This window comes from Euzebyella saccharophila, from assembly GCF_014855495.1.
In the GTDB taxonomy this organism is placed as follows: Bacteria; Bacteroidota; Bacteroidia; order Flavobacteriales; family Flavobacteriaceae; genus Euzebyella; species Euzebyella saccharophila.
In genome coordinates, this window is the sequence record NZ_JACYFJ010000001.1 from 980,412 (window position 1) to 1,095,754 (window position 115,343).

Sequence of the window (115,343 nt, forward strand, 5' to 3'; positions counted from 1 at the left end):
ACCAACAACCAACAACCAACAACCAACAACCAACAACCAACAACCAACAACCAACAACCAACAACCAACAACCAACAACCAACAACGATTATCCAAATAAACCAACAGTAGATTAAAGTGCCCTTTCAAAATCAAACAAAGAGAGTATGTTTAAATTATTTGTAAAATTGGCGGTAAGATTTTTGTTTAAAAACAAGCTATATTCCTTTATCAATATTTTTGGATTGGCAGTGGGCATAGCTTCTTTTGTGCTGATTATGGTTTACGTAGGCTATGAACGCAGTTATGACAAATTTCCTGGGTCGGAAAATGTTTATAGGGTATTTATGGACTACTTGGAAGGCGAAGGTTTTGAGCCCGGTGATGCCATGACCTACAACCTTACGGGCCCTACTTTGGTACAGGAATTTCCGGAGGTTGAGGATTATGTGCGTTTTTTATATTTTGAAAAAATGACCTTCGTGGTGGGGGACAAGATTATTGATCAGCCTATGGGGTCATTAGCTGATGCCTCTTACTTCAATATTTTCAATTATCCTCTAATGAAGGGTGATAAGGAAACGGCTTTAAAAGAGCCCAATACCATTGTTCTGTCGCAGACCTTAGCTGAAAAATTATTCGGTGAAGAGAATCCGATGAAGAAAACATTAATGGTTGTTTGGGAAAATGAACGGGTGAATCTTACCGTTACCGGTGTAATGGAAGATATGCCCCGCAATGCTCATTATAGAAACAATTACCTTATTTCCTTTGCGACCGAGAAAACCTGGGGTGTGTTCCACGAAAGTCGTTTAGAGCCTAATTGGAATCAGAACAATTATTACACCTACATTAAGGTTGTTCCAAATACAGATTGGAAGGCTTTACAGTCGAAAATCATGACCAGCGATATTGAGAAAGACGAGGAGGAACGCCATAATATTGAACCTATTGAGTCTATACACTTGTATTCAGCCAAGCCTTATGAAGTGGAGGTAAATGGTAGTGGTACCCGAATTAAATTTTTGATGGCGATTGCCTTTGTTATCCTAGTGCTTTCATGGATGAATTACGTCAACCTTTCAACCTCCAAATCTTTGGAACGGGCCAAGGAGACGGGTATACGAAAAGTGTCCGGGGCGCAACGACCACAATTGATTGTTCAATCCCTGGCAGAATCCGTGCTGTTGAACGTGATTGCTATGGGCATTGGCCTAGGTTTGGTTTTACTGGTTTTGCCTTTCTTTGAGAAGATTTTAGATTTGCCCTTGCAATTAAATGCTCATGAGATATCCACTTGGCTGCCAATCATTGGTATTTTATTGGGCGGTATGTTATTGGCCGGGCTATATCCCGCTATTTTGTTGAGTGGGTATTCGCCTATTAAAGCCTTGAAGGGAAAAATTCAGACCACATCTGGCGAGCTGAACGTTCGCAAAGGCTTGATTCTGGCTCAGTTTACTATAACTATAGTTTTGCTAGTATGCACTTTGGTAGTGTCCAAGCAAATAATTTTTCTAAAAGATCAACCTATTGGGGTGGAGCTCAACCAGATCTTGGCCCTTAAGGGCGAAGTGGTTTCTGCCGATAACGATTCCATTCTGTTCACAAAATACAAAGTGCTAGTGTCGGAACTGGAAAAAATACCCATGGTAAAAAGCGTTTCCATGGCAAAAACCTATCCGGGCGACAGTTTTGACAACCTGTCGTCAAGTAGGGGTATGGTATTGCCCAGTGGCAATGATGACGATAAAAATATTACCTATCACTATTATGCCCAACCCAATTATTTTAATCTTTTGGGGATTGAATTTGTGGCCGGTTCTACTTTCATTCCTAGTGCCGGCAATGATACTGAACAGGTGGTAGTCAATGAAACATTTTTGAAAACAATGGGGCTTGGCGCTCCACAGCAAATTGTAGACAAAACTCTAAAATTTTGGGGCTATGAATGGCAGATTAAGGGAGTGATAAAAGATTACCACCACTTTGGTCTTAAAAGTGCATTGTTGCCCTTGGTGATTCGCTACCAGAATGATGCTGATAATGTTTTGGTGAAACTGGACGAAAAAGCCGTTACAAGCAACGGTATGTCTGCGGCAATCACCCAACTGAAGAATAAATGGGAAGAGGTTTTTCCAAAAGGAACCTTCGGCTATACCTTTTTGGACAAGAAGTTTGAAGCGCAATATGCCCAGGAACAGACTTTTGGCCAAGCTTTTAAAGTCTTTGCTGGAATCGCTATTTTAATTGCCATGTTGGGGCTTTTTGGCCTTACTTCATATACAGTCGTACAACGCAAAAAGGAAATAGGAATCAGAAAGGTTAACGGTGCTACCGTTTTCGAGGTTTTAAAAATGTTGAATATCAGTTTTGTAAAATGGGTTTTCATAGCTTTTTTAGTTGCCGCGCCAATAGCATGGTATGCCATGAATAAATGGTTGGAGGGTTTTGCATACAAGACCGAACTTAATTGGTGGATATTTGCCATTTCTGGGGGCGGGGCAATGCTAATCGGCCTCATAACAGTAAGCTGGCAAAGTTTTAGAGCCGCAATTGCAAATCCTGTTGACAGTATACGAACGGAGTGAGCTTTTTTAAGTTAAAAGTTATAAGTGGATAGGTTTGAGTAGTGAGGTATGAGTATTGAGAATGTTTTATAAATAAGAAGGTTGAATATTGACATAGGACATAGGACGTAAGACGTAGGGATTATTAGTTGAAAGTTAAAAGTTAGGAGTTAATAGTTATGAGAAATAAGCAATAAGCTTTTCTTTATTACATAGGACTTAAGAAGAAAGAGCGGTTGATTAAAAGTTATAAGAATTGAGATGTGAGTATTTTGATTTTTTCCTTACCAACAACCAACAACCAACAACCAACAACCAACAACCAACAACGAACAACGAACAACGAACAACGAACAACGAACAAATTATGCTACTAGAATTAAAGAACATTTTTAAATGGGTACAACAGGGAGGTCAACGGGTCTTTTTGTTAAAGGATGTCAATCTACAAGTGGAGGAGGGCGAATTTATTTCCATCATGGGGCCATCAGGTTCAGGAAAGTCGACGTTACTTAACGTTATTGGAATGTTAGATGATTTTGATGAAGGAGAATACCAGTTTTTGGGGGAATCCGTTCATCAGCTCAAGGAGAAGCATCGAGCTAATTTATACAAACAATACATCGGTTTTGTTTTTCAAGCGTATCATTTGATTGACGAACTTACCGTCTACGAGAATTTGGAAATGCCTCTCTTGTATAAAAAACATTCCTCGTCAGAGCGAAAGGCTATGGTGGCCGACATGCTCGACCGGTTTAACATTGTGGGGAAAAAAGATCTGTTTCCCGCTCAGTTAAGTGGTGGACAACAGCAGTTGGTGGGGGTTGCTAGGGCTTTGATAAGTAAGCCCAAATTGATTTTAGCCGATGAACCTACTGGAAATCTAAATTCCGCACAAGGAGAGGAAATCATGCAACTCTTTAAACAATTGAATGATGAAGGAGTCACGATTATACAAGTGACCCATTCCGAGAAAAACGCCGCGTATGGCAAAAGAATCATCAACTTACTGGATGGGAGGATGATTTAATGCTGTAGTCTGAGTTAAGAGTTAGTAGTTAATAGTTGTGAGTATTTAGTTGTAAGTATTGAGATTTGAGTATTGAGATGTGAGTATTTAGTTTTTTTTTGCTTCTTAGCAACGAGCAACGAGCAACGAGCAACGAGCAACGAGCAACGAGCAACGAGCAACGAGCAACGAGCAACGAGCAACGAGCAACGAGCAACGAGCAACGAGCAACGAGCAACCATCACCATCCCCTATTACCCCATTTCTCATTTAAATTCAAATGCTTTAGTATCTAGCCCTTATAGCTTATCTTTGTTGTTTAGAATGATTTTGTATAATGAAGATAGATAAAAAGCAAGTTTTAAAGGCGTTAGAAAATATTACGGTACCCGGAGAAGGCCAAAATATGGTAGAAAGTGGTGCGGTAAAGAATGTACAGATTTTTGGAGATGAAGTAGAAGTGGATATTTCTATTTCCAACCCAAGTTTGCAGGCACGTAAAAAAACGGAGGTTGAAATTCTCAAAGTCATTCACAGAGAGGTGTATGAAAAGGCTAAAATAAAAATAAACATCAAGGTAGACGCACCTGCGGCAAAACCAAAAACAAATGAAATTAAGGGCAAGCCCATTCCTGGTATACAGAATATAATTGCTGTAGCTTCGGGCAAAGGGGGCGTAGGTAAATCAACGGTTACGGCCAACTTGGCGGTTACTTTGGCCAAAATGGGCTTCAAAGTAGGTTTGTTGGATGCTGATATATACGGCCCGTCCATGCCTATTATGTTCGATGTAGCCAATGAAAAACCCTTGGCGGTCAATGTTGATGGTAAATCTAAAATGAAACCGGTCGAGAATTACGGTGTAAAACTATTGAGTATCGGCTTTTTTACCCAACCCAATCAGGCGGTTATTTGGCGTGGTCCTATGGCCTCAAAAGCTTTGAACCAAATGATATTTGACGCGGCTTGGGAAGAGCTGGATTTTCTTTTGGTTGACTTACCCCCGGGAACCGGAGATATACATTTAAGTATTATGCAGGCGATGCCAATAACAGGCGCCGTTGTGGTAAGTACGCCACAAGAAGTGGCATTAGCAGATGCTAAGAAGGGAGTGGCCATGTTTCAACAGGAAACCATAAATGTACCTGTATTGGGTATAATTGAGAATATGGCGTATTTTACACCGGAAGAATTGCCCAATAACAAATATTATATCTTTGGCAAAGAGGGAGCCAAATATTTGGCTGAGGATTTAGAGGTTCCTTTCCTTGGTGAAATTCCTTTGGTGCAGAGTGTTCGTGAAGCAGGCGACGTAGGGCGTCCGGCAGCATTGCAGACCGCTACCCTTATAGAAGAGGCTTTTGAGGAGCTTACAAAAAATGTAGTGCAAGAAGTGGTGAGTAGGAATAAAAGCCTTCCACCAACGGAAGCCATTAAAATAACAACTATGGCGGGTTGTTCCGCCGTTAAGAAGAAGTAGGTATGACAACAATGACTGCTGAAGAATTACGAACAAACGTAGAAAAGGCACTGGAAGAAATCCGTCCTTTTTTACAAAGTGATGGAGGTGATATTTCATTGGTTTCCATTGATAACGAAAACTCCGTAAAGGTAAAGTTAGAGGGTGCCTGCGTAGGTTGTTCGGTGAACCAAATGACCTTAAAAAGTGGGGTGGAGATGACCATTAAAAAATACGCTCCACAAATTGAAGAAGTTGTGAACATTGCTGAATAAGGCATAGTTCGTTAAAAAAAACGACCGCTGAATGATTCAAACAGATATTCTGATTATTGGAGCAGGCCCTACAGGGCTTTTTGCCGTTTTTGAGGCGGGCTTGCTACAATTAAAATGCCATTTAATCGATGCCCTGCCACAACCAGGCGGACAATGTGCCGAAATCTATCCCAAAAAACCTATTTACGATATTCCTGGTTTTCCGGAAGTTTTGGCAGGAGATTTGGTGGAGAACCTCATGAAACAGATTGAACCCTTTCAACCTGGTTTTACCTTGGGCGAACGGGCAGATACCATTGAAAAATTAGAGGACGGAAGTTTTATCGTAACTACTAATAAAGGAACCCAGCACAAAGCTCCTATTGTTGCCATTGCTGGTGGACTTGGTAGTTTTGAACCTCGTAAACCCTTGCTCGAAAATATTGGCAAGTTTGAAGACAACGGGGTGGCCTATATGATCAAAGACCCTGAAGTGTATCGTGATAAGAAAGTGGTTATTGCTGGTGGAGGCGACTCAGCACTCGACTGGAGTATTTTCTTGGCCGATGTTGCCTCAGAAGTGACCTTGGTACACCGTAGGAATGAATTTAGAGGGGCATTGGATTCCGTTGAAAAAGTACAGCAGCTTAAAAATAAAGGGAAAATCAACCTGATTACGCCTGGTGAGATTGTGGCATTGCACGGGGAAGCGCATTTGGAATCAGTGCTTGTTAGAAAGAAAACGACTGCCGTGGAGGACATTAAGCTCGAGGTAGACCATTTTATTCCTCTTTTTGGCCTTTCTCCCAAATTAGGTCCTATTAGTGATTGGGGGCTGGAGATTGAAAAAAATGCCATTAAGGTAAATACTTTTGATTATCAGACCAATGTACCTGGTGTTTATGCCATTGGAGATATAAATACCTATCCCGGTAAGTTGAAGCTTATACTTTGTGGTTTCCATGAAGCCACTCTCATGTGTCAAAGTGCTTATCAGCGTATCTTTCCAGATAAAAAATATGTTATGAAATACACCACGGTTGGGGGTGTTTCAGGTTTTGACGGTTCTAAAAAAGAAGCTCCTAAAGCAGTAGTAAAGGCGATTGAATAAGTTAGGGGGTAGGAAGATAGGATTTAGGAAGATAGGAGAAAGTTATAGCAATTGATTAGATAAACAGTTTAAAAATGGCTGTTAAAAGGTTTGAAGACTTATTGGTATGGCAAAAATCCCAGAATTTCGCTGTTTCCCTTTACCAAGCATTTTCGAATTTAAAAGATTTTGCCTTTAAGGATCAAATTCTCCGCGCTTCAGTTTCAATTTCTAATAATATTGCTGAAGGATTTGAGCGTAGAACCAATACGGATTTCACAAGATTCCTTTACTTTGCAACTAGTTCCAATAGTGAAGTGCGATCAATTTTATATTTGTCCGAAAAATTGAACTTTTTAAGTAAAGTTGAGTCGGATGCATTAATTGAAACGTCAAATGAAATTTCTAAGATGCTTTACGGACTAATCAATTCAATGAAATAAGACTAGTTCACTAATACCTAAATACCAAATTCCTTTTAATGGATATTAAAATAAAAATTACGGATCGCGAAGGGGTTACCCATGAAGTAGAAGCCCCAACGGACATGAACATGAACCTTATGGAAGTGGTAAGGGCCTACGAGCTCGCCCCGGAAGGAACCATTGGTGTTTGCGGTGGAATGGCCATGTGTGCTAGCTGCCAGTGCTATGTAAAATCTAACCATGCACTTCCTGAAATGTCAGACGACGAAGATGCCATGTTGGCCGAAGCCTTTAATGTTGAAGACAATAGTCGTCTGGGGTGCCAGATACACATGACCGAAAAGTTAGATGGACTTGAGGTAGAATTGGCCCCTGAAAGTTAAATTCTAGCCTGGTAGGTAAATAAGTTGTAGTACCTGCCCTCTTTTGCAATGAGTTCATCATGGGTACCGCGTTCCGCGATACGTCCGTTCTCAATGACCAGTATCTGATCCGCTTTTCGAATGGTGCTTAAACGGTGTGCGATAACAAAGGTGGTTCTGCCTTCCGTTAACGTTGCCAAACTTTTCTGGATCAAAGCCTCGCTTTCAGTATCCAAATTGGAGGTAGCTTCGTCCAAAATCAGAATTTTCGGGTTGGCCAAGATGGCTCTTGCAATCGCAATTCGCTGCCGTTGCCCGCCAGAAAGCTTAACGCCTCTTTCACCGATCAATGTGTTGAGTCCTTCATCAAAACGGTCTGTAAATTCATTTACGTAGGCTGCTTTGACAGCCTCTTCTAATTCTTCTTCCGTAGCATCAGGTTTCGGAAAAAGAATGTTATCGCGAATACTTCCTTCGAACAAAAAATCATCCTGCAAAACGACTCCCAAAAATTGCCTGAAGCTGGTAAGGTCTACCTTGGCCAAATCTTGGTTATCTATAATAACTTGTCCCTCATCAGGGGTTAAAAAACTGGCCCCTAAACTGGCAATGGTTGATTTGCCCGACCCAGAACTTCCTACCAAAGCAACTACTTCCCCGGCCTTTACATCAAAACTGATGTTATGGAGAACGTCCTTATCCTCTTCGTAAGCGAACGAAACATCCTTAAAACTCATGTTTCCTTGAATTTCAGAAAGCACAATAGTGCGGTCTTTTTCGTCAGCCTCTGAAATTTGATTCATTAATTCCTCAGTACGATCTAACCCTGCCAAGGCTTCGGTCAACTGACTGCCTATATTGCTCATTTGAACGATGGGAGCGACCATCAGCGCCAAAAGAAAGGTAAATTCAAAATACTCTCCGGTAGATAGTTCTCCCTGCATCATCAAATACCCTCCGTAACCCATCATAATTCCGGTGGTAGCCAATCCCAATAAAAAAGTGGAAGAACTGGTCATCACTGCGGTGGCGGTCAAACTTTTCTTAACGTTTTTGTAGAGACGTTCAACCCCTTCTTCAAAAACTTTTCCTTCCTGTTCTTCGGCATTGAACCCTTTGATTACGCGAATTCCTCCCAAAGTTTCCGTTAGCCTACCCTTTACTTCGGCATTTATTTTTCCGCGGTCCCTAAAAACCGGACGGATTATTTTAAAGGCCTTTAAAGCGATAAAGGCAAAGAGAATTAAGGGAATGAAGGTCAATAAGGTCATTGTAGGGCTAATTGTCAATAAAAGGATCAATGAACCTATGGCGGTCAAAGTACCCCCAACAAGTTGGACGAGTCCTGTACCAATTAAGTTGCGAACCCCTTCCACATCGCTCATAATTCTTGAAACCAAGGCTCCTGATTTCGTATTGTCAAAAAAACGAACTGGTAAGGAGAGTACTTGTTTTTGTACTTGTGCACGAAGTTCTGATATCATGTACTGCGCCTGAATACTGAGTACTTGGGTAAGTAAAAATGACATGGCCGCTTGAATCAAAAAGGCTAAAATTACAACAGCCACCAATATTTTGAGTAGGTCATAGTTCTTGTTAGGTACAATATCATCTAAAAAATACCTTAGGGATACCGGCGCAACAAAACTTGCGGCCTTACTGATGACGATTAAAAGGAGACCGAGAAAAACCAGTTTTCTCCTTGGCCAAATGATAGTTTTAAATGCAGTTAGAATACTAACTTTTTTGTCTGACATAAGAATCTTGAAAGTTGCAAAAATAAAGCATTTGATCCAGAAGGGCCTAGATCGAAGTTGATGGCAATTTCTCTAAGGAGGATTATTCCGAGTCTTTAGTGATGATAAGAGTGGCCTTGGAGCCGGTAGAAAGTAGCCATTTGTTGGAATAAATCAATTTACCTTGGTCGTCATAAACGTCTACTTGTGCCGTATTAGGCGCGGATGAACCAACATTCAAGGCTTCAAAATCGATACGATTGAATCCGGGTTCTAGGTCAAGGTTAATGCCTTTAAAGCTTCCTATAAGAAGTATATTAGGGTCTACTACCTTGTCATTCAGATATATTTTTACCCGGTCACCATCCACATATTCATGGTCTCTGCAAACAATACCTACAAATTTGCCAGAGCTTTTTACATCACCTAGATACATATCGGAAAAATGCTGTTTAGAACCTTCTTTAGGTTCCCTTGGTCCTGCTTTGGGGTCAATTTTCATTCCGTAACCTGCCTGTACCAAATTGCGGTCGTCTACCATCTTAACGGGGTTTCGGGTGGTCATGTTTAAATTGGTTTCCGGATTGTCTACGACGGAGGGTATATTCAATGAAGTTCCTTCTTGGGTTTTTTTGGTGTCATCTATTTTATTGGCAGCCTCAATCTTCAACTCCTTTTGTACAGGAATATCGGTTTGTGCTATAGTTGAAGAACATAGCAATAGAAAGAAGCACGTTATGTAGAAAATTTTCCTATACATACCAAAGACAAGTAAAGATAACAAATACCCTGCCACAGGGACCTAACGCAATGTTAAAACGATAAATTACGATAAATCGTATGGGCAATTAACTCGTGGCCCTTTGGGTTGGGGTGAATAGGGTCTTGGTCATAGCAATTTTCTTGTTGCTCCAATAAAGGTGTGTGGATATCAATTTCTAACTGGGAAACAGGATGTTCCATCTTTAGGACAATTTCCTTAAATTCTTGTAGAACCTCCGTTTCGTACTTTGGGTAGGGGTTTTTATAACCGTAAGGAATAGAATCTGAGAGATGGTCTAGGGGAGCGGCATTAAGCGCTAATGGTGGAGGGCTTAAAAGAATGGCGCCAATGTTTTTTTGGCGTAACTTCTCAAGGAAGGAGTATACCCCAATTTTATAGCTGTTGAACAATTCTTCAGATGGAGGTCCATAAATACCGCAGTTAATTCCGTAACAAAAAAGCGCCATGTCAATAGGGTTTTTTGCAAGGATGTCATCAAGCCTTTCAAAAAGGTATGGTCTTGGTCCTGGATGGTCTTCTTCCGTTAGGCCGGAAACTGTTTCACTACTTTTACCAAAGTTGATGAGTTTTATTTGTAACTCGGGATGTTCTTCATTCAATTTTTCTTGAAGTAGCTCCACATACCCATGTCCTCCGGCATTGGTAATGCTATCGCCAAAGCAACCGATAACCATGTTTTTCCTCAATTGAAATTTTTGCGATTCTGAACAGGAAGCCAAACTGCCCGCTATTAGGGCAAAAATCGAAGAATGGATAAATTGTCTTCTATTCATATAAAATAGGTTGCTGACTTAGAGCGAATTAATTTACATTATTTCCAAGTTTTTTTCAGGAAATTGAGAAAGTTTAAGTGAAAAATCTTTTCGATGTCTTTTTTTTCATAACCGCGATCTTTCAGGAGAGTAGGTACTTTTTGTAAATCTGCAATTGTATCTAAATCCATAGGGCATTGCTCCGTTCCAAAACCTCCGTCCAAGTCAGTGCCGATACCTACATGATCGGTATTTCCAGCGATTTGACAAATATGATCGATATTATCCGCCATTTGTTGCAGCGAACAATTCATGCCTTTTGGAGTGGATTGACCGCGAACCCAATTGGGTACCATCATCCACGAATCTAAAACCACTCCAATGACAGCGCCCCTTCCAACTAATTCTTTGATTTGTTCATCTGAAAACTGTCTATTGTGGTCAACGAAGGCCCTGCAATTGTTATGGCTTGCCCAGACCGGACCTGAATAAATATCCATTGTTTCCCAGAAACTTTGATCACAAAGGTGAGTGGCGTCTAGAATAAGGTTAAGGCGTTCAATTTCTTTAAGCAAATCTTTTCCTTTTTTGCCAATTCCTCCAGAGGAATCGGTTCCAAAGGCATAGGTCCCAGGGCCGTAGTGTGCCGGACCAATGGCTCGCAAACCTGCTTCGTAAGACTTTTCAATATAATCAATGGAGACAATAGAATCCGCTCCTTCCAAAGAAAGTATGTAGCCGATGGTTTTTTCTTTGTCATTGGTAGAATTCCAATACTCGAGATGGTTATTGAGCTCTTCCCAATTGGTGATTTGTGTTAGTTCCCCTACATCTTCCATGGCCTTGTACCAAGCTAGCTGACCTTGGGTTTGTGCCCACGCCTGTTGAGGAGAGTTCCATCCGGGTAACGGGTTTTCCTTTTTTACGTACCGAGCGATTTGTGTGGCTACACAAAAACCAATATTTCCTTTTCTCATCGCATCGAAAGAAACGGTATTGTTTCCACGATCTGGCTTATCGGTCATGCCTTGTTCACTTCGTCTAATTTCATCAATAGGCCACCTGAGGTCACGGTTCCATTCCAAAGCATTCATAGAAAGGTCTAAATGGGCATCAAATATAAATTCGCTCATATATGTATCGATTGATTTCGGGCGGCCACTTTCCAACTTCCAACAATTTCATTGTTTTCTACTACTTGTAAATAATCATATTTTGCTACAGTAGGGCAGATGTGTTGGGGAATGGCATACACTATGTCACCAATTTGGTACGCCTCGCTTTTATTCGTATTAATCACAAAATGTTCCTCACTTTGTCCCACTTGTTCAAAGCTGTCTTCATTTAAGAATTGCACCCGGGGGAAGCCCATTTCAGGGGCCAACCATTTGTGCCCTAGGTCCAAACAAAGAATGTCTTCTTTGGGCTTGCTTAAAACTCGGGTGGCAAGAACAGCCGCCATTTTAAATTTCATCTCAGGAAAAGAGTTTCCGTAGCCAGCATCCCATAAAAGAGTGGTACCTGGGCTCGTCTCTACACCTTCCCGCAAACAGTGAAAGGGAAAGGTTGGAGAACCTCCAGCAACTATTGAGGGTACCGCTAACCCTTCTTTTTCAAGACTGTTTTTAAAGTCCATAACCGACTGAAAAGCTCGGTCGCAGTCCTTTTTCCGCTGTTCAAAATCCGTGTTTCTGAGGTGTCCGTCATAGACATGCAGGCCCATTACCGCAATACGAGAACTAGCGGTCATGGATTTGTACAATTTGAAGGCATGGTTGTTAGGAGAAATTCCCGTACGGTTCATTCCATTGTTGATATCGAGCCATAAAGAGACGCTCATTTTTTCCTTGTCTGCAGTGTCCGATATCTTTTTCAAGATGGATGGGTGGTCAACAAGGGTCGAAAATTCCGTTTGTGGACACGTTTTCATCAGCCTTAGGAATCGGTCTATATTGGCACCTACCGGCTGCATGGCCAATAAAACGTCTTTAGCTTTATTTTGGGCCAAAAGCTCGGCTTCAGCAATGGTTGCGCATTTAAACTTCTGGATACCACTTTCCAATTGCATGTTGATGATTTCCGCAGTTTTATGGGTTTTAATATGAGGGCGGAGATTTTTAACGCTCCCCGCCATTTCGATCATCAAATCAATATTGCGCCGGATGGCTTTGGGGGATACCAAAAGTGCGGGTGTAATGGTTTCTTCGGGATTATGAAGGCAGTACCAATCCTTTAGTATCATCGTTACTTATGTAGTTCAAACATCGCCTCTATTTCTACCGAAATTCCTCCGGGAAGTATCATACCCACGGCACTTCGCACGCCAACACCGTTTTCTGGGCCGAAAACCTCGGACATAAGTTCGCTAAATCCGTTGATGACCAAAGGTTGGTCTCCAAAATCTGGATGGGAGTTGACCATGCCCAAGGTTTTTACAATACGTTTGATGCGGTCAATATCTCCAAAATGGGTTTGAATGGTTGAAAGCATGGTAAGCCCTACTTGTCTGGCTCCCTTTTTTGCTTCTTCCAAACCAGTATCGTGCCCCGCCCGTCCTTTCATCAGGCTTCCATCCGGTAGCATAGGGCCTTGACCGGAAACGTATAGAAAATTGTCTACTACCAAAACCGGTTTGTAAAGGCCCGCAGGTGGAGGTGCGGGAGGCAAAACTAATTCTAATGTTCTGATTCTTTTTGAAGGAGATTCGCTCATATTCTTAAATAAATGTGTTCAAGATTAATACCCCGATCAATCCCATAACACCCACTGTGGTTTCCATTACGGTCCAAGTTTTAAGGGTGTCCTTTATGGATAAGTTAAAATATTCTTTATACAGCCAAAAACCGCCATCGTTCACGTGGGAAAGCATTAAACTTCCGGAGCCAATGGCCAAAACCATTAATTCGGCACTTGTTCCGGAGTTTTCAATCAACGGTAGCGCAATACCTGCAGCTGTAAGTCCGGCTACCGTAGCAGACCCCACGCATACCCTAATAACCGTTGCAATAAGCCATGCCAAGATAAGTGGCGAAATACTGGAACCTTTGAGCATTTCACCTATGTATTCACTTACCCCGCTGTCTATCAAAACTTGTTTTAGCCCTCCGGCACCGGCAATGATTAAAAGTACCATAGTAATGCCCGAAACGGCATTGGAAACGGAATCCATGATTTCTTTCATCTTTTTGCCTCTTGCCAGCCCCAAGGTATAAATGGCAACTAGTACGGAAATGAGCATGGCAATTACAGGGTCCCCTAAAATATCCGTTATTTTTCTCAGGATATTTTCCTCTGGAAGAAATAAAGCCACCAGTGACGCCAAACCAATTAAAATTACCGGTAGTAAGGCTGTAATAATACTCACCGCGGTATTGGGCATTTCTTCATCCTTTAAAACAACAGGGTTTAAAAATTCCTTAAGCGGCGTAGCCTCTACATTTTTTATAGTTCTGGAAAACAAAGGGCCGGCGACAATAATTGCGGGAATGGCCACAATAATACCGTATAATAAGGTTTTGCCAATATCTGCATTAAACATGATTGCAATACCCGTTGGTGCAGGATGTGGTGGTAAATATCCATGGGTAACGGATAGGGATGCCAACATGGGAAGTCCCACATAGATGAGAGGTAGACCGGTAGCGGCGGCAACCGTGAAAACCAAGGGGATTAAAATAACAAATCCAACTGTATAGAACATGGGTATACCCACTATAAAACCGGTAAGTACTACGGCCCACTGAATATTTTTTTTGCCAAATTTGTTCACCAATTGTGTGGTAATCCTTTGAGCTGCACCACTATCGGCCACAAGTTTGCCTAACATGGCTCCCAAGCCTAAAATTAATATGAGGTACCCCAAGGTACTGCCAATTCCCTTTTGTATGGATTCAGATACGGTAATGAAATCCATACCTTCAGCAACTCCCACTAATAAGGAAACAATGATAAAAGCAATGAAAGCGTTGAGTCTAAAACGTGCAATTAGTATAAATAGGAGAATAATCCCGGCAATTACAATGGCAAGTGGCATAGGTTGAATTTATGAGTCGGTTAAATATACAATTTTGAAAAATCTCTAAGGATTTTTGAGAATTTATATGTTCTAATTGACTTTAATTTTGGATTGTCTGCTTAAATAGCCCAATGACTGTAAAAATTTATCGGTTTCAAAAACAGTTTCTTTGTACATGTCCTTGAATTGCGGATTAAAAAAACCATGGATTTTATCTTTATAAATGTGTAATTCGCATCTTCCTCCCGTTTTCTCCATTACAGTCTGATAATAGGCGGCAGTCTCTACGGGAATGTACCGGTCTTTGGTACCTAAAAAGAAAATGGTGGGCGGCGGGTCTTTTTGTATGTTATGAAGAGGAGAGAAATCCTTATAGGCACTTCCAATACGTTCATAACCGTAACCGGCCGGGCCATTGTCAATTACGGGGTTAAACAAAATCAGGGCGTTTGGTTTGCAATCAACAGAAATATCATCATTGGGGTCGTTATATTTTTGGATAAATGCAGTGGCAGCTGCTAGATGACCTCCTGCAGACCCACCATAGGCTGTAATTCTGTTGGGATCGATTCCTAAATCATCAGCGTTTGAACGAACATACCTCATAGCGGTTTTGGCATCTTCAAGAGCTATGAAAGGAGAAGTACCGTGTTTGGATTCCGTACGGTAATCTGCCAAAATACAGACCATGTTACGTTTGCTGAAGTATTTTGCTTGCTCTAGGAAATGATGACGGTCCCCATTGCGCCATCCTCCTCCAAAAAAGAATACGATGGCCGGAAGCGGTTTTCTGATTTCCTTTTTTTCAGGTCGGTAGATTTCCAAATACAGATTAACGGTGTCAATTTGTTTATATCTAATAGTTTCCTGTCCACATAAAGTTGTGAAAACAAGAGAAAAAATAACTGGTAAAAGGTTTTTAATCATTATTGGGTAAAGATGTAAATTCTTTTCTTTTTTCATTGAACCATGTTTGCATTTTTTCCGGATTCTGCATTAGCCCCTGCATTTTATTCATTGCTTCTAAATGGTCTTTATCGCCTTTTTGAAACATTTCCATTCCGTGTTTTTTGCTTAGTTCGGCCATTTCTTCAAAAGTTTCTGCATGGAACTCTTGGTTGCAGGCACCTCTTAGTTGCTTACAGGTCATTGTTTTCATAAGTTGAGATTTTTATTTAGTTGTTGAGCCATCTTTTTGACTAATCCTTAGAAAGTTACAAAAACCCGTGAATTATGATTTAAATGACCTGAAAGCTGAGTCTTATGGCTGTATACTTGGATTGGGAAATTTGCGCATTGGAGAGTAGCGAATATACGTGTCAAAAATCTCTTTGTCCGGACCTACAACTCTTGGGTCGTTGGTTTCTTTTAGTACTGTAACCATTGCCTCTCTCATTTCGTCCTCTATCATTTGATGGCTTTCGCTACCGGCAAGGTTGTTAATGCAATCAGGGTCTTCTTTAATATTAAAAAGTTCGTACTCAGGTCTTTTGCCAACTGCAAGCTCAAAATAAGGTGCTATTTTGGGCTGATGCTGATTTTCAATAAGAAAGGTCTTAGTGGGGCAGTCATCAATATCCATAAATGCTGTATCCGGAATAAATTTTCCGTCCTCATCCAAGCCATACATAGGCATAAGTTCCGTGGAATCTTTGGGGTGGTACTTTTGAGGGGCACCAGCAGGCCAAAGATTTGGGTTCATATTCCAGATATATAAATAGTCTCCACCTTTAATAATTCTTTGTGGATACCCCTTGTTTAAATACCTGCTAGATGAATGTCTTTCTCTTCCTGCCAAGGTGTATTTTCTAGTGGGGTCAACAATTCCCGACTCCTTGGACTTTAGAATATGGGAGAAGCTTTTGCCGGAAATGGGCATCATTCCATCTGTAGAAGTTTCTGTAAGTTCAAGTAGTGTAGGAGCGAGGTCTACAAACCCCAGAGCATCCTCCACCATTCTGCCTCCTGGAAATTCCTTTGGGAATTTAATGGCCATAGGAACGTGAACGCCATGATCATAGCCATTGGCTTTAGCTCTGGGAAATGGCATTCCGTTATCTGCTGTGACAATGACAATGGTATTGTCCAATTCCCCAGTTTCTTTTAGATATTCCAACATTCGCTGTAAATGCAGATCAAACCATTCTATTTCCACAGCATAATCAAGCAGGTCTCCCCTGATTATATCATTGTCCGGTAAAAAATCGGGCACTTGGGCATCCGCCAATTTCTTGCCCCTTCGCATCCAAGAGTCCTGTTCATATTTTCTATGAGGTTCTGTACCGCCATACCAGAAAAAGAAAGGTTCGTCCTTTCTGGTTTGCTCCATGAAATGTTTAAAGTTTTCAAAATAATTGGTAGTGTTGATACCACTAGCAAAGCGTTCATCATTATCTTCGGTATATCTAATTTCACTGTGCTCCACTCCCGCGGCATTCGCCCTTCTGAAAAGGGAACCCTGTGCATCGGAGGCGTATTTGAAAGGGCCCACGCCTTTACCGGTCCTTCCTGTTTTGTAACCGTTCTTTTCCAAAAGGTCTATGAACGAAACATGTTTTTTAAGCCATGAAGAGGCATGTTGTCCAGATTGTTCATTTTGCCAGTGGTACCTGCCCGTAACAATGGAACTACGGGAAGGGGCGCATCCGGGAGATCCGGCATAAAAATTTTTAAAATAAATTCCCTCTTTGGCAATTTGATCAAAAGCGGGGGTGTTGATATAGGTGCTACCACCAAAACTGGTGTGGCCAAAAGACTGATCGTCACTTATGGCAAATAGAATATTGGGCCGTTTGGATTTTGGGTTTTGTTCACGCGGAGTTTCCTTGCAATTCCAGAGCGTTAGTGCGAATAACAGCGTAAGGAACTGCACAGATACATTTTTCTTGTGCATTTTTATCTAGAGTGTTTATTGTTAAGAGATAAAAATAAGAAATTAGAGCTAGCTATTCGATTTTATTAGGGGATAGTCCGCTTTTTAACGGAAAAAGTGAAGACAAAATTACCCCAAGCGGTAATCTGCCAATTTTTGCGGTCCTTCCAATAAAAGTCTCACTACCCTTAAAAAGCCATCCTCTGTGGTGGCAATTTGCCATTTGATGAGTGAAATTTCACCATTTACTATTTCAATACCCGTAATACTCCTTGGGTGAACGCAACTCCCATCATTAAAAAAAGGAATGTCTCCCGGTTCTGGAAACCGTGGTCTGTGCGTATGGCCTACTATGGTAAGAAGTAACTTTTTGTTTACTATCCACTTTTTAATCCTTCTTTCTATTTTAATGAGTTCTGTATAGTTTTTCGCCGGACTAGTGGGGTCTGCAATGCCCCAAACCTGTAGGGGTTTCCATAATGCTCTCACCAAAAATCTACTCCAGCGCCAAAATGTATAGTTCCACCAATCTGCTTGATGGCCATGTGCAAGGAAAATCTCTTGGCCTGTATGCGAATGCTGTAGGATAACCGCTTCATTATAGCTAATGCCCTCAAATAATTCCTTGTCTTCGCCATCTATGGGTTCAAAATAACTGCTGAGATGTTTTTTTACATAGGTGGGGTCCTTATAAACCATATCATGGTTTCCCCAAATCATATGAAGACGTTTTTCCAAGTGAAATTTCCTAAGAAGCTGATAGACGTTTTTGTGCGCCTCAAAAATGGATTCAAAGCTTATATTTTCCCAAAGTTCATCGCCATCACCCAGTTCGCAATATTGAAATCCTTCTTTGTAATAGAAGTTGAGGGCGTGGAAGTAGATATTTCTGTTGTTGGCAAAATCATCGGCAAAACTATTATCACCCCTGTGGCAATCGCTAAAGAGAATAAATTTTGATCCGTCATCAAAAGATACTCTTTTGGCATTCTCATAGGCTTTGGATAATCGTTTAAATGAAGACATTGAAACTCTCAAGTTATATGCGGTTACTAATTTAAGCAGTAAATCAAGACTTAAAAGCAAAGAGTTGATAATCCATAGAACTTTTTAATACAGCAATACACCGGATTCCGATGTGGTGTTATTAGTTAAAAAGCTTATAAGGTGGGTTGTGAGGTGTCTATTGGTGGTATTAGCTACCTAATAATTTTGTAATTTTGCAATTAGTTTTACGACTTACTATGGGTATGGCAAATCTTAATCATAAGGAGTTACCGCTAAAGCAGCTTATAAGTTTCAACAAACTGTTGCAACGGTATGAGGTCATGGCTCAAAGTGACAATGAATATTTGGCAAAAAAAGCAAGACGTATTCTGGAGGCCCAAGAACCTTATCCAGAATTAAGAGAGGGCTTTACAGATGTTAAGTTGCTGGAGAAGCATAAGGATTTGATTCATTTGCTTTTGCAGGACCTGTTTTCTGAAGTGCTAACGGAAAATGAAATAAAAACTGCTTCCCTCCCCTATGATAATACCATTTTCAACTCCTCAAAGAGGTTTCAAAAGATTATAGAGGAAGCAGGACAAGGCAGCGACTTTGTGCCTGAAATGCGTAACATGCCAGATGACCAAATGTATGTGATGGCATGTACCGTAATTCTAACTTTTTATTACGGACTACCGTTGGATTTTAAACGTCCTTTCTTTTATGATATTCCGGATGCCAATGGGGTTATGAGACATTATCGCATTCTTTACAATGCGGATTTTATTGAGCTTTTGCCTACGGAAAAAGCAAAGAAACTTTCCCAGACTGATGTTGAGGAATTGCTGGATAACTTTGACAATATAGAGCTGTGGAAGGAAAAAATTCCGCCAAACAGTTTTGTTTCCAAGGGATTTGTTATTTCCAATATGTTCGATGTTACCGTTGAACATTCCATTTCAGAATTGAAATCCAGCTTAATAGCTAGTGATAAGCGTGATAGTGAGGGGTTTGTAGATAATTTGCAGGCAACTTTTCAGTCGTTCTTTAACAAAGCCAGTATCCGTTCCGGTTTTATGACTTTTAATGCAAAGACAGATAGTTTTGAGCCAGTATATGGCGCGGGAATGGATAGCTTTGTACTTGGTAATATGGATGTGAAGAACTGTAATGAGATACTTTGCCCAGAATCCTACAAAAAACTTTTAAAGGACAATACCTTCTTTGCTATTTCTGATGTGGATAGGTATGCGGAGCAATCCGAAGCTCCGCTTTATAAAAATTTACAGCAGCAAGGTATTAAGAGTGCCGTTTTTGCACCTATTGCGGATAAGGATAATTTATTGGGGGTATTGGAATTGGTGTCTACCGATAAGAATGCGCTTAACAGTGTAAACGCCAACAAGCTTCAAGATGTAATGCCTTTTATAGTTTCGGCTGTTCTGAGGTCCAAAGGAGAAGAAGAAAACTTAATAGATGCGGTAATTCAACATGAATGCACTTCTGTTCATGAAGCCGTATATTGGCGCTTTCAAGAAGAGGCCAAAAGGTTCATTAAGGAAGATTTGGAAGGTGCCCAACCTACTTTCAGGGAAATCGTTTTCAAAGATGTACATCCGCTTTACGGTCAGATAGATATAAAAAATTCCTCGGACGCAAGAAATGTTGCTATCCAAAGAGATTTAATGATTCAACTTTCCACGGTAAACAAAGTGCTGGAGGCGGCATGGGTAAAGAATAAATTACCCATTTACGAGGAGTTGATGTTTCGTGCAAATGATCACATGGATAGCATTAAGGAAAGCTTGAATACCAATAGTGAACAGGCTATTTTTAATTTTGTGGCAGATGAGATTCATCCGGTATTTTCGCATCTAAAAAAATCGGATTCGGAAATAGCCAATTTAATTTCTTCGTATGAGTCATCCATAGATATGGGAACGGATTCTTATTATGATCATAGGAGAAACTACGATGAAAGTGTGATGCTGATCAATAAGAAATTAGCGGCACTGATCGATAAAAAGCAACAAAATGCACAAGCCATGTTCCCTCATTATTTTGAGCGGTACAAAACAGATGGTGTAGAGCATAATATTTATATAGGCGATTCTATTTCAGGTGATTTGCCGTATGACCCCATTTATCTTAATAATTTAAGATTGTGGCAATTACAGGTTATGTGCGAAATGGAAAACGCACATTACAAATTAAAACCTGAACTACCCGTTCCTTTAGATGTAGCTTCTTTAGTTTTGGTATATAACACATCCTTATCAATTAGATTTAGAATGGATGAAAAGAGGTTTGATGTGGACGGAACCTATAATGCCAGGTATGAAGTTATCAAAAAACGTATAGACAAGTCCTATATCAAGGGCACCAATGAGCGTCTAACCCAGCCTGGAAAGATGGTTATAGTATATTCCCAGAAGAAGGATGAATTGGAATACTTACGCTACGTCAAGTTTCTTAAGTCCAAAGGTTATTTTAGCGGTAAGGTAGAAATCGTTGAACTAGAAGGATTGCAAGGTGTGTCTGGATTAAAGGCAATAAGGGCCGATATTCTTTACAAAACCGCCGATAAAGCGAACAAGGATACCTATACGTACGAAGACCTTATGGAGGAATTGAAATCCTAAGGAGTCCCTTTCCGTTTTACGTGATATTTTAAAGTTCACAATCTGTATCTTAGTCATATGAATTTACAGAACGAGCTTCATAATGCTTCTTTGTTCCAAAATTTAGAACTTTTGGCGCAACAAGTAGTGGAAGGTTTTATAAGCGGTATGCACAAAAGTCCCTTTCACGGATTTTCTGCTGAATTTGCAGAGCATAAAATTTACAACGCCGGGGAAAGTACCAAGCATATAGATTGGAAGTTATATGCTAAAACGGATAAGTTGTATACCAAAAAATATGAAGAGGAGACCAATTTACGGTGTCATATGATTTTAGACAACTCCTCCTCCATGCACTATCCTCACACGGGAAATTTGTCCATTTCCAACTTAAATAAAATAGGTTTTGGAGCTTTGGCCATAGCTGCCTTAATGAATGTTCTAAAGAGACAGAGAGACGCAGTGGGCCTCAGTATATTTTCAGATGAATATGATTACTATGCTCCAGAAAAAGGCAGTGAGAGGCACCATCAAATGTTGTTGTCAAAACTAGGGGAGGTTAGTGAAGAAACAAATCCAGCTAAGAATACCAGAACCTATACTTTTTTACATCTGATTGCCGAAAAAATTAAAAGGCGAAGCCTTATCTTTTTGTTTACGGATATGTTTCAAACGGAAACAGATGACGAAAAACTATTTGAAGCCCTAAGGCATTTAAAGTATAATAAGCATGAAGTGGTGTTATTTCATCTGATGGACAAGGCCACGGAACTCAATTTTAATTTTGACAATGTGCCTAAACGTTTCGTAGATGTTGAGACGGGGGAACATATAGATTTGTATAGCGAAGGAGTTAAAGGGGATTATGAGAAACGCTTAAAAGCTTATTTTGAAGCACTTAAATTGAAGTGCGCACAATACCGAATCAAGTATGTGGAAGTTGATATTAAGGCCGATTTCTCAAGGGTCTTAAATACATATTTGGTGGAGCGAAGAAATTTTTTGTAGAAAGGAGATTTTTTTAATTAAATAGTTTGTACAATTAAGAAAGGGGTGTATATTTGCACTCGCTTTACTGAAGTAGTAACAAGGTTTGAATTTCGCTGTTGCGAAAGTCCTAATTCAATAAGGGTAAAATCATTGGTCTGGTAGTTCAGTTGGTTAGAATACCTGCCTGTCACGCAGGGGGTCGCGGGTTCGAGTCCCGTCCAGACCGCTAGTAAAATCAAGCCCTCACAGATGTGAGGGCTTTTTTGTTTCACTCCATTGCACGTAGATTGCACGCAGGTAGAGGGGTATATTTTGCATCTATCTAATTTGGCAAATTAGTAATAATCAATTGATGGAGAGACAATTGCATTTCAACTAAGCTTAAGTAGTCTATTAGTGGTTACTGAAATTCTTTAATTATGAAAAATTCACTTCAGGAGCATATTTTTATCACAAGCAGCCTTACATTTCAGCTACACTAACTTCTGCGACAATAGACACAACCATAAATTATAGCTAGTTTTGTATTAACAAAACTTCAATACAAAGTGCTGCTAGAACGGCTAAAACATATTATTGAGCAGGGCGAAGGTACTAGAACCGAATTCAAAGAATCTCGGTCAAAGCTGCCTAAAAACTTATTTGAGTCTATCTGCGCCATGCTCAATAGAGACGGCGGGGATATTCTTTTGGGCGTAAATGATAGCGGTGTTGTTACTGGAGTGGATAAAAAGAATGTGGAAGAACTCAAAAGTAATTTGATTACACTCTCCAACAATGCCAATAAATTGGATCCTCCATTTATTCTTTTCCCCCAGGAATATGAAATTGGGGATGAAACAGTAATTCATATCCAGGTGCCAGCAAGTTCCCAAATGCACAAAAGCGCAGGCCATATTTTTGATAGAAGCAGTGATGGGGATTTTAAGGTGGGCGAGCCGCAATTAATAGCGGATATCTATAATAGAAAACGCAACCATTATTCTGAGGGTACGATTTATCCATTTGTAAAGCTATCTGATTTTAATTCGAAGTTGTTCACGCGAGCAAGGAAATTGATTCGGGGAAATAGTCAAAACCATCCATGGTTATTACTCTCCGACGAACAATTGTTGCAAAAGGCAGGGCTCTGGAAAAAGGACTATGCCACTGGTAAGGAAGGGTACACTTTGGCAGCCATTTTGCTATTTGGTAAAGACGAAACCATACAGCAAATTTTACCACACTATAAAATCGATGCTTTGGTACGCAAAGATAATGTTGAGCGTTATGACGATCGGTTATACTGTACCACCAATCTAATTGATGCGTATGACGAATTGATGGGTTTCGTTGAAAAACATCTTTCGGATCCTTTCTTTTTAGAAGGTACACAACGAAGAAGTTTGCGAGGAATTATTTTCAGGGAAATTATCGTGAATATGATCGTGCATCGCGAATATACCAATGCTCAGCCGGCCACTTTCATTATTTATAGGGATAGGGTCGAAACCGAGAATGCGAACAATCAGCATGGAGAAGGGGTTATCTCACCGATTGATTTTTCGCCTTTTCCCAAAAACCCGTCCATCGCGAAGTTTTTTATGCAATTGGGCAGGTTCGACGAATTAGGGTCTGGTATTTTAAATGTTAATAAGTACATCAAAGCATATTCGGGAAAGGATAACCCTCAATTTATTGAAGGAGCTACTTTTAAAACTATAATTCCTGTTCCTATTCGTGGAGCAGGTGACCTAAAAACTAGTGGAGCTAATGAGGGTGTAATTGAAGGAACAATTGAAGGAACAATTGAAGGAGCAATTGAGGGATTAACTGGGGGAGTAAAAAACCGTTTGATTACGCTTGTTGCCAAAACCTATAGTAACCCCGGCATTAAATCGACTGAGCTACAAGAAGTACTTAATGTATCCGAAAGAACGATAACATCTGATATTAATAGACTCGGAGATTTTATTGAATACAGGGGCAGTAAAAAGACTGGAGGGTATTTTCTAAAGGATACTATTAAACAAATCTTGGACAGTACGAATACTGAATAAAGTTGCGGGATAACCTGCGGATTAAATTGCGGATTAAATTGCAGGATAAATTTTAGGTTCTCTATTTCTGATAAAAATCTCCACCTAAAGAATCAAGACAATAATTATTTGGCCATTCATAGTTTTAAAAATGAGGTGGTTAAACAAACCATTTCAGACCTTGGAATACATCAAACAATTGATAAACGAGCTTCACAACGAATTATTGAACGACTGGTCGAAATGGAAGTTCCCAAAACAAGAAATACGGTAACTTAAAAAATCAATTTTCTTTTCAAGAACCTATGCAAGTCGTCTGTCTACAAGAGGAAGCCTTTTATGCCCTGTTCACTAAGGTCATCGAACATGTAGAATCGAAAAGACAGGATACGCTTGACAGATGGATCGATGGTGAAAAGGCCATGTCCATTTTACGGATCAAGTCGACCACGACACTCCAAAAGCTGAGGGACGAGGGGAAGATTAGGTTCTCCCAGCCCCAAAAGAAAATCATACTTTACGATAGGGAATCGATTATGGAATATATCGAAAAACACGCCCGAGAAACTTTTTGACCATGGAAGAAGATATCAAAGTAGATGAAGCGTTTAAAAAATCCTTTAACTTGGGCTGCCGAGTTGCAGCCGAACTAAATCTCAAAGTTCCCTTGCTTCACAACCAAGAAAAAATAATACCCGAAAACCCTATGCATTTGGGTATGCAACAGTTTATTGAGGAAACCAAACTGTCAAAAACAAATAGACAGCAAAATTCAGTAGAAAAAAATGAAAAAGGTAGAAAGGGCAAAGGTTTAGGACTTTGAATCTATAATCCAATTTAATAGACCTTGCTTCTTTAAGAATTAGTTACTAAAAAAGAAGCCAACTTTCCCAATTTTAAATCTTCGTATGGCCAAATGATGAAATGAGCATATGATTATAGTAATATAGCTATAAAGCTATAGTAGAACATTCAAAGTTTCTATGTTATCAAGTTAGTCTTCTTATACTTCCGCCCTGCGGAAGTCGCACAAACCTTCAACTCCAATCCTTCCCGTTCGGACTCGCTTCGCCGGTCCGACCATGAAGTCTTTCCGTTCCAGTTTTGCACGATACCCTTGCGGCCGCGCAAAAGAAAAAGCGGCGGAAAAGCCGCTTTACCTTTTTTCTCCCTACCCACAAAACCGTCATCGAAGGATATTTATAAGACTTTCAATTTCCATATTGGACCATATAAAAGTTCGACCTGTATCCATTTATATTGATATGGTTCTATATGATAATATGCGTTAAATAATTGATTATAAGCTATTTAAAATCATAATTGATTGGCTATATTTATCCGTGAAACGGATAGCGAGGTACATTCTAAGTTACTTAGAATTGTCTACTTCTGGCGAAGTGTTTTGCTTAAAAAGCAATGAAAATGAAACAACGAAAAAGGGGCCGGAAACGATTGGGAAAAAAGAAGCGATACCATAATGTTATGCTCAGGTTCAACGATACAGAATATGACAAATTGAGGTTGATTTGCGAATCGTATCATCTGGATATTTCTGAAAGGGGCGTTATAAGTCCACTCCTGAGGAGATTAGTTTTGCAGCAGGAGGCCGAAGAAAAAGATAGACTACCCAACACCTCTAACCTTGCCTACCAAATCAACAAAATCGGAAACAACATCAACCAACTAGTAAAGATTGCGCACCACAAGAATCTGAGAAGTCTGAACAGTGGTTTACAGAACGAGATTCAAAAAACGAACGAATTACTTTACGCACTTTTGAAAATTACGATGGAAGAAATATCGGCATGATAGCAAAGATTATTTACGGCCAAACCTGTACCGGAACATTGAACTATGTCCTCGGAAAGGAAGGTATGCAAGTACTTGGTTACGGCAACACCTTTTCCCAAAGCATATCGCCAAAATTCTTCAGGAGCGTGCTGTATTTTCAGGGACAGCGCAACGCCACCAAAAACCGGTATGCCCATATAAGTTTGAACCTTCCCCATGGTGAACATTTGGACGATAGAACCTTCTATAAGATCTCCAAAGAGTATATGGAAAATATGGGATTTGGAAATCAACCTTATGTAGTGGTGCGCCACCACGATACCAAGCACGAGCATGTTCATATTGTAACCACCACAGTAAAGGAAGACGGAAAAGTACTCGAAATTTCCATAGCCATAAAAGGAGTAAGGCGATACGGCAACACCTCGAAAAAAAGTACGGACTTACACCTGCGCCAACTACGAAACAGCAAAGCCAGTTGCCAATATACCGATTGCCCGAAAAACAGTTTGGGATGGAAGCGGAAAATGGAACGAAGTACTATCTACAGGATGTCCTGAACAGCATCAACCAAAAATACAAGGTGCGCAGTTTCGATGAACTTGCAGGTTTGGTAAAACGGTATCATATAGAAATAAGGACCACAAAGAACAGAACGGGAAGGATAGGGGTCTCATAAGGGCTGAATAACCAAAATGGGGATAAAACCCGATTTATTAACGGCTCCGAAGTGCATAGAGGGTTGAGCGGCCCAAGACTTCAAAAGGTATTCGATATCCATTCCAAATCGAAGCTGTTGCCGATTTACCGAAAACGGCTTTTGAGGCAAATAGAGACCACTTATGACCTTTTCCAGACCATCTGTCCGCATGACCTGGAAGCCGTGCTAAAGGAATATCAGGACATCGACATCAAGCTGAACATTAAGGAAGATGTTATCGAGGGATATACCATCTTCGATAAATCACGATATGTATTCAAGGAAAGGGAGCTTAACAAAAATATACGGATGCAGAACCGTTTGGAAATCTTTGGTAAGGGCGATGTCTTTACACAAATCGACACCGAGAGCAAGCAGTTCAAATTGGAAGTCCAAAAAATAATAAAAGAGGCATTGACGACATCTTATCTGAAATTACCGAAGCAGAAAGGGTTGCTATCGGAACATATCGGGAATATGCAGTTCAAGGATATCATTCCGAACCTGCTGGCCTCGGAAAGGCATCAATTCTTGGAACGTTATATCCCATCAAACCAAAAGAAGGAATTCAGGAAAGCCATGGAAAATGAATTCCCCATGGTCAGAAAAATGATGTACGAACAGGAGACCAAAAAGGAGAAAGCCCTATTGGATGACAAGTTCAAACTGATAGGAAGCATATTGGAAAAACGGATTTTCAATGTCGGCACGGAACAGGGAAGTATCCGTCTTTTGTTTCAAGCTTTGGGCGTAAAGTATCATGACAACCAATTGTCATTTGCCAATTCAGACAGGCATACCTTACCCGTAAAATTGGGCCATCTACCTTTTCCGAAGGAAATGGAAAAATATGTATCCTCAGGTTTTCTCCGCCAGAACCATTTGATGTTGGAAATGTTGACGGAGCAGTCTTCCGTAAATAGTCCTAAGCTGACGGCAGCTGCCATGTTCTTGCCGATGATTTTTCCTCAACTGTATGATAGAATGAATCCCGATTATAAAAAGCAATACGGGAGTGTCGCGTTGGGTGCTTATTTACAGCATGCCGAACGTATGCATGTGCCTTTCGAGAAATCGGCAAAGGATTATATTGCCCTGTTCAATGCCAAAGGGTTCTATTTCGTAAGGGGATAAAAAGGGTTCGAGGTCAAATCAATTTATACGGACAACAAAACGAGTTGCACCTTGCCTAAAAGGACGAGCCAGTATCTGGGCTCGATTCCCGATTTGTCTACAGCACTAAAGCAACAATACCCAGTCATGAACAAACTTGTTGAAGAGGGCAGGAACAATCTCGAAAACCTATGGGCGGGACATCTTATAGAAAGGGGCCTTTACGACAAGGCCACCTTCATAATAACGGCGGAAAATGTACGACCGAACCTACACCGGGAAATGGTACAACATCACATGGACAACGGGCTTCGAAAGTATATGAACCAGGTAATCGAACGAAAAACAAGTATCCAACAAAACCGTTTGCTTAAAGAAGGTGTTTTCGCAATTAATTCGCTATTGGGCGGTAGCAGCAAGAAAAATAAAGAAACATACAACGGGTTTAAAGACGAACTTACAGATTGGTCAAAATACAAGGGTCAAGGTGTAAGGCTATTCATATAGATTTAAACAAAATGTTTCAAAGAGAAATATGTTTTTTAATAATTAAATATACTTGAGCTAAAAGGAAGAGTCTATGCGCAATCGGCCCTATCTTTTGATTAATAATTGACATTATGGATTCTTATCGACCTTGGCGCTTCTAAATTTCCAGAGCATTATCATAATACTTAACGCGATGACCAAACTTGCCACCGCTAAGAACAAAATATGAAAATCAAAGCCGGGAAGACCTAACCATCCTGAAATACCCTTATAGAAAATCAATACCTCCAATGTAACAAATCCTGTAAAGAAGGCAATGAAAGTACTTTTATCAATTTTCAACAATCGGAAATAATCCAAAAGAAAAAATATAGCTACGGTAATTACGCCTAAAAAAGTCCAATGTAGATACCCAATCGTAAAGTCGAGATACGTTGCCGCTAAATTTGCAAAGTAAGGAAACGCCGTCACGAGTTGAAGCAACATTTTTATTGAAAAAAGCAAAAGGACTATCCTAAGTAGTAGCCATTGAAACGGGGATAGAAATTTTTGGATGAAATGGTTCATGTTGATATCGACCAATACCAAAATGCCACCTATCTGAAGTAATGCTCCTAAACCTCCCAGTATGTAAAAGAAAGTGGGGGGCATTATCCACAAAACGGAAAGAAAATAGGTAAGTACAATTCCTGCATTGAGGCCCCAGAAAAAGAATCCGATTTTCCTTTTAGGAATTATCAGTTTATTTTGCTCTAGCACGTATACAAAAAGTCCAACCAAGGATAAAACCATCCATCCATTATACTGAAAATGCAAATAGAAATAAATGGCTAGGCGATACCATATGGATTGGACGCCAAGAGTGGTCATAATTCCGCCCAAGGCCCAAGGTCCCAAGCTTGAAAGGGCCATGTACCAAAGTGCCCACCTTAAACATTTAAAGGATAGTCCGTGTTCATTATCAATTTTGGCGTATTTTTCAAAAAGAAATAGAAATCGATAAGAGGCGAATAGAAAAAGTGTGGAAAACAATATGGAGAAAAGAGCATATCCCTGAAAAGGAAAAGTAAGTAACATCCCTATAATTGTCACTTGGGTAAACCCGAAAAGCCGTCTATACTTCTTTGTTATTTGCCTCTTTTCCAAAAACAGTTTATAAATAATTGTGGTCAAGGCAATATAAACCCATCCCAATAAGGCAATATGCGAGTGGGCATGTACAACATACCTATAATCGAATTCAAAACTTGCCAAAGAAAAGAATCGTAAAAGTACACCAAGTATCGCTGCCGCCAAAAAATAGGTCAAAGCTATCCGGATATGTTTTTGGAGATGTATCACACGTAGGGTACTGACCAGTCCATCGTATTAAAAATCCTTTCTCTTTGCTTTGTAAGTTAACCACCATAAAGGGATAGCCGTCCAAATCACCAACATTACAATAGAAATTATCAAACCCGTTTGTGTACCAAAGAATTTTTTGAACACTGCTCCCGTATATCCTAATAACGCAGAAATATCCAGTTCCAATAAAATTAAAATTCTTGAAAGGTCGATCGGGTTGAACATGGTGGCGGCCAGAGAAAATGTATCCAAGGGATATTCTTTAAAGATAATGAGGGACATTAAAAACAGCCCATCGTATATCACTGCCAAGAACAACCATAGGAGTACCGCATAGCCGAAGCCCTTGATTTTATTTTCATTGGAAAGGGCTATGTTAAAGGAAAGTGCTGTAAATATAAGGGTCAAAAATGCCCCTGTGACCAAAAGCAAGGAAAAATCGAATATGGCATCACTTTTAAAAAGGCCATACATAACAAAGGGGATACCCAAACCAAGGACAAGGCTCATGGTCTGGGAACCTGCAACCCCAAAATACTGCCCCAAAAATATGGACGACCTCCTGATGGGCTGGGCCAAAAGAAGCTCCGTAAATTCCTTGGAATTGTAATAATACATGACCCCAAAAATGGTTCCTATCAAGGGAACCAGTACAATTATGATGTTCATTAAGGTTATGACAGCTTTGGACACATCATTATTGAGAAACAATAGTACAAAACCCAATAAAAGATAGAATAGGAAATATACATAACTCCAGCGGCTCCTAATCAGGTCAAAAAAACTGTATTTTAATATTTTAAGCATGGTTCTTTGCGTTTGCTATGGCCGCAATGGCGTGTTCTAAATCGTTCTGTCGGGTCTGTTCCTTTAATTCCGGTATACTTCCCTTAAAATAGATTTTCCCCTCTAAAATATATACAATGGTATTGGCTACCTCTGCAACAAATTGCATAATATGTGAGGTAATTAAAATAGTTTTTCCTTTTTCCTTTTCCTCACGAATCAATCCCTTAAGATGAATAAGTGAGGCAGGATCTAGTCCTGTGGTGGGTTCGTCAAGTACGATTAGGGGACAATCGAACATAAAGGTCAATACAATATTCACCTTTTGTTTGGTTCCACCGGACAAGGTGGACAATCTTTTGTCCATGAAGGGTTCCAATTGAAAGAGTGTTATTAATCGTTGCTCCTCACTGGGTTTGCGGCGTAGATCTTGGATCATACGAATAAGTTCCCGTACTTTTAAATTACCGGGGAAATTCGCAATTTGTGGCAGATAATCAATTTGTTCACGGTACTTCCAGTTCTTTTTGATCGGGCCGCCGTTTACGGTTATAGTACCTTTTTGGGGTAACACCATCCCCAGGATACTTTTGATAAGGGTCGTCTTTCCAGAACCATTGGGGCCCAAAACCGCGAAGATTCCGTTGGTTTCAATGTCAAGATTTATACCCGATAGAACTTTATTTTTTCCAAAGGACTTGTGTAGTTCCTTAATGTGTATCATGTGATCTTTGTATTAGGGGGTTGGCGTCCATAAGGTTGTCTGGAGTAAAAACGGGCGATACTTTTTCCGAGAAGTCAATAATATCCATGAACAGGCTTCGTAAAAGAACGATTGTTTCTGGGGTCCTGTTCACGATATACGAAAACAGTTTGACCGGCCTATAGGGAATATCGCCTATACCGTCCTTGTCCAGGTCATACCCAGTGTAATCGCTCCAGTAGTTTTGGTCGAATTTGTTATCGTTCATTTTACTATTGTACGAAATATCAAAAGAGTTGTAAAGAAAATTATTCCTTGTAAACGTATTGGCGTAGCAAGCACCCAATACCTTTATGGCCCATCCGTTTGCAACAAAATCATTGTTGTCGTAAGTAATACGGTTGGATCCCTCTATATTGATTCCTATTGTATTTTCCTCAAAAACATTATTTACGATTTCGGCATCGTTTATTTCTTTTAGGAGCATTCCGTAAGAAGCCGTTCCCCAATTGTTCCTAAAGGTGTTCTTTATCATTTTGATGCGTTTTGAAAACATGACCGCCACTCCGGCACCATTCTCTTCAAAGGTATTACCCGTGTAAACATCGTCATTGGAGAACATAAAGTGAAGGCCATACCTAAGATTTTTCGTACTGGTGTTACCTTTAATCGTCACGTTATCGGAAAACTCCAAATAGATTCCGTCTCGTACGCCCTGTACAATGTTCCGTTCAACCTCAACATTGTGGGAATACCAAAGTTGTATACCATTGCCCGAATTGTACTCGTCCACAGCATCACCAATAATTTTGTTGTGAAAAATCTTGCCATGATTTGATTTTTCCAAATAAATGCCAAAAAACAACCTTTCCAAAACTACGTTCTGTATAAGGAAATGTTCGCTTTTAACCACGCGGATGGCTGCGTAATCCGTCGTATAGCTTGTGCCCACATTTATAATGAACAGTCCGTCTATGGTAACATGGTCTGAAACTATACGGATAATCTCCCCTTTTTCCTCTCCGTCCACAATGGGATATCCCTGTCCCAAAAGAGTCAATGGCTTATCAATAAGAATATTAAATTCTTTATAGGTTCCCTTCTTTATCAAAAGTGTATCGTGATCCATAGCTGTGGCGACCCCTTCCGATATAGTGCGAATCTCGCAGTCCGGACAGATAGGAACCGTTCTTCCAAAAGCCCGTTCCCCTAAAAGGGAGAACATGGACATGATCGTTATATAAATAAGATATGTTCTCATAATTTTACACTGTCATGGACATCTATGGCCCATAACTTTTACCGTCTATTTAAAAATTACAGAAAGGCTGTACGAGGTTAAACCCTTAAAAATGCCCAGTCAAGAAGGCCTTATTATCAAAAATTTGGAATTCTCAATTGCCTTTACCCAGTGTTTTTCTTCTTTTGGAAACCTAATGGACTCCTGCCTTTCCAAAGTATATTCCAGACCTTCTATATGTAAGATAATGGAGCCTTCCAGCACTATTAGCTGGGCGTCCGTATGTGAGGTATGCTCTGGGAAAACTGTATTCTTCTCTAGGCTGATACTCAATATTTCTATGGAATTTGAATCCTTAAAACGTTTTACCTGCAAACCATTGAAAGACTGTTCTTTAATCATATTATCTTTGGTGAGCTTTTTGGTCTCTGTATTCATATCCTACTATTTATGAGGTTCCGTTACGGCCTTTCCCGTTATTTTGGTCAATGTGATGCTATAAACTACAGGCATATCCGTTTCTTGTAATTTGCTTGAAAATAGGCTTAAAAAATGAGGACGTTCCAGATTTTTATGTTCTATGGTATTCTGTACGCCGTCAACAAAAAGTTTTAGGCCATTTTTGGCCCGTTCTCCTGCTAGCTCCTCAAAAATACCGTGTACCTGTACCGATTTCCAACTGCGAAAAGACTCGACATGATCTACTTGAAAAGAAACTCGGTTATATTGCCTTAACGCATGTATTCTATGTCCGTTGGATGCAAAACACAATAAACGTTTGTTGTTCTTATCGAAAAAATACGTTGAAGGCACCACATGTGGCTCATTCTCATATATGTATGCAAGACGACCCACATAGTTCTCCTCCAAGAGACCAGTACACTTTATATGCTCCAAATCTGATATCATTCCCATAATCACTGATTAAACCGTGTATTAATTTCCGTCCAGCTGAAAAGTTCCCCGCCGTGTTCGACTTGCACCTTCTTGGCGGCTTCCTCCGTGGCAAAGGCACTCAGATATTCCCCCATAGGACTTGGAATGTTCCTACTTATCAAAAAAGTAGCCTTGGTAGCATCTATCATGTTGCCTGGGTCGTTATAGTCGTTTACCAAAAAAAGGTCTACCGTTTCTGGATATATTTCCTTTAAATGGTTCAACATACATTCAGTAGCGTCAAAGGCGTAGGTTCTTCCCTTTTTGGTCATAAATTGAGAGGCATGTTGTTTGTCCACAATGGTCATTTTACAGTAATGACATCCCTCAGACCCATATTCCAGTGATTTTGGAGTTCTAGAACACCCCAAAATTATACCAAAAAAGAAAATGGAGGTTATAATGTTCTTTTTCATTGAGTTGCGTACTTTTTCGTTAGTGAAGTGTCGCTTTTCGGAGCCTTTTTCCAGCCAATGTAAAAGGCTGCCAGGGTAAGGCACATACCTATAAACATGGCCCAAGCACCTGCGGCTGGAAGTGAGGTAACATCAAAGTTCAACATCTTAGCATGTCCAAAAAGTGGGGGTTTGTAGCTCATGGGCGTACCGTCTGGATTGGCCAATTTCATAATGGCATTTGGGTCCAAATTTGTACCGTAATCCACCATCCAGGCATTAAAGTCGTACATTCCCATAACACCCAATATGCTCATCAGGACAAACCAGCCCAGAAACCATATGTAGCTTATTTTTCCGGCAAACCCTAAAATCCCGATCAACACACCTAAGCCTACCATAATACCTATGACTATAGGGAAGGTGCCAAATTCCCACATTTCCTCTGGTTTTGGTAGCTTTCGCATGCCTATATAATGGTTCAGGCCATCAATATTCTGTATATCGAACTCGTTCGCTCCCTTAATACCATCAATATAGATGTCCATACCCAAGGGTTCTGGATATTGGGGCGCACCCAACATAATATTCCAAAGAGGGAAAAAATAAAGCCCCAATAGGAATAATGGTCCTATAATCATTAGTATACTTGCTCTTTTCATCGTATGTCTTAATTAATTTAAATCCGTTCCCTAAAATTGGAATAAAAGATAGCGGGCGGATAGGTCTATGCACGGCCCGCTATCTTAACCAACCAACTAAATAAGGTTACTCTCCCAGAGTATAAGTCAAGGGAACATCAGAATCTGCAGGGGAAACCCTAACATATCCTTGCATTTCTTGGTGAAGGGCAGAACAGAAATCCGTACAATAGAACGGCCATACGCCTACCTTTTTGGGTTCCCAGAGCGATGTTTTGGTCTGTCCGGGCATAATAAGCAGTTCAGAGGTATTCTGCCCGATCATGGCAAATCCATGGGGCACATCGAAATCCTGCTCGTGATTGGTGATATGGAAGTATACCTTATCACCCACTTTTATACCTTCTATATTGTCTGGGGTAAAGTGACTTCTAATGGTGGACATATACACATGTACCTCTTTGCCCTCGCGAACCACTTTGGCCTGATCCGGACTGGTAACCGCAAACGGGTGCTTATTGTCATCAAGTCTATATATTTTTTTGGATTTTGGAGCCAATAGCTCTGCAGGAATACCGGCAGCGTAATGTGGTTCTCCATGCGTAGGAAAATCATAGATCAGCTCCATCTTATCGCCAGAAATATCATATAATTGCGCCGAGTGTTCCATCTCCGGACCAGTAGGTAGGTATCTGTCCTTGGTAATCTTGTTCATGGCAACAACATACTTGCCAAAAGGCTTTCTTGAGTTGCCCCCAGGAATCATTAAATGACCCACCGAATAGAAGGTAGGCTGCCTGTCCAAAACTTCCCAAGTCCCCAGTTTCCATTTTACTACTTCAGAGGAGATAAAAAAGGTAGTATATGCATTTCCTTTGTCATCAAACTCCGTATGTAAGGGCCCTAGTCCACCGCTTTTTACGGTCCCCGCCAATACATCCTCAAACTTAAGGATAGGTATTCCATAAGCTTCCCCATCAAATTTTTTGCCTTCAATGGCCGCAATCATCTTATCGAACGAATGTATGGTAAGGTCCGCGGACAATTTTCCGTTTCCAATAATGTACTGTCCGGATGGATCTACGTCACAACCATGGGGAGACTTGGGGGTGGGCAGGAAGAAGACGGCCCCGGGTACTTTTGTAGGGTCTACGGTAATTACTTCCTTCTTCATTGTGGAAGTAGCACTGTGTGTATGTTCATCGTATACGTTGTGGGCATATTCGGTGGCCATTTTGGTTCCTCCACCATTCTTAACGTATTCCGCTATCATCTTCCAATTGACCGCAGCGATGAAATCCTTATCGTTTTGGGATGAGTTTACCTCCATAAGTGAATTGGCCTCCTCTGTATTATAGGTAGTAAAAAAGAACCAACCGTGCGATTTGCCCCGTCCTGGGTGGGAAAGGTCATAGTTGAACCCTGGCATCATCATTTGAAAATCTAAATTCAGCCTACCTGTATCGGGTGCTATACTTATAAAGGAAAGTGCACCCTTGAAGTTGCCCTTGTACTCGTTAATGGGCATATCGCGCTGGGGAACGGGAACCGAAAAACGTGTTCCAGCAACCACATACTCCGTATTCTCCGTAATGAAAGAAGAACTATGGTTCCCTGCACTATTGGGCAATTCTATAATTTCCTCGGTCTCAAAGGTCGAAAGGCTTACCCTGGCTATTCTTGGTGTGTTGTTACCGTTGATGAAAATCCATCTTCCGTCCAACTCACCGTTGGTCTGGGAAATGTCAGGGTGGTGGGCATCGTCCCAAGGTACAAAGCCAAAGGAAGTGTTCAACATTGGTTTTGTTTCTTCGGAGTATCCGTACCCTGATGTTGGGAATTGTGAAAATACTGGTATTTCCTTGAAAAGCCGGCCCGATGGTAATCCATATACCGTAATGTTACCGCTATATCCACCGGACATAAACGCATAAAACTCATCTTGCTCACCGGGAGCAACATATACCTTTTCGGCATTATTGGACGCAAGGGCACTATTGGAACCGCCATTTCCGTTCTGATTGCCGCAACTGGTCAACAGCAACGCCGATACCATTAATGCGGATATAAAATAATTGTACTTTTTCATTTGACTTTCTATTTTAATTGTTTGTTCTAATTGTTTATTGGTTTGGGGGAAGAATTACTTTATCCACTACATGAACTATCCCATTTCCGGCTGGAATACTCGCAATAATCTTGGCACCTCCAACGTAGACGTCATCGCCTCTTACCTCAACTGTAGTATTTTGATCGTTTGCTTGGCCTAGTTTCTTGAATTTTTTAAGAAACCCTTTATCATAGTTTCCAGCGGTCACATGGTGTTTTAGAATATTGGCCAAAGCGTCTTTATTCTCAGGTTTCAACAATTCTTCTACGGTACCTGCCGGTAAGGCGTCAAAAGCGGCATTGGTGGGTGCAAAGACCATTAACGGCCCTGCATTGACCAATGCGTTCTCCAAGCTTGCTGCTTGAACCGCGGCAACCAAGGTTGTATGATCCGATGAACCAATGGCAATCTGTAATACATTAGGCTTTGATACATCATCTTCGATAAAGGCCTGCCCTTGTTTTTCGGTATTAGTAACTTCACTTGTTGCAGCGGGTGTATTACTTTTTTCTGGTTTGGCCTCATTTTTACAACTGCAAATCAAAAACAGCATTAAAAACGAGCCGACAACTAGTTTAAAATTGGTGGTTGTTCTCATAATTATTTGAATTTATAATGTTCTAAAATATTCAAGGATCGACCGGGTCTCCTCCACGGTCAAATTCTGGTTGGCCATAGCCGCACCGTTAAATTCTATCAACAAATCTTTGGCACAGCGATCTTGTTCGGTCATCAACTTAGGGTCCAATATCATGTTCATGATCCATTCAGGGCTTCTACGCTCTAGGATTCCTTTTGGAGAGGGCCCTATAAAACGTTTGTCCAACTTATGGCAGGCCGTACAGTTGGTCTTAAAGATTGCTTCTCCTGCTGCTGCCATTTCCATATTGATGACAGGGTCTAGTGTAATTTCTTTGATCTGCCCTACACCTTTATCTTCAAGCGTAATACGTTGTGAAGCGGGCACCTCGTTGTTAGGTTCTGGTGTTTCTGCTATCGTTTCTGTAGACTTTTTTCGATCCACATTAAAAGTCTCTTTCTTTTCCTCTTTACCTCCACAAGACAGTAATAGAAAGGAAATCACTAATCCGGTTACAAATGTTTTTGTATTCATATTTCAAAATTTAGGTTGTTGTCTTGAAAGTTCCCGTTAGGTGTCTTTAATGGCGAAAAAGAATGTATTTGTTTACCCATTTAATTTCCGTTTCAGGTACTTTATTATTGTTTTATGACTCAAAATTAGTGGTAAGGCCAGCCATTAAACATGATATTTATCATAAAGAGGATAAAAAAGTCTTTTAATCTTTATATTTGTAAAAAACGAATAAATATGCTTTCCAACTCTTCCAAATACGCTTTGACCGCAGTACTTTATCTGGCTGTAAATTCTTCTTTTGAACATAAAATCCTGGCCAAGGATATCAGTAAGGAAACCCAAATACCACAAGCGTATCTTTCAAAGTTGATGCAGGAACTTACCAGACACAATTTAATTTCCTCGGTACGGGGACCTAACGGCGGATTTTATTTGAACGAAGAAAACAGGGAGGTCTCCCTTCTGGAAATAGTGAACATTATTGATGGCGATAATAGGTTAACCTCCTGCATGCTGGGTTTACACTCCTGTAATAGCGACCATCCCTGCCCGGTTCACCATTTGGTTGGAGATACCAAGACAAAATTTGTTGAAAATCTTAAAAAAACTACCGTACAGGATTTGGTGGCGGATATAAAAATGGGGAAAAGTTTTTTAGGCATTTGATCAATATTTTTTTTGAATAGATACTGCAACGGTCCTAGAAATACAACTCTCTTATAAGGTATAAAATAGGGCGGATTCCTATCCTAAAATAGAAATCCGCCCTACCTACAAATGATTCAATGTTAATTAAAACTCTAGCTCAAAATATAGGGAACTGGCTTCGTTTTCATCGGTTACCGGTTCACCCTTTAGTACATCGCCTTGCTTATTGAATAGTTGTAGGTTTATCTTCCAGTAACCGGTCATGGTAAGTGAAAGTTTTCCATTATATTTTCCTGTGGAAGAATCAAAAGTCAGATTTTCGTTGTTTGGGGAACTATGGTTGCCCATACTTGGCATTCTGGGATCTATGCCCAAGGTATAACCTTCCACTATTGGAAAATTCATCATATTCTCCATTTGAAAGACCATGGCGGAAAACGCGTTAACCTTCACTTCAGGTTCAAAGGGTATCATGGCTACAATATATCTTTTATCATCGGCCCCAATAAAGCTCTGAACACGTTTAAAACCATCTTCAGGCATTCCTACATCTATCCGTTCTGAAATAGCATAGGTTTCCCCATCCAAGGTGTATTCCATATTCAGTTCCCAATACTCATCAGCATTACCTGGCATTTGAAACACGGCATATCCCATATATATCGTATCGTCTTCCATTTTGGAAATGGCGGATTTTGGACAGGAATGGGTCATAGAGGTCATGTGCATCAAAGGATTAACAGTAATTTGGGCATTGGAGAGATAGGTATCGGTACTTTCGTCCTTTATCCTATAATAGAACATGTTATAACCCACAGTAAAATCAGTATTCTCCGAATACAACTCGATTGTATGGTTATTGGCGGAGAGGGTCGTAAGTCGGTTCATTTCAGATAGTGGGTTTTCTTGCACGATAACGGGGTCGTCATTATCATCTGAACAGGAATTGAATAAGATGGCCACAGCCAAGGTTACAAGAAGAAATTTTATGGTTTTCATAGTATTTGATATTTAAAATGTGATTTAAAAAAAGTATACAATAATTTAATTAATGGCATATGAAAGGGTCAGATAGATATTGCGGCCCATTCTTGGAATATTGTTCCAGTCCGTATAGGTGGAATAATAGGTGTCAAATAAATTTTCTACGCCTACCTGTGCATCTAATCGGTCATCACTGATAAAAAAGGTTTTGGCCACGGAAAGGGATACCACGTTGTAGGCGGAAGTACTATCTTCGCCAAATTCTGAATTAAAATTCACTTGGTCCGCCGCACCTCGTAAACTTAGTGAAGCAGAGAACTTGGGCAAGGAATATCGAAAGCTGGTGGAGTAGGTAAGCGGACTTATAAAAGGTAGGTTCCTACTGTCTTGGTCAACACCCCGGTGGTAACTTACCAAGCCATTATATTTAAGGTTCTTGCTCATATCCCAGACTCCATTTATGCTTACGTTGAACAAGTTAGCGTACTCCAGGTTCCTATAGATTTTTACCCCGTCAGCCCCTATAGTCATGGTGCTGAGGGTGGGGTCTATTTCCCCAAGAATATAGTTTTGTGTATGAAAAAAGTTGCCCTCTGCCCCAATTTTTCCATTTTTGAAAGGAAGTGAGATTTTGGATTTCAGCTCCAAAGCGCCTTCATTTTTAAGGTTAGGGTCGCCAATATAATCGTGATTGTCAAAACTGTTGAACAGATAGAAACCAAATGCCTCCGAGACCGAAGGTGCCCTATCGCCATAGGAAACGCCATTCACAAGCTCAACATTTTTAAAAGTATACCGATATTCAGTGGACAGACTTTTTAGAAAACGGGCCTGTGTTTGTTCCATAGAGTGATAAAAAATGCGTAAGCTGTTTCGACCAAACTCATTGGCAACATTAGTACCCTGTGCGGAAATTCTCCCGGCAATAATTAATACACTATTTTCAAAGGCCATGGTGTTTTCTGCAAATAGTCCGGTGTTGAGCGTTCGAACATCGGGCCATGTAAGCATAAACATGGAGGCCTCGTTGGGATTATTGGGATACATCGTCATTTCGGCCAAGGACTTGTTGTAAAATCCGTCCCACTTAAAAAGCCATTTGTGCCCACCGCTCTGTAACCTTGCCTGCGAATAAAAACCATAGGTGTCGCTCCATCCAGGCATATCCATACGGATGGGAACATCTGGTCGTTGGCTGTCATCCATAATATGGGTAATGGAATTGGCGTATATTTTTGTTTCCCACTCATACAAATCACCTAAAAACGTATCCTGCACCCAACTTAAGGAACCAATAAAGGCCCTAGCCAAGGAGACATCCATGGGTAAGGCGGGGTATCCTACGTCCTTGGCCTCATCAAAAATAAAACTTGCGAGGAGTTTTTGGCTCTCGGAGAATTTTACCCCAGTGTTCAAGGAGACATTGTATTTGGTAAACTGGGAATAGGCCACCTCTTCCCCGTCGCCCGAAATGTAATTGTCCGCATCCCTATAAATGATATCCGAATCAACATAGAAACTATCCGAAGCATAATTAAGTTCGTATCCATAGATACGTGCATTGTTATTGCTTTCAAAACCGGTCTCAACGGCACTTTTCCAATCCGTTTGAACAAATCCACTTTTTTCCAGGCGCATATCCAGTGCCCCACCAATGGCGTTGCCCATCTTGGCACCTTGTTGGCCACTGGCAACATGTACATTTGATAGGTTTGAAACATCCACATACGAGGTAACGGGATCCATACGATCGGTACAGGCCCCAAAAATTCGCATACCGTCTATGGTGACAGACAAACGTTCCGAAGCCATATCATTGATCATGGGTTCCCAGGCATAGGCCCCTCTTTTTATCATGGAAACTTTTTGGGAAGACTCCAAATATCCATCAAGGGTAGCAAGAGGTTTTTGGTATGAACGATGTTCCATATCTTTATAAATGGGTGCGATTACAATAACCTCCGCGAGGTTGATCGGTAAGATGGAATCTTGATCTAAAGGAACGGGAACTTCCTGTCCAATACCTTTTCCATGAAAACTTAGGCAACAAAGTGCCAATAAGGCCATGTTGATGGTTTTTGGGCCTTTGAATACCCAAAATACCGGCCTTTTAAAGAAATAATACATAGTAATGTTTTTAAGATGACCCATACAGGGGGTGCTTTACGAATCCACATGACCGTGGACGCAAACACAATAATCAAATGGATACTGTATTAGAACAGTTCCGGGGGTTTCCCGAAATCGGAAAAAAGAAGTGAAGAAATTAACCCAGAAACCCCTGGGAAGTTGTTCCTTTTTTTATCAAAAACCGTTAGAGTGAAATCTATTGGGGCCAGGACTTCAAAAAAGACCAAGTGTATACTCTCCAACTTGGAGCGCTTTTCCCCAAAGGGATTATCCTCGCTATTCTTGGTCTCCTTGGCCAACTGTTTGGCTAAGTAACACTTTCCGTCGCACTGTAACTCTGGACGATCTTTGTTTTCGCACAGAACGTTTACGATATAGTCGTAATTTACAATGTACTCCACTATGGGCCATAGGGGCTTGACCAACATGGCCAGGGAGACACAAAGTATAACGACTTGTTTCATTATCTAATTCGATTTGCAAAAGTAGCTGGTATATCCCATAAAAAATGGAGATTACCGTTTAATAAGTACAAATCTATGAAGGCGTCTCCCTAAAGAATATGACAAATATCAGCAATAAAGGATAAAAATATCCTTTATTACTTCTCAACACTTGGGGAGCAATTTATGTTTAAGGTAAATACAAGCTAAGTTACATACAGCCCTTCTTAATAGAACCTCTGAAAGATTAAAATGTGGAATGAAAGCGTACATACGAATTGTTATATTTTTATGTTTCATGGCCCCATGTATTGTATTTAGCAAAACTTTTTCAATGAGATTCTATCAATAAAAATATTTTTGTACGTTTGTTAACCAATTGGTTAAACTATTTAGTTAATAAATAATCTAAAATGACAAAGCATAAGGACAATCAAACCGAGGAGAAGATATTGATCGCGGCACAACAGGTTTTTCAGGCTAAAGGAATGGATGGCGCCCGTATGCAGGAAATTGCTGATGAGGCAAGTATAAACAAGGCAATGTTACATTATTACTACAGAAGCAAACAGTTGCTTTTTGAAGCCGTATTCAATAAAGCCTTTGCCTTGTTGGCACCACAACTCAATGCCATACTCAATGACGACTCTCCTTTGGAGCAGAAAATAAGAAGCTTCACACATAATTATATCAGTTTTATGATGAAGTATCCCTATTTACCAGGTTTCATCATACAAGAACTCCACAGAAATCCAAAATTCGTCGAAAACATTAAAAGCAATGTGGCGTTTCCCAACATTTCAAAATTCAAAATCCAGGTAGAGGAGGAAATTGAAATAGGAACCATTGTTCCGGTGAATGCAGAGCAGTTGTTTATCAATATTTTGTCCTTAAACGTCTTTCCGTTTGTGGCTTCCCCGCTCATCAAAGCATTTACCAATGTAGATGACAAGGTTTACAAAGCGATGCTGGAAGACCGAAAAACGGCAGTTTCAGATTTTATAATCAATGCCATAAAAAAATAAGCAAATGAGATTTTTATTGATAGTATTTCTCTTTTCAACAATTGTTGGCCATACCCAAAACAGCATCAGTTTAGACGCCTGCTATGAGGGTTTAAAAGCCAATTATCCGCTGGCAAAACAAGGAGCAATTTTAGCGCAGCAAAATACTGCTGAACTTTCGGCAATCACCTCAAAAACATTGCCTCAGTTCAACCTCGATGCGCAAGCGACCTATCAAAGTGAGGTTACCGAAGTGCCTATCCCCAATCTGGATATCAATTCGTTGAACAACGACCAATATCGCGCAACGCTTACTGCCAATCAGTTGCTATACAATGGCGGAAGAATTAAGGCGAGCCAAGAGTTGCAAAATAGCAGTACCCAAAGAAAACAACAAGAAGTTGAAGTCAATTTGTACCAATTGAAACAACGGGTCAACCAACTCTATTTTTCCATTCTTTTAATCGACGACCAAATGCTCTTGCTAAACGCCAGAAAAGAACAATTAAACAGCACGTTGAACGAGGTGAAATCGGGTGTGAAAAATGGGGTGCTCCTACCCACTTCAGATAAGGTTATTGAAGCCGAATTATTAAAGATTTCACAGCAAAATCAAGAAGCAGCCAATAATAAATCTAAAGTAATAGCTTCCTTATCCACCCTAATCGGCATTCCGCTTTCCGTAGAAACCCAATTTCAAAAACCCTTGCTTTCTGTTGTGGGTGCAAACGATTTAAACCGACCCGAATTATCCTTGTTCAACCTACAAAAACAAGAAATTGAACAACAACAAAATCTTTTGTCCAAAGCCATAGCACCCGCAGTAAATGCCTTTGCAACAGGCGGTTTGGGCAATCCAGGACTCAACTTTTTAGAAAACGATTTTTCGGCCTATTACATTGTTGGGTTGAAGCTCAACTGGAATGTGTTTGACTGGAACGGCAATAAAAAACAACGGCAAGCACTCAACTTTTCAAAAGAACTCATCAGCAATCAGGAAGATGTTTTTAGACTGAACACCAATACCTCCTTACATGAACAACAAAAAGAAATGGAAACGCTTGAAAGTAATATGGCAATCGACCAACAACTTATATCCATTCAGCAAGAAGTTGTCCGCACTTTTGATGCACAATTAAAAAATGGTGTCATTACCACATCTCAATACATTATTGAACTTACCAAGCTTTTCCAAGCTGAAAATCAATTCAACCAACATAAAACCCAACTGGAACTGGCTAAAGCCAATTACAACACCTTAAAGGGCGATTTAAACTAGAAAAACCATGAAAAATATACCAATAATACTACTTATACCCACCGTTGTAACACTACTCATCGCGTGTAACGACAATGGAGACAAAGCAGATGGCTACGGAAACTTCGAAGCTACCGAAATAACCATTTCTGCCGAAAACACCGGAAAACTCATAGCTTTTAACATTGATGAAGGTACGGTCATTGAACAATATAAACGAATAGGGACTATAGATACCATTCCGCTTCACTTAAAAAAAGAGCAACTATTGGTACAAAAGGAGGTAATTGCCTCAAAGTCCAGAGGGGTTTTGTCTCAGATTGATGTGTTACAAGCAAAATTAAGAACAGCCAACACTAATAAGGTAAGAACTGAAAATCTCATTAAGGACAACGCCGGAACGCAAAAACAATTGGATGATGTTAATGGCGAAATCGCCGTTTTAAAAAACAGCATCCGTAGTGTTGAAATTCAAAACGCTCCGGTGGTAAACGAGCTTAAAGGTATCGATATACAACTGCTACAAATAGACGACCAAATTCAAAAAAGCAAGATCGTAAACCCTGTAAACGGAACAGTGTTGACCAAATATGCCGAGCCCAACGAAATTGTAAGTTTTGGCAAACCGCTCTATAAAATTGCCGATTTATCTACAATGGATTTGCGGGTGTATGTGAGCGAAACCCAATTGGCATCTGTTGCTATTGGCCAAACCGTAACCGTAAAAATCGATGACCAAGAGGGAATGAAATCCTATGATGGTATTGTTAGCTGGATAGCTTCGGAAGCGGAATTCACGCCAAAAATCATTCAAACCAAAGAAGAACGCGTTGCCCTTGTCTATGCCGTAAAAATACAGGTAAAAAATGACGGTAGCCTAAAAATAGGAATGCCTGCAGAAATGTGGTTAAACTCAAAAAACTAAATATAGAATCCATGAAAAAACTAGCATTAATAACATTAACAATCGCCACTTTATGGAGTTGCGGTACCGTAAAAAATAGCCATACGATGAACTTGAAGACCTTGCACACCCAAGAAAAAGACGTACAAACCCAACTTTTGTTTGAACCTACGGACGAGAAAGTAATCTCGCTTCAAATTGAAAAAAACAAAAGCCTAGAAGAGCACGTTTCTAAAGTACCGGCATTCTTGGTATGCGTGAGCGGTAAAGCCGTTTATTCTGATGAAAAAGGCACTAAAGAAACTTTACAAGCAGGCGATTATGTCTTTATTGAAGCCAATGTAAAACACCAAGTTGATGCGCTTAAAAAGAGTCATTTTTTATTGATAAAATAAATGGGAATCCTTGTAAAGAACATATCAAAATCCTATGGTAAGGTAACGGCTTTGTCCAATATTTCATTGGATGTAAAACCGGGCGAACTCTATGGCTTAATCGGTCCCGATGGCGCCGGCAAAACCACCTTGTTCAGGATTTTAACCACACTGTTGATTGCCGATAAAGGACAAGCAACTGTTACAGGTTTTGATGTGTTGAGCGATTATAAATCCATTAGAAACAGTGTAGGCTATATGCCGGGACGTTTTTCGTTGTATCAAGATTTAACCGTTGAGGAAAACCTGAATTTTTTCGCCACCATTTTTGGCACTAGCATAGCGGAAAACTACGATTTAATTAAAGACATCTATGTACAAATAGAACCTTTTAAAAACCGAAGAGCAGGCAAACTGTCGGGCGGAATGAAACAAAAGCTCGCCTTGAGCTGTGCCTTGATTCACAAACCCAAAGTCTTGTTTTTAGACGAACCAACAACCGGCGTTGACCCGGTTTCAAGAAAAGAATTTTGGGAAATGCTTAAACGCTTGCAGCAAAAAGGCATCACCATTTTGGTATCCACACCCTATATGGACGAAGCCGCTTTATGCGACCGTATCGCATTAATTCAAGGCGGTAAAATCCTTGAAATAGATATCCCAAAAGCTATTGTTGGCCACTTTCTAAAACCACTGTATAATATCAGTGCTTCTAATATGTACAGCTTAATTACGAGTTTAACCCATTATGAGCATACCTATAGTGTTTTCCCTTTCGGGGAATTTGTGCATTATACCGATAAGAGAGAAGCAATGAATGTTGAGGAAATAAAATCCTATTTAGTACAACAAGGACTTACCAATATTCATATTGAACTCACCCAACCCACCATAGAAGATACCTTTATGGAATTAGCCAAATGATGAAAGCACAAAACGTTATAGAAGTCGATAATCTATCCAAACTATTTGGTGATTTTGTAGCGGTAAACCAAATAAGTTTCCACGTAAAAGCTGGGGAGATTTTTGGATTTCTAGGTGCCAATGGTGCCGGAAAAACTACGGCAATGAAAATGCTTATTGGCATTTCGTCCCCTTCTTCAGGCAAAGCCACAGTAGCTGGATTTGATGTTTACAAACAAGCCGAATCCATCAAAAAAAACATTGGCTATATGAGTCAAAAGTTTGCTTTGTACGATGACCTTACCGTAAAAGAAAACATTACATTTTTTGGAGGAATTTATGGCTTGTCCAAAAAACAAATAGACCAAAAACGTTGCGAACTGGTTGAAGAATTAGGACTTCAAGAAGTAACCAATAGTTTGGTGGCCTCCTTGCCCTTGGGCTGGAAACAGAAGCTGGCATTTTCGGTGTCCTTATTGCACGAACCCAAAATTGTGTTTTTAGATGAACCTACCGGTGGCGTTGACCCCATTACGAGACGACAATTTTGGGAACTCATTTACAAAGCTGCCCACAATGGCACTACCATATTCGTAACTACCCATTATATGGACGAAGCGGAATATTGCGACCGGGTATCTATAATGGTAAATGGAAAAATTGACGCACTGGACACACCCAAAAAGTTAAAAGAACAGTACAAAACAGATACAATGAACGATGTATTTCTAAAATTGGCAAGAGGATGAAACGATTTGTAGGTTCTGTTAGAAAAGAATTTTATCACATTTTCCGTGATAGGCGTTCGCTGTTTATTTTGTTCGGGATGCCTATTGTCCAAATCCTTTTGTTCGGTTTTGCCATTACCAATGAAATTAACAATGTGGATATCGCCATTTTGGACCAGTCCAATGATGTTACTTCCAAAGAAATCATCAATAAAATTGCTGCTTCAAAGCATTTTAGCATTTTAGATATCATTCAACAAGAGTCGTCCATAGAATCCATATTCAAAAAAGGAAAGGTAAAAGCCGTACTTCAGTTTGAAAATAATTTTGGGCGTCACCTTATTAAAGAAAAACAAGCAACCGTACAAATATTGACCGATGCCACCGACCCCAATATGGCAAATACCATCAGTAATTACATCTCGTCCATCCTTAAAAATTACCAACAAGAATTAAACAACACGGTGTCCATAGATTACCAAATTGTACCACAAAGCCGAATGGTCTATAACGCTGAACTCAAAAGCGTATATATGTTTGTTCCCGGTGTAATGACGGTTATTTTGATGTTGGTGTCCGCAATGATGACCTCTATATCCATCACCCGCGAAAAGGAGCAAGGCACCATGGAAATTTTATTAGTGTCACCCTTAAAACCCTTTCAGGTGATTATTGGCAAAGTGTTTCCTTACATTTTTTTATCGGTTATCAATGCCATTGTCATAGTGCTGTTGAGTATATTTATTTTTAATGTTCCCGTAAAGGGCAGTTTGTTTTTGTTAGGGTTTGAAAGCATCTTGTTCATAATTACATCATTGGCGTTGGGTATTTTAATTTCAACCATTTCGTCAACCCAACAAACCGCGATGATGATTTCCCTCATGGGTTTAATGCTGCCCACCATATTGCTGTCCGGATTTATTTTCCCTATCAGCAGTATGCCCTTGCCATTACAAGGTATTAGCAACATTATTCCCGCCAAGTGGTTTATCATTATTGTTAAAGGTATTATGCTCAAAGGCGTTGGTATTGGCTTTCTATTAAAGGAAACCTTGATTTTATTTGCTATGACCTTAGTATTTATGGGCATCAGCGTTAAAAAATATAAAATTAGGCTCGAATGAAATGAAAGCCTAGAAAGGGCATTTTTAAAAAAATTTGTTGCTGATCAACATGAATAAGACCTAACCAAAAAGTCTAGCTAGTTTTTATATCGATGAAAATTATCCTGTATATCATAAGAAAGGAATTCAAGCAAATCTCTAGAAATAAAGGAATGCTGCCCATCATTTTTATTTTACCAGTCCTACAATTGGTCATTCTGTCAAATGCAGCTACCTACGAAATAAAAAACATAACTTTTGGTTATGTGGATGCCGATAACAGCAGCACCTCCCGAGGATTAATCGAACGATTTGAGGCTTCAACGTATTTTAACGTATCAGAAAAATTTTCTTCTCAAAAAGATGCCTATACCGCAATGCAAGATGGCAGTGTGGATGTGTATCTCAGCATTCCAACAAATTTTGAAAGTGATTTACAGGAAAACCAGCACAACGAAATAGGTGTATTTATTGATGCCATTGACGGTTCGGCAGCAGGAGTCATTAATGTGTATGCAACCCAAATTATACGAAACTATAATAATCATATTGCAACAGACTTGATACAGGTTTCAGATTCCGTTCAGCAACCCAGTAGTATAGACAGTACTCCGTTGTTTTGGTATAACGAAACCCTCAACTACAAAACTTTTATGGTGCCAGGTATTTTGGTGCTACTCGTTACTATGATTACGCTGTTTTTATCAGGAATGAACATTGTAAGGGAAAAAGAAATAGGCACGTTGGAACAAATTAATGTAACGCCCATAAAAAAATATCAATTTATCATTGGCAAACTCTTTCCGTTTTGGGTGTTGGGCATGGGACTCTTGACCGTTGGGTTAATGCTCGCCAAAGTTATTTTTAACGTGCCCATACTCGGGAACCTACTGCTTCTTTATGGCTATACTTCGGTGTATATACTGGTGATTTTAGGAATGGGTTTGTTTATTTCAAACTTTACCGATACCCAACAGCAAGCCATGTTTATTGCTTGGTTCTTTATTGTGATATTTATTTTGATGAGTGGTTTGTTTACACCCATAGAAAGTATGCCCAAATGGGCGCAGATACTGACAGAATTCAATCCCATTAAATATTTTGTAGAGATTATACGAATGGTAATGCTCAAAGGTTCCGGCTTTACCGATATTTTTCCATTAGCCATAAAAACATTGGCTTATGCCATTGTAATGAATGGTTTGGCCGTTTGGAGTTATAAAAAAACCACCTAAAGATGAGTCGTCCTTAAAAACATAAGAAAAAATTGGTTACCAATATATCTCAAATTAAAAGTAAACCGTACCACTTCGTTGATATTTTGTATATAGCAGGATTTTGACTTTAGCAGCAAGCTGCCCTTTTTTCATAAATCCTAAAGAACTCGTTCAGAAAGATGCTCCAGTTACTATTGGACATGTTTAACACTTTATGGTGATTTCTTCCGTTGGCATATACACGCACTGATAATAATTAGGGTCATCACAACGTCGAAGTTCGCCAAGGAAAGTTTCTTCTTTGTGTATTGTTGGATATTCACTTTTTAGAATACGATGAATAAATTCAATTTCTAATTCCGAATTCAAAACAGTTTTTGGGATTTTTTGTTGTTAGGGAAAAAGAAGTGAAAGTCCAATTATCGATAAGCCGACTAAGGAACGGACTATCCCGAGAGCTTGTCCATAATTTCGTCCTGGTATTCATCAATTTTGGATTTCCTAAGCCCTGCTAAGTATGCCTGTGTGGTACTGATGCATTTGTGCCCCAACATTTGGGAAATGGCCGTTAGCGGAATTCCCATGTCATTGGCACTCGAAGCAAATGAGTGGCGTGCGGCGTAACTTGTTATATTTTCTTCTATTCCTGCAAGTTCAGCAAGCTTTTTCAAATTATCGTTAAACCTTTTTCTTGCCCAAACTATTTGATTGTAGCTTTCAATCGGATTTTCACTTTTGACAACATCCAATAGATACTCAGTTTTTTTCTTTCCCTCAGTAAAATATGATAACAACGGATTAAGTTGGTCATGTATTTTAATATTGTAAGGTTCATCTGTTTTTTTACGGGAGTATTTGATGCGACCGTCAACAATATTAGACAACTTTAAATGAGCCATATCGACATAGGACATGCCGTTGAGCAGGAAGCTCATCATAAAAATATTCCTGTCCCTAAAAATAGCCGTGCCTTCTTCAAGATCAAGCGAAGCAATTTTGCGAATGGCATCGAAGGGCAAGGCGCGTTTTTCGGGTTTTCCGCTACGTATAACGTAATCGTCAAAGGCGTATCCTTCCTTGTCCGCAACCCCCCGCCTTTATAGCTTTCCGGTTAATGGCCCGGATGGTTCTTAAATATACACTTAGACCACCCAGTTTATTGCCCTTGGCCAAATGGTGCTTTTCAAATCGGCTTAAGAATTCGAGATTCAGTTCATCAAATGTGAAATCCTTGTTATTCCTGAAATTCTTGACGGCTTTAAGTGCATGTTTGTAAGCCCTTGCATTTCCAATGCGGTTTGCTTTGATTAGATCTGCTATCTGCTTTTGGGCAAACTGGTAAAAAGTAACTTTTTTTGTAGTATGGGTAATATGGCTCCTTACCTCGGATACACTCATATATTTCAATTTGTCCCCCTCCTCCAATTTTGTAAGGATATTTACCATACGAGCCATTTTCTTTTGCAAAAGGTTATTCAAACGGGAAGGCGACTCCGTGCCTTTGAAGGATGGCCTGATTTTTTGCCTTTTATCGTCCCATTCGGAAACTGCTAATTTGTGTCCTGTACCTATACTTGTGGATTTTCGATTATGGGTCAATCGAAAAATTAATGGGAAGATTTTGATATCTTTCCTTCGTTTATCCAATGAGAGCTTTATGTATGTAGCCATATCAAATGTTAAAGTCTGCGTGCAAATTTGCACGCAGTTTGCACGCAAAAAGTGGTTTTTTATGGTCTTAAATGTACTTAAAGATACAATTAATCTCTGAAAACCCCCGTATTTATTGATTTTTTAATTCATATGAATTTAAATAAAATCTGCCTGTCACGCAGGGGGTCGCGGGTTCGAGTCCCGTCCAGACCGCAAAAGCCTCAACGCAAGTTGGGGCTTTTTTGGTTTTTGTTAAATATCCTTTTCTCGCCTAAATATTCCATTTCATTGTAATGACCGTGTTCAACAATTAAATTCTAAACAAGAATCCTAAATTTGCAGGAATAAGTCAGTCCGTTCAAGATTGGGAAATACAACCGGAAAATAGACTAAAATTGACAGCCGAACCACATTCAAAGAAGCCAAAATTAGTTTATCTCGAAACAAAAAGTGACTTTCAACCTCCAGAAAGTTTCGAATACCCCCATTTCTATAGACCGACCCCGTTAGCGCAAGAGGCGGCACGCGACCTTCAAAAGAGATTAAAGATGGAATTGCCTGAGCTAGAGAGCCTACCGAAAGGTCGAATGCTTGGTGTTTTGGTAGTTAAAACAAAAGAGGGAGCATTAGGATATCTTTCAGCCTATTCCGGGGAGTTGCAAGCCGAATTGGAAATTATGCCTTTTGTACCTCCGGTTTATCAACTGCCAAAAGGGGAGAATTTTCCTGAAATGGTACAAATAAATTCCATAAGTACAGAGGTGCGTACCTTGGAGGAAAGTGAAGGGTACATTAGCACTAAAATTGAACTTCAACAAATTCTCAAAGAAACAGAGGTAAATATTCTCGAGGCTAAAAAAAAGGCCAAAATAGCTAAGGAAAAACGGGATGAATTAAGAAAAAAAGCTGATGGTCTCCCGGAAAACGAGCGTAAATATCAACTTGACGAGCTAAACCGGCAAGGAGCACATGATGGAATGGACCTAAGGAGGTACATCCGGTCTGAAAACCTTCGGCGAGAAAAAGCGAAAGAGGTTGTTCGTGAGATTGAAAATCGTATTGATGGGTTAAAGGTTCTTAGAAGGGAAAAATCCGGCAAGTTACAGGAAGCTATTTTTGAATCTTTTGTTTTCATGAATAATTTAGGGGAACGAAAAAATGCCCTGGAAGTATTCAATGATTTTGGAGTTGAGGTGCCGCCGGCAGGAGCGGGGGAGTGCGCTGCACCAAAATTGTTTCAATATGCATTTCAACATTTAATGACCCCTATTGCCCTAGCGGAGTTTTGGTGGGGGCCTTCACCCAATTCTGAAATTAGGGAGCATGGTAAATTCTATCCTGCCTGTAAAGGAAAATGTCAACCCATCTTGGCTCACATGCTAAAAGGCATACAGGTAAAACCAAATCCTTTGTTAGAGAATTTTGGGGAAGATAAAGATTTGGAGATATTGTTTGAAGATGAGCACTTGGTAATTGTGAATAAGCCTTCGGGAATGTTGTCAGTCTCGGGCAGATATATCAAAGACTCGGTCCAGACTCGTGTGCAACAACTTTATCCAAAAGCTACTGGGCCAATGATTGTTCACAGATTAGATCAGGACACTTCCGGGATTATGATTGTGGCGCTCAATAAAGCTTCACATAAACGGTTGCAGCAGCAATTTTTAGAGCGAAGTATTCAAAAGACCTATATGGCAATTCTCGAAAAGCCAATTCATAAATCCTCGGGAGTAATTGAGCTTCCTCTTATTTTGGATATTAACAATCGCCCCATGCAAATGGTCAGTTATAAGCACGGAAAACCGGCTTTAACCCATTATGAGGTAGTTGAAGAAGCTGCTTTGCGCACTCTTATTAAATTAAGGCCAGTTACGGGCCGTTCCCATCAATTACGGGTGCATTGTGCCCATAAGTTAGGGCTTCATGCTCCTATCGTTGGCGATAATTTGTATGGTACTCCTGAAAAGCGACTTTGTTTACATGCGCAACAGATAAAGTTCTCACATCCTGTTACGGGGGAAACTATACATATTAAAACGGATCTGCCTTTTTCCCTTTGAGAAAGAACGGACTGCAATAAAATTAATAATCAGTTATTCATTCAATAATCCTTGAATGTAGAGAATCTTAGTTTTTGGTAGGTCCAATAAAATAGTAAAGCAATATTTTTATTTTAAGTGTAAAATAAACACATTATATTTGGTTCCTTACTATAATCAGTTTATTAAGCGCTATTACTTCCTTCTGCCAAGCCAACTATGTGGAACTTTAACCAAGTCTATTCTTTGGTCATTTTTACTAGTGTTTCTTTTTAACGGTTGCAACTCTTCTTCAAATGAAGCGTATACCAACTATCTATTCACATATTTTGTGGGTAATGGAGAGGGAGAAGAAGCAGTGCATTATGCTATTAGTCCAGATGGTTATCATTATTATGCTCTAAATAATAACAGGCCTATCTTGGATAGTAAAAAAATTAGTGTGACCGGTGGTGTTAGGGATCCCCATATTTTACGAGGGGAGGATGGTACTTATTATATGGTTTTGACGAATTTGCTTTCTAAAAATGGGTGGACCAATACCGCCATGATTTTATTGACTTCAAAAGATTTGATTTCATGGACATCTACCGTAATTGATATACCTGAAGCGTACCCGGAAAAATTTGGGAATGTAAACAGGGTTTGGGCTCCCCAGACCATATATGACAAGGAGAAAGACAAGTATATGGTTTACTTTTCATTGTTGGAACCGGGGAGTTATGACAAAATATATTATGCCTATGCCAATGCAGATTTTAATGGCTTGGAAGCTGCCCCCGAGCAGCTTTTCTACAGTCCAAATGAAAAGGCCAATATTGATGGTGATATCATTTATAATAATGGAAAATATCATCTCTTTTATAAAACGGAGGTACCACGGATAAAGGTATAAAAGTGGCCATTTCAGACAGTTTGACCGGTGGGTATAAGGCGTTGGAGGGTAATGTTGATCAAACAGATCAGGCCGTTGAAGGGTCAGGGGTTTTCAAGTTAATTGATGGTAATGAGTATATTCTAATGTATGATATGTACATGAGCGGTACCTATCAATTTACCAAAAGTACCGATCTTAAGAATTTTGAGGTGGTAGATGAAGATGTATATATGAATTTTCATCCACGTCATGGAACGGTTCTTCCTATTACTCAAGAGGAAACAGAACGTTTATTGCAAAGTTTTCCGTCCACAGATTTACCGTCCATATTGTCGGTCCGGTCTCCAAAGGCCAAGCCTATCAATATGGAAATCAATAAAAAGGACAAAGAAATTTATATTCCTGTGGAAGAGGGTACCGACATTTCTAATTTTGACCCTCAATTTAAAATGTTTCCGGGTACGAAAATGCTACCTGCTGCAGCTCAAGATTTTAGTGAAGCTCCAGTTTCTTATGTGTTACATACCCTAAACGGAAAAGAAGAAAAATATAAGGTAACTGTCCAAGAAGCGAATAATCCGGTTTTAAAAGGTTACTACGCAGATCCGGAAATTATTTACTCAGAAAAAAACAAAAAATATTATATGTACCCTACAAGTGACGGTTTTACTGGTTGGTCCGGTACCTACTTCAAAACGTTTAGCTCAGAGGATTTAGTCCACTGGGAAGATGAAGGAACTATCTTGGATTTAAAAAAGGACGTTTCTTGGGCCGATAGAAATGCTTGGGCCCCTACCATGGTAGAGGCAAAAATAGACGGAAACTATACATATTTTTATTACTTTACTGCAGCCCAGAAAATAGGGGTGGCATACAGCAATGAACCTACAGGGCCCTTTAAGGATTCTGGCGCGGCCTTAATAGATTTTAAGCCTGACGGGGTTACCGGAGGTCAAGAAATTGACCCGGATGTTTTTATCGACCCCCAGACTGGTACGCCTTATCTTTATTGGGGAAATGGTTATCTGGCCGTGGCCGAATTGAATCCTGATATGCTTTCCATCAAAAAAGAAACCGTAAAGGTCTTAACTCCAGATGATACCTTTAGGGAGGGAGCAGAAATTACCTACAGAAATGGCACCTATTATTTTCTCTGGTCACAGGATGATACCAGAAGTCCTGATTATAGGGTTCGGTATGCAAAGGCAAAATCACCCTTAGGACCATTGGAAATACCCGAAGATAATTTAGTAATTAAACGGGATGATAACCTAGGTATCTATGGTACGGGACATAATTCCATAATTCAAGTTCCGGGTAATGATGAATGGTATTTGGTATATCATAGGTTTAATAGGCCCAAGGGTATTACCATGGGAGACGCTGCAGGCTATAACAGGGAAGTTTGTATAGATAAGTTGACTTTTGATTCCAATGGGAATATAAATGAAACCCAACCCACCCTTGAGGGTATAGACCCGCTTAGGTAAAAAGTCTTTAAAGACCAAATGGTGGTCTAATATGACCCGTACGGGTAAAAAGTATCCGCTTCCCAATTTTTTTGGGTGTTGTATTTTACTGGTTTTCAGTAAGGTATGAGGTGTATCTCTCTGTTTAAATTCAAGGCACGGCCCTTGCATTCCTTTCTACAGTACTTCAAGACAAAGATTTAGAAAGGTCTTATGAATATTACCCAAGAGGCATTAAAAGAGAGAATTAAGGAGCTTACCTGTTTATATGAGGTTTCCTCTTTTATAGTAAATGCTTCGCAAGAGAATTTAGATGAGGTGTTAAGAGCCATTGCTTTTAGTGTAAAACGAGGCTTTCATCACCCAAATGAAACTCAGGTCGCTATAAATGTTTCCGGAATGAAAATTGTTACCGGTAAAAGTACCGGGGACTGTAGTTTAAGATCTAATATTCAAGTTTTTAATAAGAAGGAGGGGCATATAAAGGTAACTGTTCAAAACTTTGAATTAGGTTTTCTTAATGAGGAACAGGCCTTGCTAGATAGTGTAGCCCTAAAATTGGGCAACCTTCTTGAAAAATTGCAAATACAGGAAAATGAACGTTCCCTTAGGAGGCAAATGGAACGGGCAGGTAGGTTGGCTATTTTAGGGGAAATTACTGCAGGAATAGCGCATGAATTAAATACTCCTTTGGCCAATATTTTAGGGTACGCAGAACTTTTAAAGTCAGATTTGGAAGACTGTAGTATGGGTACCCAAGACGTTGATAGAATTATCCAAAGCTCCATTTTTACACGTGAAGTAGTAAAAAAACTAATGTTCTTTGCCTGCGAAATGCCTCAGGAAATGAAAGAGATGGATATTGTTCCTCACATTAAAGGGGCAATGGACCTCTTGGACAATTCCTTTAAAAAAGAGGAAGTCAAGTATAAGTTGGTAATAGCTAAGGAGAAAATTTGTTTAAAAGTAGATATTATACAGCTTACCCAAATCATTTTTAACCTGATGATCAATGCGCTCTATTTTTCGCCAAAAGGAGGCTTGGTCCTATTGGAAGTCTTGGATGAGAACAACGGGGTAACGATAAGAGTAGCTGATGAAGGACCGGGGTTAACGGAGAAAGCATTGGACAAAGTTTTTGAACCCTTTTTTACGACAAAACCTATTGGTGAAGGTTCAGGGTTGGGGCTTAGCGTGGTTCATGGTATTGTCGCTAGCCATAAAGGAACTATTGAGGCCGGTAACGGAAAGAAAAGAGGAGCGATTTTCACGGTAAAAATACCTAGGTAATGGAATTACGAAAAGAGAATGTACTTATAGTTGATGATGATATTGGCATATTAGAATTGTTGCAAAGGCATTTGCTGTCATGGAACCTCCATTGTTACAAGGCTATTTCCGTTAAGGAAGCGGTGGCTATTCTGCGTGATGCAAAAATTGATCTACTAATTACAGATTTGAAAATGCCACATGTTGATGGTTTTGAACTGATCAAATTTGTATCTGAACATTATCCTCAAATACCAAAATTGGTCATTACGGGGTATCCCTCTGTTCAGGGTTCCCTCCAATCCATTAAATCCGGGGTGGCAGACTATCTAACCAAACCTTTTACCAAACAGGAGTTAGCGCAGGCTATAGAAAAATCAATTGGTGGTTTGGAAGCAAACGTTCAACAAAATAAAAAGGTAGCCTTACCAAAGATTAAAAATCAACCTAAACCCTATAAGGAAATTGTTGGAAAATCCGATGCGATAAAAAAGGTTTTTCAGCTTATGGATCGTGTTAAGGATAATAAGGCAACGGTTTTAATTAATGGGGAAAGTGGAACAGGAAAAGAACTGGTGGCTCAAGGAATACATTTTGGGGGAAAGTTTTCTAGGGCCCCGTTCATTCCTGTCAATTGTGGGGCCATAGCAGAAAATTTATTGGAATCAGAACTTTTTGGTTATGTCAAAGGAGCCTACACAGGAGCGGATTCTACTAGAGATGGTTATTTTCAGGCAGCCAATGGAGGTACGCTCTTTTTAGATGAAATAGGGAGTGCTTCCTTGGCAGTACAGACCAGATTGTTACGCGTTTTACAGGAAAGGGAAGTTGTTAAAGTAGGCTCTAGAAAACCAGAAAAGATTGAGGTTCGGGTCATAGCTGCCACCAATGAAAAACTCACCAAGTTAATTGAAGCAAAAAGATTTAGGGAGGACCTGTACTACAGGTTGACCGTTGTGGAAATTGAAATGCCACCTTTAAGAAAAAGGATAGGGGATATACCCCTTTTAGTGGAGCGTTTTTTATTTAAATATGGATTGGAATACCGTAACGGTTATGTGAAAATAGATGATGAAGCTCTGGGAGTGCTTAAAAGATACAGCTGGCCGGGAAACGTACGGGAACTGGAAAACGTGGTGCAAAGAGCGGTAATTATGGGCAATGGTAGCTTGGGACTCGAGCATTTGCCGGACACTATTAAGTATCAAATAGATTTTCCTGATGATGATTTAATGCCCTTAAAGGAAGTGGAAAGGCGATACATTCAAAAAGTGCTGAACCGTATGGAAAATAACAAGACCAAGGCAGCTGAAATTTTGGGTATCACTAGAAAAACCCTGAGAAAGAAGTTGGTAAATTAATTTCTAAAGAGGTAATCTTTTCTGTTTTAGTGGTTACCATTATTTAAATGAGATACAAAATACCCAACTGGGTTATTAGGTTCCACTCTCAATATTTTCTTTTTATTCATAAAGTATTTGCAAGATTCTGGTAGTTAGATGTTTACGGTTGGTTTAGGTGAGTGCTTGTATTACTGGCATAGCTATTGTCTTTTAGTAGGCACCATCATTTTCAAAGAGTTAAAAATAATCTTTTTGGAGCCATAACAATACGGAATATGAAATACGAAAGACTGATTATAGAGAAGAAAGAATATGTTTTGCTTAAACGTCTTTTGAATGTTTCTGGACATACCGGAGATGAAAGCATAAAAACTTCCATTATTAAATTAAGTGCTGAGTTAACAGATGCCAAAATTGTTGACAACCATGAGATACCTACAGATGTAGTTAGGTTTAATAGTAATGTTACTATCTCCTCTTCTGAGGGGTGGGAGCGAACCATTCAATTGGTAATGCCCTCTGAAAGAAATTTTAAAGAGGGAAAAATATCGGTTCTTACCCCTATGGGAGCGGCCCTATTTGGTTATGCTTCAGGAGATGAGGTAGAATGGCAATTTCCGTCTGGATTTAAAAAAATAAAAATTAGGCAGGTAGAGCAAGAGCCGTTTTATAAAAGCATGGATGTGCCCATATAATTTTAAAGGTATGAAAAATGAATATTTGGAAATATATCATCATGATAGCGATAGAACAGTGACCCACAAGTTAAATTCTTTAGAATTACGAGGCTGGATAACTACTTTAAAATATGTGCAAAAAGAAATAGGAAGTCTAGTGGACATCTGTTCAAATGAAATAAGAAGTAAGCTAAAGGATAGTGACCTTTTTGTAAAGTTTGACAAGAAAAAGGAGGAGAACGCAAGAATTTTGGAAATACTTACCCGTTACTCTCATTCAAGGTCATCTATAATGGAGTGCGATGAAATGGAATGTGATATGGCTTACATTAAAGAACATGAAATGTATAGAAAAAGTTATCACTACCATTTAGATAAATATAGAATGCTAAAGGAAGAGTTTTTTGCAAAAATGAGGAAGAAGCTGGTGAGCTAACCGATTGTAACTAGCGGTATGGATCAAGTCAATTATTAACTAACATAAAAAGTGAACTTATGAGTAAGAAGATTTTAGTACCCGTTCATCATTTAAAGGAATCTGTAAAGGCGTTGGAATACCTTTCAAACCTTTTTGCCAGGCAGGAGTGTACGTTCTACTTGCTTCACACCTATAGTTATAAAATGACCGGCCTGGATTCGTTACAACTATTACATGAAGATGAAGCATTCTTCGCGAAACCCAAAGAGGCCTCCGAAAAACTTATTTTAAGTATTAAAGCAAAGTTTGTAAGTGCCCACCTGAATAATAGGCACACTTTTAAGGAGGTGTCTGAATGTTCCAATTTGGTGTCTTCTATTAACAGGAACGTTTCAAAATTTCAAATAGATATTGTTGCGGTTTCTATGCAAGCTATTCAAAAAGGGCTATATAGCTTTTATAATTCCAAAACAACAAATATTCTGGAAAAAGTTCGTAGTTGCCCTGTAATGGTGTTGCCATCTACGGTAGTGCCCTCCAATAGGAGTAAGATAGTATTTGCCTCTAATTTTATAGAACCTATGGGGCAGGGGGAGTTGGCGCAACTGATCAATATTTTTGGGAATACCAATATAGATTTTAAAATTGTTCAAGTAGGAGATGAAAGTTTTCTGTCTGATGCGCAAATAGAGAATAGGGGTACTTTTCGGGTAAGTCTTTCCGGTATTTCAAAATCTCCTGTAAAGGAAGCATTTGTAAATTCTCTTGATAGCCTTAAAGGTTATGGTCATGAACATACCAAAAGTATTATATGTCTTTTAGACGGTAAGCCTTCATTTTTACGAAGATTAGGCTTTGCCAAATCTCCTATCACAACCTTGGGTCCCATCAGCAAAATTCCATTGATAGCATTGCATGTATGAGACATAATAAGAAAAAGGATTTTACATTTAAACTTACGCTTATTGTTATTGGTATTATAATTGCCGTGGTACTATGTTTATTGGTGCCAGCTCCCATTTTTGTGGATTAATAACTGCTGGAATAGGTTGTTCTTTTATTTTATCGCACCTCTAACTCGGTTTCAATTCTTGCCTTTAGTTGATTTAGTTTGGCCTTGTTTTCCCGGTGTATGGACACTTCATGAAACAGCTCTATGGCCAACGCCTTTTTTGCTGGTTGTTCAAAGCGTTCTGGTTTGCACCTCTTGATCAGTGATGTATAGGTCTTTTGAGCTTCATGAGAGTCCGGTGTATCTTCAGTTGTAACAACTAATTTCCATTTTTTGATCTCATTGTATTTTTTCTTATCCTTTCTAAAATTTCTTTGAACGCCTATTAAAACACCTGTCATAATAAGTATGACCAATACTTCTATTAAAATTGTGGCCTGCCACCAATTTATTTCTGCCAGTGCGTTTAACATGAATTATTTTATGCGATATCTTATTTATTAGGAAAGACCAAGTCCACCATTGTAAGGGATCCCCCAATCCTCTTAGTGGCAGACCGGTCTTATATTGTTCTTGCACTACGTTCTATGGCAATGCTACATTTTGTTAACCTCTAATGTTTTCGGTTTGTTGGGTAAACCTACGGAGATAAGAATTCTAAACTTTACGGATTTCCGTAAGGCGGTAAAAAATCTTTGAAGAGAAAATTATATTTTACCTAATTTCACCAGTTTGGCAATTAGGTGGTGGGTGTTCTTTGCACCAAACTTATCAAAAAGTCGGCCTACCTTTTTGTCTATGGTACTCTCGCTGCTGGGGCTTATTTTTTCTTCTTTCAATTTCTGTGAAATTTCCTTTTTGGTAAGGCCTTCAGAAAGGTTTTGAAGAATAAAAAGGTCATAGGAATCCAGTTCTAGAACTTGGTTAGAAGTATTAAGATTGATTTGAGGAGATACATAGGTTCTGTTCTGCAAGGTTTCCTGTATGGCCATGACCAGCTCATTTAAACTATTGCGCCCTTTGCAGACGTACCCGTTAATTTTATAGTCCTTGAACAGGGAGTTTATTTCCATTGGATTGTCAACCATGCTGTTTACAATAATTTTTATGTTGGAATCCAACTTTCTAATAGCTCCGATCAAATCTTTGCCAGACTTCAACCTTCTTTCTACCGGGCCTTCTTGAAAGGATAGATCTGTTACCAAAAGGTCAAATGGTTCCCCATCATTGTGGGCCACCTTTATTCTGTTAAAAGCATTATCACAATAAAGTTCTTCCTGTATATGTTCTGCTTGTAGCTTGTTTTCCAAAGTATTGGCAATGCCCTTGTTAGTATCTTGAAAATCTTCGGCAATGAGTATTTTTTTAAACATATGGAAGCTGTTATCGCGGAATTTCAATGAGAGCTTTAAAGCCCTCTCCCTTGTTGGACTCAAAAGTAATGCTTCCTCCAATGGAAAGAATACGCTTTTCCGTAATGAGGAGTCCGTTTTTTTTAAGTAGGTCTTTTTTTGAGGCACCAACGCCATCATCTATATACTCAATAAGTAGGTTTTTGTTTTTGATTTTAAATTGCAAACCCACTAATGAAGCGTTACTGTGCTTTTGCATATTGATCATCAATTCTTGAAGTACTTTATAAATGGTTCTTTTAGTTAATTCAGACAGGGAGTTCCATTCAATTTCCTTACTTCCGGTAACCAACAATTGGGCATCTTGGCAATAGGTGCCCATCATACCAAAAAGGCTCTCTTTAAAATTTGGGCCTGTATCTACGTCATTAATTTTTCTGGAGAATTTTCTACTCTGGTCATATAAACCACCAATTACGTCTAACACGTCATTGGATTGATGGTTGTTTTGCAGCATAATCATTGCGTGGTTGAGTTTGGAGCCAAAATCATCATGCATTTTCTTTGAAAGGGAAGCCTCCGTTTCATAAATTGCCCGTAATTGGGCATTTTTGCTTTCTTGCTTTAGGCGTTTGTTCCGCTGGATGATAAAATAGGATGCAAACATAGAAAACACCAAAAGTACAATTAAGGTAGCTACCGCTATGATACGTTGATTTTTAAACTTTATAGTCTGCAATTCTTGCTCAGCGTGGGCTTTTTCTAATCTTAAAATGGATCCTTGCTTCTGTTTATCGTCATAGATGTATTTGGCAAATTGTGTCTTAACCTTTAATTCCTGCGCATAGATACTGTCCTGTAATTGGATATACCTATTTTTTAAGGCGATGTTAGTGGGTTCTAAATCCAATAACATTTGAAGGGCATCAATTTCTGCTCTTGGAATCCTTAAACGTTTTGATAGGTGAATGACACTGTCTAAATAGATTTTTGTCTGTGAAGGATTTTGTTTTTTAAAAAATTCCGCTAAATGGGTATAGCTGGCAATTTGTCCTCGGTAGTCTTTTAGATTCCTTCTTATCTTTAGAGGGGTAACAAAGTTTTCCTTTTTTACTTTTTCCCCGTTCAGCCATTGTGTGTAAGCGAGGTTGTCCAATACTCGGGCATATTGTCGTTTATTTGTTCTGAGGAGACTGTCATCTACAATGCTTTCTAATAGCTGATAGGCCTTTTTGAAATTAGAAATGTCAATATAGGTCGTTGCCAAATTATTGGTAAAGACCAATTTGTCCATTTTGCTATTGGAAATTGTTACCGCCTGTAGGTAGGACTCAATGGCCTCCTCATAATTGAGTAGTTTTCTATGGTTGGTGCCTAAGCTATTATAGCATTGGGCAATCATCGTGGAATCCTTCATATACCTTAAACCCTCTACCAAGGTCTCTTTGCTGCCAAAGAAGTCATTTTGGTCTTTTTGAATAACACCAATGTTCAAAAGGGTTTGCGCCACTTGGGTACTGTCCTTTAACTTTAAGTGATAGTTTTTGGCCTTGGTATAGTGTAAAACGGCCTCAGGAAAATTATGGTTGTTTTGAGACTGATAATAGCCTAAGAGGTAGTGGTATTTTGCAAGAGCTTTGTTGTTTTCAATCTTTGGCTCTTTTGCTTCCAACAATTTTCCGTAATGTAATAAGCTATCAAATTCCCGAAGTTGAAAATGAAGAAATGACTTATAGGAAAGCACTTCGCCTAAGACAGAGTCGTTCTCATGGGTGAATTGTTTTTGGTAGGCTTTATTAATGGATTCCTTCCTCTGCTTCAGGGTATATTCTTTATTATATGCGCGTTCAATTTGGGAAGCATCGCTGTTATCATCACGTGTATTTAGATTGTTTTCAATCGTGCTTTTTTGGGAACAGGAACCCCATAGTACGATAATTAGGAATGGGAGAATTGTTCTCAGTTTGGTCTGGTTAATAGGTTGCGAATGATGCTTAGGTGAACCAAATTAAGCAAAAAAATGGACATAAAATTTTGGTGAAAGATAGTTTGTTATGTGTTTATTAATAAAACCTGAAGTTTTATGTTATTTTTAAAAAAGTTGAAAATAAATATATTAATAGTTTTTAAACGTTTACAAATGAAAGTAATTGTTTTATAACCGAGTGTAGTTTGAATCCCGTTTTATGTTTGCAGTGTCGGTGGTTAAGAATGCCGATAGTATTAACTGTTTAACGTAAAACTTATATTATGAACGCCTTAAAAAACAAAGTACAGTTGATTGGAAACTTGGGTCAAGACCCAGAAATTGTAACCCTGGAAAATGGAAGTAAACTTGCCAAATTTTCCATAGCCACTAGCGAGAGCTATAAGAATGCGCAGGGAGTAAAAGTAGAAGATGTACAATGGCATAATGTGGTAGCTTGGGGAAAAACTGCGGACATCGTTGAAAACTATTTGGAAAAGGGAAAGCAGGTTGCCGTAGAAGGTAAGCTTACCCATAGGTCCTATGAAACTAAAGAGGGAGAGAAGCGGTACATTACCGAGGTAAGATGTAATGAACTGTTGATGCTCGGAAAGTAATTGATGAATTTGACTTGTAAAGGGCGGTGAAAACCGTCCTTTTTTATTTTAGATAATTACAAGGGATTACCTTACGGAACGTTCTAACTTTTTTATCCGTTTTTGAATATTTTCCAAATCGGGAACGGTTGTAACTTCCTTTTGCCTCGCTTTTTTAAATGACTCTAAAGCTAAACGTAGGTAACCTTTTTCTTGATAGTAACGACCCACGGTGTAATGAGATTCCCAAAAATTAGGATTAAGAGCAATGAGATTTCTCAGTTGTCCATGTTCTATATCTTTTTTTTCCGCAATAGCTTGGGAGATTTCGGTCTTTAATTTCCTATAGCGTTGGTAATGTTTAAAAGCCAAGCTATTTTCAAAGGGATCAGCCGCAATGGTCTTTTCAGCATTGTTGAGGGTAGCGGGTGTGGCTGCTCGGTTTTCTTTGGAAAACACTTCATTTAAATCATAGCTTACAAATTCTCCCAATTGAAAAGGATTGCTTGATACCCACACTTTTAATTCTTCCGGTTGAAAAACAATTCCGTGATGGGCCAATAGTTGGTTCAAAGCCTTTTCATTACCGTAGCCAATAAGCTCATCATCCAATCCCTCTCGGTTCCTTAGAATATCAACTGCGCTATCAGGTGTAACCTTTGGTGTTTGGGCCAATAGCTCTTCCATACGTTCATAACGGTATTGCGAGTGACTTTCAAAAATATGTTTTTGATTCTTTTTGTCATCGGCATAGGTACCGGACTGAAAATGGTTGGAACATATGAGCTGGTTTCCATTGTCAACCTCATAAACTCCAAATTTCTGCGGAGAGACTTCTATTAATACGGCTTTATCATCTTTGGCGCTTCCTACAAAAATTGATTCGGACACAAATACTTCTCTTTTTTTGGCAATCGCAATGGCCTCCTCAATGTTAGAGGCATATTGTAAAATTTCTCTGGTAACTAGAGAAATTGGGGTTTTTGCCACCAAGGGGAATTGAGATTTGCCGGCATTGATGGTTACCGTTAATCCTTGGTCGTTCATGCCGCTAACAACGCCGATCATTCCTCCCCAAGTAACGGACATAAATTTGTGACCTTCATCCGGGGCCACAAAGGCAATAATCTTATTCTTGGCAAAATCATCGCCTGCATAAAAATCAAAGTTTCGGGCAATGATAAGATTTCCGTCTGCAGAATGGTTTCCCCAAGCGGCAAAGGAAGAGCAGCCAACCAAAGCCAAATCCTGCAGGGCATGGCCAATATCATGTGCCCCATGAAAGTACATCACCCTTTGATAGGGTTCTGCAATATGGTTGTAATCAGATGAGGCATATTTGCTAATACCATAAAGTTCAGCTTTTAGGCGTTCATCCACATGCAAATACATTTTTCTATTGAACCATGCCAAAAATTTCCTTAGCCATTTTTGTTTTCCTTTGGAAGGTACCAATTCGTCTATCTTTTTTACGAACACATGCTCCTGTTCATTAAAAAGTTCTTTGGTGAGTTTTCCATTTTTAAGGCCAAGTTCATAGGCATTACCACTTATGTAGAGCTCCCAAAGGGCGTGTTGGTTTTTAATTAGAAAATTATCGTCTAGATGAAATGTAGTATCGTTTACTTTTACCCTTTCCGGTACATCCACTTCATAGGAGCTTAATTGGGGCTGGTCCTCTAAGGATTGGGAAACTCCACAGGAAACCAAAAGGAGTACGATGAAAATGTAGGTGAAAAATTTCAAGACGAGGCAATGTTTTTTAAATAAGGTTTTGGGCCTTTAAATTTCGTTCTGTACGTTTAATGGCCCATCGATCTTTATAATCCAACCACTTTTGTCCTGCGTATTTTCGCGTAATGTTATCAATATGCCTCATGATCATTACATTATATAGCATGTTGGCAAATCTAGATGGTTTTCTAGGTAAAGCCCTTAGGGTCATTGAAAATCCGCCGTTAAGGTATCTGATAGAGTGCCAGTACCCACTTGGCATATAGAGGGCATCTCCGTGTTTCATTTCTGCCCGTATGCCTTCTGCATATTTGAGTGCAGGATATTTATCAAAATCAGGCTTATCCATATCAATATCCTCTATATTATGAATGGAAAAAGGCACTTTGTAAAGGTATTGGGTTTGTTCTGGCGAAAAGAGGGTTACTTCTTTGTTTCCGTCAAAATGAAAGTGCATGGCATCTGGTAAATCAATATCATAATGCATAAAAACCTTGGATTTTCCTCCACCGAAGAAGAGGGCCGGAAGTTTTTTAAAGAACTTGAGACCTAGGTCTGGATACTCAAAATCCTGCAAAAGTTCTGGCATCTCTTTTAGAATATTATAAAAGAAAATTCTTAGGTCCGTTGGTTCCGTTTTAAGAAGTTCTACATAATCATACAACTTCATTTTTTTTACCGGCTCATAAACACTTTGCTTGTCCTTGGCAGGTTCATTATTGTATAAAGGAACTATCTGATCGCCCGCCTTTTCTTGAACATACGATAGTTTCCATTTTTCAAAAGCAGGCCAGTCCTTGGTCAAACCGGTGATTAACACGGGTTTTTGTGGTTTATAGTGGTGTTTGATAAAATCTTCTTTGGAAATATGCTCCACTGTAGTGACCGGACTTACCTTGAATGTTTTCATTCTACGCTTATTTTAGTGTCTTTCTCAGAATTGCAATGCGTTATTTTATGGAGGAGATATTCACTGCCCAATATTTCAGAACAAGTAACCACACCGCTAATGGTTACCCCCAAAATACCGTGCATATTAAGGCTTTGTCCCGTTAAGAATAGGTTTTCAACCTTAGTGCGTGTAGAAATGAAGGAACGTAGCGGGTTTTCAACATCCTTAACGTATCCGTACATAGAGCCTCGGTTGCAACCAATATAATCTCTATAGGAAAGGGGGCTGGAGGTGTAAACGGATTGTATACAATCTCGAAGGTTGGGGAATTTTTTAGCGACCTGATCGATGAGGATTTCTGCCTTTTCCGCCTTGAACTCCTCATAAGTCTGTCCCCTGTCGTTTTTTGCCGCAACGGTGTTAAAGGTACCGGCCCACGGCTCCACTTCATCAAACCTCATATAGGTAATAGCCGTAAGTTGGTCTGCCCATTCATCTTGATTTTTTCGGGTACCCATGGAAATCATATAAGTCTCCGGCCAACTTTTTTGGGTGTATTCAGCTCCTGTCCAAACCTTACTGGGGTCTTTAAAGTGGTAATAATTATGGTTAAGGTATTTAAAGGATTCTGGCTTTAGTACTATGTGCACGCTAAAGGCGGAAATGGTACTTTCCATATTCGCAACACGCCTATTAAACGGTTTTTTAAAGTTATGTTCGCCAGCAAGTTTTATCGTGGTTTTGGGTTCAATATTAGAGATAAATATATCACCTTTAATGATATGCCCTTTTGCGGTACGGGCAGCGGTAATTTTACCATCTTGGCTGTTAAAACCTATAACCTCTTGATGTTTAAAGGCCTCTCCGCCATACTCCTTCAGTTTTCTTATGAGTATTTTGGTTATCTGACTTCCGCCATCGGCACATCTATAGGCACTTTCTATAAACGAATTAACTGAAAGGGCATGTACATAAAAGGGTGTCTTTTCAGGGTCGCCTGCGTAAAGCAGGTTGGATCCGGCCAAAACTGCTTGAAGTTTCTCGTTCTTGGTTAGGGAATCGATAAATCCCTTCGCTGGAATTTTAAAAAGGTCGGAATCTTTATGATAGGGCTTGCCCAGTTCTAGCTTGTATAACGGGAACCGATTGCATATTTCCTGTAACTTTTTACAATACGTACGAATGGCTTGCTCTTCTTCTGGAAAGAGTTTTGTAAGTTTCTCTATAAAGTTTTCATATCCTTGGGCATGAGGATATTCTTGCGCGTCATTGTCAAAGGTTACAATATCAAAACCATCTATATCCAGTTTTTTAAGGTCAAGCCCCTCTAAAAGGCCCAAGTAATCAAAATATCTGTATAGGTTTTGGCCCTCATCCAAGCCGCCAACATAATGTACGCCCGTATCAAAAATAGTGCGTTCCCTTACAAAGGTTTGTAGATTACCCCCAAACTGATTGTTTTTTTCCAGGACGCAAACAGATTTGCCCTCACGGGCCAAGATATTGGCGGTAACCAAACCTCCCATACCGCTTCCAACAATGACTACATCGTAGAATTCCTTCACTGGATATCTTTTTTGAGCATTATAAAGGTATCATTTTGAAGTAAAACTTTGAAACCTAAGGGTACTTGGTGAGTCCTTTCTTGTGAAAATTGTACGATGGTCTCAATATTAGAGAGTAATTCTTTGGGAAAATTGGACAGGGCAAAACGTTCCTTTTCAACAATTATGGTTGTCCCCCTGTTTTCTAAAGTTGATTCCAAATTGTCTTCCACCGTTATTTTACTGTACCGATGTGTCAAATAATGATGGGCTAAAATAGACCGTTCATGTTCATGCTCTATATATGCAAAAAATTTACGGTCAATGGAGTCCAATGAAAGTAATAGTGGAAGGTGAATATTTCTATCAGTAATATACATTGTTTGATCCTTCTCTTCCAGCTCGTAAATTAGCTGGTGGTATGCAGATTGTCTTTTTTTCAAATCTTCCCGCACATATTTAAAGAGTGCATCCCCTTTATATCTAAAGTTTTCCAAAATGGTTTTATGCCAGTAGACAGGAGATTCCAGTTCCTTGCGCCAAGCCCTGAATTCACTTCTAAAATAGGCGCCAACCTGTTTTGCCCTTTGTGTATATGTTTCACCAAACCGTAAATCTTTAGGCGAAATTCTATCTAAGTATTTGGCTGTTATACTGCCATCCCTAATAACAAAACTGCCTTTGGGCGACACTTCGGATGCGCCATGAATCATTACGGGAACGATATCCAAATTCAGCTTTTCCGCTAAATAAAAAGCTCCTTTGTGAAATCTCCCAATTTTATTTGAATTGGACCTAGATCCTTCTGGAAAGGCAATGATGCTGAATCCCTGCTTTAATTTTTCTCGTAAATGGGCTTCACCTCCATCAATTCCCCCGGATACGGGGTATGCCCCTGAAAGTCTGGCGGCACTACCTATTATTTTAGAATTATACACATGGTCCTTTACCAAATAAATGGTTTTTGGGTGTAACATTCCCATAACCAGAATATCAAGAAAACTACTGTGATTGGCTATCAATAATGCGGGTTGGTCAAATTTTTCCCTTTCTAGATGAATCAGCTTCTTTTTTACAAAAGGATTGGTGTACAAAACCGATTTCATAAAACTGGAGGTTAACCGGTGAAGTCCCATATTTTTATTCTTCGCCGCTTTAGGATTTAACTTTAAATAACCCCAGGAGTAAAGACTTAGAAAGAGACCGCCCAGATCAAAATAGGCGAAGGATAATAGCGAATGGATGAGCACTCTTGGTGTAATAGGTCTTTTGTTACGATTACCAATAAAAAGTTGAAACAATAAAGGTTGCACTATAAAAGCGGTAAATGCTGCACAAAAGATTCCAATAAGGGAAACCGAAGAAATAGTATAGAGAACCGGATGCTTGGCAAAAATTAGGACGCCCACACCCGCTATTGTTGTGATTACAGATAGAATAATGGAAGTTTTATGGGTGGATAAGGCACGCTCTCCTGTCCGGTATTCCGTAAGTAGTCCGTTCGTAATGAAAATACTATAATCTACCCCCAGGCCAAAAATGAAACTGCAGATAATTATATTGAATATGTTGAATTCCAAGCCTAATAACCCCATAATGCCAACGGTAAGAAACCAAGTAAGAAATATGGGAATAGCGGTAATCAACGTTAAGACCAAACGCCTATAGAAAAGAAATAAAATTAAGATTACTGCAATTAGGGAATAGCTCAAAAGTTCGTTAAAATCGTCTTTAAGACTACCTAAAAATGACTCGTTTACCTGCTGCCGGTCTATAAGAAGGGTGTTCTCCATGTTGGAGAACTTCTGGCGAACTTCAGTTAGGTACTCAGTATTTATTTTGGCTAAAGAAGTGACCGTAGTTGTTTCCCCTTCCTTTACCAAATAATCTTCAACCGGAAAGGCCTTAATGCTTTTAACTTCTTCAATACTTAAATTGCCAAAATCCTTCTTTAAAAAGGAATAAAATTGATTAAAGGTGGTTTCCTTAAAACCTAATTTGTTCCCGCTTTCTACTAGATTATCAGTGAGATTTTTAATTCTTTCCGGAGACCAAAATTGCTGCCAGGCGTTGGTTTTTTCATTTTGAATTTTGTTCGATTTGACCAACGAGCTGATCGAGCCAAAATTCAGTACTTTATTTTCAGCTTTTAATTCATCCAGCTGGTTGAATATATGGTCGTTCTGTTCTAAAACTTTCTGAAAATTGTCTCCATAAGTAGCCAAGTAAATGGACTTAGAGCCCATGTCCGTTAATTTTTCTAATCGCTCACGTGCTTCAATAAGGGCCTTGGTCTCATAATTTAACTTAGCAATGTCTTTATTGAATTGTACCCTTTGATAAGTAAAAACGCTGACCACCGTGATAATAAATAGCATTATAATAGCCCATTTGTTCCTATGTAGCGGATGTGCCGCCAATCTATCCAAAACAGTTGTCTTGGATATAATAGCCTTTTGGGGTTTATAGGCTAGGGGAATAAAAAGTAGTGCGAATACCGATGCACCTAATACGCTAACAGCTGCAAAAACACCTAAATCCTGCAAGGCTTGTGAGCTTAAAAACAATAGGCAGAGAAATGCGGATGCTGTTGTTAGACTGCTCATTAATACCGCTGGCGCTACCTCCTTATAAACCGAAGTAACCGTATTGCCTTCACGCAAATGGGTGAGTATGTGCAGTCCATAATCCAAAGTTACACCCAATAGAACGGAACCTATACCTAGGGAAATAGCGGAAATATCCTCTCGTATCAAAACAAGGATGGCAATGGCTAAAAGTCCGCCAAAAAAGGCAGGAGCAAAAAGAATAAAAGGTAAGGTCCACTTACGATAAAAGATAATGAGCAATAATATGAGCAACGTCATTGCAATGCTTACCGTAAATTGAATGTCATGCTTTATCTGTTTTGCGTTACTTACGGCGCTTAACGCCGCACCAAAGTATTCTACTTGAATCTTCTTGGAATATTTGCTGTTCAGATGTTCTTGAAGTTGGTATAGGGCTTCAGCAAAAGGAGCATTCTTATTGGTCTCGTTGGAGCCAAATGTTGGAGTGATAAAAAGTAGAATACTTTCCTCGTTAGCATCCACCAAAAAGCCGTTTTTTACCTTAAAACCTTCGCCAAAGCCTAATTTTTGTAATTTTTTAAGTCCTATAAAAGACAGGCCTAAGGGATCCTTTACAATATTTTTTTTAGCAACGATGCCAGCTGGGGATATCAACGTACGGTAGTTGGCTTCCGTAATTTTTGCAATACTGTCCGTTGCTAGTTTGGCCTCTATGGTTTGATAATCTTCGGCATCCAGAAACAATGGAAGATTTTGGTTGACGAGGTCAAAAGAAGACTGGATAATATTGTCCTCTACTTTGCCCTGGATATTTTTTATGAACTCGCCTTGGGAAGCATTTAAACTGTCTAAAAATTCACTTGCGTAGGTAGTTAAGTCTTCCGTTGATCCTTCTTTTCCTTTTCGGATGTTGACAATAATCTTATCCGTAAAGGTGATGGATTTTAACAGCTTTTGAACCCGTTGCGTTTCCTCGTTAACAGGTATGAGGGCGCTGATATCATCATCAAATTGTATCTGGCGTATGATGGTTGCCAATACCGCCAAAAGCAGAAGAAATCCCGTTAAAGCTATCCATTTTTTGGAGGCAATCCATTGGTATGTCCTTAAAAAAATATCACCCATTTCCTAGGCTCATTTTTTTGCGTTTGGCTATTTGATTAAGGCTAAAATAACCAATGATACCACCCATAACGGAAACACCAACTGCCAAAACAAGGCTGCCAATGATGTAGGCCTTTACGCCCTTAAATGCCAATAAATTGTCTTTTAAATTTTCGAGGGATAAAAACTGTTCCTCGCCCAGAATCCATCCACCTACTTGTAAGCCTCCCAATAAAATAAAAGGTATAAATGGGGGGAGACTTATATTGCTAAAAGCAAAGGCAATGGGCTTGTTAAGCTTAAACAAAAAGGCACCACCAAGTACTAATAGGGTGTGTAGGCCCCAAAACGGACTTAAGCCAACGAAAAGACCTAATGCTATGGAAAGAGCTTTCTTTTTTGGGCTGTCCGTATGGCCTAGGACATCTTCAAGTAAAAATCTTTTAACCCCTTTTTTTTTAATTCTTCTAAAAAAATCCCGAGGTTTTATATACACCAAAGCAATAATAACCAAAACGGTGTTAAGCACGCTGATACGTGCAAAATCTGGAACTGTTCTAAAGTGCGATACCCGTTCCTCTTCATTATAGGAAATTTTAACCGGGAGATTTTTTACCATTGTTCCGCTCCATGCGGCCCTTACGATGACCTCAATTTCAAATTCAAATTTAGGGGTTCGGAATGTGAGGTTTTTTAGGGTGTGAAGTGGGTAAAGCCTAAACCCGCATTGGGTATCGTTTAATTTGATGCCTGTTTCAAACCAAAACCAGAAATTGGAAAATTTGTTACCAAAGCTACTTTTCCCGGGAACGTCAAGCTGGTTCATGTTTCTGGAACCTATGTAAAGCACATTTTTTGTTTCTTCATTTTTTAGGGCATCGAGAAATACAGGTATATCTTCAGGATAATGCTGCCCGTCAGAATCTATGGTAATGGCAAAATCATATCCCCTGGCCACGGCTTCTGCAAAACCTACTTTTAAGGCGTTGCCCTTCCCTTGGTTTTTGGACAGGTGCACTTGCGAAATCTGCGGAAAATCTTGAAGAATAGTTGAAGTGGTATCTGTAGCCCCATCATTGACCACAATGATATCCTTGGTGTACAAAAGAATTTCATTCAAAACCCGTTTTAAGGTTCTGTCATTATTGTAGGTAGGAACAAGGACGCAACATTTAAGTAGCTCCATGTCTTTTTGAACAGTAGGGATATTCACTGGCAAATAGGTCACATTTAGTTATCGGGGGTACATGAATAACTGCCATTCATAAGAATTAGTATCCTTCTTTAGAGGTTACATTCGTACGTTAAAGTTGTTGCGCCCCGTATGTTGGTTCCAATTCAAAGATAAGGATTAGGAAGTCTAAAACAATTGCTTTTCCTCTTCCGAAAAACTTTCAGATTTTTTAATATATCCCTTTACAAAGTTTTTGGCGCCTTGGGATTTAAGCTCTTTATAATGCTTTAATATGTAGTCTTTGTCTTCGTCAACGTTGCTGTGGTACCCTAGTATTTTAGGTAGATTTTCCTGAATGCTCAGTCTTAGGCAACGTATTTCAACATTTCTGGAATCAGCTTCTATGGCATGTTCCAACAACTTTTTCCCATCTTTAAAGTATTCCTTTTTCGCCTTAAATCCATCGGCATATTGTGCCATCATTGTAGTGACAGCTCCTTTATAGGCTACTTTGGTAGGATCATCATTTTTAGCCACTGAGGTTAAGTCGCCGTAGAGCTCCTTTAAGGCCTTTTCACTTTGGGCAGCATCAATATAAGCTTCACGTATTTCATCAATGGAGCTGGCGCCAAAAAAGATAGCAAAGGCGAAGATGGAGACAAACAGAAATTTTAGGCCCATGTTATTACAGTGTTTTAAAAGTGGCGTTCAATTTTAATGCCAGAGTGTCCTCAAAGTATACGGTGGTCTTAACCTTGTATTGATTTTCACTTTCTGTGATTTGTAATTGAAGCTGAATAACGTCATTTTTTTCAGGATTAATGATCGCCATGAACTTTACATTTGATGCTACCGACAAGAAAAGATCTTTTTCGGTCTTTTTCTCGGTTAGCTCTTTGATCATTTGAATCATACAGACACCGGGCATTACCGGATTGCCAGGAAAATGACCTTCAAAAACCTCATGGTCTTTGTTTAATTGTACCGATGCCTCTAGTTGATTTTCATCGGGTTTAAATTCTAAAATGGTATATAAGCCTTCAATTAACATGAATTACAATTTAAATTTATAAGCAGCACCTATTTGAAAAACACCGTTTAAATTACTCCCTGGTTCTTCATATAAATCATCACTTCCAAGGAAATCTACACTGATGGTTCCTTGTTTATATCGTGCCTCAAGGGCTAAGCCAAAAGGAAATTCGTAACCTATACCACCCATGATCGCTACATCTACTGGTGATATTTCTTCATCAATATTAAAATTGGTAAAGTTGATGAAGTTATTTTTTAAGTTAATGTCCAAGCTCAAGCCTACTATAAAATGAAAACCATTTGGCGGAGTAACATAAAATTTATTAGGGATTCCTATGGTGAGATAGTTAATGTTGACATCTCCATAATCCAGAGAGTTGGATTCTCCCCCTTGGTTGGAGTATAAAATTTCTGGTTGAAGGGTGTAATAATCCGCGATAGGTATTTTTATAAATGCGCCAACATAAAGTCCTTTTTTATGCTCCAATGCCGTTTTGCTAATACTAGAGCTGTTCAACCCAAGCTTTATTCCAGGGCCCACTTGTGCGTACAGACACCCCGAAAATAATAAAAGAATAAGAAGTTTTAACTTTTGCATTAAAGCGCTTTAAAAGTGAGCTGTAAAGGTAAATTGTTGTGGGTTATTCGAATGGATTTCGCCAAATTGCCCTCCACATCGCTAAAAATGTGAGCTACTTTTTCTTTGCCATTTTTAGTCCTGCTTATGCTCTTTAATTGGTTTTGTCGAAAGTAAAAATAATGTTTTTTGTTTAGGAGCTGTGACTCATAAAGGGTTTGATGCCCTTTTTGGTAGCGCTGTGAGGTTTCTAATTTTTCGGTAACTAAGGCAGTTAGGTCTTGCTGTAGAATATTCAACAAAATTTTCCGGTCCATATCCTTTAGGATTTTATGAACCGTGAATCTTTGGTCTTTTATTGAAAAATCAAAAATAGTAGTGCCCATTTCCGTTGTAAAGACCATTCTATGACTTTTCTCTCCAATCTTTTTAACAATGAATAGACCGCCAAAGGAATTTCCAAATGCATCTATGTTCGCCTTGTAAACATAATCTTTTGAAGTGTCCGAAAAATAAGGGTTAATGATATTCTGCGTTGAGGCAGTAACCTGCGTGAACTGTTGTTTTTTAGGGTAGGAAGCACAAGCGGTGAAGAGGATAAACAGAATACTACTGGCTAAAATCCGCATCTGATAAGGGTTGATTGGTAGTTCTATTAGAAAAGACAATTTGGGTATAATCCCCGGAGGGCTCTATCATTTTCACTTCTTGCACATTACCTTTTTTGCTAAACCAAATGTGAAAGGCATGAATGAATTCTGATAATTGGGGGTCTTTGGGTAGAAAGTGGACAAGGTCATTATCATCATCCTTAAAAAATTTCATATCAAATTCATTGGCATTGAACATATCACCTCTTATGCTACTGGCAATAAGGTTGTTGAGACGTTCAAACAATTTGTTCCCGCCTACATCCAAATTACTCTTGTTGCCATCATCATTAATATAAACGGTCTGGTTCTTGAAAATTATTGAATAAGTGTAGGGTTGTGTGTATTCCCATTTTACTTGGCCTGGTTCTTTAAATGTTAACTTTCCCTTGGATTCAATATCGTTGGCTAGAAAGTCTATATGCTTATATTGGGTAAAATCACTCTTTATGGTCTGAGTTTTCCCAGCCAAGGATTTTACCTTGTTCTTTAGATTATTGGCTTCTGTAACACTCATTGGGCTTTGGGTTATTCCGTAAAAGGAAAAGCAAAGGCACAAATAGAAAAGGTAGCTTTTGATATTATTTACCGTATTGTTAGTCTTGAACATAGGCATTGATTCCTAGCAATTGATCCACAGGAACAGATTGCAGATTTTTCTGCTGTAAAAATACCAATAACCGTTCCAAAACAGCTACTGATTTATCGCTTGTATCATGGAGTAAAATTACATCGCCCTTTTTTACTTTAGAAGTGATTCTTTTTAGGACCATGTTTTCAGTACGAGGCGTAGTATCCAATGAACGTACATTCCAGCCAATGGAGACAACTTTTAGCTTTTTTACCACTTTTTCAATAGATGGGTTGGTGACCCCAAACGCTGGTCTGTACATATTCATTGTGAGACCGCTTATTTCTTTAATGGTATCCTTGGCTTTTTGCAGTTCTTGTTCTACTTCTGTAACCCCATAGAAACCAAAAGAACGGGAATGGCTATACGTATGGTTGCCAACGGTATGGCCTTCCGAAATAATTCTTCTTAATATTTCCGGGTGTTTTTCAACCTTGTGGGCAATACAGAAAAAGGTAGCCTTGGCCTCATACTTTTTTAATAGGTCTAGCATCCTTGGGGTGAAGCTAGGATCAGGGCCATCATCAAATGTAATGGACACCCAATTTTTATCTATGTTTTTATTAAAGGAGATAGAGGTAAGGTGAAAATTCCAACGAACAAAAAAGGAACCGCACAGGGTAATTAAAAACCAGGTTAAAATTATGAACACATATGTATACCAAGGTACATGGTAGAAATAATCATAAACAATTAGGGCAATTAGAACCAAAGCCGTAGTTGGATACACTACCCTTCTTGTAAGCAGACCGCCTAACATTTCTTTAGTAAAAGTAAACTGTGGTTTTCCCCTCTATATTGGTTATAGATTAAGATGGATTTTGGACTAGGAATTTCATGTTTACCCCTCAAAACAGCACTAGGTACCAAACTTCCTTTTAAAATTTTGTTGGCTAACCAAAATCCAAAGCCATTAGCGGTATCATACTCTCCACTTAAATGTTTGAAGTAGGCTTTTGGGTGACTTGCAAAAGTACCTTCATCCAGAGTTTGGTAATACGTATCAAATTCCACATCGCCATTATTCCCCAATATTAGCAAATCTATATCTTCCGGGTCTAAAGAATTATCGTTTAGAAAATGAATAATTTCCGTTTCTACCGCTTCGATTTGTAGGGTATTAAAGGTTTTTATACCCAATAATTCGGCATAACTTCCTTCATTTTTCTTATTGGATAGCACAAAAAAATGGGCGCCTTCAGAAAAAATAGCCCCTTTAGTCTGGCTTTTAAGTACATTGGAAGTTTCGGTTGGCTCTTCTTTTATATGACCAATAAGGTGATGTGTATTTACATGATGGTCTACCAATTCATCAACCGCACCCACGAGTATGGTCTGTGCCTCGTCTTCTTCTAATTGTAATTTTGCATCCAATAGCGATGATTCCAATGAAATGGAAGAGTGTACGTAGGTGAAATTGTGTCCTTTACAACCCATTCCCAATGCAATTTGCCCTGCTACGGTATTATGGGATGATTGGATGAAGCGGGTAGGGGTCAAAAACTGCTCATCGTTATCAATGATGTCCTTGACAAACTTTTCTGAGTCACCAATACAACCCAGGCCGGTACCTACAATAATCGCATCTATCTCACTTTCTTCTATACTGGCTTCGGTGAGTGCGTTTTTTGCACTTACCGTACTCATTTTAATACCTTTTGCCATGCGTCTGGCCGCCGCGGGAGGTATGTATTCTTTGTAATTGGGGTCAATTACGCGAATGGTGGTGTCATTATACGTAATAATATCCTCTAAAAAAGAGGAATTGTCAAATGTTTTCTGCGCCGAAACGGAGCCTACACTTTGTATGTACACCGATTTTTTCATGCCTCTTTAGAAAAAATTAAGGTGGAACAGTTGCCGCCAAAGCCAAAAGAATTGGAAAGTACCGTTTGTATAGGCTTTTCTTTTATTTCGGTTATGGGCGTTAGGTCAAACTCCTTCATGGGGGTTTGAAAGTTCAGGTTGGGGAAAATAAGGTTGTTTTGTAGTGCCAAAACCGAATATACAGCTTCAACGCCTCCTGCAGCTGCCAACGTATGTCCGGTAAATGACTTAGTTGAACTAAATTCCGGTACCCTATCCTTAAAAATACGCAATAAGGCCCTGCCTTCGGAAAGGTCGTTATTGGGTGTCGCCGTTCCGTGGGCGTTCACATAATCAATAGTCTTAGGTGAAAGTCCAGCCACTTTTAAGGCTTTTTCCATGGCTAAAACCGCGCCATCCCCATTTTCTGAGGAAGCGGTTTGGTGGTAGGCATCATTGGCATTGCCATACCCTTTAACATAACCCAAAACCTTTTTCCGATGTTTTTGAACCATACCATCCGACTCCAAAACCAAGTAAGCGGCAGCTTCCCCCAAATTTAATCCCTTTCTATTATCATCAAAAGGTGTACTGTAGGTGTCGGATAAAATCATCAACGTCTTAAAACCGTTGATAGTGAATTTAGAAAGGCTATCCGTTCCCCCCACAATAACACGGTCCAATTGTCCGGATTTTATCATTCTTGCGCCTAGCATGATGGCATTGGCGGCAGAAGAACAAGCCGTGCTAATGGTAGTGACAAAGCCTTTTTCAAGACCTAGATATTTCGCTATTTTATTGGTGGAGTCCCCGGCGTGCAGCCCGGTAATATGTTGTCTTATTCCAGGATTTTTCTCGTAGTCATAGAAATACTGTTCAGACTTGTCCATACCGCCCACAGTGGTGCCGGAAATGAAACCTGTACTTACTTCGTTGATATCAGTGATTCCTGCACTTTCAAGCGCTTCTTTTGCTGCTATAGAACCAATAAGGACGGTACGTGACCATTGATTGGCCTCAATTCCTAGCTGTTTTTCCAAAACAGGATTGCTATCTTCAATTTCCCCCACCATAATCTCATCCTCGTGGATGGTCTTAATTTGAGTAATTTTGGAGATGCCAATTTTATTAGAAGTAAGCGACCGCAGGTTTTCCTGCACATTGTTGCCAATGGCGGAAATAATACCCATTCCGGTTATTGCTACCCCTCTACCCATTATTTTGTACGGAACTTTTAAGCCGTGAAAGTTTTTATCTGCTCCTATTGGCTTCAATATAAGCGGCCATGGTTTGAACCGATTCAAAAATTTTCCTTCCCTCCTTTGGGTCGGCCAATTTAATCCCGTAATCCTTATCCAACATTACGATCAATTCCAGGGCATCTATAGAATCTAGCCCCAAACCTTCGCCAAAGAGCGGGTCATTATCCTGAATTTCATCTACGGCAACGTCTTCAAGGTTTAATTGCTCTATGATTTTCTCCTTCAGCTCTTGTTTTAACTCACTCATTGGTAAAATATAATCTAGTTATTTCTTCTTTTGTATGATTGAGGTTTCCGTTAGCGGAAACCACATATAAAAACGCTTCGTAAGAGTCTTCATCTACATCTACCCATCCACATAAAACGGAATCTGCCTTTTTATTCTGTAAAAGACTATTGGTATATTCCCATAAATAGTCCGCATTAAATGCGTCAAAGATAAAAAAACTATTTTCAGAATACAGTTTATGCCTAATGCTAATTTCACCCATGCAAATGTTGGGCAAGGTGTAAACAAAAACGGCGGGACTGGGAAAATAATTGTCAAGGTCCTCTATGGATTTTTGATACTTTCTATCGGTATCTAAACTGGCGCTTTTGTTGGCCAGAACTATGGCCGTATTTTCTTGAAACAGATTGTTTTCCTTTAGGTTGTTGAGAAGTACATCGGCACAAAGAAAACCTAGTTTGCTAAGTCTGTCCATTTTAAAGAATTTAGAGTAATCCGTTTGAAAATGTTGATAAGCGAGTTTCAAAAATTCATTAAGCGTACCAGAGTCTTCTGAAAACAGGAGTTCCCCATTTTTTAGAACGGTGTTGTCCTTTATACGGCAATAGCCTTGTATGAAATTATTATTGTTCAAGAAAAGTTTAGTTCTTTTTGCAGACCAACATGGTATGAAATTCACCAATGGCCAAGTCTTCTTTAAGTGTTAGGCCGGCCTTATAAATTAAATCTATAAACTCTACAGCTTTGTACATTTTGCTATTTCCGTTAGCCATTGCGGTAAAGTATAATGAAGTGGCTTCCAATGTAAAACGGGCATTCGCAAATTTTTGCCTGTCAGTAAATGTTTCTATGATAATAAGCTCTGTATCATCATCCATAGAATTTACACAGGTTTTCAAAATCTTAAGTATTTCTTCTTTGGAAAAGCAGTCTAAGAATTGACTCATCCAAATGGTATCCGCCCCTGCGGGGATGGTTGGGTTTGATGACAGCCAGTCAATTTCCTGTCCTGAAACCCTGTTTTCCAATCCGCTATTTTTGGTATTGGCCAATGCTTTTTTCAATTGTCCGGGCAAATCGAAAATTTTTATGTGCACCTCCGGGTTGTAATTAGCGCAAATAACAGCAAATTTACCGGTGTTCCCGCCAATATCGAAAAGAGTTTTCGGTTTATGTCTAAAAACCAAGGGTAGGGCTTCGCCAAAAATCTCATCGGAATAAAAATGATCAAAGGCGAACCAAGATTTCTGCACTTTTTCCGGTAATTGGGAAAGGCCTTCATATACGGTACGCCAATTACCTAATTCCTTTAAGCCGGCAGGTTTACCCGTTTCTATGGCTTCCGGAAGATGGTAGAGTCCTTGGTAGCAAACGTCTTGGGTGAAATTTAGATTGGCCTCGGTCATTTTGTTATAATTCAGGAAATACCCAATTTTAGTGAGGTCATAATTTCCGTTATTGTCTTGAGAAACAATATCCGAGCTTTCTGCAACTTCAAGCAAAACACTTAAGCCATATTCCGTTAAATTCAACGCCTTCGCAAGATTTTCTAGGGAGGTCTTCCCGTCTCTTGAATGCTCAAAAATATAGTCCAGAACACCTAGTTTCCTTAAAGAGACCGTAGTTTGAAATATAAAGGGGGCAAAAGCAATCTTTTGGGCTTCTTCAAGCGCTTTGATAGCCTTAATGGGTTTTTTGGCCATTATATGTAATAATCTATTGAAGGGTAAATTTAGGCATTGAGACTCAAATAGAAAACATATGTTAAATTTTTAGAAGCCTATGCAGCACTATATCTTTTTAAAGATAGCTGCGGTGTTGGAACCTCCAAATCCTGATGCGGTCTTTAGAAATATGTTGAGGGGTGTTTTTTTTGGTTTCTGAATGATGTTCAATGGATGCGAAACTCCTAATTCCCGGAATCCTAAGGAGGAAAAAAGGGTGTCTCTTTTAAGAGAATGCATTCCTATAATAGTTTCCAAAAGTCCCGAAGCGCCAAGGGTGTGCCCAAAATATCCTTTTAAACTGTTAATGGGTGTTTCTTGCATACCACAACGATTGAAGGCTATGGATTCCATTTCATCGTTGTATTGGGTGGCCGTACCGTGTGCGGATATGTAGTCTATTTCACTGTATTTTAGCTTAGCTTCTTTAAGAGCGGATTCAATACTACGGTAAAGACCTTCTCCTGTTCTAGAGGGACCAGAAATGTGATTGGCATCGTTACAGGAAGCATCCCCTACTATTTCTACAGATTCCTCAACAGCCAACGAACGGTCTTTGGTTACCAACGCACTGGTAGCCACCTCTCCAATGTTGATTCCTGTCCTGGTCTTGCAATACGGTCTGCAGGGTTCGTCACTCAAGGCTTGAAAAGCATTGAAGCCAGAAATGATGAATTTTGTCACCAAGTCTCCGGCAACTACAAAAATGTGGTCAAATTTTTGCCCTTTTATCAATCTCTTCGCAATGGATAAGGCCAATACTCCAGAAACACAAGCGTTGGATACCACTATTGGTTCTGTTGTAAAACCGAAAAAATTTCCGATTTCTAACGCTAATTTACTTAGATACGCCCTTTCATGTGAAAAAGGGTTTTTCTTGTCAAGTACGTCTATATTTCCTTTTGTAGTGGATATGATCAACCCTACACGCCCGCTCAATTTTATATTTGCTTTTTGGATGGTATCAGATAAACTAACAAGCATCATTTGCTCCAAACGTGTGTGGTGAGCGGAAGGAACGATTTTTTGGTAGGCTTCTTTTAGCTTTTCTGGGTCCACCATGGAGCTGATAAACGGTCTATCAAGAGTCTTATAATCGGTAACGGTGCACAGACCTGTTTTTTGTTGGGCAATTTGTTCCACCACCTCTTGGCTGTTGAAACCTAGAGAGGAAATGATATTATTGTATGAGATAATGGGATTACTCATCCAACAGACCAACTTTTATTTTCCATTCCCTAAAAAAATCGGGTAGGGTAAGGGAAAGTTCCCCGCCCAACTCAACAAAAACCTGTACGGTTTCACCTATACACACCACTTTTTCCGATGGGTTCAACAATTCATATTTAAATATCATCTTGGCAGCGGCAGAATCAATATAGGTTGTTTTAATTTTTGCGATATCCCCATATTCCAAGGGAAGTTTATGTTCACATTTTGAGGAAACTATGGGGGTTGAAAAATTATGGCTTTTTTGATTTAAGTAAGAAATGCCATGATGCCTTCCAAAGGCTTCCCTACCATCTTCAAAATATTGAATATAGTTACCATGCCATACAATGCCCAAGGGGTCGCATTCTGAAAATCGAACCCGTACCTCGGACGTGAAACTTAAGTCTGGAGCTTTCTTAGACGGCAATTTGTCTCTCATTGTAAAATATGGCTATTCCTGTGGTTATAAGAAAGAACAAAAATAACAAAGCGATTTCGGGAAGCAACTCCAATATTCCAACATTTCTTAGGAATACATCATAAAAAGCGCTCAAACCCCAATTCATAGGAGATATATTCGATAAGGCCTGCATGAATTTTGGCATGGCAAAAACGGGCACCCACACGCCACCCAAAGCGGCCAAAATAACCACAAAGGTTGCCCCAAATGGAGCCGATTGTTCTTGAGATTTAGCAATTGTGCCCAACAAAAGACCTAGTCCTACCGCTGCCAGGCCGGCAAAAAACGCAACAAAAAACAACATGGGCAGTTTTCCGGCAACGGTTAATTCGGGAAGGCCCAAGATAGGGAACAGGAAAACGCCCACTAGTAACATGAGGGCAAATTGTATGAGGGCCACTGCTAAAAAAACAATTGTTTTTCCTCCCAGAACCGTTCCGTAGGAAACCGGATTGGTACGCAATCGAACAAAAGTGCCCAAGTTTTTTTCCTTTACCATGTTTATGGAAAGGGGCAGGATAATGAAAAAGATGGCAAACAAGGTCCAAGCCGGGATATTGTGTTGTGTAGAATTTGGGATGGCGGATTTATCAGGAACATCGCCGGGAGCAATTTCAGAAAAAGTAATAAAAGGTTGGGTGTCAAATATTTCCTCTGTAGGGTCATCTGTAAGTTCTTCTTGGAACGCCTTATAGATAGATTCCGTTTCTATTTTGGATACCATCTGGTTGATGCCGCTCTTGATAGAGTTTCTAAAAGAAAGCTGGGTAGCCGGATCAAAATATAACTTTACTTCTTTCTTACTATTTGTGGACGTTTGAGGGTCTTCCGCATCATTTCCATTGAATTTGCTAAGGATACCCTCCACATTTTCTTGTACTTTATGATTTAAGGCAGACGAAAGCTTTTTGGGAATTACTATGGCCAATTGATAATCACCGTTTTGAACGAGTTGCTGCGCCTTTCTTTCGTTTTCTTGCGGTACAATTTCAAACTGTTGGGCCGCAGCCATATTTTCCCTGATTTGTTCGGATACACTTCCCTTATCGTTGTCAACTAATAAAATGGGGATTTTTGATTCCTTCAGAGTTTTGAACGTACCGTCTTGAATGGTTGTAATGGTAATCACCAAAAGCAACGGCATTAAAAATAAAATAGCCAACCCCCCAAAATCCCTGGTGAGCAATAAGAACTCTTTTGTTGCGGAAGCCAAAAGTTTATGCATAATCCCTTAAAGCTTTTCCTGTTCTTGCTAAAAATACTTCTTCTAAATTTTTGGCTTCCGGTTCATTCCTGATCAATTCTTCCGGTTTCCCCTTGCATATAATAGTACCAAGGTCTATTATGGCAATTCTAGAACAAAATTCTTCCGCTTCGTTTAAGTGGTGACTGGTGTAAAGGATGGTGGTGCCATTTTCGTTCAGTTCTTTCAAAAAGCTCATAATGGCGTTTTTAGACTGTACATCAACGCCTACGGTGGGTTCATCTAAAAAAAGGACTTTGGGTTTATGTAATATACCAGCAATGAGATTAATGCGCCTTTTCATACCTCCGGAAAAGGTTTGTATTTTTTTATGGGCGAAAGGCTTTAAGCCTAAAATTTCAAGATGTTCATTTATTTTTTGGGTTAGTTCCATGCCTTTTAACCCATACATACTCCCAAAATACTTGAGGTTTTCAAATGCCGTAAGTGTAGGGTAGAGGGCGTATTCTTGTGGGACAATACCAATCAATTGTTTTAATCGGGACATATGCCCTTGATAACTTAATCCGTCTATAGTGAACGACCCTGATGTGGGTTTCAGCAAGGAGCTCAACATGGAAATAAGGGTTGTTTTTCCTGCCCCATTGGGTCCCAAAATTCCAAATACCTCTCCTTCATCGATAACCAGGTCCAAATTGTGAACCGAAAACCTTTCGGCATTCTTGTATTTTTTTGAAAGCTGGTTTATTTGAATCATACGGCTTTTCGTAGGGCTTTAAAAAAGGCCTCTTCTCTTTGGGCAATGGACATTAATTGATCGGAAATGGAATCATAGTTCTCTAATTGGCCACTCCTGTTCTTGTAGATCCGGGATGCTTCCAATGCAAAATCACGCCAAGCATCCCCAATTTGAGTCATTTCCTTGGAAAAATCCTTTAATTTTTCATTTCTAAGTACATCACTGGCTTCCTGCAGAAAGGCAGCATAAATATATCTGAATCCACCACCGCCGGTACCAATTTCTTCTTGCATACGTACAATTTGCCCTAGATAATGGTTGGCTTTTTTTGTTCCGAGCTTTTTGGGCCATTTTTTTATGTTCTTGGCTACCCAGCGCATAGCCCTAACACCAACTATTGGGGCTGGGGCCAGCATATCCCTACATGTGTGCTTTATGCCCTTTATAATGGCGGTTTCCAATTCCAGTTTTTGCGGAAAGGAAATAGGATAATAGATATGGCCCTTTGGAGCGAAAGCCCCTTTGGCAAAGCGTACTTTTTCTAGTTGTTTTTCGGTTAATGTGGTTACATCTTCCATTACGGGGTCGCTAATAAGATAGTTACCGTTTTCTTTCCCATAGACCACCATGTTATGGGCGTTGAAATGAAAACGATACTCATCCGGAAAGTATATAAGATTATATACCCCAACTTGAAGCCCTACAGGATTGTTATCGCTTAAATTTTGGTCCAATCTTTCCTTGGCCTTTTTGGGGTCTTTAAACTTTTCCCTTTTTACTTTTACCCCAACTCGTTTGGCAAACCTATTAAAAACCAGACCAGGCATGACCCTATAGGTGAAAACAGGTGCGTAATTGACCTTTATGAATGGCAAATAACTAAATAGGAGTCCGGAGCCAATGCCAAATACCATGGGTTCGCTTACTTCAAAACCATTATGGCGCATAAGGTTGGAAACCACACCGTTTTCGCAATGTGCCGATTGCTTGTGGGTAAAGTCTATTTGCATTTATTGATCTTTAATGTGCTTTAGTTCTTCAATGCCAATCTCAAAAACATCAGCATATTTTTGGAGTGTTTTGGTAGATAATTTTTTAAAGACCGAAGGTTTAAAGTGACGTTTTACCCTCCACTGCCATAACCCTACATAACTTGCTAGAATGGGTACATCCATTTTATGGAGCTCCATGTAGTATTCAATAGGGCTGGTCTTCTTTTCAATTACACGTTGCTTGGCTTCCTCTACACGCTCTTCAATTTCCCTTATGGCATTGTCCAAAGCAATTGTTTTTGGTTCCCATCCGGTACTTAGTTCGGTAACATAATTGCCGTTTTCGTCAACTGCATACACCATGTCCTTAATGTTGGCTTTTTGAAGCTGACTTTTGTCCTGTGGTACCTCTTTCTTTTTCATAGTAGCGAAGTAAACAATATTTTAACTAAGCTTTTTGGGGGAATTTCAATGTGGCTATAACCGCCACACTATCTAAACTTCGTGTATTAAAAAATTAAAGGTACAATCTACGATTAAATCGTCATTTGTAAAAGTAGAGGAGGTAATCGTACATACACTCATGGTACCGGTGTCAAATCTGGAGATGAGTTTGGCCTTGGTGACCAACAACTCGTTTACCTTTGGAAGTTTTTTTATTTCAACTTTTTTAATGGCGCTAATGTAGCCAACAAGCTTATTGCCAGATCCTTCAAGATCTTCATCGTCAAAATAACTTTGGCCTACAATGGCAGTACTTGCTTGGGCAGCATTCTCAATAAGTCCCGCCTCGGCCAAATATCCTTTTGAATTGATGAAAATGCAGTCCTCGGTAATTTCGTAATGGGTAATTACGGAGTCCTCATCAAGATAGGGGGTTACCGTAGCCATTAGCATGGGTGGCCTATGGGGCAAAAAATTCTTTATATTGATATCGTACCTGGCCTTTTTCATCCTATTTGGCCAAGGCCGTTTTCATTTCACTGTTGGCTATTACCCTACCATCACATTCTACCTGTGCTTTTACCAAGGTTACATCCATAATATCATGAAGAATTTCAACAGTAGTTATCAACTTTTGTGATTTTCTAGGTAAATGGAAAATTTCTGCTTTCTTAATAGCTCCAATGTACCCTGTTGGTGCCGGCTTTTCTAGTAAGTAATATTTGTATCCTGTATGTAGGGCAACCGTTTGTGCCATATTTTCGATAAGTCCGGCAGCAGAGAAATAATCTTCTTGCGCTAAAATGTTGGTAGGACCTATGGTAAAGTTTGATACAATTTTTTTATCTGCATACTCAACCAAAGAATCTACCATAACAAAAGGTGATTTTTGGGGTATAAGCGATAATAAGAAATCTCCCGAGGCAATATGGTCGTTTGTTTCTGCCATTAGCAGACAGTTAAATAGGCATACATGTATGAAAACCTAGCACTCTCCGGAACATGGAAAAGAATTTTATCCCCCTTTTTTAATTGTCCGGAAGCTACCAGTTCCTCTAACATTACGTAAATGGATGCGGCTCCAATATTTCCTACTTGTTGAAGGTTCAAGAACCATTTCTCCCACGGCATTTCAATTCCCTGTTCCTTCATTTCGTCATAAAGGCCCTGCTTGAAGTAATAGGATGAAATATGTGGTAGGTAGTAATCTACGTCATCAGGACCAATACCGTGCTTTTCGTAGGTCATTTTTAAGCTGTGAACTCCTTTTTTAAGGATGTTGTCACCCAATAACCTTGTATCTTGTTTCATGGCGAACAATGACCTTTTTCCCCATTCTTCCGAAGGGAATTCACTCCAAGGGGTCAATTGGCCATTTTCTTCTTTTTCCGCACCGGCATACATGCAGGTTTCCATTTCAAAAGCATACGAATAACCGTCCATCCACTCGATTTTGAGTGGTTGCTTTCCTTTTGGTTCACTTTCCAACAACACCGCTCCTGATCCATCGGATAGCATCCATCTTAAAAACTCTTTGTTAAAAGCTAATATGGGACTCTCTTCCAGTTCCTTTAATTGTTCTACCTCATTCTGAAAAATTCGCTCTTTCATCCAAGAAGAGGTTCTTTCAGAGCCCGCACAGGCCGCATTTTTCGTTTCTCCAGCCTTAACGGATAGATAACCGTATTTAAGGGCGTTCATACCGGAACAACAGGCTCCAGAAGACGAGTTTATTTCCATGTTCCTATTTTTAAGGAAACCATGTACCATACTGGTGTGGGAAGGAAGCACTTGGTCAGGGCTAGAGGTGCCACAGGATAACAGTTCTATGTCTTGGACTGTAAATTCATCGTCACAAAGGCCTTCTACCGCTGCTGCGGCTAGTTGCGCATTGTTGTGAGTGGTCTTGCCCTCATCATCAATGGCGTAATATCTCGTTTTTATTTGATTGTTTCTTAGGACAATTCTTCTTGCCTTGGAAGCTTTCCCATCAATGACCCCCAGTTTTTCCTCCATTTGGTCATTGTCTACTGGTTTATTCGGTAAAAATTTGGAAATTCTGGTAATGTAAACGTCCTTCATCAATTATTCATTTAAAGCCACGGAGGAATAGTATTTTCTCTCCCTTCTCCTCTTGGCCGTCATAGGCAAATAAGTCAGCAAAAATACGATAAAAACTATAGGGGCTATGACCCATATGGCAAATAACAAATAATATTTGAACAAACCAATCCATTTTGTTCGTTTAGGATTTCCGGCTTTGCCCTTTTTAATAATCTGGTTCGCCCATTTAGAAAAGAGTACATTGCCACGTTCATCGGTTCTTACCAAATAGGGATTTACCCTTACCGCGTCTAAAGCCAATAACCGGTTCTGTAATTCATTGAACTTACCGGATAACAAAGCTTTTTTAATAGGGGTGCCAAATTTGGAGGCCCCTTCAATTTCCTCATCTGAAACCCCAGGCTTGGGAAATATTCCAAAAAGTCTATCCTTTTTTCCTTTCATCATCCAATGCTGAATGGTAATTACGCTTATATGGTTAATGTGGCGATCTACCAAAGCTATATGACCCGTTAACTGGGCTCCTGTTTTCTTTAGTAGTCGCTTAATCTTTTCTTGTGCCTGTATCCACATATTTCTGCAGGCTACAAGCGTTACTACTGGTGTATTTTTAAGTAGTTTCTTTGCGGATTCGGAATTTAAAAAGGAACTAATAGGACGGGAAGGGGTAAGGAACCAAACTTGGTAGCCTAGAATCACCAAATCATATTTCTTGCTCAAGATTTCTTCTGGCGGTTTTTCCAATTCTTGTGGTACCTGTAAAAATGATTCTGGAAACACCTCATAAAAATCCTCTGCTTTCCATGGAAAACCATATTCTTGAGATGGGGTGATTTTGTAGTAGGAGATATTTATTTCTTCGTCTTTTAGAGTGGTTTCAATATTTTTTAAAATATCTAAAAGCTGCCCTGTTTGGGAATAGTAGATGATCAGTACTTCTTTCATTCCTTATCTAGTTCGTTCCAAAAATCAAAAAAATTGAACCATTGTAGGGGGTATTTTTTAATGATCCACTCCATACTTTGCGTGTACTCATCTAACAGGCCTTGTGCATCCCTTGCTTTAAAATCTGCCTGTCTAGCGTAAAGACTATAATGTTTTCTGGTTTCCTTCATCACATACACAAACAATACGGGCATATTAAGTCTAGATGCTAAAAGGTAAGGCCCCAACGGAAACTCTGCTTCCTTTCCCAAGAGCTTACTGCTCATGGTTTTGGTTCCCGGTAGATACCTGTCTCCCGTAAACACCACTAAACCGCCTTTGTCCAGAGCCGAATGTATCTCAAAGATATGGCTCATATCTTCTTTTACCAAGATGAATTCAAGCTGGGATTTTACCACAATACTATCCATATAATCCAAGATGCTCTGTTGTTCATCCCTGGTGGTTACCATGCTTATCTTATTAATACTATAACGGTTTTCAAGAAAGTAATGTGCAATTTCAAAATTACCCACATGGCCACTCAATAAAATGCCTCCTTGGTTCTTTTTGAGAAGGTTATCTATATATTCAATTCCGTCATGGGTATAGGTAAACTTTTCCCGAAGACCAGTGGAAATTGCAACCCTGTCTATAAGAATTCTGCCAAGTGTGTAGTAGCTCTTATAAATGCTGAGAATACTTTTGGTTTTAGAGTAACCCAACCTAAATCTAAAATAGCGATAGATACAGCGAGAGCTTTTTGAGGAAAAGAAGAAATAGTAAAACGCTACAAACCTAAGTACAAAGTATGCAACCCCAATTCCTAAGTTTTTTAGTAGAAAGATAAATATCTTATAGCCTAGGAGATTGCCTCTAGATTGTCCTTCCCATTCTGCCATTTAGGGTCGCTGCTTATGGTGATTAGGCATAAAAATAGGTTTTCTAGCGTATTTAGGTAAGTAGAAGTTCAAGAATTCTTGACTTTTAAGATAAGGAAATGCCTTTAAGGTTGGTTAGGCCAATTTTGCCTCGATCAGGTCGTAAAAGTTTTGCAACGTATGTACGTTAATAAAATCTTCCCCTACCAATTTAACGCCAAAATTGCTTTCTACGGCAACAACTAGATCCACAAAATCCAAGCTGTCCAAATCCAAAGCTTCTTTTAGATTGGCTTCTGGTTCGATCTCATCCTCATCTACTTCAAATTCATCGATGAGAAATAAGTTAATTTTCTCAACAATTTCTTCCTTGGTCAATGTCATTAGTTACTCGCTTTTTTTAATATGAGAGCGGAATTCGTTCCGCCAAAACCGAATGAGTTAGACAAAAATACATCAATTTTTTTATTTAAGGTTTCCTTAACAATGTTTAATTTTTTAGAGTCCTCATCCGGATTTTTAAGATTGATATTAGGAGCTATGAACGAATTTTCCATCATAATTAGGGAGTACACAATTTCACTGGCTCCGGCCATCCAACATTCGTGGCCGGTCATGGATTTAGTGGAACTTACATGTGGGTTGCTTTCCCCAAAAACATCATATATGGCTTTTGCCTCATTGGCATCGCCTACGGGGGTTGAAGTGGCATGCGCGTTTACATAATCCACCTCAGAGGCCTGCATATTGGCATCTTCCAGAGCTCGTTTCATTGCCCTTGCGGGACCCTCTACGTTGGGTGTGGAAATATGGTCGCCATTAGAAGAAAAACCGTATCCCACAACTTCGGCGAGGATTGTTGCCCCTCTTTTTATGGCAGATTCATAACTCTCTACAACTAGCGTGGCACCACCTCCACTTGGCACAAGTCCATTTCTGTCTTTGTCAAAAGGTTTGGAAGCCTCCTCAGGGTTTTCCGTATTAACGGCAAATACGCCTAGACCGTCAAAACTGGCCATTGATTCTTTATTGATTTCTTGGGCACCACCGGCTATGATACAATCTTGAAGGCCGCTTTTAATTAAATGATACGCAAGGCCAACGGAGTGTGATCCACTGGCGCAAGCTGCGCTTATGGATAAATTAATTCCTTTTAATTTAAAAATAGTAGATAGGTTCATGGTTACCGTAGAGTTCATGGCCTTGAAAATGGCTCCTGAACCTACCAAGGTTGTATCTCCTTTTTCCCTGATGATGTCTATAGATTCTACGGTTGCTTTTGCCGTACTGTCATTGCCATAAAGAATTCCTATTTCATTTTTTTCCATGAAATCCTCATCAATTTTGGCCATTTGCAGTGCTTCCATAGTGGCCATATAAGCGTATTGGGCTTCTTGGCCCATGCTCACACGTTGCCTTCTTGAAAGTAGTTTTTTTAAATCCGGTTCCTCAACATAACCGGTAATAGGAGATCGATAGCCAAAAGAAGCTCTTTCGGGATCATAAATGATTCCGGATTTTCCTTCGTATAGCGATTTTTTTACTTCTTCTAGGTTTTTTCCGATGCATGAATAAATGCCCATGCCCGTAATAACTACTCTCCTCATTCTGTCACTGTAGATGTTGGTATGCTAACCTAATATAATAAAGTTCTTGCTTTTAACGGTTTATTAGTACGAAAATTGCCAAGGTCTTAGATATAAAAAGACACTGATAGTTGATGGTCAAATAGGTAGGGTCTTAACTATCAGTGTGATATCCTCAATTGGAAGTTAGGAATATATACCGCCGTTAATGTTGATTACTTCGCCGGTGATGTATCCTGATTTTTGGGATGCTAGAAATGAAACTACATGGGCAACCTCTTCTGCAGTTCCAAACCTGTTGGCGGGAATCATTTTTTTAAGTTCTCTTTCATCCAAATCTTCGGTCATATCTGTTTTAATAAAACCGGGCGCCACGGCATTTACGGTCACTTTTCTTTTGGCCACTTCTTGTGCCAAGGCTTTTGTAGCACCAATTACCGCACCTTTGGCAGCGGAATAATTGGTTTGCCCTGGGGTGCCTTTTTGTCCGGAAACCGAAACCATATTAATTATCCTACCGTATTTGTTTACCAGTAGGTTCTGGATGAGGGCGTTGGTAACGTTATAGAATCCGTTAAGGCTGGTCTCAATAACCTTGGACCAATCTTCCATTGGCATCCACATGAACAAACCGTCTTTGGTAATGCCGGCATTGTTGATTAACACCTCTATGACGGCATTTTTATGTTGGTCATGCCAATTTTCCAAAACACTTTTTACCTTATTGGCTTCGGTAACGTTGAATTGTATGACCTCACCGCTTCCACCAGCTTCTTCTACCAATTGAAGTGTCTCTTCCGCCGCTTCGCTATTGCTGTTATAATTGATAAGGATTTTATAATCTAAATCTTTGGCCAATTGCACACAAATGGCACGGCCTATTCCGCGTGATCCACCTGTAACCAAAGCGTACTTCTCCTTTTCCTCTTTCATCCCCAATTTTAAATTTATACCATTTACTCTATGGATGTGAACGGCTCCGCATTTTGGAACCATTTATCCGCCAGTAATTTTCCGTTTTTATCCAAGAAACCCCAACCTTTTTTGGTTTTTACCCTAGCGAGACCATTGATGAAGCCCTTGGAATCATTTCCTGCCAAAAATGCCAAACCGGCCGTAATATCATATTCCAACGGGATAATTTCTTTTCCGGAAGTGTCTATAAAGCCCCATTGTTTCTGCTTTACAGGCGCCATTCCATTTTCAGCGAATACTTCTGCGTCCCTATATTGTGCTTCAATGACCATTTCTCCCTTTTCATTAATGTATCCCCAGCTTTTTCCTTCCGCTACGGGAGCCAACCCTTTGACAAAGGCCCTTGCCTTATCAAATTGCGGTTCTATTACCCATTTTCCCTGGTTGTTTACAAAGCCTATTTTTTTGTCCTTTCTGGCATAGGTTAAATTGGAGTTTCCATAAAAACCCCAAACCTTGTCCGCACCTTCTATGGGATTAAACTTGCCATTGGCAATAATACCGTAAGAGCCACCTTTCATTCCTTCCACACCGCTGGTGTGATATTCGTTGCCAATTTCTTCGTATTCCACAGGTATAACAACTTTGCCTTTAGAATCTATCATGCCCCACAGATCCCCTTTTTGTACCTTGGCATGTCCATTTCTGAATTTTTTAATAGCGTCATAAGTAGGTTCAAGTACAACTTTTCCATTTGTGCCAATTAATCCTATTTTATCTCCATTTCTATAAAGTGCCACCCCATCTTCAAAATCATAATATTTTTCCGCGGAGGGTACTTCCAACTTCTTCCCTGTTTTGTCTATGTAATGCCAGTCACCATTCTCCGAAACCATGGCGTATCCAGAATCAAAATATTTGACCTTTTCAAATTTGGGTTCTATGGCCCAATCCCCATTGGGTTTTATGTACCCCCATTGCTTGTCCTTTATAGCGGCCGCCAAGCCATTGGAGAACGTTTTGGCATTGTCAAACTTGGGTTCAATTACATAATTCCCCGTTTTGTCTATGTAGCCGAACTTTCCATCTTCCCGTACCAATGAAAGTTCTTGAGCGTAGATGATAACCGAATTAAATGCCAGAAGCAGTAAAAAAATCTTTGTTTTCATGATGTTAGAAATTTTAAATAACAACTTGTTTCTTTTTTTGGACCGAACCATAGCGGCGAAAAGAATGATAGCTGCTTTAAAAAGACCAAGGGGTCAATTGCTTTCCGCTCTATAGTTACTTGTTCCTATGGTTAGTGATGAATTCTTTCACTTGGTTAACATAGGGATACATAATCATATCCTCTTTGAACGGGGGAACTATTTTTCTGACGGCATCGTACATGTTTTTTGTTTTTGTAGATACCTTGTCCTGAACACTAAGATACTCAATTGCCTGTACTACTGTAATCATTTCAATGGCAATAATTTCAAAGGCATTTTCAATCACTTTTTTGGTAATTAAAGCGGCATTGGTGCCCATGCTAACAATATCCTGATTGTCATTATTATTAGGAATGCTATGAACGTACATTGGGTTGGAGAGCATTTGGTTCTCTGCGGTGGTTGAGGTGGCGGTAAACTGTACTCCTTGCATGCCAAAATTTAGTCCTAATGTGCCTAGGTTAACGAACGGAGGCAGGATGTCATTTAATTTGGAGTTCATTAAATAGTTTAATTGGCGCTCTGCCAACATGCTCATTTTGGTGACTACAATCTTAAGTTTGTCCATTTCCAGAGAAACATAGTCGCCATGAAAATTTCCGCCGTGGTAAACGTTCTTTTTATCAACATCCACAATGGGGTTGTCATTGGCGGAGTTTACTTCTTCAATAAGTATGCGTTGTACATCGTTAAGGGTATCCAGCACGGGGCCTAAGATTTGAGGTACGCATCTTATGGAATAATATTCTTGGACTTTTTCCTCAAAAACAGAAACATGACCGTTGGTGTCCGTATAAAGATGGTGTTCCCTTTTTCTGGTTAATGTACTGTCTTTAAGGTGGCTTCGCATGGCCCTGGCAATTTCACGCTGCCCCTTATGCATTTTAGTGAAATTCAGTTCTTCGGATAAGTGGTCATCATAAGCCTGCATTATTTCATTTATGGCAGAGGAACATGAAATCATCCACTCCAGAAGCCTACGGGTGTAAATGGCGTTTACAATTCCAATACCGGTCATAACCGAGGTTCCATTGATTAGGCCCAGCCCTTCACGAAGCTCCACTTTAATGGGGTCAACACCCTCCTCTTTAAAAACCTCCACTGTTGGTCTCCTTTTTCCTTTGTGAAAAACTTCGCCCTCACCAATCAAAACCAATGCTAAATGGGCCAATTGAACTAAGTCGCCACTAGCTCCAACCCCTCCGTGTTCGTAAATAAGCGGAGTAATATTTTTGTTGATCAAATCTGTCATGGTCTTCATGACAGAAACATGAACTCCAGAATTACCAAGACTCAAGGTGTTGAGCCGGGCCAGCATTGCGGCCCTTACATGTTTCTCCGGAATAGGGTTACCGCTACCTGATGCATGACTGCGAATTAAGTTGTATTGCAGCTGAAGGGTTTCGGAATCTTTTATTTTATATTGTGCCATGGGGCCGAAACCTGTATTGACACCGTAAATAACTTTGTTCTTGGAGAACTCCTTTAAAAAATCAAAACTGTTTTTTACGGTCTCCAGGACCTCCTCATTTACGGAAAGGGGTTCATTGTCAAAAATTACACTATAGAACTCTTCAATTCCTAACTTTCCTTTTATTTCTGGCATTTTCTGGTTGGTGTTCGCTTATGGTTCTTGTATTTCGGGAGGGCTAAAATAAATAATTCAAGATGCAAATTACTAATAATTAGGTAAGGAATATTGTATTTTTACTCGAGAATTGAATGAAATTGTAGTTCTGGCTTGAATGAAAATTTAAGCGGAAGCTGTTTCTTTTTTAAAGAGTTGCACATGCAAAACCAATCTGTAGATGTTTTAATAATTGGGGCCGGACCGTCTGGAGCAGTATCTGCTGCGTATCTGCACAAGCAGGGGTTCCAAGTGAAAGTGGTGGAGAAAAGTAAATTTCCCAGATTTGTCATCGGTGAAAGTTTGTTGCCAAGGTGCATGGACCATTTTGAGGAAGTTGGATTGTTGAATGCTTTAAAAGCAAAGAACTTTGAGGTGAAAGCGGGAGCGCGATTTATGCGAGGTGAGAAGATTTGTAATTTCGATTTTAGCAAAAAGTTTACCGAGGGTTGGGATTGGACCTGGCAGGTACCTCGCGCCGATTTTGATAAAACCCTAACCGATACTTTAGAAAGCTGGGGCGTTGACATCGCCTTTGAACAAGAAGTGGTTGGAGTTGATTTTAAAGGAAGCGATTCTATAACTACCCTAAAGGACAAAGACGGAAGCCTTTCGGCCATCGAAGCGAAATTTATTATAGATTCTAGCGGCCATGGTAGGGTTTTGCCAAGGCTTTTAGACCTTGACAAACCTTCTGATATCGGCCGGCATTCGTCTATTTTTACCCATGTAAAAGATAGCAAAAGGCCAGAGGGACGGGAGGGTACCATCATCACTTTTGATATTGTAAGTTTGGATACTTGGTTGTGGGTCATTCCTTTTTCCAATGGTTACACGAGCATTGGCTTTGTAGGGCCTTCGGATTATATCGATTCTTTTTCTGGAAGCAACACCGAAAAACTTCAAGAAATGATGAAGTTGTCTGATTATTACTTTGATAGGTTCGATGGTCTTGCATATGAATTTGAGCCAGTAGTCATTAAAAATATCGCCAAATCGGTGAAAAAATTATACGGTGAAGGATTTGCCCTAACAGGAAATAGTGCCGAGTTCTTAGATCCCGTATTTTCATCAGGGGTCACCTTCGCTACGGAATCTTCATTGGTCGCTTCTAAATTAATAGCCAGACAGCTTTCCGGGGAAAAGGTAGATTGGGAAACGGAGTATTCCGATTATATGAAACAGGGTGTAGAAGTGTTTGCTACTTACGTGAAAGAATGGTATACGGGCAATTTGCAGACTATTTTCTTCGATAGTAATGACAATCCTGTGATTAAAGCGCAGATTTGTGCAGTTTTGGCCGGTTATGTTTGGGATAGGGAAAATCCCTTTGTGAAAAACCACCACCGATTGGTAAAAACCGTGGCCCGAATTGCCGAAATGGAAAAAGAGGCCGATTCATCCATAGAATCATAAATATAAGAGAAACGGCCCTCTCGTTTTTTTTAATGCTAAAAACGCTTAGCTTTTTTCAAAATGAGTCTGGCAAAAGACTTGCCTGTTTTGGCGTATCCTTCACCCAAGCGGTCTTCATTGCTAAAACTACTTCCCCATTGATCGCCAGGGGCGTTTTCGCTGCTTACTTCGGCCAATACGTTGTCATTATTGGAGGTTTCGACAAATTTGAGGTTGGTAGTCACCTTTGCCGGTTGTTTCATAACTCCTGCATCCCAACCTGGGTAGACCCAGATGGTTTCAACGATTAAAGTGTATTTGGCTTCCGGTACGTTTTCTTTAAAGGCAATGCCGTGGTCATCGTAGAAATATCGGTTCATAAGCTCTAAAAATTTGGGCTGCCAAATAAGTTCAGGGGCAGAGACCCATTTTTTCTTCCACGCTTCTCCCTTACCTGGGGATTTCTCTTCCAGTTCGGCCGAGTGTTCCTGTATGTATTGGTCTTGAGGAATATTCTTTTTGAGGAGTTTCATATCGTCATAAACAAACTCGACGTTTATTTCGTTTTGCCCCGGTAAAAAATCGAAATTTCCTTCTTGAATCTTCATTTTTTGCGAATAGCCTAACGCAGCTATACAAAATAGTAGGATGGTGATGCTATTTTTCATAATAGATAATTTTTGTTTCCCTTTTATGGAAGAAGAACTAAAAGGTTAACATGGATTCTTGTTAATCATCAATGGCGGCAAAAACCATTTGACGAAATTTCCATCTGGTTTCGTCCCTAACTTCGCCTTGGGTTTGTTTCATTAGAATACCTATTACCTGCTCTTCGGGGTCGGCAAAGTATTGGGTATTGAAATAGCCTCCCCAATCAAAAGTGCCTATACTGCCATGTCCGCCATTGGTTAGTCCTGTTTGGTTCACAATGCCAAAAGCAAGTCCGTAGTCCCTATTTTTGTCCGTAAATAACGATGCTGTTTGATTTTGCATCATAGTTTCAATGGTGGTTCTGCTTAAGATACGAGTTCCGTTCAATTCGCCACCGTTCAGGTACATTTGTAAAAACGTTGCATAGTCTTTTGCGGTACTTGATAGTCCTGCCCCACCTGAAAAGAAGCTTTGGGCTCCCTTTTTTGGGTAGTCCGTATCGTAAAAGGTAACCGGATATTTCTCCCATTTTCCATCATTTATCTGCTGTACGGTTACGAGTCTATCGTGTTTGTCCTTGGGTAAATAGAACCAGGTGTCATCCATTCCAAGAGGGTCGAAAATTCGGGTTCTCAAAAACTCATCGAAAGGTAGGCCTGAGACTATTTCGATAAAATATCCCAATACATCAAGGCCTTCGCTATACACGTAGGCATCGCCAGGGTTATGGTGCAGTGGTAGCTTTGCCAATTTTTTTACGCTGCTCTCTATTGAAATATTTTCTGTAGTGAAAAGGTCGGTAACACCAGCTTGCTTATAAATTTTTTTGAACCGTTCATCACCATCAATAACCCCGTAGCCCAAACCGGAAGTATGTGTTAGTAAATGACGGATGGTAATTTCGTTTTTGGCCGGTCGGGTGGTGTAGGTGTCATTTAGAATGCTGTAAGAATCTAAGATTTGCGGGTCTTTGAATTCAGGAATATATTTTGAAATGGGGTCGTCCAATTTAAACTTCCCTTCTTCCCAAAGCATCATAACAGCTGTGGAAGTTATAGCCTTGGTCTGCGAGGCAATACGAAAAATCGTGTTTTTCTCCATGGCTTTCTTAGACCTGTTGTTTGCCATACCAAAAGCTTCATGAAAAACGATTTTACCATCTTTGGCAATGAGGGCGACAACGCCCGGAATCTGTTTTTCGTCAACGGCCTGTTGCAACATGTTGCCAATTTTGTTTAGCCTTTCTTGAGACATGCCTGCCTCCGCCGCTGAGGCTGATTGAAGGGGTGCCGATTTTTGAACGGACGGTGTTTGACTGAAAGAAACAAAACAAAAAAGAGAAAGTAGTAAAGTGGTTGATTTTTTCATGTTTGAAATTTACCTAAAAATAGGCTTTTCTAACATGAAATAATAAGATTTGCAGAATATTAAAAATTAACCGTTACTCCCAAGGTGCCAGGACCGAAATTCAAATTCCAGCTGGTTCTTTTGTCTTGGTTGTTGTATTTTTCATTGTATTTTCTGTCGAGATATTTATCAATCGACTCTACCGTTGCCACGCTAATGGCAATGGCAAAAACGAAGTCACTCAACCAATGTTGTCCGTCCCATATTCGTGAAAGGCCGGGTATGGCTCCAATGGTATAAATACCAGCTTTTGCCCACGGACTTTTAAATTGTTTCCCGATAGCGTAGGCATTGGTAAAGGCCATAAGGGCGTGACCCGATGGAAATGAGTGAAAGTTACGGCTCGAATTAAAAGGGTCAAAAGTGTCTTTTCCTAGTCTGGCAACAGGTCTGGCCCTACCGACCGCCGATTTTAATACCTGTTGCAAAAAGCCCGCAGAGGTCGCCGAAGCAATCAAAAGTACTCCAGTTCTCCTCAATTTTTCACTTTTGGCAATCAATCCGGTGAGGTATACGCCCGAAGTGACCAAGTAATTGTTTTCCGGACTTCCGTAAAAAGTCCCGTAGGAGCGAATGACCTCTGGTACCCCTTCTTTTTGCAAACGAATAAAGCGGGAAGTATCATCATCAATTAAATAAACAGCACCGGTACCGGCGACTACCCCTCCAAATTGGGCCCATTGTTTACCCTGCCAATGAAAAGGTCTGGCATAGGAGTAACCCACACCTTTGAACATGTTTACAAAGTCATATTTAAACATGTCCCAGCGTTTTTCACTGGGTACTACAATGCTATCTTGGGAAAAAAGATTGGAGGAAATTAACAAAAGAATCAGAAATGTAAACTTTTTCATAGATTGCAAAAATAATAGCTACGCTTGTTTTGAGAAGAATCGGTTTAAAAGAAAACTAACTCATTTGCGAGTGCCGTATATTATAACCCAGTCAATTTAAAGTTATTGTGGTAAATATGGCGAAGATGGGTTTTTAAAAGTAGATTTTCTGGGCGAGTCGATAGGTGTTGGCATGGGCCTCTACGATGATTTTTATATCAGGGGAATAGCCGCCGCCCATACTACATTGTACGGGAATTTTGTTGTCAAAGCAAGTTTCAAGAACAAAAGCATCCCTTTTTTTACAACCTTCAAGAGTGAGGCCAAGCGTACCCAACTTGTCGGACGCCAAAATATCTACTCCAGAAAGGTAAAAAATGAAATCAGGCCGAACTGTATTAATTAGTTGTGGCAATGTGGTTTGCAAGATTTCTAGGTATTCTACGTCTCCAGTGCCTTTTTTTAACGGGATGTCAAGGTCAGATTTTTCCTTTTTAAAAGGATAATTGCCCTCGCCGTGCATGGAAAAGGTAAATACAGAATCATCTCCTTGAAATATTTCCGCTGTGCCGTTTCCCTGGTGAACGTCTAAGTCAACAATCAAAATCTTATCTGCAAAATTCTTGCTTTGTAGGTAACGGGCCCCAATGGCTTGGTCGTTCAGCATACAGAAAGCTTCGCCTCGGTTACTATAAGCGTGATGGGTACCACCTGCTATATTCATGGAAATGCCATTTTTCATTGAAAAATCACAGGCTTTCATGGTACCATCTGCAATGATACGTTCCCGCTCTACGAGGACTTCGTTTAATGGGAAACCTATTTTTCTTGCCTCACGGGGTGAAATTTTGATGTTTAATAAATCGTAGAAATACTCCGGATCGTGAACCGCCACTAGGTACTTGTCGTTGGGTATTTCGGGTTCAAAGAAGTTTTCTAGGCTACAAGTACCTTCATGTAACAGTTGCTTGGGCAACAACTCGTACTTGATCATAGGAAATCGATGACCTTCCGGTAATGGGTGATTATATATCGGGTGATAGGCAATTTTAAGCATACGCTAAAGATACGGTCTGCCTTCAGTTATTTCATTTTAACAAATAAATATTAAAAATCTACTAAATAGATAGATTTAGTATGTTATTATGCGGATTCGTTTATCTTTGTCCTGATTTTAAGCTAAATTAATGAATACCGCATTCAATTAGAACTGCTAATTTATGAAGTCAGACAACCGATTGGGGAAGGCAATTAACCGTAAGGCCCGAATTTCAAGATACATTTTGTACAAAGAGACCCTTATTGACTTTAAAGAGCAATTTTGGTCTTTTCTGGGGGCATTCGTAGGGATCGGACTTATAGCTTTCATTCAATCTTACTATTTGCCCGACCTTGAAAATGTACTTCTAATAGGTTCGTTTGGTGCTTCTAGTGTTCTTATTTACGGGGCTGTTCAAAGTCCCTTGGCGCAACCTAGAAATTTAATCGGAGGTCAGGTCATTTCGGCCATTATTGGAGTTACGGTCTATAAATTGGTGCCCGACCTTATTTGGGTGGCTGCCCCCATGGCCGTGGCAACTTCCATTGTGGTGATGCAAATGACCAAAACCTTGCACCCACCCGGTGGGGCAAGTGCCTTGATAGCCGTTATCGGAACGGAAAACATTAAATCTCTTGGCTATTTTTACGTTATTTCTCCCGTTTTAATGGGTACGTTGATATTGTTTTTTACGGGGTTGATTTTCAATAACATGACCCGTAACCGAAGGTATCCTACCAACAGCAGAATGACCAAATACATAAAAGGTAAGTTCGCTAGAAATTACCGGTAAGGCAAAACACGCCTATAGCTCACCTTTATGAAGCTTTAACTGAATTCGTTTTCTAGGAATATCTACTTGCAAAACCTTCACAATAATCTGTTGGTGCAAATGCACATGTTCATTTACATCTTTTACAAAAGCATCGGCTAGGTTGGAAACGTGAATAAGTCCGCTCTGTTTGATACCGATATCCACGAAACAACCAAAATTGGTGATGTTATTGACAATACCTGGCAATAGTTGGCCTTCCCTGAGGTCGTCTATAGTTCTAATGTTCTGGTCAAAAGTAAAAACCTTCGCTTTTTCCCTCAAGTCCAATCCCGGTTTTTCCAATTCTTTTATAATATCCTGAAGGGTAGGTAAGCCTATCTCAGCGGTGCAGTAGTTTTTGAGAGGGATGCTTTTTAAAACCTCTTTGTTTCCGATGATTTCCGAAAGGGGCATATTTTTGTCTTTCGCCATTTGCTCCACAATCCCGTAACTTTCCGGGTGCACGGCTGAATCGTCCAAGGGATTTTTAGCATTTTTGATTCGGAGGAAAGCAGCGCCCTGTTCAAAGGCCTTTTCTCCCAATCTAGCCACTTTTTTAATGTCGGAACGCTTGCCAAAAGAACCGTTTGTGTTTCTATGCGCCACAATATTTTCGGCCAATTTGGGACCTATTCCTGAAACATAACTTAAAAGCGGCACACTGGCCGTATTGATATTTACCCCAACGGAGTTTACGCAGCTCTCCACTGTTCTATCGAGAGAGGTCTGTAGCTTGTTTTGGTCTACATCATGCTGGTATTGCCCAACACCTATGGATTTAGGGTCTATTTTCACCAACTCTGCCAACGGGTCTGCCAATCTCCTGCCTATGGAAACCGCACCCCGCACGGTAACATCGTATGTGGGAAACTCTTCCCTTGCAATTTTCGATGCCGAATAAATAGAGGCCCCGGCCTCACTAACGACATAAACTTCTACGGGATTTTTAAAATGAACCCGTTTTACCAAGCGTTCCGTTTCTCGCGATGCCGTACCGTTACCAATGGCAATGGCCTCGATTTTATAGGCGTCCGCCAACGTACTTATTTTTTTAAGGGCTCCCTTGGTATCATTTTGAGGCGCATGTGGAAAAATAGTTTCATTGTGCTCCAAATCTCCGGTGGCACTCAAACAGACCACTTTACAGCCGGTCCTAAAACCGGGGTCGATCGCCAGAATTCGTTTTTCGCCTACCGGAGCTCCCAACAACAACTGTTGCAGGTTTTTGGCAAATACTTTTATGGCGTCATCATCGGCCTCTTCCTTGGCCTTTTTTAGAAGCTCGTTGGATAGGGAAGGAAACAACAACCGTTTGTAGGCATCTTCAATGGCCATCTGAATTAGTGACGCGCAAGAGTTGCTGGATTTAATTGTTCGTTGCACTATTTTGGAAAGGATAAAATCTGTATCCAGTTCTAATTTTAAGCGAATAAATCCTTCGTTTTCTGCCCTGAGGATGGCCAATAATCGATGCGAAGGGCAACGGTTGAGCGCTTCGCTCCAATCAAAATAATCCCTGAATTTTTGAGCCCCCTCTTCCTCTTTTTTGGAAGAAACCACTTTGGTAACGAGCATGGCGGACCTTTCCAATTGCGAACGGATGAGGTTTCTAATGGAGATTCGCTCATTAAGCCATTCGGCGATGATGTGTCGAGCACCCTCCAAAGCGGCATCCGTATCAGGGACTTCAGAATTGGTATATTGCTGAGCGGCGGACTCAATATCTCGATGGTTCTGGACCATGATGATTTTCGCCAAAGGCTCCAATCCATTTTTACGAGCCGTCTCGGCCTTTGTTTTTCGCTTTTTCTTAAAAGGAAGGTAGAGGTCTTCCAGGCTTACCAAATCTTCCGTCTGGGCAATTTTGTTCTTGAGCTCGTCGGTAAGGGAACCTTGTTCCTCAATGGCTTTAAGAATAGTTTCCTTGCGTTTTTCTAGATTCTCAAATTGTTTTTTGAACTCCACAATTTGTCCGATTTGCACTTCGTCTAAATTGCCTGTTTTTTCCTTTCGGTAACGGGAGATAAAAGGGATGGTGCAATCTTCTTCTAGTAAGGATACTGTATTGTTGATACCTTTTTCGGGAAGCTGTGTATGTTTTAGTAGGTAAGGAAGGAGTTGCATTTATTAAGATATACATTTTAGCCTAGTGAAATAAAACCTTATTTCATCAGGTCCATTTAAGTTTGTTTACCTGGTCGAGCGCAGTCGAGACCTAATTTATTCAAAAATGGACCAGAGATAGCTAATGGCTACTTTTAACTTCTCGATTACCCTCGACCTAACACTCAACCGAGGAGATTAATTTATTCCTTCCCCATTACCAACACCGTCTTCATCAGGGTTAACGAATACCAATTTACCTTCTTTGTTTTCGGTCATTAAAATCATGCCTTGGCTTTCAACCCCTCGTAAAGGTCTTGGGGCCAAATTGACCAAAACGGTCACTTTTTTGCCAATAATATCCTCGGCTTTAAAGCTTTCGGCAATACCGGAAACAATGGTCCTTGTGTCAATGCCCGTATCTACCTTTAAAACCAAAAGCTTTTTGGTCTTGGGCATTTTTTCGGCTTCAATAATGGTGCCTACGCGCATATCCAGTTTGGTGAAATCATCAAAAGTGATGGTGTCTTTTTGCGGGGTTACAACCTTATTTTCGTTCTCGTTCGCTTTTTTGGCAGCTTCCAATTTGTCCAATTGCTTTTGTATTTCACTGTCTTCAATTTTTCTGAACAACAGTTGGGATTGATTTATTTTATGCTCGGCCGTTAATAGGGTTTCTTTGGTTGAAACATCGTTCCATGAGGTCTCTTCTGCGCTCGACCCGACAGCCAATATCTCTTTTAATTTTGAAGAAGTAAACGGTAAAAATGGCTCGCTCAACACTGCGAGTCCCGCAGCTATTTGTAAAGCCACATACATAATCGTTTTTACCCTTTCCTCGTCTTGCTTAATGACTTTCCAAGGTTCTTCGTCCGCTAGGTATTTATTCCCTAAGCGCGCCAGGTTCATAAATTCTTGGGCTGCTTCCCTAAAACGGTATCTCTCCAAAGAAGTAGAAATGATTTCCGGGTATTTTTTAAGGGTATCCAACGTTTCACGGTCTAACTCAGTAAAGTTCGATGGTGCAGGAACCACTCCCTCATAATATTTATTGGTAAGAACCACTACGCGGTTAATGAAATTACCTAAGATGGCTACCAGTTCATTGTTGTTTCGGGCCTGAAAATCCTTCCACGTAAAATCATTATCCTTGGTTTCAGGAGCATTGGCCGTTAGGGTATAACGTAACACATCTTGCATATCCGGGAATTCTTCCAAATATTCATGTAGCCACACTGCCCAATTTTTGGAGGTGGAAAGCTTGTTGCCTTCCAAATTCAAAAATTCGTTTGCCGGAACATTTTCCGGAAGAATATAGCCTCCGTGCGATTTTAGAATGGCCGGAAAAATGATACAGTGAAAAACGATATTATCCTTCCCTATAAAATGCACCAATTTGGTGTTTTCGTCTTTCCAGTAGGGCTCCCAGTCTTTACCTTCTCGTTCTGCCCATTCTTTGGTTGAGGAAATATAGCCAATTGGGGCATCGAACCAAACGTATAATACCTTGCCTTCTCCGCCTTCTACCGGTACCGGAATACCCCAATCCAAATCTCGGGTAACGGCCCTAGGCTCAAGTCCGCCATCAATCCAGCTTTTACATTGCCCGTAAACATTGGGTTTCCAGTCGTTTTTATGGCCTTCCAAAATCCATTCCCTTAAAAAACCTTCATAGCGGTCCAATGGTAAAAACCAGTGTTTGGTTTCCTTAGTAGTTGGAGTACTTCCGGTGATAGTGGATTTTGGATTGATCAAATCCGTTGCGTTCAGGGATGAACCGCAATTCTCACATTGGTCCCCGTAAGCTTCCTCATGACCACATTTGGGACATGTGCCGATAACAAAACGATCGGCCAAAAATTGTTTGGCTTCCTCGTCATATAATTGAGCGGTGGTCTCTTCTATAAAATCACTTTGCTCATAAAGTTTTTTGAAAAATTCCGATGCCGTTTCATGGTGTACATCCGCGGAGGTTCTGGAGTAATTGTCGAAAGTAATACCGAAGTCTTGAAATGACTTTTTAATGATGGTGTGGTACTTGTCTATAATTTCTTTTGGGGTTACGTCCTCCTTTTTAGCCTTCATCGAAATAGCTACCCCATGTTCATCACTTCCACAAACAAAAGCCACTTCTTTACCTGTTAATCTTAGGTATCTGGCATAAATATCCGCAGGTACATAAACACCTGCCAAGTGACCAATATGAATGGGTCCGTTGGTATAGGGTAGTGCTGCGGTTATTGTATATCGGTTGGGAGTATGATTGTTTTCGGACATCAAAATAAAATTAAGCCACAAAAATACGTTTTTTGAACCGAGGGATACAAGTAATCTTAAAAAAGCAAAACCCTCACACTAATGTTCAGCGAGAGGGTTTTATAGAATGAAGGGATAACGTTTAGGCTACCATAATGGATTTACTCATTTTATGGTCCTGCACTTGTATACGGTATATATATTTGCCTGCTGCCAAATGACCTGGCATATTTTCCTTTATATTGATTTCGTTGGCACCCGCTGACATGATAGTGTTACGAATAGTACCTACGCTTTGCCCAACAATATTGAACAGTTGAATATCAACGTGTGCTGTAACGGGCATTTCTATGTAAATATGGGGCGCGTCATCGGTTGGGTAATACGGTTTGTGTACAATGGCATTTATTTCTGCGCTACTTGGTACTACGGGACTTTCCGCTTGTCCGTCTGGAGTGGTAGGAATGGTAGGCTCTCCATCGCTGTATGCAATTTCGGGAAAATCGGTTCCACTACAATTAAAACCTAAATTGACCGGAGCGTATGGGTGGTCCAATAAATGTTGTTCTACCAGCGGAATAGGTACACAAAGCCATTCTGCCAGTACGGTGGCATATAGGTCTCTAAAATCCATGGTGTATTCTAGGTTTCCACGCCCATCTGGATTATCCAAGGTGGGGTGTTCCCCAACAAAGGCGCTGCCTTCAAGACCTTTACCAAAGAAAAGGGTTGGGGCCGCTTTTCCGTGGTCGGTACCATTGGATCCGTTTTCAAAAATACGTCTACCAAACTCCGAGAAGGTCATACTTAATACTTTATCATCCTGTTGGGTGTACCCAAGGTCTTCGTAAAAGTTATTTATGGCGATGGATAAATTACTCATAAGTCGCTCATGAGCCAATGGTTGATTGCCGTGAGTGTCAAAACCTCCCATAGAGATCATATACACCTTGGTGCCCAGATTACCTTTGATCAATCGTGCCAAAAGTGCCAACTGACGGGCAAATCCGTTATCTTGATATTCTACTTGATTTTGTCCTCTGGACCAAGCATCATGTATAATGCCAGAATATTCATAAGTGGTATTGGCTACGCCTCTTAAAAACTTCAATTGGTCACCGTACATACAGTCATTGAACAAAGTATCATCTAGACCGTACCGTACACCGGATTCTGCAATTTCTTCCAATTGTTGAACATTGGAGGTTACAAAGGCATAATTGGTTTCTTCTCCTTGAAAAACCAAGCTTCCAAACTGACCTATTTGAATGGCCGCCGGCGCTGGAGGCGGAGAAATGAGATAGTCTGGATAGGTGTTTTCAAAATGTCTTCCCATCCAACCGGTATTCAATCCTTTAAACCCCGTTGTTGTTAAATCCGTATTGGCAAAAATATCGGACCCTGTAAAATGCGAAAGGCTTTGACCTTCATATCCTACGCCGTGAACTGCTTTGAATTGTCCGGTATCCCACATGGCTTCAATAGATTTCATATAGGAAGGCACTCCAAATTCATCCGTTAGTTTTAAAACCTTGCTTTCCGGAATATAGATATTGGGCCTGGCATTGGCATATTGGTCATACTGTTCTATGGGGATAACGGTGCTCAATCCATCATTGCCACCTGCCAAGCGAATAAGGATTAAAATATTATCCGTTTCGGCGGCTGAAATGGCCGAGGTTAAAGGTGATGGTGCCGATGCCGTTAAAAAATTGGAACCCAGCATCATAGAGCCTGATCCGGCAATTCCTAAGGCTTGCAAAAATGAACGTCTACTCCAGGTTTTATGTTCTTGGTCGTGGCCCTCATGTTGAAGACCTTTGTATGGGGAATTATGATGGTTGTCGCACATAGCTGTAGGTTATTTAAGTTGAAATTCTGGTTGTCTCCCTAGGTATTGCAGTAGTAGGTAAACTTGGGATGGTCCTTCCATTGAGGTTTGTAGGGTCCACGTGGGGGTAGAACCACCTTCATAGTATTGTTCTTGAACATCGCTTCTAAAAACGGTGTAGGCTTTATCGTATTCAGATTCATTAAGAAGACCTTTAGGCAAAATAAAATCGATAATGGCCCGTGCAATGATATCTGGGTTGTTACTGGTCATGCCATCCATGCCGGTCAATGAGAGACCAAGATTCCTAAATTGTTCTGGGTCTTCATCAAAAAACTCTTCGAGCATGCTTTCAATGGTCAACCATCTGCCGATCATAAAATTGGTATTGATCCAGGTACGGTCTCTTTGCCATCCGTTCACATCAAAAGGATTGAACATGACTTGACTTAGTAAGCCACTGTAGTTTATAACGGTTTCAACAGTGGTGTCCGTTCTATTGAAACTTGATTCCTTTAATAAATTAAAATAAAGATCGTACGGACTTTTAATAATGACACCAATTGCTTCATCATCATAAAAATGTTGACTTTTAAATAATTGGGAAAGTACCGGGGCAATTTCAAAATTGTTCGATAAAAAAGTAGCGGCCATACCATCAATTATAGTTTGGGCATTGCCAGCGGCATCTTTTGAATCTGGGTGCACAAAAAACTCGTATAGCTTTCGGCATATAAAATCGGCAATTTCATTGGGCCGTTGCTCAAATAAAATGTCTATGACATCATCATATCCCCAATTTCCGGTTTGCCCGAAAATGGTCTTGGGGCCTTCATCATGCCTATCTGCCCTAAAAGTTACCTGTTCGCAACCTAACTCACCTCTTTCAACATAGCCCGTTAAGGCTTTTGCCGTTTCAATTATATCTTCTTCGGTGTAACCTATTCCCTCGCCTAGGGTGAACAATTCGTAAAGTTCACGGGCGTAGTTTTCGTTGGGATTGTTTCCGTTGTTATAAACACCATCTAGGTAATATAGCATGGCACTAGTGAGACCAATTTCACTAACGAATGTTTTGAAGTTGCCTAGGGAATTTCTTTGTAAGCAATCTATATAATGGTATAAAAAGCTATTACAGTTGTATACTTCCAGTTGGGTTACAAAATGGTTGCTCCAAAAGAAACTAAGTCTGTCCCTTAAATTATTGTCCAACATTTGATTGGCATAGGCGAGGCTAAATTCTCCTTTTTGCTGCCTTACCATAGCATCTCTTTGCTGATCGTCTTCAGGGTAATTACTGTTGTTCCAGTTGGCCCAGGTGGGAGCCGCAATAGGTGCTTGGTTAATGGCTTGGTTGATCAAATTGTCAACCAACGTGCCGGCATTTTGTCCTTCTGCCTGATCGATAGTGGCGGCAGAGGCGCTAAACCCCAGACGTCTGTAAAGATGTGCAGCTTTGGACCGGTCCAAAGGTGTGTTATACGGTGCTAGGGATCCCGTATTACAGTTGATAAAGTATTCCATAATTTTTGTAGGCTTTAAGAACCGTTTATGTGTTTGGGGTCAATTCTTAACGAACAAGCGTTTTGGATAGTATGGGGATTACAGTATTTTCGATGTATGACTTATAGATTTACGGGTAGGTTTGCAAGTTTAGGTGTTAAGAGACCCAAGTTTTCGATGAACTACCTCTTTTTTTAACCACTGAACAATTAGAAATGGGAAAGCATAATGAATTTGGGAAGGAAGGAGAAAAATTAGCAGTAGACCATTTAATCGCTAAAGGATATGAGATAAGGGAGAAAAATTACAGATATCTAAAGGCTGAAATAGACATTATCGCCCAAAAGGATGATGTTTTAAGTATTGTGGAGGTAAGGGCACGGAGTAATGACCAAATAATACCCATTGCTGAAACCATAACTCCCAAGAAAATCAAATTGTTGGTGGCCGCCGCAGACCAGTATGTTACAGAAAATGAACTGGATGTGGAGGTGAGGTTTGATGTAATTACCATTCTAAAAAACAAAAAAATGTTTAAAATAGAGTATTTAGAAAGTGCTTTCTATCATTTTTGAAAGAAAAATACACTGTTCTTAAATTTTTCAATTTTTAGTATTTACACAATTTGTTTTATTTATAACAATGTGTTATTTTTGCGGTGCAACCAACAATAAGTCCATGAAAACTATTTCATCCGTAGTAGAACAATACATTAAAAAGAAGCCTTTTCTTCAAAGTGCATTGGCACAAGGAATCATCAATTTAACCTCTTTGTCTAGAATTGTAAAGCCGGAAATTGAAGAGGAGTTAGGAAAAGATATTAGAAATGGTGCTATAGTTATGGCACTTAAAAGACTGTCTGATGATTTGGAGTTCAGGGCAACTCATAAAATTATTAAGGTCTTGAAGAATATTGGCGAAATTACGGTTCGTTCTTCATTGACCGATTTTACCTTTTTTATATCCGAATCCATTCTTGAAGTGCAAGCCCAACTTTTGGAGGAGGTCAATAAGAATAAAGATGTATTTTACACTTCTTCCCGCGGTGTAAATGAATTGAACATTGTGGTGAGCAATAGTTTGGATCAAACGGTAGAAGAGCTTTTTAAAGAGGAGAAATGTTCTCAAAAGGCCGAAAACCTATCTTCTATCACGGTCAAATTACCTGCCGAAAACGTTAGCGTTCCTGGAATCTATTATTTCATCTTCCAACGTTTGGCGTGGGAAGGCATCGTACTTTATGAAGTGATTTCCACAACCAATGAATTTACCATTTTGGTAGATGATGAACAGGTTGATGTTGCCTTTAAGACCATCAAAGATCTTAAAACCTTGTAAGGGCTTAGTTACTTACTTTAATAATTTCATAAGTTCCTTTAGGTCTTCTGGCTTGGAAACGATTCGCTTTTCGGAATCCAACACAAAATAGGTAGGTGTTTTTTCTATGGCATAGGTTTCCGCGTATTCGCTATCCCATTTACCTAAGGCAATGGCATGTTCAAAGTCCGGCAATTTATCAGATTCGGTTTTCCAAGTAGTTGTGCCGTCTTCGAGGCCAACTGCAATTACCTCCACCATGTTATAGTCTTTAAGCGTTTGGTGTAGTTGGGGTAATTCCTGTAGGCAATGTCCGCAGGTACTGCTCCAAAACACCAAAATATAAGTATCCGCACCGTCAAGACTGCTCAATTTCTTTTGAGCGTTGCCGGAGTTCCATTCAATATCTGGAGCTATAGCCCCTATTCCTAACCGTTGTTCTAGAACCAATTGCCGCGCTTTTTCCGGATCTAAACTTTCAAGAGGTAGTTTTTCAAGGTAATTATGGTATAAGAATTGAGCGGTTGAGGTCATTCCTCCTTCATTACTCATTTTCCAGATTTTATAATACACCTCAAACTGAAAAGATTCGGGTACGTTTTTTATTTTTTGATGTACGGTCTTAATGTTTTCTTCAATGGCAGTTTGTCGTTCAACACTATTCATTTGCTTCAATGGAAGGGCCGTAAAAACATAATTACTGAGCTTGGAAACGAGGAAATCCGAAGACTGTAGAATCTTACTGTCAAGTGTAAGATGGTCAAAATAGTGTTCTTTTTTATTAGCAACATACTGCTGTACTGTTTCGTTTTCACTGGGAATATAAGGCCGGTTCGCTACTATAAAATGGTGAACGAGCAGACCTTTGGATTGTTCTTCATAGGTGTTTTGTACTTCTTTTAAATCTTTGGTGTATTGTGCGAATTCGCTAGCATCCGTTTTTCTTTTGATATAAAAGTTCAGCAATTTTCCGACCAATTCGCTCATGGTCTGGAAATAGGAGTTCATAAGAATGTTCTCTTGCGAATTGGAAAAGGAAACACCTGTACGGGTGTTAAAAGTGAAATTCACATTTTCCTTACCATTGTAGATTACATCTATATAAAATTCATCTTGGGGAACAGCGTATACGAAACGATACATCCCCGGTTGGGAATTTTCAGGGAGGGAAAGGCTGAAAGTTCCATTGGTAATGGAAGCATTGGTGATATAATTTTTGCTTCCGCTTTCCAATTGATAGATTAGTAAAAATTTATAATCTTCAGCAGGCGTAAAGGTACCCGAAATAGTCTGTTGGGCCACAAGCCCAAGGCTATGGAGCATGATAAGTAAGAGAACGTATTTTTTCATGTCGATATCGCTCTTGTAACGAGGTAAACTACCGTGGTTTAATCCTTGAAATTGGAAATTTGAAGGCTGAACGGGTCAGGAGCCCCTGAATCTTGCGTTCCGCCCACTTCTATGGATGAAGAACCATAAACTTTGATGGTAGATTTAATAAAGTCTTCTTTGTTGGCCTTATAAATATTGTCCACATATTTTTGAGGGTTTCTGTCGATGAAGGGAAACCACGTACTGTGAATCTGAATCATTATTCTGTGCCCTTTTTTAAAGGTGTGCAGCACATCCTGAAGTCTAAAATTTACATCGGAAACCTCTCCGGGTACAAAAGGTTCGGGGTTTTCAAAACTATTTCTGAATCTTCCCCTAAAAACTTCGCCCCGTACCAATTGCTGGTAGCCACCCATGACTATATTTTCTGGGTTGTGCTCATAATTTTCATGATCTGCAGGGTACACGTCTATCAGTTTTACTACAAAATCTGCATCGGTACCTGTCATGGCCACTTTTAACTTGGCCAAGATTTCACCTGCTACCGTTTTTGGGCTCATCAATGGTTCCGTTTCAAAAGTGAGAACATCGGTCCTTCTAGAAGCATGTCTTTGGTCATCAGACATATACTTTCTGGGAGTAAAGGTAAGGCCTTCTGTTTCCGAACGATAAGGTACTGGTTTGTTTGGGTCGCTGGTATATTCAAATACAGCATCGGCACTTGCTTTTTCATTTAGGGTCAATTCCCCATTTTCTTTAAAGTGAAGGCTTAAAGGCTCTATGTCTTTAGGCGGCCATTCATCAAATTTTTGCCATTCTTTAGAACCTGTATCAAACATATAGGCTTCCGGAAGTTGATAAATATTCTTGCTCTTTAGGTGATGGGCAAAAAAGTTTCGTTCTATATCCTTCAGGAAGAAAGTAGAAATACTGTCTCCAAAATAAATATGGTTATGAACGGTCTTGCCTTTTTCGCGCGCCCACCCGCCATGGTCCCAAGGTCCCATGACAATGGTGTTTTTAGCTTTTGGGCTTGTGGCTTCCACCGTTTTGTAAATGTTCAGAGGGCCATATAAATCTTCGGCATCGAACCAACCGCCTACGGTCATGACGGCGTGGTCAATATCTTTTAGATGGGGTAGGATGTTTCTTTTTTGCCAGAATTCGTCATAGTTGGGGTGGTCTATTATCTGCTGCCAGAAAAAATTATCACTATGGTATTTTTCGGTAATATTCTTTAGAGGACCTAAATCCAAGAAAAAGTTGTACGCATCTGAAGCTGGATTACCGTACAAACGCATTAATTTATCTTGATACCAAGGTTTTCTGGTCAAGCTATCCTTCTGGTATCCAAATACCGCAAAGGCAGCGGTGTAACTCTCCAAATAAGCACCTTGATGGTGAAAATCATCAAAGAAAAAATCGGCAATAGGAGCTTGTGGTGAAGAGGCTTTTAGGGCGGGGTGGGCATCTATCATACCTGCGGCAGTGTAATGCCCAGGATAGGAGATACCGTACATTCCCACTTTGCCATTATTGCCTTTAACATTCTTTAGAAGCCAATCTATGGTGTCATAGGTGTCGCTGCTTTCATCAATATCTTTTTTGTTCCGGCGTTTGTTTCCAGGTATATTAGGCCGCATGTTATCGAATGTACCTTCGGACATATACCTACCCCTCACATCTTGGAAAACAAAAATGTAGCCATCTTCCACCAAATATTTGGAAGGGTAGCCACCATATTGGTAATTGGCATGGCTGGAAGCATTATAGCAGGTTCGGTTCATTAAAATTGGGTAATCTTGCGACTGGTCTTTTGGAGTGTAAACAATGGTAAACAGCTCTATACCATCTCGCATTGGAATTCTATATTCCTGAACATCATAATGGTCTTTAAAATAATCCGCATCAATTTCTTGTCCGCAAGAGATGGTGGTAATAAGTAAAAAAAGTAGAGAAGTTAGTTTACGATAAAAAGTCATACTGTGTTCCAATTGTTATTTAGTTGTTTCAAAGATACTTAATTGTTGGTTGAAATTGGCCCGTATACCGCATCTCTAAAGCTTTTGTGAAGTCCTATTCCGTCATAGGGAAACAATTGTACAAAGAGCACTGCTGTAAGTTCGTTTACAGGGTCTACCCAGAACAACGTACTGGCGGCACCGTCCCAGAAAAATTCACCCACTACGCCATTATTTTCTTCCGCATTGGCGGGTGGTGCCGTTCTCACGGCAAAGTCGATACCAAATCCCACTTGGCCCTTACTGGGCAGAAAATGTCTTTCCGTAATGCTATCCGCCAATTGATTGGTAGCCATTAACTTCACCGTCTCAGGTTGGAGAATTTGTACGGAATCTAAAGAGCCTTCATGAACCAACATTCGGGCAAATTTCATATAATCGTCCAAAGTAGATGTAAGTCCGGAACCTCCCCGGGTCAATGGCCATTTTTCAAGATAGTTGCTGTAAGTGATGGTATCCCTTTCCAGTTCACCTTCTCCTTTTCTTCGGTAGAGGGAAGCAAATCGGTCTCTATCCCCTTCGGGAATAAAATATCGGGTCTCGGTCATGCCCAATTTGTCAAGTACGTGTTCACGTACATATTGTTGGTAGGGTACCCCTGAGATACGTTCCACCAAAAACGCCTGCACATCCACGCAAGGGCCATATAGCCATTCTTCCCCAGGGTGAAATTGTAGCGGCAACTTTCCCATTTTTTCGGCCATTTGGGTAAGGGTATTGTTTCTATTAAGAGCATCTGTTTCATCGACCATTTTACCTAATGGGGTATTGCCTGATCTGGGGAAACCTGCAGTGTGTCTGGTGATGTCGCGAATCGTTATCGGGCGGTTGGCATCCTCTAAAATGGGCTTTCCGGATGCGTCTTCCCCAACATAAACCTTCATATTGGCAAATTCGGGAGCGTATTTTTCCAAGGGGTCATCCAAATCAAATTTTCCATCTTCATAAAGGGTCATCAAAGCGGTGCCAGTTATCGGTTTTGTCATGGAATAGATTTGAACGATGGTCGACCGTTCCATTGGTTGGTTCTCGGCAATGTTGGCATGCCCAAGAGCATTAAAGTACACTTCTTTGTCCTTTTCAAAAATTAGAGCGGACACCCCGGCAATATTTCCTGAATCAACAAAGCTCTTTAGGGTAGCGTCAATACGTTGGGTTACGGAATCCGTAACTATAAAATCTTCCTTTGGGGCTTTTTCCGTTTTGGTTTCTTTACAGGAAGGAAAAAATAAGCCGCAAATCAGTCCTATTAGTAAGACGTTAGTTTTCATGATTTTCAAATTTTGTTATAGATGAGCTTTTAAACAGGTACCTAGTACAATCAAAGACATTGGAAAGAAAGTTACGATGCCAATTCTAACACCTTTTGCCAGACTTCAATACTAACGGGCATTCCATTCTTCTGGTTTCTGGCCCTGGTTTCTAATGTTCTTTCACCTGGGTAATAAATGTTCTGCCCTTCTTTCATAGGCGTAGAGCTATGGGTGAAATCAATAATTTCCTGTAGTAGTCTTTCCTGTACGTCCGTATCCCTAAAATAGTCTTGTGAAATGCAGAGGAACACTTGGGATATAGCAATCTCTTTCTCCTTACCCGCTATTTTTGAGGTAGAATTTCCTGCCGATAATAAGGTGACCAACATATCCAATATCATGGATAGGGCGGACCCCTTCCAATAGCCAATAGGAAGACCGCGTTCCTTGACAAGAATTTTTTCGGGATAGGTGGACAGTTGGTCCTCATCATCCCAACCTCCGGGAAAAGGGAGTTGTTGCCCTTTTAATTTATAGTCGTTTATTTTTCCGAACGCAAATTGGGAAATAGCCATATCCAGAACCACATGTCCCTTTTTTCTTGGAATGGAAACGATAAATGGATTGTTTCCCAACCTGCTATCCTTCCCGCCCCATGGTGGCATATTAGGTTGGGTGTTGGTAAACATAATAGCAATGCATCCTTGTTCTGCCGCACGTCTGCCATAGGTGCCACCACGCATCCAGTGGTTGGTATTGCGCAATGCTACCATGCCCATGCCGTGTTCTTTGGCAAGGGCTATGGCACGATCGGTACATT

The 115,343-nt window shown here is 39.9% G+C and carries 112 protein-coding genes and 1 tRNA gene (1 of these 113 only partly in view); 39 read left to right on the forward strand and 74 right to left on the reverse strand.

The genetic code is table 11. The features are described from left to right. Positions 1-146 precede the first annotated feature (146 nt). From IL355_RS04055 to IL355_RS04085, 7 genes are all read left to right on the forward strand, one after another. Positions 147-2,570, forward strand: a complete 2,424-nt coding sequence (locus IL355_RS04055; protein ID WP_192460896.1) for an ABC transporter permease — start codon at positions 147-149, stop codon at positions 2,568-2,570. A gap of 346 nt (positions 2,571-2,916) precedes the next feature. Continuing rightward, a complete protein-coding gene (locus IL355_RS04060; RefSeq protein ID WP_192460897.1) occupies positions 2,917-3,579 on the forward strand; it encodes an ABC transporter ATP-binding protein in 663 nt (220 codons plus the stop codon). A gap of 316 nt (positions 3,580-3,895) precedes the next feature. Further along, entirely contained in the window at positions 3,896-5,038 is a 1,143-nt protein-coding gene (locus IL355_RS04065; RefSeq protein WP_192460898.1) for an Mrp/NBP35 family ATP-binding protein, read from the forward strand. A gap of 11 nt (positions 5,039-5,049) precedes the next feature. Beyond that, complete coding sequence (locus tag IL355_RS04070) at positions 5,050-5,292, forward strand: NifU family protein (protein ID WP_187459470.1); 243 nt, start codon at positions 5,050-5,052, stop codon at positions 5,290-5,292. A 31-nt stretch (positions 5,293-5,323) separates the two neighbouring features. Further along, positions 5,324-6,382, forward strand: a complete 1,059-nt coding sequence (locus IL355_RS04075; protein ID WP_192460899.1) for an NAD(P)/FAD-dependent oxidoreductase — start codon at positions 5,324-5,326, stop codon at positions 6,380-6,382. A gap of 74 nt (positions 6,383-6,456) precedes the next feature. After that, positions 6,457-6,804, forward strand: a complete 348-nt coding sequence (locus IL355_RS04080; RefSeq protein ID WP_192460900.1) for a four helix bundle protein — start codon at positions 6,457-6,459, stop codon at positions 6,802-6,804. Between the two features lie 38 nt (positions 6,805-6,842). Beyond that, a complete protein-coding gene (locus tag IL355_RS04085; protein WP_192460901.1) occupies positions 6,843-7,169 on the forward strand; it encodes a 2Fe-2S iron-sulfur cluster-binding protein in 327 nt (108 codons plus the stop codon). Here the strand turns inward: IL355_RS04085 and IL355_RS04090 are convergent. The 11 genes from IL355_RS04090 to IL355_RS04140 all read right to left on the reverse strand — a co-directional run bounded on the left by IL355_RS04090 (position 7,166) and on the right by IL355_RS04140 (position 18,333). Further along, positions 7,166-8,905: an ABC transporter ATP-binding protein gene (locus IL355_RS04090; RefSeq protein ID WP_192460902.1), complete on the reverse strand. Its 1,740-nt coding sequence runs from the start codon at positions 8,903-8,905 to the stop codon at positions 7,166-7,168. The genes IL355_RS04085 and IL355_RS04090 overlap by 4 nt on opposite strands. Before the next feature lie 82 nt (positions 8,906-8,987). Continuing rightward, positions 8,988-9,644 (reverse strand): hypothetical protein, encoded by a 657-nt coding sequence (locus IL355_RS04095; RefSeq protein ID WP_192460903.1) that lies wholly within the window; start codon positions 9,642-9,644, stop codon positions 8,988-8,990. A 53-nt stretch (positions 9,645-9,697) separates the two neighbouring features. After that, positions 9,698-10,441, reverse strand: coding sequence for a GDSL-type esterase/lipase family protein (locus IL355_RS04100; protein ID WP_192460904.1), 744 nt, complete (start codon positions 10,439-10,441; stop codon positions 9,698-9,700). A 38-nt stretch (positions 10,442-10,479) separates the two neighbouring features. Then, positions 10,480-11,553: a dipeptidase gene (locus tag IL355_RS04105; protein ID WP_192460905.1), complete on the reverse strand. Its 1,074-nt coding sequence runs from the start codon at positions 11,551-11,553 to the stop codon at positions 10,480-10,482. Further along, the gene (locus tag IL355_RS04110; RefSeq protein WP_192460906.1) at positions 11,550-12,662 is read right to left on the reverse strand and encodes a D-TA family PLP-dependent enzyme; all 1,113 of its coding nucleotides are present in this window, start codon (positions 12,660-12,662) and stop codon (positions 11,550-11,552) included. Before IL355_RS04110 ends, IL355_RS04105 begins: the two co-directional genes overlap by 4 nt. A gap of 2 nt (positions 12,663-12,664) precedes the next feature. Next, positions 12,665-13,132, reverse strand: coding sequence for a RidA family protein (locus tag IL355_RS04115; protein WP_192460907.1), 468 nt, complete (start codon positions 13,130-13,132; stop codon positions 12,665-12,667). A 4-nt stretch (positions 13,133-13,136) separates the two neighbouring features. After that, positions 13,137-14,453 (reverse strand): gluconate:H+ symporter, encoded by a 1,317-nt coding sequence (locus tag IL355_RS04120; RefSeq protein WP_192460908.1) that lies wholly within the window; start codon positions 14,451-14,453, stop codon positions 13,137-13,139. Between the two features lie 72 nt (positions 14,454-14,525). Beyond that, positions 14,526-15,398, reverse strand: a complete 873-nt coding sequence (locus tag IL355_RS04125) for an alpha/beta hydrolase (protein ID WP_225621105.1) — start codon at positions 15,396-15,398, stop codon at positions 14,526-14,528. After that, complete coding sequence (locus IL355_RS04130; RefSeq protein ID WP_192460909.1) at positions 15,355-15,594, reverse strand: DUF1059 domain-containing protein; 240 nt, start codon at positions 15,592-15,594, stop codon at positions 15,355-15,357. Before IL355_RS04130 ends, IL355_RS04125 begins: the two co-directional genes overlap by 44 nt. 102 nt (positions 15,595-15,696) lie before the next feature. Then, entirely contained in the window at positions 15,697-17,328 is a 1,632-nt protein-coding gene (locus IL355_RS04135; RefSeq protein ID WP_192460910.1) for a sulfatase family protein, read from the reverse strand. A gap of 108 nt (positions 17,329-17,436) precedes the next feature. Beyond that, a complete protein-coding gene (locus tag IL355_RS04140) occupies positions 17,437-18,333 on the reverse strand; it encodes a metallophosphoesterase family protein (protein ID WP_192460911.1) in 897 nt (298 codons plus the stop codon). A gap of 224 nt (positions 18,334-18,557) precedes the next feature. On the opposite strand from IL355_RS04140, the gene IL355_RS04145 reads away from it, so the two are divergent. The 10 genes from IL355_RS04145 (at position 18,558) to IL355_RS04190 (ending at position 28,037) form a co-directional block, all read left to right on the forward strand. After that, the gene (locus tag IL355_RS04145; RefSeq protein ID WP_192460912.1) at positions 18,558-20,936 is read left to right on the forward strand and encodes a GAF domain-containing protein; all 2,379 of its coding nucleotides are present in this window, start codon (positions 18,558-18,560) and stop codon (positions 20,934-20,936) included. Positions 20,937-20,993: 57 nt separating this feature from the next. Then, positions 20,994-21,923: a DUF58 domain-containing protein gene (locus IL355_RS04150; RefSeq protein WP_192460913.1), complete on the forward strand. Its 930-nt coding sequence runs from the start codon at positions 20,994-20,996 to the stop codon at positions 21,921-21,923. A 134-nt stretch (positions 21,924-22,057) separates the two neighbouring features. Then, positions 22,058-22,131 (forward strand) — tRNA-Asp (locus tag IL355_RS04155). Positions 22,132-22,453: 322 nt separating this feature from the next. Next, positions 22,454-23,944 carry an AlbA family DNA-binding domain-containing protein gene (locus tag IL355_RS04160; RefSeq protein ID WP_192460914.1) on the forward strand — a complete coding sequence of 497 codons (1,491 nt, stop codon included), beginning with the start codon at positions 22,454-22,456 and terminating at the stop codon, positions 23,942-23,944. Positions 23,945-24,228: 284 nt separating this feature from the next. Then, positions 24,229-24,498, forward strand: a complete 270-nt coding sequence (locus tag IL355_RS04165; RefSeq protein ID WP_192460915.1) for a helix-turn-helix domain-containing protein — start codon at positions 24,229-24,231, stop codon at positions 24,496-24,498. A gap of 2 nt (positions 24,499-24,500) precedes the next feature. Continuing rightward, complete coding sequence (locus IL355_RS04170; protein WP_192460916.1) at positions 24,501-24,746, forward strand: hypothetical protein; 246 nt, start codon at positions 24,501-24,503, stop codon at positions 24,744-24,746. 602 nt (positions 24,747-25,348) lie between these two features. Then, positions 25,349-25,735 carry a plasmid mobilization relaxosome protein MobC gene (locus IL355_RS04175; protein ID WP_192460917.1) on the forward strand — a complete coding sequence of 129 codons (387 nt, stop codon included), beginning with the start codon at positions 25,349-25,351 and terminating at the stop codon, positions 25,733-25,735. Further along, positions 25,732-26,277 (forward strand): relaxase/mobilization nuclease domain-containing protein, encoded by a 546-nt coding sequence (locus tag IL355_RS04180; RefSeq protein ID WP_192460918.1) that lies wholly within the window; start codon positions 25,732-25,734, stop codon positions 26,275-26,277. Before IL355_RS04175 ends, IL355_RS04180 begins: the two co-directional genes overlap by 4 nt. A gap of 260 nt (positions 26,278-26,537) precedes the next feature. After that, positions 26,538-27,551 (forward strand): hypothetical protein, encoded by a 1,014-nt coding sequence (locus IL355_RS04185; protein WP_192460919.1) that lies wholly within the window; start codon positions 26,538-26,540, stop codon positions 27,549-27,551. A 126-nt stretch (positions 27,552-27,677) separates the two neighbouring features. Next, positions 27,678-28,037, forward strand: coding sequence for a hypothetical protein (locus tag IL355_RS04190; protein ID WP_192460920.1), 360 nt, complete (start codon positions 27,678-27,680; stop codon positions 28,035-28,037). Between the two features lie 111 nt (positions 28,038-28,148). Here IL355_RS04190 and IL355_RS04195 read toward each other — a convergent pair whose 3' ends face one another. The 11 genes from IL355_RS04195 to IL355_RS04245 form a co-directional block, all read right to left on the reverse strand. After that, positions 28,149-29,327, reverse strand: a complete 1,179-nt coding sequence (locus IL355_RS04195; protein WP_225621106.1) for a hypothetical protein — start codon at positions 29,325-29,327, stop codon at positions 28,149-28,151. A gap of 60 nt (positions 29,328-29,387) precedes the next feature. After that, entirely contained in the window at positions 29,388-30,170 is a 783-nt protein-coding gene (locus IL355_RS04200; RefSeq protein WP_192460922.1) for an ABC transporter permease, read from the reverse strand. Beyond that, positions 30,163-30,873: an ABC transporter ATP-binding protein gene (locus IL355_RS04205; protein ID WP_192460923.1), complete on the reverse strand. Its 711-nt coding sequence runs from the start codon at positions 30,871-30,873 to the stop codon at positions 30,163-30,165. The genes IL355_RS04200 and IL355_RS04205 overlap by 8 nt, the downstream gene beginning before the upstream one ends. Next, the gene (locus tag IL355_RS04210; protein WP_380081203.1) at positions 30,860-32,077 is read right to left on the reverse strand and encodes a nitrous oxide reductase family maturation protein NosD; all 1,218 of its coding nucleotides are present in this window, start codon (positions 32,075-32,077) and stop codon (positions 30,860-30,862) included. The genes IL355_RS04205 and IL355_RS04210 overlap by 14 nt, the downstream gene beginning before the upstream one ends. A gap of 135 nt (positions 32,078-32,212) precedes the next feature. After that, positions 32,213-32,530, reverse strand: a complete 318-nt coding sequence (locus IL355_RS04215) for a cupin domain-containing protein (protein ID WP_192460924.1) — start codon at positions 32,528-32,530, stop codon at positions 32,213-32,215. Between the two features lie 6 nt (positions 32,531-32,536). Then, positions 32,537-33,007, reverse strand: a complete 471-nt coding sequence (locus IL355_RS04220) for a pyridoxamine 5'-phosphate oxidase family protein (RefSeq protein WP_192460925.1) — start codon at positions 33,005-33,007, stop codon at positions 32,537-32,539. Between the two features lie 2 nt (positions 33,008-33,009). Beyond that, a complete protein-coding gene (locus tag IL355_RS04225) occupies positions 33,010-33,444 on the reverse strand; it encodes a nitrous oxide reductase accessory protein NosL (protein WP_192460926.1) in 435 nt (144 codons plus the stop codon). Next, positions 33,441-34,085 carry a hypothetical protein gene (locus tag IL355_RS04230; protein ID WP_192460927.1) on the reverse strand — a complete coding sequence of 215 codons (645 nt, stop codon included), beginning with the start codon at positions 34,083-34,085 and terminating at the stop codon, positions 33,441-33,443. Before IL355_RS04230 ends, IL355_RS04225 begins: the two co-directional genes overlap by 4 nt. A gap of 106 nt (positions 34,086-34,191) precedes the next feature. Next, positions 34,192-36,153, reverse strand: a complete 1,962-nt coding sequence (nosZ, locus tag IL355_RS04235) for a Sec-dependent nitrous-oxide reductase (RefSeq protein WP_192460928.1) — start codon at positions 36,151-36,153, stop codon at positions 34,192-34,194. Positions 36,154-36,187: 34 nt separating this feature from the next. After that, positions 36,188-36,772 carry a fasciclin domain-containing protein gene (locus IL355_RS04240; protein WP_192460929.1) on the reverse strand — a complete coding sequence of 195 codons (585 nt, stop codon included), beginning with the start codon at positions 36,770-36,772 and terminating at the stop codon, positions 36,188-36,190. 12 nt (positions 36,773-36,784) lie between these two features. Then, a complete protein-coding gene (locus IL355_RS04245; RefSeq protein ID WP_192460930.1) occupies positions 36,785-37,288 on the reverse strand; it encodes a c-type cytochrome in 504 nt (167 codons plus the stop codon). A 216-nt stretch (positions 37,289-37,504) separates the two neighbouring features. Here IL355_RS04245 and IL355_RS04250 point away from each other — a divergent pair, with 216 nt between their 5' ends. Further along, positions 37,505-37,936 (forward strand): RrF2 family transcriptional regulator, encoded by a 432-nt coding sequence (locus tag IL355_RS04250; RefSeq protein ID WP_192460931.1) that lies wholly within the window; start codon positions 37,505-37,507, stop codon positions 37,934-37,936. Between the two features lie 126 nt (positions 37,937-38,062). Here IL355_RS04250 and IL355_RS04255 read toward each other — a convergent pair whose 3' ends face one another. The 3 genes from IL355_RS04255 to IL355_RS04265 all read right to left on the reverse strand — a co-directional run bounded on the left by IL355_RS04255 (position 38,063) and on the right by IL355_RS04265 (position 41,496). Then, complete coding sequence (locus tag IL355_RS04255; protein ID WP_192460932.1) at positions 38,063-38,917, reverse strand: hypothetical protein; 855 nt, start codon at positions 38,915-38,917, stop codon at positions 38,063-38,065. 45 nt (positions 38,918-38,962) lie between these two features. Beyond that, complete coding sequence (locus IL355_RS04260; RefSeq protein ID WP_192460933.1) at positions 38,963-41,029, reverse strand: TonB-dependent receptor plug domain-containing protein; 2,067 nt, start codon at positions 41,027-41,029, stop codon at positions 38,963-38,965. An 89-nt stretch (positions 41,030-41,118) separates the two neighbouring features. Further along, positions 41,119-41,496 carry a hypothetical protein gene (locus IL355_RS04265; protein ID WP_192460934.1) on the reverse strand — a complete coding sequence of 126 codons (378 nt, stop codon included), beginning with the start codon at positions 41,494-41,496 and terminating at the stop codon, positions 41,119-41,121. A 392-nt stretch (positions 41,497-41,888) separates the two neighbouring features. Here IL355_RS04265 and IL355_RS04270 point away from each other — a divergent pair, with 392 nt between their 5' ends. The 8 genes from IL355_RS04270 (at position 41,889) to IL355_RS04305 (ending at position 48,984) form a co-directional block, all read left to right on the forward strand. Then, complete coding sequence (locus IL355_RS04270) at positions 41,889-42,500, forward strand: TetR/AcrR family transcriptional regulator (protein WP_192460935.1); 612 nt, start codon at positions 41,889-41,891, stop codon at positions 42,498-42,500. 4 nt (positions 42,501-42,504) lie between these two features. Continuing rightward, positions 42,505-43,758, forward strand: a complete 1,254-nt coding sequence (locus IL355_RS04275; RefSeq protein WP_192460936.1) for a TolC family protein — start codon at positions 42,505-42,507, stop codon at positions 43,756-43,758. A gap of 7 nt (positions 43,759-43,765) precedes the next feature. Further along, complete coding sequence (locus IL355_RS04280) at positions 43,766-44,662, forward strand: HlyD family secretion protein (RefSeq protein ID WP_192460937.1); 897 nt, start codon at positions 43,766-43,768, stop codon at positions 44,660-44,662. 11 nt (positions 44,663-44,673) lie between these two features. Continuing rightward, the gene (locus IL355_RS04285) at positions 44,674-45,036 is read left to right on the forward strand and encodes a cupin domain-containing protein (protein ID WP_225621107.1); all 363 of its coding nucleotides are present in this window, start codon (positions 44,674-44,676) and stop codon (positions 45,034-45,036) included. Further along, on the forward strand, positions 45,037-45,939 hold the full coding sequence (locus IL355_RS04290) for an ABC transporter ATP-binding protein (protein ID WP_192460938.1): 903 nt from the start codon (positions 45,037-45,039) through the stop codon (positions 45,937-45,939). It abuts the gene before it with no gap. Then, a complete protein-coding gene (locus tag IL355_RS04295) occupies positions 45,939-46,667 on the forward strand; it encodes an ABC transporter ATP-binding protein (RefSeq protein WP_192461345.1) in 729 nt (242 codons plus the stop codon). Before IL355_RS04290 ends, IL355_RS04295 begins: the two co-directional genes overlap by 1 nt. Further along, on the forward strand, positions 46,664-47,770 hold the full coding sequence (locus tag IL355_RS04300; protein WP_192460939.1) for an ABC transporter permease: 1,107 nt from the start codon (positions 46,664-46,666) through the stop codon (positions 47,768-47,770). Before IL355_RS04295 ends, IL355_RS04300 begins: the two co-directional genes overlap by 4 nt. A 92-nt stretch (positions 47,771-47,862) precedes the next feature. After that, positions 47,863-48,984 (forward strand): ABC transporter permease, encoded by a 1,122-nt coding sequence (locus IL355_RS04305; protein WP_192460940.1) that lies wholly within the window; start codon positions 47,863-47,865, stop codon positions 48,982-48,984. Between the two features lie 428 nt (positions 48,985-49,412). On the opposite strand, the gene IL355_RS04310 is transcribed toward IL355_RS04305, so the two are convergent. Both IL355_RS04310 and IL355_RS04315 read right to left on the reverse strand, forming a co-directional pair. Beyond that, complete coding sequence (locus tag IL355_RS04310) at positions 49,413-49,985, reverse strand: tyrosine-type recombinase/integrase (protein ID WP_192460941.1); 573 nt, start codon at positions 49,983-49,985, stop codon at positions 49,413-49,415. A gap of 40 nt (positions 49,986-50,025) precedes the next feature. After that, on the reverse strand, positions 50,026-50,637 hold the full coding sequence (locus IL355_RS04315) for a phage integrase SAM-like domain and Arm DNA-binding domain-containing protein (RefSeq protein ID WP_192460942.1): 612 nt from the start codon (positions 50,635-50,637) through the stop codon (positions 50,026-50,028). Positions 50,638-51,014: 377 nt separating this feature from the next. Between IL355_RS04315 and IL355_RS04320 the strand changes: the two genes are divergently transcribed. The 8 genes from IL355_RS04320 (at position 51,015) to IL355_RS04350 (ending at position 59,634) form a co-directional block, all read left to right on the forward strand. Continuing rightward, on the forward strand, positions 51,015-52,679 hold the full coding sequence (locus IL355_RS04320) for an RluA family pseudouridine synthase (protein ID WP_192460943.1): 1,665 nt from the start codon (positions 51,015-51,017) through the stop codon (positions 52,677-52,679). Positions 52,680-52,920: 241 nt separating this feature from the next. After that, a complete protein-coding gene (locus IL355_RS19360; protein ID WP_317175469.1) occupies positions 52,921-53,553 on the forward strand; it encodes a family 43 glycosylhydrolase in 633 nt (210 codons plus the stop codon). Between the two features lie 2 nt (positions 53,554-53,555). After that, positions 53,556-55,025, forward strand: a complete 1,470-nt coding sequence (locus IL355_RS04325) for a family 43 glycosylhydrolase (RefSeq protein WP_317175470.1) — start codon at positions 53,556-53,558, stop codon at positions 55,023-55,025. Positions 55,026-55,217: 192 nt separating this feature from the next. Then, on the forward strand, positions 55,218-56,294 hold the full coding sequence (locus IL355_RS04330) for a sensor histidine kinase (RefSeq protein WP_192460944.1): 1,077 nt from the start codon (positions 55,218-55,220) through the stop codon (positions 56,292-56,294). Continuing rightward, on the forward strand, positions 56,294-57,634 hold the full coding sequence (locus IL355_RS04335; protein WP_192460945.1) for a sigma-54-dependent transcriptional regulator: 1,341 nt from the start codon (positions 56,294-56,296) through the stop codon (positions 57,632-57,634). Before IL355_RS04330 ends, IL355_RS04335 begins: the two co-directional genes overlap by 1 nt. Before the next feature lie 257 nt (positions 57,635-57,891). Beyond that, positions 57,892-58,311, forward strand: a complete 420-nt coding sequence (locus IL355_RS04340) for a GreA/GreB family elongation factor (RefSeq protein ID WP_192460946.1) — start codon at positions 57,892-57,894, stop codon at positions 58,309-58,311. Positions 58,312-58,321: 10 nt separating this feature from the next. Next, a complete protein-coding gene (locus tag IL355_RS04345) occupies positions 58,322-58,729 on the forward strand; it encodes a hypothetical protein (RefSeq protein WP_192460947.1) in 408 nt (135 codons plus the stop codon). A 59-nt stretch (positions 58,730-58,788) separates the two neighbouring features. Continuing rightward, positions 58,789-59,634 (forward strand): universal stress protein, encoded by an 846-nt coding sequence (locus IL355_RS04350; RefSeq protein ID WP_192460948.1) that lies wholly within the window; start codon positions 58,789-58,791, stop codon positions 59,632-59,634. Positions 59,635-59,773: 139 nt separating this feature from the next. Here the strand turns inward: IL355_RS04350 and IL355_RS04355 are convergent, their stop codons facing one another. The 3 genes from IL355_RS04355 to IL355_RS04365 form a co-directional block, all read right to left on the reverse strand. Beyond that, the gene (locus tag IL355_RS04355; protein ID WP_192460949.1) at positions 59,774-60,136 is read right to left on the reverse strand and encodes a hypothetical protein; all 363 of its coding nucleotides are present in this window, start codon (positions 60,134-60,136) and stop codon (positions 59,774-59,776) included. Positions 60,137-60,370: 234 nt separating this feature from the next. Then, positions 60,371-61,036 carry a DNA-binding response regulator gene (locus tag IL355_RS04360; protein ID WP_192460950.1) on the reverse strand — a complete coding sequence of 222 codons (666 nt, stop codon included), beginning with the start codon at positions 61,034-61,036 and terminating at the stop codon, positions 60,371-60,373. A gap of 10 nt (positions 61,037-61,046) precedes the next feature. After that, entirely contained in the window at positions 61,047-62,687 is a 1,641-nt protein-coding gene (locus tag IL355_RS04365) for a tetratricopeptide repeat-containing sensor histidine kinase (RefSeq protein ID WP_192460951.1), read from the reverse strand. Between the two features lie 578 nt (positions 62,688-63,265). Between IL355_RS04365 and IL355_RS04370 the strand changes: the two genes are divergently transcribed. Beyond that, positions 63,266-63,598, forward strand: a complete 333-nt coding sequence (locus IL355_RS04370; protein ID WP_187458220.1) for a single-stranded DNA-binding protein — start codon at positions 63,266-63,268, stop codon at positions 63,596-63,598. A gap of 66 nt (positions 63,599-63,664) precedes the next feature. On the opposite strand, the gene IL355_RS04375 is transcribed toward IL355_RS04370, so the two are convergent. The 32 genes from IL355_RS04375 to IL355_RS04530 form a co-directional block, all read right to left on the reverse strand. Continuing rightward, positions 63,665-65,323 carry a C45 family autoproteolytic acyltransferase/hydolase gene (locus tag IL355_RS04375; RefSeq protein ID WP_192460952.1) on the reverse strand — a complete coding sequence of 553 codons (1,659 nt, stop codon included), beginning with the start codon at positions 65,321-65,323 and terminating at the stop codon, positions 63,665-63,667. A gap of 16 nt (positions 65,324-65,339) precedes the next feature. Then, positions 65,340-66,221 (reverse strand): cupin-like domain-containing protein, encoded by an 882-nt coding sequence (locus tag IL355_RS04380; RefSeq protein ID WP_192460953.1) that lies wholly within the window; start codon positions 66,219-66,221, stop codon positions 65,340-65,342. Then, on the reverse strand, positions 66,218-67,768 hold the full coding sequence (locus tag IL355_RS04385; RefSeq protein WP_192460954.1) for a phytoene desaturase family protein: 1,551 nt from the start codon (positions 67,766-67,768) through the stop codon (positions 66,218-66,220). Before IL355_RS04385 ends, IL355_RS04380 begins: the two co-directional genes overlap by 4 nt. Then, positions 67,765-71,442, reverse strand: a complete 3,678-nt coding sequence (locus IL355_RS04390) for a 1-acyl-sn-glycerol-3-phosphate acyltransferase (RefSeq protein WP_192460955.1) — start codon at positions 71,440-71,442, stop codon at positions 67,765-67,767. Before IL355_RS04390 ends, IL355_RS04385 begins: the two co-directional genes overlap by 4 nt. Next, positions 71,435-72,634 carry a DUF2062 domain-containing protein gene (locus tag IL355_RS04395; RefSeq protein ID WP_380081202.1) on the reverse strand — a complete coding sequence of 400 codons (1,200 nt, stop codon included), beginning with the start codon at positions 72,632-72,634 and terminating at the stop codon, positions 71,435-71,437. Before IL355_RS04395 ends, IL355_RS04390 begins: the two co-directional genes overlap by 8 nt. A gap of 147 nt (positions 72,635-72,781) precedes the next feature. After that, entirely contained in the window at positions 72,782-73,276 is a 495-nt protein-coding gene (locus IL355_RS04400) for a hypothetical protein (protein WP_192460956.1), read from the reverse strand. 4 nt (positions 73,277-73,280) lie between these two features. After that, complete coding sequence (locus tag IL355_RS04405; protein ID WP_192460957.1) at positions 73,281-73,646, reverse strand: hotdog family protein; 366 nt, start codon at positions 73,644-73,646, stop codon at positions 73,281-73,283. A gap of 3 nt (positions 73,647-73,649) precedes the next feature. Next, positions 73,650-74,228, reverse strand: coding sequence for a porin family protein (locus tag IL355_RS04410; protein ID WP_192460958.1), 579 nt, complete (start codon positions 74,226-74,228; stop codon positions 73,650-73,652). Beyond that, complete coding sequence (locus IL355_RS04415) at positions 74,228-74,836, reverse strand: hypothetical protein (protein WP_192460959.1); 609 nt, start codon at positions 74,834-74,836, stop codon at positions 74,228-74,230. The genes IL355_RS04410 and IL355_RS04415 overlap by 1 nt, the downstream gene beginning before the upstream one ends. After that, positions 74,817-75,374 carry a LolA family protein gene (locus IL355_RS04420; protein WP_192460960.1) on the reverse strand — a complete coding sequence of 186 codons (558 nt, stop codon included), beginning with the start codon at positions 75,372-75,374 and terminating at the stop codon, positions 74,817-74,819. The genes IL355_RS04415 and IL355_RS04420 overlap by 20 nt, the downstream gene beginning before the upstream one ends. Before the next feature lie 79 nt (positions 75,375-75,453). Beyond that, positions 75,454-76,248 carry a polysaccharide deacetylase family protein gene (locus tag IL355_RS04425; RefSeq protein ID WP_192460961.1) on the reverse strand — a complete coding sequence of 265 codons (795 nt, stop codon included), beginning with the start codon at positions 76,246-76,248 and terminating at the stop codon, positions 75,454-75,456. Further along, entirely contained in the window at positions 76,242-77,315 is a 1,074-nt protein-coding gene (locus IL355_RS04430; RefSeq protein WP_192460962.1) for a beta-ketoacyl synthase N-terminal-like domain-containing protein, read from the reverse strand. Before IL355_RS04430 ends, IL355_RS04425 begins: the two co-directional genes overlap by 7 nt. Beyond that, entirely contained in the window at positions 77,312-78,511 is a 1,200-nt protein-coding gene (locus tag IL355_RS04435) for a beta-ketoacyl-[acyl-carrier-protein] synthase family protein (RefSeq protein ID WP_192461347.1), read from the reverse strand. The genes IL355_RS04430 and IL355_RS04435 overlap by 4 nt, the downstream gene beginning before the upstream one ends. A gap of 34 nt (positions 78,512-78,545) precedes the next feature. Further along, positions 78,546-78,803 (reverse strand): phosphopantetheine-binding protein, encoded by a 258-nt coding sequence (locus IL355_RS04440; RefSeq protein ID WP_192460963.1) that lies wholly within the window; start codon positions 78,801-78,803, stop codon positions 78,546-78,548. Beyond that, entirely contained in the window at positions 78,796-79,419 is a 624-nt protein-coding gene (locus IL355_RS04445; RefSeq protein ID WP_192460964.1) for a 3-oxoacyl-ACP synthase, read from the reverse strand. Before IL355_RS04445 ends, IL355_RS04440 begins: the two co-directional genes overlap by 8 nt. Positions 79,420-79,426: 7 nt before the next feature. Next, positions 79,427-80,488 carry a methyltransferase gene (locus IL355_RS04450; protein WP_192460965.1) on the reverse strand — a complete coding sequence of 354 codons (1,062 nt, stop codon included), beginning with the start codon at positions 80,486-80,488 and terminating at the stop codon, positions 79,427-79,429. An 87-nt stretch (positions 80,489-80,575) separates the two neighbouring features. Further along, the gene (locus IL355_RS04455) at positions 80,576-81,718 is read right to left on the reverse strand and encodes a beta-ketoacyl-[acyl-carrier-protein] synthase family protein (RefSeq protein WP_192460966.1); all 1,143 of its coding nucleotides are present in this window, start codon (positions 81,716-81,718) and stop codon (positions 80,576-80,578) included. Next, positions 81,711-82,160 (reverse strand): acyl-CoA thioesterase, encoded by a 450-nt coding sequence (locus tag IL355_RS04460; protein ID WP_192460967.1) that lies wholly within the window; start codon positions 82,158-82,160, stop codon positions 81,711-81,713. The genes IL355_RS04455 and IL355_RS04460 overlap by 8 nt, the downstream gene beginning before the upstream one ends. Beyond that, complete coding sequence (locus IL355_RS04465) at positions 82,138-83,406, reverse strand: ABC transporter permease (protein WP_192460968.1); 1,269 nt, start codon at positions 83,404-83,406, stop codon at positions 82,138-82,140. The genes IL355_RS04460 and IL355_RS04465 overlap by 23 nt, the downstream gene beginning before the upstream one ends. Then, a complete protein-coding gene (locus IL355_RS04470; RefSeq protein ID WP_192460969.1) occupies positions 83,399-84,142 on the reverse strand; it encodes an ABC transporter ATP-binding protein in 744 nt (247 codons plus the stop codon). Before IL355_RS04470 ends, IL355_RS04465 begins: the two co-directional genes overlap by 8 nt. After that, positions 84,139-85,134, reverse strand: a complete 996-nt coding sequence (locus IL355_RS04475) for a BtrH N-terminal domain-containing protein (protein ID WP_192460970.1) — start codon at positions 85,132-85,134, stop codon at positions 84,139-84,141. The genes IL355_RS04470 and IL355_RS04475 overlap by 4 nt, the downstream gene beginning before the upstream one ends. Beyond that, positions 85,135-85,539 carry a hypothetical protein gene (locus IL355_RS04480; protein WP_192460971.1) on the reverse strand — a complete coding sequence of 135 codons (405 nt, stop codon included), beginning with the start codon at positions 85,537-85,539 and terminating at the stop codon, positions 85,135-85,137. 72 nt (positions 85,540-85,611) lie between these two features. Continuing rightward, positions 85,612-86,070, reverse strand: coding sequence for an ABC transporter permease (locus IL355_RS04485; RefSeq protein ID WP_187458242.1), 459 nt, complete (start codon positions 86,068-86,070; stop codon positions 85,612-85,614). 1 nt (position 86,071) lies between these two features. Beyond that, positions 86,072-86,509: a hypothetical protein gene (locus IL355_RS04490; RefSeq protein WP_192460972.1), complete on the reverse strand. Its 438-nt coding sequence runs from the start codon at positions 86,507-86,509 to the stop codon at positions 86,072-86,074. Then, positions 86,509-87,642, reverse strand: coding sequence for a beta-ketoacyl-ACP synthase III (locus IL355_RS04495; RefSeq protein ID WP_192460973.1), 1,134 nt, complete (start codon positions 87,640-87,642; stop codon positions 86,509-86,511). Before IL355_RS04495 ends, IL355_RS04490 begins: the two co-directional genes overlap by 1 nt. 3 nt (positions 87,643-87,645) lie before the next feature. Further along, a complete protein-coding gene (locus tag IL355_RS04500; RefSeq protein WP_192460974.1) occupies positions 87,646-88,569 on the reverse strand; it encodes a flavodoxin family protein in 924 nt (307 codons plus the stop codon). Next, complete coding sequence (locus tag IL355_RS04505; RefSeq protein ID WP_192460975.1) at positions 88,566-89,450, reverse strand: LpxL/LpxP family acyltransferase; 885 nt, start codon at positions 89,448-89,450, stop codon at positions 88,566-88,568. The genes IL355_RS04500 and IL355_RS04505 overlap by 4 nt, the downstream gene beginning before the upstream one ends. A gap of 114 nt (positions 89,451-89,564) precedes the next feature. Beyond that, positions 89,565-89,807 (reverse strand): acyl carrier protein, encoded by a 243-nt coding sequence (locus IL355_RS04510; protein ID WP_192461348.1) that lies wholly within the window; start codon positions 89,805-89,807, stop codon positions 89,565-89,567. Positions 89,808-89,812: 5 nt separating this feature from the next. Next, complete coding sequence (locus IL355_RS04515; protein ID WP_192460976.1) at positions 89,813-91,036, reverse strand: beta-ketoacyl-[acyl-carrier-protein] synthase family protein; 1,224 nt, start codon at positions 91,034-91,036, stop codon at positions 89,813-89,815. A gap of 165 nt (positions 91,037-91,201) precedes the next feature. Next, positions 91,202-91,948, reverse strand: a complete 747-nt coding sequence (fabG, locus tag IL355_RS04520; RefSeq protein ID WP_192460977.1) for a 3-oxoacyl-ACP reductase FabG — start codon at positions 91,946-91,948, stop codon at positions 91,202-91,204. A 23-nt stretch (positions 91,949-91,971) separates the two neighbouring features. Further along, positions 91,972-93,099 (reverse strand): WG repeat-containing protein, encoded by a 1,128-nt coding sequence (locus IL355_RS04525; RefSeq protein WP_192460978.1) that lies wholly within the window; start codon positions 93,097-93,099, stop codon positions 91,972-91,974. 115 nt (positions 93,100-93,214) lie between these two features. After that, the gene (locus IL355_RS04530; RefSeq protein WP_192460979.1) at positions 93,215-94,747 is read right to left on the reverse strand and encodes an HAL/PAL/TAL family ammonia-lyase; all 1,533 of its coding nucleotides are present in this window, start codon (positions 94,745-94,747) and stop codon (positions 93,215-93,217) included. Between the two features lie 183 nt (positions 94,748-94,930). On the opposite strand from IL355_RS04530, the gene IL355_RS04535 reads away from it, so the two are divergent. Next, positions 94,931-96,184 (forward strand): NAD(P)/FAD-dependent oxidoreductase, encoded by a 1,254-nt coding sequence (locus IL355_RS04535; protein ID WP_192460980.1) that lies wholly within the window; start codon positions 94,931-94,933, stop codon positions 96,182-96,184. Positions 96,185-96,219: 35 nt separating this feature from the next. On the opposite strand, the gene IL355_RS04540 is transcribed toward IL355_RS04535, so the two are convergent. The 4 genes from IL355_RS04540 to IL355_RS04555 form a co-directional block, all read right to left on the reverse strand. Further along, complete coding sequence (locus tag IL355_RS04540) at positions 96,220-96,831, reverse strand: hypothetical protein (RefSeq protein WP_192460981.1); 612 nt, start codon at positions 96,829-96,831, stop codon at positions 96,220-96,222. A gap of 61 nt (positions 96,832-96,892) precedes the next feature. After that, positions 96,893-98,182, reverse strand: a complete 1,290-nt coding sequence (locus IL355_RS04545) for a serine hydrolase domain-containing protein (protein ID WP_192460982.1) — start codon at positions 98,180-98,182, stop codon at positions 96,893-96,895. 59 nt (positions 98,183-98,241) lie between these two features. Beyond that, positions 98,242-99,075, reverse strand: a complete 834-nt coding sequence (locus IL355_RS04550; RefSeq protein WP_192460983.1) for a phosphatase PAP2 family protein — start codon at positions 99,073-99,075, stop codon at positions 98,242-98,244. A 133-nt stretch (positions 99,076-99,208) separates the two neighbouring features. After that, positions 99,209-100,111, reverse strand: coding sequence for a histone deacetylase family protein (locus tag IL355_RS04555; RefSeq protein ID WP_192460984.1), 903 nt, complete (start codon positions 100,109-100,111; stop codon positions 99,209-99,211). A 163-nt stretch (positions 100,112-100,274) separates the two neighbouring features. On the opposite strand from IL355_RS04555, the gene IL355_RS04560 reads away from it, so the two are divergent. After that, entirely contained in the window at positions 100,275-100,886 is a 612-nt protein-coding gene (locus tag IL355_RS04560; protein ID WP_192460985.1) for an HPP family protein, read from the forward strand. A gap of 12 nt (positions 100,887-100,898) precedes the next feature. Here the strand turns inward: IL355_RS04560 and IL355_RS04565 are convergent, their stop codons facing one another. The 4 genes from IL355_RS04565 to IL355_RS04580 all read right to left on the reverse strand — a co-directional run bounded on the left by IL355_RS04565 (position 100,899) and on the right by IL355_RS04580 (position 108,621). Beyond that, positions 100,899-103,031 (reverse strand): Tex family protein, encoded by a 2,133-nt coding sequence (locus IL355_RS04565; protein ID WP_192460986.1) that lies wholly within the window; start codon positions 103,029-103,031, stop codon positions 100,899-100,901. Positions 103,032-103,208: 177 nt separating this feature from the next. Beyond that, positions 103,209-105,287, reverse strand: a complete 2,079-nt coding sequence (gene metG / locus IL355_RS04570; protein WP_192460987.1) for a methionine--tRNA ligase — start codon at positions 105,285-105,287, stop codon at positions 103,209-103,211. A gap of 121 nt (positions 105,288-105,408) precedes the next feature. Beyond that, positions 105,409-107,118, reverse strand: coding sequence for a DUF1501 domain-containing protein (locus IL355_RS04575; RefSeq protein ID WP_192460988.1), 1,710 nt, complete (start codon positions 107,116-107,118; stop codon positions 105,409-105,411). Between the two features lie 9 nt (positions 107,119-107,127). Further along, positions 107,128-108,621: a DUF1800 domain-containing protein gene (locus IL355_RS04580; RefSeq protein WP_192460989.1), complete on the reverse strand. Its 1,494-nt coding sequence runs from the start codon at positions 108,619-108,621 to the stop codon at positions 107,128-107,130. Positions 108,622-108,815: 194 nt separating this feature from the next. Here IL355_RS04580 and IL355_RS04585 point away from each other — a divergent pair, with 194 nt between their 5' ends. After that, positions 108,816-109,175: a YraN family protein gene (locus tag IL355_RS04585; protein WP_192460990.1), complete on the forward strand. Its 360-nt coding sequence runs from the start codon at positions 108,816-108,818 to the stop codon at positions 109,173-109,175. Between the two features lie 103 nt (positions 109,176-109,278). Continuing rightward, the gene (locus IL355_RS04590; RefSeq protein ID WP_187458262.1) at positions 109,279-109,938 is read left to right on the forward strand and encodes an aspartate kinase; all 660 of its coding nucleotides are present in this window, start codon (positions 109,279-109,281) and stop codon (positions 109,936-109,938) included. 12 nt (positions 109,939-109,950) lie between these two features. On the opposite strand, the gene IL355_RS04595 is transcribed toward IL355_RS04590, so the two are convergent. From IL355_RS04595 to yiaK, 4 genes are all read right to left on the reverse strand, one after another. After that, on the reverse strand, positions 109,951-111,267 hold the full coding sequence (locus IL355_RS04595) for a TlpA disulfide reductase family protein (protein WP_192460991.1): 1,317 nt from the start codon (positions 111,265-111,267) through the stop codon (positions 109,951-109,953). 38 nt (positions 111,268-111,305) lie between these two features. Continuing rightward, positions 111,306-113,231 (reverse strand): CocE/NonD family hydrolase, encoded by a 1,926-nt coding sequence (locus IL355_RS04600; RefSeq protein WP_192460992.1) that lies wholly within the window; start codon positions 113,229-113,231, stop codon positions 111,306-111,308. Between the two features lie 38 nt (positions 113,232-113,269). After that, positions 113,270-114,541 (reverse strand): serine hydrolase domain-containing protein, encoded by a 1,272-nt coding sequence (locus tag IL355_RS04605; protein ID WP_192460993.1) that lies wholly within the window; start codon positions 114,539-114,541, stop codon positions 113,270-113,272. Positions 114,542-114,612: 71 nt separating this feature from the next. Continuing rightward, on the reverse strand, positions 114,613-115,343 hold the 3' portion of the coding sequence (yiaK, locus tag IL355_RS04610; RefSeq protein WP_225621108.1) for a 3-dehydro-L-gulonate 2-dehydrogenase. Its footprint extends 319 nt past the window's final position; the window shows 731 of its 1,050 coding nt (coding positions 320-1,050); its start codon lies beyond the right edge, outside the window — the gene reads right to left on this strand; the stop codon is at positions 114,613-114,615.

Bases quoted from the DNA above. Each gene is read 5' to 3' on its own strand.
- IL355_RS04055 (WP_192460896.1), top strand. From the start codon at position 147: ATGTTTAAATTATTTGTAAAATTGGCGGTAAGATTTTTGTTTAAAAAC.
- IL355_RS04060 (WP_192460897.1), top strand. From the start codon at position 2,917: ATGCTACTAGAATTAAAGAACATTTTTAAATGGGTACAACAGGGAGGT.
- IL355_RS04065 (WP_192460898.1), top strand. From the start codon at position 3,896: ATGAAGATAGATAAAAAGCAAGTTTTAAAGGCGTTAGAAAATATTACG.
- IL355_RS04070 (WP_187459470.1), top strand. From the start codon at position 5,050: ATGACTGCTGAAGAATTACGAACAAACGTAGAAAAGGCACTGGAAGAA.
- IL355_RS04075 (WP_192460899.1), top strand. From the start codon at position 5,324: ATGATTCAAACAGATATTCTGATTATTGGAGCAGGCCCTACAGGGCTT.
- IL355_RS04080 (WP_192460900.1), top strand. From the start codon at position 6,457: ATGGCTGTTAAAAGGTTTGAAGACTTATTGGTATGGCAAAAATCCCAG.
- IL355_RS04085 (WP_192460901.1), top strand. From the start codon at position 6,843: ATGGATATTAAAATAAAAATTACGGATCGCGAAGGGGTTACCCATGAA.
- IL355_RS04090 (WP_192460902.1), bottom strand. From the start codon at position 8,905: ATGTCAGACAAAAAAGTTAGTATTCTAACTGCATTTAAAACTATCATT.
- IL355_RS04095 (WP_192460903.1), bottom strand. From the start codon at position 9,644: ATGTATAGGAAAATTTTCTACATAACGTGCTTCTTTCTATTGCTATGT.
- IL355_RS04100 (WP_192460904.1), bottom strand. From the start codon at position 10,441: ATGAATAGAAGACAATTTATCCATTCTTCGATTTTTGCCCTAATAGCG.
- IL355_RS04105 (WP_192460905.1), bottom strand. From the start codon at position 11,553: ATGAGCGAATTTATATTTGATGCCCATTTAGACCTTTCTATGAATGCT.
- IL355_RS04110 (WP_192460906.1), bottom strand. From the start codon at position 12,662: ATGATACTAAAGGATTGGTACTGCCTTCATAATCCCGAAGAAACCATT.
- IL355_RS04115 (WP_192460907.1), bottom strand. From the start codon at position 13,132: ATGAGCGAATCTCCTTCAAAAAGAATCAGAACATTAGAATTAGTTTTG.
- IL355_RS04120 (WP_192460908.1), bottom strand. From the start codon at position 14,453: ATGCCACTTGCCATTGTAATTGCCGGGATTATTCTCCTATTTATACTA.
- IL355_RS04125 (WP_225621105.1), bottom strand. From the start codon at position 15,398: ATGAAAAAAGAAAAGAATTTACATCTTTACCCAATAATGATTAAAAAC.
- IL355_RS04130 (WP_192460909.1), bottom strand. From the start codon at position 15,594: ATGAAAACAATGACCTGTAAGCAACTAAGAGGTGCCTGCAACCAAGAG.
- IL355_RS04135 (WP_192460910.1), bottom strand. From the start codon at position 17,328: ATGCACAAGAAAAATGTATCTGTGCAGTTCCTTACGCTGTTATTCGCA.
- IL355_RS04140 (WP_192460911.1), bottom strand. From the start codon at position 18,333: ATGTCTTCATTTAAACGATTATCCAAAGCCTATGAGAATGCCAAAAGA.
- IL355_RS04145 (WP_192460912.1), top strand. From the start codon at position 18,558: ATGGCAAATCTTAATCATAAGGAGTTACCGCTAAAGCAGCTTATAAGT.
- IL355_RS04150 (WP_192460913.1), top strand. From the start codon at position 20,994: ATGAATTTACAGAACGAGCTTCATAATGCTTCTTTGTTCCAAAATTTA.
- IL355_RS04165 (WP_192460915.1), top strand. From the start codon at position 24,229: ATGCAAGTCGTCTGTCTACAAGAGGAAGCCTTTTATGCCCTGTTCACT.
- IL355_RS04170 (WP_192460916.1), top strand. From the start codon at position 24,501: ATGGAAGAAGATATCAAAGTAGATGAAGCGTTTAAAAAATCCTTTAAC.
- IL355_RS04175 (WP_192460917.1), top strand. From the start codon at position 25,349: ATGAAACAACGAAAAAGGGGCCGGAAACGATTGGGAAAAAAGAAGCGA.
- IL355_RS04180 (WP_192460918.1), top strand. From the start codon at position 25,732: ATGATAGCAAAGATTATTTACGGCCAAACCTGTACCGGAACATTGAAC.
- IL355_RS04190 (WP_192460920.1), top strand. From the start codon at position 27,678: ATGAACAAACTTGTTGAAGAGGGCAGGAACAATCTCGAAAACCTATGG.
- IL355_RS04200 (WP_192460922.1), bottom strand. From the start codon at position 30,170: ATGCTTAAAATATTAAAATACAGTTTTTTTGACCTGATTAGGAGCCGC.
- IL355_RS04205 (WP_192460923.1), bottom strand. From the start codon at position 30,873: ATGATACACATTAAGGAACTACACAAGTCCTTTGGAAAAAATAAAGTT.
- IL355_RS04210 (WP_380081203.1), bottom strand. From the start codon at position 32,077: ATGTTCTCCCTTTTAGGGGAACGGGCTTTTGGAAGAACGGTTCCTATC.
- IL355_RS04215 (WP_192460924.1), bottom strand. From the start codon at position 32,530: ATGAATACAGAGACCAAAAAGCTCACCAAAGATAATATGATTAAAGAA.
- IL355_RS04220 (WP_192460925.1), bottom strand. From the start codon at position 33,007: ATGGGAATGATATCAGATTTGGAGCATATAAAGTGTACTGGTCTCTTG.
- IL355_RS04225 (WP_192460926.1), bottom strand. From the start codon at position 33,444: ATGAAAAAGAACATTATAACCTCCATTTTCTTTTTTGGTATAATTTTG.
- IL355_RS04230 (WP_192460927.1), bottom strand. From the start codon at position 34,085: ATGAAAAGAGCAAGTATACTAATGATTATAGGACCATTATTCCTATTG.
- nosZ (WP_192460928.1), bottom strand. From the start codon at position 36,153: ATGAAAAAGTACAATTATTTTATATCCGCATTAATGGTATCGGCGTTG.
- IL355_RS04240 (WP_192460929.1), bottom strand. From the start codon at position 36,772: ATGAGAACAACCACCAATTTTAAACTAGTTGTCGGCTCGTTTTTAATG.
- IL355_RS04245 (WP_192460930.1), bottom strand. From the start codon at position 37,288: ATGAATACAAAAACATTTGTAACCGGATTAGTGATTTCCTTTCTATTA.
- IL355_RS04250 (WP_192460931.1), top strand. From the start codon at position 37,505: ATGCTTTCCAACTCTTCCAAATACGCTTTGACCGCAGTACTTTATCTG.
- IL355_RS04255 (WP_192460932.1), bottom strand. From the start codon at position 38,917: ATGAAAACCATAAAATTTCTTCTTGTAACCTTGGCTGTGGCCATCTTA.
- IL355_RS04260 (WP_192460933.1), bottom strand. From the start codon at position 41,029: ATGTATTATTTCTTTAAAAGGCCGGTATTTTGGGTATTCAAAGGCCCA.
- IL355_RS04265 (WP_192460934.1), bottom strand. From the start codon at position 41,496: ATGAAACAAGTCGTTATACTTTGTGTCTCCCTGGCCATGTTGGTCAAG.
- IL355_RS04270 (WP_192460935.1), top strand. From the start codon at position 41,889: ATGACAAAGCATAAGGACAATCAAACCGAGGAGAAGATATTGATCGCG.
- IL355_RS04275 (WP_192460936.1), top strand. From the start codon at position 42,505: ATGAGATTTTTATTGATAGTATTTCTCTTTTCAACAATTGTTGGCCAT.
- IL355_RS04280 (WP_192460937.1), top strand. From the start codon at position 43,766: ATGAAAAATATACCAATAATACTACTTATACCCACCGTTGTAACACTA.
- IL355_RS04285 (WP_225621107.1), top strand. From the start codon at position 44,674: ATGAAAAAACTAGCATTAATAACATTAACAATCGCCACTTTATGGAGT.
- IL355_RS04290 (WP_192460938.1), top strand. From the start codon at position 45,037: ATGGGAATCCTTGTAAAGAACATATCAAAATCCTATGGTAAGGTAACG.
- IL355_RS04295 (WP_192461345.1), top strand. From the start codon at position 45,939: ATGAAAGCACAAAACGTTATAGAAGTCGATAATCTATCCAAACTATTT.
- IL355_RS04300 (WP_192460939.1), top strand. From the start codon at position 46,664: ATGAAACGATTTGTAGGTTCTGTTAGAAAAGAATTTTATCACATTTTC.
- IL355_RS04305 (WP_192460940.1), top strand. From the start codon at position 47,863: ATGAAAATTATCCTGTATATCATAAGAAAGGAATTCAAGCAAATCTCT.
- IL355_RS04315 (WP_192460942.1), bottom strand. From the start codon at position 50,637: ATGGCTACATACATAAAGCTCTCATTGGATAAACGAAGGAAAGATATC.
- IL355_RS04330 (WP_192460944.1), top strand. From the start codon at position 55,218: ATGAATATTACCCAAGAGGCATTAAAAGAGAGAATTAAGGAGCTTACC.
- IL355_RS04335 (WP_192460945.1), top strand. From the start codon at position 56,294: ATGGAATTACGAAAAGAGAATGTACTTATAGTTGATGATGATATTGGC.
- IL355_RS04340 (WP_192460946.1), top strand. From the start codon at position 57,892: ATGAAATACGAAAGACTGATTATAGAGAAGAAAGAATATGTTTTGCTT.
- IL355_RS04345 (WP_192460947.1), top strand. From the start codon at position 58,322: ATGAAAAATGAATATTTGGAAATATATCATCATGATAGCGATAGAACA.
- IL355_RS04350 (WP_192460948.1), top strand. From the start codon at position 58,789: ATGAGTAAGAAGATTTTAGTACCCGTTCATCATTTAAAGGAATCTGTA.
- IL355_RS04355 (WP_192460949.1), bottom strand. From the start codon at position 60,136: ATGTTAAACGCACTGGCAGAAATAAATTGGTGGCAGGCCACAATTTTA.
- IL355_RS04360 (WP_192460950.1), bottom strand. From the start codon at position 61,036: ATGTTTAAAAAAATACTCATTGCCGAAGATTTTCAAGATACTAACAAG.
- IL355_RS04370 (WP_187458220.1), top strand. From the start codon at position 63,266: ATGAACGCCTTAAAAAACAAAGTACAGTTGATTGGAAACTTGGGTCAA.
- IL355_RS04380 (WP_192460953.1), bottom strand. From the start codon at position 66,221: ATGAAAACATTCAAGGTAAGTCCGGTCACTACAGTGGAGCATATTTCC.
- IL355_RS04390 (WP_192460955.1), bottom strand. From the start codon at position 71,442: ATGGGTGATATTTTTTTAAGGACATACCAATGGATTGCCTCCAAAAAA.
- IL355_RS04400 (WP_192460956.1), bottom strand. From the start codon at position 73,276: ATGGGCCTAAAATTTCTGTTTGTCTCCATCTTCGCCTTTGCTATCTTT.
- IL355_RS04405 (WP_192460957.1), bottom strand. From the start codon at position 73,646: ATGTTAATTGAAGGCTTATATACCATTTTAGAATTTAAACCCGATGAA.
- IL355_RS04410 (WP_192460958.1), bottom strand. From the start codon at position 74,228: ATGCAAAAGTTAAAACTTCTTATTCTTTTATTATTTTCGGGGTGTCTG.
- IL355_RS04415 (WP_192460959.1), bottom strand. From the start codon at position 74,836: ATGCGGATTTTAGCCAGTAGTATTCTGTTTATCCTCTTCACCGCTTGT.
- IL355_RS04420 (WP_192460960.1), bottom strand. From the start codon at position 75,374: ATGAGTGTTACAGAAGCCAATAATCTAAAGAACAAGGTAAAATCCTTG.
- IL355_RS04425 (WP_192460961.1), bottom strand. From the start codon at position 76,248: ATGTTAGGCGGTCTGCTTACAAGAAGGGTAGTGTATCCAACTACGGCT.
- IL355_RS04430 (WP_192460962.1), bottom strand. From the start codon at position 77,315: ATGAAAAAATCGGTGTACATACAAAGTGTAGGCTCCGTTTCGGCGCAG.
- IL355_RS04435 (WP_192461347.1), bottom strand. From the start codon at position 78,511: ATGGGTAGAGGGGTAGCAATAACCGGAATGGGTATTATTTCCGCCATT.
- IL355_RS04440 (WP_192460963.1), bottom strand. From the start codon at position 78,803: ATGAGTGAGTTAAAACAAGAGCTGAAGGAGAAAATCATAGAGCAATTA.
- IL355_RS04450 (WP_192460965.1), bottom strand. From the start codon at position 80,488: ATGGCCAAAAAACCCATTAAGGCTATCAAAGCGCTTGAAGAAGCCCAA.
- IL355_RS04455 (WP_192460966.1), bottom strand. From the start codon at position 81,718: ATGAGTAATCCCATTATCTCATACAATAATATCATTTCCTCTCTAGGT.
- IL355_RS04460 (WP_192460967.1), bottom strand. From the start codon at position 82,160: ATGAGAGACAAATTGCCGTCTAAGAAAGCTCCAGACTTAAGTTTCACG.
- IL355_RS04465 (WP_192460968.1), bottom strand. From the start codon at position 83,406: ATGCATAAACTTTTGGCTTCCGCAACAAAAGAGTTCTTATTGCTCACC.
- IL355_RS04470 (WP_192460969.1), bottom strand. From the start codon at position 84,142: ATGATTCAAATAAACCAGCTTTCAAAAAAATACAAGAATGCCGAAAGG.
- IL355_RS04475 (WP_192460970.1), bottom strand. From the start codon at position 85,134: ATGCAAATAGACTTTACCCACAAGCAATCGGCACATTGCGAAAACGGT.
- IL355_RS04480 (WP_192460971.1), bottom strand. From the start codon at position 85,539: ATGAAAAAGAAAGAGGTACCACAGGACAAAAGTCAGCTTCAAAAAGCC.
- IL355_RS04485 (WP_187458242.1), bottom strand. From the start codon at position 86,070: ATGAAAAAGGCCAGGTACGATATCAATATAAAGAATTTTTTGCCCCAT.
- IL355_RS04490 (WP_192460972.1), bottom strand. From the start codon at position 86,509: ATGGCAGAAACAAACGACCATATTGCCTCGGGAGATTTCTTATTATCG.
- IL355_RS04495 (WP_192460973.1), bottom strand. From the start codon at position 87,642: ATGAAGGACGTTTACATTACCAGAATTTCCAAATTTTTACCGAATAAA.
- IL355_RS04500 (WP_192460974.1), bottom strand. From the start codon at position 88,569: ATGAAAGAAGTACTGATCATCTACTATTCCCAAACAGGGCAGCTTTTA.
- IL355_RS04505 (WP_192460975.1), bottom strand. From the start codon at position 89,450: ATGGCAGAATGGGAAGGACAATCTAGAGGCAATCTCCTAGGCTATAAG.
- IL355_RS04515 (WP_192460976.1), bottom strand. From the start codon at position 91,036: ATGAGGAGAGTAGTTATTACGGGCATGGGCATTTATTCATGCATCGGA.
- fabG (WP_192460977.1), bottom strand. From the start codon at position 91,948: ATGAAAGAGGAAAAGGAGAAGTACGCTTTGGTTACAGGTGGATCACGC.
- IL355_RS04525 (WP_192460978.1), bottom strand. From the start codon at position 93,099: ATGAAAACAAAGATTTTTTTACTGCTTCTGGCATTTAATTCGGTTATC.
- IL355_RS04530 (WP_192460979.1), bottom strand. From the start codon at position 94,747: ATGCCAGAAATAAAAGGAAAGTTAGGAATTGAAGAGTTCTATAGTGTA.
- IL355_RS04535 (WP_192460980.1), top strand. From the start codon at position 94,931: ATGCAAAACCAATCTGTAGATGTTTTAATAATTGGGGCCGGACCGTCT.
- IL355_RS04540 (WP_192460981.1), bottom strand. From the start codon at position 96,831: ATGAAAAATAGCATCACCATCCTACTATTTTGTATAGCTGCGTTAGGC.
- IL355_RS04545 (WP_192460982.1), bottom strand. From the start codon at position 98,182: ATGAAAAAATCAACCACTTTACTACTTTCTCTTTTTTGTTTTGTTTCT.
- IL355_RS04550 (WP_192460983.1), bottom strand. From the start codon at position 99,075: ATGAAAAAGTTTACATTTCTGATTCTTTTGTTAATTTCCTCCAATCTT.
- IL355_RS04555 (WP_192460984.1), bottom strand. From the start codon at position 100,111: ATGCTTAAAATTGCCTATCACCCGATATATAATCACCCATTACCGGAA.
- IL355_RS04560 (WP_192460985.1), top strand. From the start codon at position 100,275: ATGAAGTCAGACAACCGATTGGGGAAGGCAATTAACCGTAAGGCCCGA.
- IL355_RS04565 (WP_192460986.1), bottom strand. From the start codon at position 103,031: ATGCAACTCCTTCCTTACCTACTAAAACATACACAGCTTCCCGAAAAA.
- metG (WP_192460987.1), bottom strand. From the start codon at position 105,287: ATGTCCGAAAACAATCATACTCCCAACCGATATACAATAACCGCAGCA.
- IL355_RS04575 (WP_192460988.1), bottom strand. From the start codon at position 107,118: ATGTGCGACAACCATCATAATTCCCCATACAAAGGTCTTCAACATGAG.
- IL355_RS04580 (WP_192460989.1), bottom strand. From the start codon at position 108,621: ATGGAATACTTTATCAACTGTAATACGGGATCCCTAGCACCGTATAAC.
- IL355_RS04585 (WP_192460990.1), top strand. From the start codon at position 108,816: ATGGGAAAGCATAATGAATTTGGGAAGGAAGGAGAAAAATTAGCAGTA.
- IL355_RS04590 (WP_187458262.1), top strand. From the start codon at position 109,279: ATGAAAACTATTTCATCCGTAGTAGAACAATACATTAAAAAGAAGCCT.
- IL355_RS04595 (WP_192460991.1), bottom strand. From the start codon at position 111,267: ATGAAAAAATACGTTCTCTTACTTATCATGCTCCATAGCCTTGGGCTT.
- IL355_RS04600 (WP_192460992.1), bottom strand. From the start codon at position 113,231: ATGACTTTTTATCGTAAACTAACTTCTCTACTTTTTTTACTTATTACC.
- IL355_RS04605 (WP_192460993.1), bottom strand. From the start codon at position 114,541: ATGAAAACTAACGTCTTACTAATAGGACTGATTTGCGGCTTATTTTTT.